Below are 115092 nucleotides of genomic sequence, written 5' to 3'. Positions count from 1 at the left end.
GCTCCCGCTCAAACAGGCAAGGCAACTGCCGGCCGGCTGATTGGTTTTGGCCTGGTACTGGTCGGCCTCGCCTATCCATTCGCGGTGTACTTGGGCAAGGAGCACCTGTCGCCGCGATTGTTCGCACTGCTGCTCGGCGCGCTCTGGCTGGCACGAATACTGAGCGGCAAACAGACCCCGCTGACCCGTGCGATGGCTACCGCGGCCTTGTTGTTCTGCTTGCTGCTGGGATTGGCTGACAGCAATGCGCTGCTGCTGTGGTATCCGGTGCTGATCAATCTAGCGCTGCTCGGTCTGTTCGCCGGCAGTCTTTATTCCGGCATGCCAGTCATCGAGCGCCTGGCACGCTTGAGCGAACCCGAGCTGCCGCCCGCCGCCGTCCGATATACGCGCCAAGTGACTTGGCTGTGGGTGGCATTCTTCATAATTAACGCCAGCATTGCCACAGGCCTCGCGCTCTGGGGGCCGCTTAGCTGGTGGACCTTGTACACCGGGCTGATCGCGTATCTGCTGATGGGTCTACTGTTCGCCGGAGAATGGCTGGTGCGCCAGCGGGTCAGGAACGCTAAATGAACTGGATTGCCCTGGAGCATCTGCTCGATCAGGCCCCGAACAACCGCACGGTAGCGCTCCAACCTACGCTCCAGCATGCCGAGCTGCGCGAGCAGGCGTTGCGTCTGGCGGGTGGTTTACGTGACCGCGGCGTTCGCCGGATCGCGGTTCATCTGGAGGATGCCGCCGAGCTGGCCATCGCCCTGCTGGGCGCCTGGCGCGCCGGCGTAACCGTGCTGCTACCGGCGGATCTGCAGCCGGCCAATCGTGCGCGTCTTGAGGATCAAGTCGAGCTCTGGCTAACGGACCAGAACGGCGACGTCGGGCTCGCCGATCTTTTTGCCGAACCGCTCGCCGGCGCACCGCTGGATCTCGATCAATGCCAGCTGCTGCTCTGCACTTCCGGCTCCAGCGGCGAGCCCAAACTGATCGAAAAACGCCTGCGACAGCTGGCCAATGAAGTGACGACGCTCGAGGAATGCTGGGGCGCCGATCTCGGTAGCGCCTGCATCATCGGCAGCGTCGCAGCGCAGCACATCTATGGGCTGCTGTTCCGCGTGCTTTGGCCGCTCTGTGCCGGGCGCATCTTTCTACGCAGGGCGCTGCCCTTCCCCGAAGATCTGCAGTTGGCCAGCCGTGAGCAGGCTAGCTTCTGCTGGGTGGCCAGCCCGGCATTGCTCAAACGTATGGGTGACAACCTCGATTGGCCGGGATTGCGCAGCGTGCGCCGGGTATTTTCTTCCGGCGGCCCGCTCGACGCCGACGCAGCGGTGCGGCTGCAACAGCGCCTCGGCCAGGCCCCAACGGAAATCTATGGCAGCTCGGAAACCGGCGGTATCGCCTGGCGTCAGGGCGGCAGACTGTGGCAACCCTTCGCCGCCGTCCAACTGAGCCAGGACGAGCAGGGCGCACTGCAGGTGGCTTCGCCCTGCCTGCCGGAGGGGCATATCGAACAGACCGCCGACGCCGCCCGCATCGAGGCTGATGGCCGCTTCGAACTGCTCGGCCGCCTGGATCGCATCGTCAAGCTGGAAGAAAAACGCATCTCGCTGCCGATGCTGGAAAGCGCACTGGCCAACCATCCTTACGTCAACGAAGCGCGGCTCGGAGTGATCAGTGACAACCGTGCCTACCTCGGGGCGCTGGTCGCGCTCAGCGGCGCCGGTCTGCATGCGTTACGCAATAGCGGCCGGCGTGCATTGACCGAGGCACTGCGCGCACATCTAACGGCGCATTGCGAGGCACTGGCGTTGCCGCGGCGCTGGCGCCTGGTCCGACAGCTCCCGTACAACGCGCAGGGCAAACTGCCGCAAGCGCAACTCGATGCGCTATTACAGGCGCCCCGTACGAAGCAGCCGGAGCGCCTGAGCGCAAGCCAGAGCGATGAGCATTGGCAGTTGGAACTAGGCATTCCGCCGGACCTGGCGCATTTCACCGGGCACTTTCCGCAGACGCCGGTCTTGCCTGGCGTCGTACAGATCGATTGGGCCATGGCCCTGGCCCGCGAGCTGATCGAGGATCTTCCGCCGCGCTTCCAAGGCATGGAAGTGCTCAAGTTCCAGCAACTGGCCCGTCCCGGCGACCAGTTGCAGCTCACCCTTCGCTTCGATCGTGAGCGCGGCAAACTGCATTTCGCCTATCGCAACGGTGAAGCGCCCTGCTCGTCCGGGCGCATTCTGCTGGGAGATCCCGCATGACCACTCTCACTCCGGCCGCGCCGGTCATCAACGAGCCGCGCGAGGCGGTTCTAAACCAACAGTTGGCGCTGGCCATCGACGACGACTGGTTCAAGCCCTGCGTCGTCGTGCCGGTCTACAACCACGAGCGCAGCCTTCCCTCCGTGGTCCAGGCATTGCTCGCCGAAGACCTGCCTTGCGTCCTGGTTGATGACGCGTCTAGCCCTGTCGCCGCCGCGGTTATCGACGAACTGGCGCAACATCCATCGGTACACCTGGTGCGGCACCGCCATAACCAAGGAAAGGGGGCCGCGGTCGCCAACGGCCTGCGCGAAGCGTCTCGCCTGGGCTTCAGCCATGCACTGCAGATCGACGCCGATGGTCAGCACGACCTTGGCTGTCTGTCGCTGTTTCTCGACCGTGCCAGCCAAGCGCCCGATGCGCTGATCTGCGGTTATCCGCAGTACGATTCGAGCGTTCCCAAAGGCCGCCTTTATGCGCGTTATCTGACCCATGTGTGGGTCTGGATCAACACGCTCTCGCTGTCGATTCGCGATTCGATGTGCGGCTTTCGCGTCTACCCGCTACAGCCGACGCTAGCGCTGCTGGACTCGACCGAGCTGGGCAAACGGATGGATTTCGACACCGAAATTCTGGTGCGTCTGCATTGGCGCGAGCAGCCGATGGTATGGCTGCCGACCCGCGTTCACTATCCGGTGGATGGCGTTTCCCATTTCCGCCTGTGGCGCGACAACCTGTTGATCTCCTCCATGCATGCGCGGCTGTTTGGCGGAATGCTCCTGCGTGCCCCCAAACTACTTTGGCGCCGGTGGCTCGGATGAAGGAACACACCGCACCCAGTTCGCATTGGGCCGGGCGTCGCGAGCGCGGCAGCTTTGCGCTGATGAAACTTACAGCGCAGGCCGTGCGTGTGCTTGGCCGGCGTGCGATGACGCCGCTGCTGTATGTGATCGTTCTGTATTTCTATCTGTTCGGCCGCAGCGCCAGACAGAGCGCCTGGGACTATCAACGCAACCTCGCCAGCTGGAGCGGCCGGCGCGAGCTGGCGCCCAGCGCGCGGTCGGTCTATCGCCAGTTCATGGCCTTCGCCGACGCCCTACTGGACAAGCTCGACGCCTGGGGCGGCCGCCTCGATCTGGATCGACTGGTATTACACGACAACGACAATCTGCACGCCGTTCTACAGGCGCCGCGTGGCCAGCTGCTGGTCGGCTCTCACCTGGGCAATCTGGAAATCTGCCGGGCCCTGGCGGAGATGGGCCGCCGGGTGACCATGAATGTGCTGGTCCACACCCGCCACGCCGAGCGCTTCAATCGTCTGCTGGACGAATCCGGCGCGAACAATCTGCGCCTGATCCAAGTCAGCGAACTGGACCCGGCAACCATGCTTATGTTGTCCCAGCGCTTGGACGCAGGCGAATGGCTGGCCATCGCCGGCGATCGCGTACCGCTGCATGGCGGGCGAATCGCCAACGCTGATTTCCTCGGCCAGCCGGCAGCCTTTCCGCAGGGCCCATGGTTGCTGGCCGGCCTGCTGCAGTGCCCGGCCAACCTGCTGTTTTGCCTGAAACAAGGCGAACGTTTTCACGTCTATCTAGAGCCGTTCGCCGAGCGCATCCAGTGGCGGCGCAGCGAGCGCGACGTGGTGATACAGCAGTGGATACAACGTTACGCCGATCGCCTGGCGGCGCGCTGTCTGGACGCACCGATGCAATGGTTCAATTTCTACCCTTTCTGGAATACCCATGAACAACGCCGCAACTGAGCCCGTAATCTTTGGCGAAAACCACCTACGCATCGAGCATGTGCTGACCGTCGCCCAAGGCCGTGCGGCCGCTCGACTGCAAAATGACAGCGCCTTCCGCGAGCGCATCGCTCGCGGCGCGCAGTTTCTCGACACGCTGCTGGATCGCGAAGGCGTGATTTACGGCGTGACCACCGGCTATGGCGATTCCTGCGTGGTGGCGGTGCCGCTGCATCAAGTCGAGGCGCTGCCACAGCACCTGTTCACCTTTCATGGCTGCGGCCTCGGCAAGCTGCTCGACGCCGAAGCGACCCGAGCGGTATTAGCCGCCCGCTTACGCTCGCTGACCCATGGCATGTCGGGCGTGCGCATCGAACTGCTCGATCGTATGCAGGCTTTTCTTGAGCACGACATTCTCCCGCTGATTCCAGAGGAAGGTTCGGTGGGCGCCAGCGGGGACCTGACTCCGCTTTCATATGTAGCCGCGGCGCTGGCGGGGGAGCGCGAAGTCATCTTCCGCGGGGAGCGTCGCAGCTCCGCCGAAGTACATCGTCAGCTCGGCTGGACACCGCTGACGCTACGGCCCAAGGAAGCCTTGGCACTGATGAACGGCACCGCAGTAATGACCGGGCTGGCCTGCCTGGCCTTTGCTCGCGCCGATTACTTGCTGAAACTCGCCACCCGCATCACCGCGCTCAACGTGGTTGCGCTGGAAGGCAATCCCGAACATTTCGACGAGCGCCTGTTCGCCGCCAAGCCGCATCCCGGTCAGATGCAGGTCGCCGCCTGGATTCGCCAGGACCTGGCCATCGAGGCACCAACCGCACCGTTGCACCGCCTGCAGGACCGTTACTCGCTGCGCTGTGCGCCACACGTTCTCGGCGTGCTCGCTGATAGCCTGGGCCTGCTGCGCCAGTTCATCGAGACCGAACTCAACAGCGCCAACGACAACCCGATCATCGACGCGGAAAACGAGCGCGTACTGCACGGCGGGCATTTCTACGGCGGCCATATCGCCTTCGCCATGGACAGCCTGAAGAACCTCGTCGCCAACATCGCCGACCTGCTCGACCGCCAGCTCGCGCTGCTGGTCGATACGCGCTACAACCACGGCCTGCCGAGCAATCTATCCGGCGCACCGGCTGCCACGGCGATGATCAACCACGGCTTCAAGGCCGTGCAGATCGGCACCAGCGCCTGGGCCGCCGAGGCGTTGAAAAACAGCATGCCGGCCAGCGTTTTCTCCCGCTCCACCGAATGTCACAACCAGGACAAAGTGAGCATGGGTACCATTGCCGCGCGCGATGCGCTGCGCAGCCTGGAACTGACTGAACAGGTCGCGGCCGCCACGCTGATAGCGGCCAACCAGGGCGTCTGGCTGCGCCAGCGGAGCGAGGGCGCACGCCCGTTGCCGACTCCGTTACAAGCGATGCACGTTGAACTAGGCGAGGATTTCCCGCCGCTGATCGAGGATCGCGCATTGGAGAGCGAGCTGCGCCTGTGTTTGCAACGCATCCGCGCGCAACACTGGGGGCTTTATGCGTAAGGGGGGCGTTCTGCAGGCAGAAGTCGAGGTGCAGGTGCCGTTCTTCGACGTCGACTCCATGGATGTGGTCTGGCACGGCCATTACGTGAAGTACTTCGAGGTGGCACGTTGCGCCCTGCTCGATCACATCGGCCACAACTACACTCAGATGCGCGACGCCGGCTATGCCTGGCCGATCATCGACGTCCAACTGCGCTATATGCGGGGCGCGCGTTTCAATCAGCGTATCGTCGTCCGTGCCGATCTGGTCGAATGGGAGAACCGACTGAAGATCAACTATTTGATCAGCGACGCCGACTCGGGTGAGCGCATGACCCGCGGCAGCACCGTGCAGGTGGCCGTGGAGATCGCCAGTCGCGAAATGCTGCTGGCGTCGCCCAAGGTATTCGTCGAAGCCGTCGAGCGGGCACTATCGTGATGCGGCTGCTCGACCGTCCCGTCGGACACATCCTGTTGGTACTGAGCCTCCTGCTAATGGCAGGCAACGCCCACGCCTTTGATCTGGCGCAACTCAGTCGTCAATTGAACGAGCCTGCCGTGGTCCGCGGCAATTTCATCCAGGAAAAGTACCTGCGCGCGCTGCCCTTGCCGCTTACCAGCCGCGGCACTTTCGTGCTGGCTCGTGATCGCGGCCTGCTGTGGTTCCTGCAGGAGCCGTTGCAGCAGGATTATCGAATCAGCGACTCGGGCATCGCCCGGCGCGGACCCAGCGGCTGGCAAAAAACCGACCAACAGGGCGCCGCCGCTCGCCAGAACGACTTGTTCCTCGCCGTACTGCAAGGCGACACAACCGCATTGCAGCGCGATTTCGAGCTGGAACTGAGCGGAACAGCGGAGGCCTGGCAGCTGATGCTGACACCACGCTCGCATTTGCTTGGGCAGATATTCAGCGCCATTCTCATTCGCGGCGGCGCAACGGTCGAGCGAATCGAACTTCTCGAAACCCAGAACGACAGCACCGTGCTGCTACTGAACGACAACCAGATCGACGATCAGTTGAGCCCCACCGAACTTCATGACTTCGCCGACTGACAAAGCGCTCAGGCTGCCGTCCTGGCTTTCCTCGCTGTTTCTTCTGGCACTTCTCGGGCTGGTGGGGCTGACCGCCTGGCAATGGCGCAACGGCTCGCCGGTCAGCGCCAACCTGCTGCAGCTATTGCCCAGCGGCACTCCGGGCGCACTGGAGCAACTCGCCGAGCAGCGTATGCAGGAGCCGCTGAACCGCGACCTGATGCTGCTGATTCACCACAGCGATGAAGAAGTGGCCGTTGGGCTGGCCGAAGAGATTGCCGACAGCCTCCGCGCCAGCGGGCTGTTCGCGCAGGTTCGCCGCTCGGTGCAGGCCGACTTGCCAGCGGTGCGTCAGCAGCTACTGGACCAACGACTGGCGCTGCTCGGGCCGGTGAGCCGCGAAGCCTTAATCGCATCGCCGGAAGACTTCGTTCAACACCGACTGCAACGCCTGTACAACCCGTTCGACAGTGCTGGCATCGTGCCGATTGAACAGGACTGGTTCGGCCTCGCCGATCTGGCGCAACGGCAGCTGCCGCAACCGGGCAATATCCATCCGCGCCTCGATGGCATGCTGATCGCTGAACATGGCGGGCAGCGCTGGGCGGTCATCCATGCGCAAACCCATGGCGATGCGTTCGAAGATCGCCTGCCCATGCTGGTGGAGGATCAGGTCAGCGACGCCCGCCGTCGCGTCGAGGCAAATCAGGGCGAGCTGCTGACCGCGGGCGGGTTGCTGCATGCCGCTTATGGGCAGCGACAGGCGCGCGAGGAGGCCAGCCTGATCGGCAGCATTTCGCTGGTAGCGACGCTCGCCTTGTTGCATGCACTGTTTCGTACACCGCGCGTCCTGCTGGTTGCGCTACCGGTCCTGGTCGGCGCGCTCAGCGGTGCCGCCGCCTGCATCGCACTGTTCGGCCAGATCCATGTGCTGACACTGGTGCTCGGCGCCAGCCTGGTCGGCGTCAGTATCGATTTCCCGCTGCACTATCTGTCCAAGAGCTGGACCTTGCAGCCGTGGCAGAGCTACCGGGCGTTGCGCCTGACGCTTCCAGGACTGGCGCTGGCATTGGCGACCAACGTCATCGGCTATCTGGCCATGGCGTTCACCCCGTTCCCGGCGCTGAGCCAGGTGGCGGTGTTTTCCGCCGCGGGCCTGCTCGGCGCCTTCGCCTGCGCCACGTGTTTGTTGCCATCGCTGCTGACCGCGCCGCTGCAGCCATGGCCCGCCCCACTGGGTTGGGCCGGGCACTGTTTGACGCTGCGCAATGCCTTGCTTCGCCGGCTCTCCACGCCGTGGCTGCTCGCCGGATTTGTGCTGTTCTGTATTGCCGGCGTCAGCCAAGTTTCCTTCAAGGACGATTTGCGCCAGTGGGTCAGCCGTGCGCCAGTGCTCCAGCAGCAGGCCGAACGCATCGGCGAAATCACCGGCTTCGAACCGACCAGCCAGTATTTTCTGGTCCGCGCGGCGAATCCCGATGAGCTGCTGACGCGGCAGGAAGCGCTCGGCGTTCGCCTCGATGCGCTGGTTGCGGAGCAGAAACTTCACGGTTATCTGGCGCTGAGCCAACTGGTCGCACCAACGTCGGCTCAGGAAAGCCTACATCTCGTGCTGCCGCACTTGCTGGAAGCCAGTCAGCCCCTACTGGAGCTTGGCGTGACGCCCGAAATGCTCGACGCGGAGGTAGCCGGCCTTCTGGCACAACCTCCGACGACCCTGACAGATGTGCTTGCCGGGCCGCTGGCAGAGCCATGGCGGCCGTTGTGGTTGGGCGTCCAAAATGATGGCTCGGTCGCTGGGTTGGTGAGTCTGCAAGGGCTTCGCGACAGCGCGGCGCTTCACGGCCTGGCCACCGATATCGATGGTGTCAGTCTGATTGACCGGCTGGCCGAACTGAACCGCCTGTTTGCCGATACCCAAGTCCAGGCCGCCCTCCTCAAACTGCTGGCCGCCGCGTTGATTCTCGCTTTGCTGTGCCTACCGTTCGGCTGGCGTGGTGCCCTGCGCTGCATTTCTGTGCCGCTGCTGTCGGCCCTCGGGAGCTTGGCCTGCCTGGGCTGGCTGGGTCAGCCGCTGACCCTGTTCGGTCTGTTCGGCTTGCTGCTAGTCAGCGCAATCGGTGTCGATTACGCCATCCTCATGCGCGAGCGAATTGGCGGCGCCGCCGTGAGTTTGGTCGGGACCTTGTTGGCGGCCGTCACTACTTGGTTGTCCTTCGGCCTCCTGGCCTTGTCGAGTACACCGGCGGTGAGCAACTTCGGCCTGGCGGTAGGACTCGGTCTGGTGTTCGCCTTCGCCCTGGCGCCGTGGGCCGCCGAACCGGACCAGGAAGATGCATGCTGAGCTCGAAGCAAGCGGCCGCGCTGTTTGCACGGACCCTTCAACTGAAACTAATTCCCTCAGCCTGCTGGGCTGCTTCCACCCTGCTGCCGGACGCGCTGGGCATCCGCCAGACATCAACCATCCCCTTTTGTCGAGTCAAGCAATGACCAAGGCATTCGTGAATCCTGAACAACGTAGCGTCGTCGTAATCGGAGCGGGCCCTGCTGGCGCCATCGCCGCCGCCCTGCTCAAGCGCAAGGGCCACGACGTGCTGATCGTCGAGCGGCAGCGCTTCCCTCGCTTCTCCATTGGCGAGAGCCTGCTGTCGCATTGCCTGGATTTCGTCGAAGAGGCCGGGATGCTCGAAGCGGTCCGGGCCGCTGGTTTCCAGACCAAGCATGGCGCGGCATTTGGCTGGGGCGAGCGCTACACCGATTTTGATTTCAGGGACAAATTCACCGAAGGCCATGGCAGCACCTATCAGGTTCAGCGCGCCGATTTCGACAAACTGCTGGCTGACCAGGCCGAGTTGCAGGGCGTGGAGATCCGCTACGAGGAAGAAATCATTTCGGTTGACTTCGAAGGCCTGCGCCCGTTGCTCCAGGCACGTCGTCTTGATGGCAGCGAATATGCGATCGAGGCGGACTTCATCCTCGACGCCAGCGGTTACGGCCGGGTGTTGCCGCGCCTGCTCGACCTTGAGGCGCCGTCGAATTTCCCGGTGCGCCGCGCCGTGTTCACCCATATCAAGGACAACATCGACGACCCGCGCTTCGATCGCGACAAGATCCTCATCACTACTCATCCCGAGCTTCGCGACGTCTGGTATTGGACCATCCCGTTCAGCAACGGCCGCTGCTCGCTTGGCGTAGTCACCAGTGCCGAACGCTACGAAGGGCGGCCTCTCGACCTGGATGCCTGCCTCAAGGCGTTCGTCAAGGAGGCGCCGAACCTCAGCGGCATACTGAAAAACGCCGAGTGGGATACGCCGGCACGCTTGATCGGCGGCTATTCGGCCAACGTCAAAACGTTGTACGGTCCGGGCTTCGCCCTGTTGGGCAATGCGGCGGAATTCCTTGACCCGGTGTTCTCTTCAGGCGTGACCATCGCGATGCGTTCCGCGAGCATGGCCGCCGCCGTTCTGCACCGCCAGCTGTCGGGCGAGACGGTGGACTGGGAAAGCGAGTTCGCCGCGCCGCTCAAGCGTGGCGTGGATACATTCCGGACCTACGTAGAGGGTTGGTACGACTGCAGCTTCCAGGACGTGATTTATTACGAACACGCCCAGCCGGAGATACGTCGAATGATCAGCTCGATCCTCGCCGGCTATGCCTGGGACCTCAAGAACCCCTATGTCGCCGAATCCAAACGCCGCCTGCGTGTACTGGCCGAGCTCTGCGCGGCGGACACACCAGCATGAGCCTGTCGGCATGAACATGCTCGTTGTACGCATGCGAGCGCTGATATGGCTGCCGCTGCTGTTGTCACTCGCCGCTTGCGCCCAGCGCTTGCCGCTGCCAACGCAGACACCAGAGCTGCAGCTGCCCTTACAGCTGCATATTCAGCGCCACGGTTTCGGCGAAAGCCAGGACTGGCTGCTGGTCATTCAGCAGGACGGCGCCGCACTACGCTGGTCACTGCTCGATCCTTTGGGCATTCCGCTGGCACGTCAGCTTCTGAGCGACGGCGAATGGCAGGCCGATGGTTTGCTTCCGCCCAACCCTGAGGCGCGCGAGTTGTTTGCCGCATTGCTGTTTGCGCTGACGCCGGCGGAGCAGTTGAGCACGCTGTATGCGAATACGCAGTGGAGCCAGCAAGAAAATGAACGAACGATGCGGCATGACGCTTCGTCGCCCTGGCGTGTGCGTTATCGACAGAATGACCGCTTCGAACTCGACGTCGGGCCGGCACTCACCTATCGTGTCGCCCCCATTGCTGCAGCCGCCGGAACCCGCCACTGATGACCGCTTATCTGAACGCCCTTGGGGTGATCTGCGCGCTGGGTCGTGGCAAGGCCGAGGTGGCGCGCCGACTGCTGGCCGGAGACGGCTCCGGCATGAAGAACTGTCCAAAGAGGGTCGCCGGGCGCACGCTGCCAGTCGGCGCGGTGACTGCTGAATTGCCTTCGCTGGCGGGCGCCGAGTTGCACGATGCCACGCGCAACAATCAGCTGCTGTTGGCCGCGGCAGAAGAAATCCGCGCCGAAATCAGCGCGGCGATCGCTCGCTTCGGCGCGGCCCGGATCGGCGTGGTCATCGGCACCAGCACGAGCGGCATTCAGGAAGCGACCCAAGGCGTCGCAGGGCTTTTCCGCGACGGACAGCTGCCTTCCAGTTACCACTACGGTCATCAAGAGCTGAGCGCGCCAGCGAGCTTTCTCACCGATCTGTTTCAGCTCAGCGGTCCTAGCTATTCCATCTCGACGGCTTGCACATCCGGCGCACGGGCATTGCTCAGCGCCAAGCGTCTGCTGGATGCTGGCATCTGCGATGCGGTGCTCTGCGGCGGAGTCGATACGCTCTGCGACCTGACACTGCAGGGCTTTAGCGCTTTGGAGGCCACCAGCGAGCGGATCTGCAATCCGTTCTCCGTCTCCCGCGACGGCATCAACATCGGCGAAGCGGCGGCGTTGTTCCTGATGACCCGGGACGCAGCCCCTATCGCCCTGCTCGGCGGCGGCGCTAGTTCCGATGCGCATCATATTTCCGCGCCCGACCCGCAAGGCCAGGGCGCCATCGAGGCAATGCACAAAGCGCTGGCCAGCGCGTCGACTCAGGCGGAGCACATCAACTATCTGAACCTTCATGGCACCGCCACCCGCCACAACGACGCAATGGAAAGCGTCGCGGTCGCCGCGGTGTTTCCGGCCGGAGTGCCCTGCTCATCGAGCAAGCCCCTCACCGGACACACGCTGGGTGCCGCTGGCGCGCTGGAAGCCGCGTTCTGCTGGCTGGCCTTATCCGAGCACAACCCTACGCGGTTGCTCCCACCGCACTGCTGGGACGGCCAGCAAGACCCTGAATTGCCGCGCCTGAACCTAGTCGCAGCCGGCACGTCGATGCCAGCTACCGGCGCGCGGCGGATGATGAGCAACTCCTTTGCCTTCGGTGGCAACAACATCAGCCTGATCGTGGGGGACGCGCCGTGATCAACTGGCCGGTATCCGAGCTGCTGCCTCACGCAGGCGACATGATTCTGCTGGATGCGATCGAGGCATTCGACGCAGAGAGCATCGTTGCCCATTTGCAGGTTCGTTCTGGCGGTCTGTTCAACTTGGCCGACGGCAGTCTGCCAGCCTGGGTCGGCATCGAAATAATGGCCCAGACGGTTGCTGCGTTCGCCGGTTGCCAAGCGAGGTTGGCCGGCCAGCCGGTGGAGTTGGGCTTCCTGCTCGGCACCCGTAAATTTCAATGCAATGCAGAATACTTCCCCGTCGGTTGTCAGCTGCGTGTTCAGGCGCTTCGCTCGTTGCAGGATGACAACGGCATGGGTGTGTTCGAGTGTCATCTCGACGGGCCCGGCATCCATGCCGAGGCGCGTCTCAATGTGTTCCGCCCGCCCGAGGTGGCGAGCTATCTACAAGAGCCCACTCCATGACTGAAAGCATTCTTGTCACTGGCTCCAGCCGTGGCATCGGTCGCGCCATCGCCCTACGCCTGGCCAAAAGCGGCTACGACATCGTCCTGCATTGCCGTGCGCGACGCGACGAGGCCGAAACCGTACAAGCGCAGATTCAGGCGATGGGGCGTCAGGCACGGATTCTTCAATTCGACGTTGCCGACCGCGCTCAATGCCGCATGCAACTGGAAGCCGATATCGAAGCACATGGCGCTTACTACGGGGTGGTCTGCAATGCTGGTCTCACCCGCGACGGCGCCTTCCCCGCGTTGACCGAGGACGACTGGGACCTGGTGATGCGCACCAATCTCGATGGCTTTTACAATGTGCTGCAGCCGCTGACCATGCCAATGATTCGCCGCCGCCAGCCTGGGCGCATCGTCTGCATCACGTCGGTATCGGGACTGATCGGCAACCGCGGCCAGGTCAACTACAGTGCCTCCAAGGCCGGCGTAATAGGCGCAGCCAAAGCCCTCGCCGTCGAACTGGGCAAGCGCCGTATCACGGTCAACTGCGTTGCGCCGGGACTGATCGAGACGGACATGCTGGACGAAAACCTGCCCATCGAGGAGATGCTCAAGATGATTCCAGCCCAGCGCATGGGCGCGCCCGGGGAAGTCGCCGGTGCGGTGAATTTCCTGATGTCGGACGAGGCCGGCTACATCACGCGCCAAGTATTAGCGGTCAACGGCGGGCTGTGCTGATGAAACGTGTCGTCGTCACCGGCATGGCTGGGATCACTTCGCTGGGCAGCGATTGGGCTTCCATCGAGGATAACTTTAGCGCCAATCGCAGCGGTATCCGCCGCATGCACGAGTGGGATCGCTTTACCGAGCTCAATACGCGGCTGGCAGGCCCGGTGGACGATTTCGCCGTGCCCGGCCACTGGACGCGCAAGCAGCTGCGCAGCATGGGTCGAGTTTCGAAGCTGTCGGTGAAGGCTGCCGAGCAAGCATTGGAGCATGCCGGTTTGCTCGGCGACGGGTCGATTCGCGACGGCCGCATGGGTGTCGCCTGTGGCTCGTCCACCGGCAGCACCGAGGAGATCAAGGCGTTCGGCAATATGCTGCTGAACTCCGTGGCCGATGGGCTGAATGCCAACTCCTACATCCGCATGATGCCGCACACCACGGCGGCGAATATCAGCATCTTCTTCGGCTTGACCGGCCGTGTGATCCCCACCTCGAGCGCGTGCACCAGCGGCAGCCAGGGCATCGGTTATGCCTACGAGGCGATCAAATTCGGTCGTTTGCCGATGATGCTGGCGGGCGGTGCCGAAGAGCTCTGCGCCACCGAAGCGATGGTGTTCGACGCGCTCTATGCCACCAGCCTGAAGAATGACGCCCCTCAGACATCGCCGCGCCCCTACGACGCCGATCGCGACGGCCTTGTGATAGGCGAAGGTGCGGGCATGCTGGTGCTGGAAGAGTTGGAGCATGCCCTGGCTCGCGGTGCCACTATCCATGCCGAACTGATCGGCTTCGGCAGCAATGCCGATGGCTTGCACGCCACTAAACCCGAGCAGCTGACCATGCGTCGTGCGATGGAACTGGCGCTCGAGGATGCGGGGATTCCAGCCGAGGCAATCGGCTACGTCAATGGCCACGGCACGGCCACCGAACAGGGCGACATCGCCGAGACGCTGGCGACTCAGGCACTGTTCGGCTCACGCATGCCGATCAGCTCGCAGAAGAGCTTTCTCGGCCATACGCTAGGCGCCTGCGGAGCGCTAGAATCCTGGTTCAGCATCGAGATGATGAACCAGGATCGCTATATCCACACGCTGAATCTCGACAGCATCGATCCGCGCTGTGGCGAACTGGACTATCTGACCGGCACACCGCGATCGATGCAGCATGAATACGTGATGAACAACAATTTCGCCTTCGGCGGCATCAATACCTCATTGATTTTCCGCCGCTGGGCTTGAGCGTTTACCCCCGTCCAAAACACCGCAAGGAAAATGCAATGAAGAAAACCACATGGATCGGCGCCGCACTCGTGCTTTGTGCATTGCCCGGTATCAGCCAGGCCCGTGATACCACCCATTACCTGCCATTCGATCAGGTAGTCGCTGAAGCCACCGCCTCGGGCAAACTCGACGGCAGTGTCAAGTTCTACCTGGCCGGCAAGACGCCTGGCAGCGCGCAGGTCATCCGCCGAGATGTGTCGACCAGCAAGAAGACAAACGCCTTCAACAAGACCGACGAAGGCGCCTGCAGCTGGGCCCTGCAATCGGCGTTGATCAGCATGCAACAGGCAGCTAAAGCTGCCAACGCCAACGCCGTGGTGGACATTACAAGCAACTACAAGCACGTCGAATACAAGGACAGCCAGAAGTACGAGTGCCATGCCGGCGCTATCATGGCTGGTGTCGCGATCAAGGGTAATCTGGCCAAGGTCAAATAAGCCTGCTGCGCCCGGCCCCTTCGTGCAGTGCCGGGCGCGTGCTGACGTTTCGATCTCTCGCTTTTCTCTCCTCCGATTGTCAGTCGAGAACTGTACCCGACCGAACGAATAAGTGGACCCGCGAGTCAACAGAGCAGACCCGTTACTATCTTGAGGAGCAGCTCATGTTCGACAAACCGTCGCACAAATTCGAAGTCAATTACATCTTCCAGAACGACCCCCGCGTTCAAATCATCGAGTCGGGAGAGGATCGCATGTCGCAGGGCAGGGCCGCGCGGCACCTGATTGAACTGCACAACGGCGATGCAGAAAACAGCCTGGTGATGCCCGATGCAGACGCCGATGAGGGCAAGTTGCTGGAGCAGGCCGAGGTGATGGGAATCACCGATATCCGCGTAACGAAGCTGATTCACGAGCATAAGCCCGGCACCACACCGGGCCACTATCAACAGCCATAAACGAAGAGAGCCGCAGTAAGCGGCTCTTTTTTCCGGCGGCTTTCTTTCAGCCGTGATACCGGGCCGACAGCTCATGCACCGACTCGATGAAGGCGCCGGCATGGGCCGGGTCAACTTCAGGCGTGATGCCGTGGCCAAGGTTGAACACATGACCGTTGCCATGACCGAAGCTGGCCAGAATACGCCCGACCTCTGCACGGATTGCTTCCGGTTTGGCGAACAGAACACTAGGGTCCATATTGCCCTGCAGGGCAACTTTGCTGCCGACGCGTGCCCGTGCACTGCCGATGTCGCAGGTCCAGTCGAGGCCCAGCGCCTCGGCACCGGAATCGGCCATCGACTCCAGCCATAACCCGCCTCCCTTGGTGAACAAGATCACCGGCACACGACGCCCGTCGTGCTCACGGATGAGCCCGTCGACAATTTTCTGCATATAGGCCAGAGAGAATTCCTGATAGGCCGCTGCGGAGAGGCTGCCACCCCAGGAATCGAAGATTTGCACCGCTTGCGCCCCGGCGAGAATCTGACCGTTGAGGTAGCTGGTGACCGATTGCGCCAACTTGCCGAGCAGCGCGTGCATGGCCTGGGGGTTTTCGTAAAGCATGGCCTTGGACTTGCGGAAGTCCTTCGATGAACCGCCTTCAACCATGTATGTCGCCAGCGTCCAAGGACTGCCGGAAAAGCCGATCAGCGGGACCCGGCCGTTCAGTTCACGGCGAATGGTCCGCACGGCATTCATGACGTAGCCCAAATCCTGCTCAGGATCGGGAATCGGCAGCGCCTCGATGTCGGCCATGCTGCTGACGGTCTTTTTGAAGCGCGGGCCCTCACCGGTTTCGAAGTACAGGCCCAGGCCCATGGCGTCCGGCACGGTGAGGATATCGGAGAAGAGGATCGCGGCGTCCAGCGGATAGCGGTCCAGTGGCTGCAGCGTGACCTCGCAGGCCAACTCGGGATTCATGCACAGGCTCATGAAGTCGCCCGCCTTGCTACGGCTGGCCCGATACTCGGGGAGGTAGCGTCCGGCCTGGCGCATCATCCACACCGGGGTGACGTCGACAGGTTGCTTGAGCAGGGCGCGAAGGAAGCGATCGTTCTTCAAGGCAGTCATGTCTGGGTTCCAGCAAAAAAGTGGCGGCATTGTCGCAAAGCGGAAAACAAAAGGCACGGCGAGTGCCGTGCCTTTTGTCTATAGGCCTGATTCAGGTCAGACGGGCTTGGTGCCGTAAAGCAAGCGTAGGGTGGATGTCGCTTTTAACATCCACCTTGCCCCGCTCGTTGGGTCGGACAAGCGGGGGCCCACCTACGAATCAAACTTCCAGGTAGTCCAGAATCCCTTCGGCGGCCTGACGGCCTTCGAAAATCGCCGTCACCACCAGATCGGAACCGCGCACCATATCGCCACCCGCGAAGATCTTTGGATTGCTGGTCTGATGCTTGAACTCACCCATTTCCGGGGCCACTACGCGGCCTTGGTTATCAGTCTGAATGCCCTGACCTTCGAACCAGTCGGCCGGACTCGGGCGGAAGCCGAAAGCGATCACCACGGCATCGGCGGGCAGCACTTCCTCGGAACCAGGAATCGGCTCGGGACTTCGGCGGCCACGGGCATCCGGCGCACCGAGACGGGTCTCGACGACCTTGACGCCTTCGACCTTGCCTTCGCCTACGATGGCGATGGGTTGGCGGTTGAAGAGGAACTTCACGCCCTCTTCCTTGGCATTCTTCACTTCTTTGCGCGAGCCCGGCATGTTCGCCGCGTCACGGCGATAGGCACAGGTAACGCTTTTGGCACCCTGGCGGATGGAGGTGCGGTTGCAGTCCATCGCAGTGTCGCCGCCGCCCAGCACCACGACCTTCTTGCCCTTCATATCGACGAAGTCTTCCGGTGACTTCTCGAAGCCGAGGTTGCGGTTGACGTTGGCAATCAGAAAGTCCAGCGCATCGTGCACGCCTGGCAGATCTTCACCGGGGAAGCCACCTTTCATGTAGGTGTAGGTGCCCATACCCATGAATACTGCGTCGTACTCGGCCAGCAGCTGATCGATGCTGATGTCCTTGCCGATCTCGGTATTCAGGCGGAACTCAATGCCCATGCCGCCGAATATTTCGCGACGACGACTAAGCACGCTCTTTTCCAGCTTGAATTCAGGAATACCGAAGGTCAGCAGACCTCCAATCTCAGGATTCTTGTCGAAGACAACCGGCGTGACGCCGCTGCGTACCAGCACGTCGGCACAACCGAGGCCGGCCGGGCCGGCACCAATGATGGCAACCTTCTTGCCGGTCGGCTTGACCTTGGACATGTCGGGACGCCAGCCCATGGCGAAGGCGGTGTCGGCGATGTACTTCTCCACCGAGCCGATGGTGACCGCGCCAAAACCGTCGTTCAGGGTGCAGGCGCCTTCGCACAGGCGATCCTGAGGGCAGACGCGTCCACAGACTTCGGGCAGGGTGTTGGTCTGATGCGCCAGTTCGGCGGCTGCGAGGATATTGCCCTCGGAGACCAGCTTGAGCCAGTTGGGAATGTAGTTGTGAACCGGGCACTTCCACTCGCAGTAGGGGTTACCGCAGCCCAGACAACGATGGGCTTGCTCGCAGGCGTTCTGCGGCTTGAAGGGTTCGTAGATCTCGACGAATTCCTTCTTGCGCTGACGCAGCAGCTTCTTCTTCGGATCCTTGCGCCCGACCTCGATGAACTGGAAGTCGTTATTCAGACGTTCAGTCATTTCAAAACCTCTTAGCGGCAGCCGCAAGCCTAAGGCCGCAAGCTGCATGACAATCACGGAGCGGGGCCAGCCTCAAGCCAATGCCTGAAGCTGGCCGCTGAATCTGCTTTTTATTGGGGGTTCGCCCGAGTGCTCGACAACAGCAATGCCAGGTTCGCCGCCTTTGGCTTGACTAGCCAGAAGCGACGCAAGTAGTCGTCAAGGTTTTCGAGAAGCTTCGTACCCCATGCGCTGCCGGTTTCGGCGACATACTCGCGCAACACCTCTTGCAGATGACTACGGTGGGCTTCCATCGCCTCGCCCGTGATGCGCTGCAGGTTTACCAGTTCGTTATTTACGCGATCGACGAAGCTGTTATCCATGTCGAGTACGTAGGCGAAACCACCGGTCATGCCAGAGCCAAAGTTGTACCCGGTCTTGCCGAGAACGCAGACGAAGCCGCCAGTCATGTATTCGCAGCAGTGATCGCCGGTTCCTTCAACGACTGCATGAGCCCCGGAGTTACGCACGGCGAAACGCTCACCGGCGGTACCAGCAGCGAACAACTTGCCGCCGGTTGCGCCATACAGACAGGTATTGCCGATGATGGCCGAGTTCTGCGATTCGAACCCGCTGTTCTTCGGCTGGGTGACGACCAGTTTGCCACCGGTCATGCCCTTGCCGACGTAGTCGTTGGCGTCGCCTTCCAGATAGAGATGCAAACCACCGGCGTTCCAAACGCCGAAGCTTTGGCCTGCCGTGCCCTTGAAGCGGAAAGTGATGGGCGCATCCTTCATGCCCTGGTTGCCGTGCACCTGAGCGATCTCACCGGAAACACGCGCACCGATGGACCGGTCACAGTTGCAGATATCCAGCTCGAATTCGTCGCCACTCTTGGCGTCGATTGCCGTGCGGGCGAGCTTGACCATTTCCTCAGCCAGCAGGCCCTGGTCGAACGGTGGATTCTTCTCCACCTGACAGAACTGCGGCTTGTCGGCAGAGATGTGATCGCTGCCGAGCAAGGGGGCCAGGTCGAGGTGGTTCTGCTTGGCGGTTTCACCCGGTAGCAACTCAAGAAGATCGGTGCGGCCGATCAGGTCCTGCAGGCTGCGTACGCCCAGCCTCGCTAGCCACTCGCGCGTTTCCTCAGCGACGAATGTGAAGAAGTTGACCACCATGTCGACAGTGCCGATGAAATGATCCTTGCGCAGCTGATCGTTCTGCGTGGCGACACCGGTGGCGCAGTTGTTCAAATGGCAGATACGCAGGTACTTACAACCCAGCGCGATCATCGGCGCAGTACCGAAGCCGAAGCTCTCCGCGCCGAGGATGGCGGCCTTGACCACGTCCAGACCGGTCTTCAGGCCGCCGTCGGTTTGCACACGGACCTTGCCACGCAGGTCGTTGCCGCGCAGGGTCTGATGGGTCTCGGCCAGGCCAAGCTCCCAGGGCGAGCCGGCGTAACGGATGGAGGTCAGCGGCGAAGCGCCCGTACCGCCGTCATAGCCGGAAATGGTGATCAAATCCGCGTAGGCCTTGGCGACGCCAGCGGCAATGGTGCCGACACCAGGCTCAGCGACCAGCTTGACCGACACCAGCGCCTTCGGGTTGACCTGCTTGAGGTCAAAGATCAGCTGGGCCAGGTCTTCGATCGAATAGATGTCATGGTGCGGCGGCGGCGAAATCAGCGTGACGCCCGGCACCGCGTAGCGCAGCTTGGCGATCAAACCGTTGACCTTGCCGCCGGGCAGTTGGCCACCTTCGCCGGGCTTCGCACCCTGGGCAACCTTGATCTGCAGCACTTCGGCGTTGACCAGATATTCCGGGGTGACACCGAAGCGACCCGTCGCGACCTGCTTGATCTTCGAGCTGCGCTCGGTGCGATAACGCGCAGGATCTTCGCCACCCTCACCCGAGTTGGAGCGCGCGCCGATGCGATTCATCGCAGCAGCAATGGCCTCATGAGCTTCCGGCGACAGCGCACCGAGCGAGATACCTGCCGAATCGAAGCGCTTGAGGATCTGCTCGAGCGGCTCGACCTCTTCGAGTGCCAACGGCTGATCCGAAACCTTGAGCTTGAGCAAGTCTCGCAGCATCGCTGCGGGACGCTGATCGACCAGCGTGGTGTATTCCTTGAAGCGGTTGTAATCGCCCTGCTGCACAGCGACCTGCAGTGCAGCCACCACGTCGGGGTTGTAGGCGTGATACTCACCGCCGTAGACGAACTTCAACAGGCCACCCTGCTGGATCGGCTTGCGAGCGCTCCAGGCATCTGCCGCGAGCGCTTTCTGTTCGGCTTCTAGGTCAGCGTAGCGCGCGCCCTTGATACGGCTGGCAACACCACGGAAGCTGACATCGACAACCTCATCGGCCAGGCCCACGGCTTCGAACAGCTGGGCGCCACGGTACGAGGTGATGGTCGAAATACCCATCTTCGAGATGATCTTAAGCAGGCCCTTGGAGATGCCCTTGCGGTAGTGCTTGAACACCTCGTAGAGGTCACCCAGCACTTCGCCAGTACGGATCAGGTCGCCGAGCACTTCGAAGGCCAGGAACGGGTAAACCGCCGTCGCGCCGAAGCCGATCAGCACGGCGAAGTGATGCGGATCACGTGCAGTAGCGGTTTCAACGAGGATGTTGCAGTCGCAGCGCAGGCCGGTTTCGATCAGGCGGTGATGCACCGCACCGACGGCCAGAGAAGCATGCACCGGCAACTTGCCCGGCACGATATGGCGGTCACTGAGAACCAGCATGACCTTGCCGCTGCGCACCGCTTCCTCTGCTTGGTCGGCGATGTTGCGCACCGCGGCTTCGAGACCTATGGATTCATCGTAGTTGAGGTCGATCATCTGCCGCTCGAAGCCCGGGCGGTCGAGCTCCATGATGGTCCGCCACTTTGCCGGAGAGATTACCGGGGTGGTCAGAATCGCACGGTTGGCATGGTCTGCTGTTTCCTCGAAGACGTTGCGCTCGGCACCCAGGCAGGTCTCCAGCGACATCACGATGGATTCACGCAACGGGTCGATCGGCGGGTTGGTAACCTGCGCGAACTGCTGGCGGAAATAGTCGAACGGCGAACGTACGCGACGCGACAGCACGGCCATCGGCGTGTCGTCACCCATTGAGCCGACCGCTTCCTGGCCCTGCTCGGCGAGCGGACGCAACACCTGGTCACGCTCTTCGAAGGTGACCTGGAACATCTTCATGTATTGCTTGAGTTGGTCGGCGTCGTAGAACGCCGAGCCGTGGTCGTTATCGTCCAGGGTCGACTGGATGCGCAGTGCGTTCTGGCGCAGCCAGGTTTTGTACGGATGCTGAGACTTCAGGCGGTTGTCGATGTCATCAGTATGCAGCACCTGCCCTGTTTCGGTATCGACTGCCAGGATCTGACCCGGGCCGACCCGGCCCTTGGCAATGACGTCTTCCGGCTTGTAATCCCATACGCCGACTTCCGAAGCCAGCGTGATGTAGCCGTTGGTGGTGGTTACCCAGCGCGCTGGGCGCAGCCCGTTGCGGTCGAGCAGGCAGATCGCATGGCGACCGTCGGTCAACACTACACCAGCGGGACCGTCCCAAGGCTCCATATGCATGGAGTTGAATTCGTAGAAGGCTCGCAGATCCGGGTCCATGGTTTCGACGTTCTGCCAGGCTGGCGGAATGATCATGCGCAGGCCGCGGAACAAATCCATGCCGCCGGTGACCAACAGCTCCAACATGTTATCCATGCTCGAGGAGTCGGAGCCGGTGCGGTTGACCAGCGGATCGAGGCTTTCCAGGTCCGGCAGCAGTTCGTTGGCGAACTTCAGCCGGCGCGCCTGGGCCCAGTTGCGGTTGCCGGTAATGGTGTTGATTTCACCGTTGTGGGCGAGAAAGCGGAACGGCTGCGCCAGCGGCCATTGCGGCATGGTGTTGGTGGAGAAGCGTTGATGGAAAACGCAGATGGCAGTCGCCAAACGCTCGTCGCCGAGATCGGGATAGAACTGCGCCAAATCGGCCGGCATCATCAGGCCTTTATAGATGATGTCCTTGTCGGAGAGGCTGCAGACATAGAATTCCTTGTCGCCGGCCAGCGCCACTTCAGCGCGCCGACGAGCGAAGAACAGCTTGATACCGAAGTCACGCTCGGACATGCCTTCAGCCGAGACGAACACCTGCTCGATGCGCGGCAAGCGCTCCAGCGCGAGGCGCCCCAGCACAGTGGTATCGATCGGAACCTCGCGCCAGCCGACCAGAGTCAGCCCCTGGGCTGCAATCTGCTCGTTGATGCTGGCCCGGGCTGCATCCGCCTTGGCCGTGTCCTGGCTGAGAAAGATCATGCCGACGGCATACAGCGCCGGCAGATCGACTTCGAAATGCTGCTTGGCCATGGCGCGCAGAAACGCGTCGGGCTTTTGCATCAGCAGGCCGCAGCCATCGCCGGTTTTACCGTCAGCGTTGATGCCGCCTCGGTGAGTCATGCAGGTGAGCGATTGAATAGCAGTCTGAAGCAGGTGATGGCTTGCCTCGCCCTGCATGTGGGCGATCAGACCGAAGCCGCAGTTATCCTTGAACTCTTCAGGACGAAACAGACCTGCTCTCATAGGCACTCCACCAGCTAAAACGTTGTAAATCAACCCCTTATTGACGGCGCACAGAACCGCCCCGTCATACACGTGGGCAAAAGGGGGAGCAGTTTACAAAGCCAGATAGAACGACACAATTTTATTTTTGCAGGCCCCAAAACGGTGCGTAACGCACTATTTTGGGGCGTATATTAACGAGCCTGTACGATTTCCTGCTGCACGCTAGCGAAACTCCGCGCCCACGGCTTGCCTGCCTTCAACGAAGTCGGTAGTGCCTTGATGGCCTCAAGTGCCGCACTACGGTTGGCGAAGTTGCCATGGGTGACCACATAGAGCGGCTTGCCCTCATGCTGTTTGACGAAATACCGATAGCTGTTGCCGTGCTGTTTCACCAAAGCTTCTGCATTGCTCCGGGTACGCGTTCCCAATACCTGAACCAGATAATTGGTGCCGGGCTGACTGGTATACCATGCCGCCGCGGACGCGCCGGCCGCGGCAGGTTTTGCGACGATTTGTCGCTCTGGCTCGCGAGGAGCCTCGGCCGGAGCTGCAGGTTCGGAAGGCGGGCTTTGTACTGCAGAGGAGCCCGCGGCATCCTGAGCCGGAGCGACTTGCTCGTCGGACGTTGCGGGCTCCTCCAGGGCCGATTCCGACGACTCATCTAGTTCAGCGTTGCCGGCGGCAGCGAGGGGCTCGCGAATAATGGGTTGTTCTGGCTGAGACTGAGTGTCGCCAGGCGTGGAATCACCAACAGATACACCAGCACCCGCGGCCTCCTCGCCCTTCGGCGAGGTCTCTGCAGAGCCCGTGCCGAGCGGCAGACTAGTGGTGGCAGGTACGGGCTGATCCCCCGCATCACGCATTAGAAACGCAATCACGACGACACACAGGACAGCAGCCAAAGCCAGAAGATGCTTCATCGGCAACGGCCAACTCCATCCAGCCGATTTGCGAGCGCCCTTTGAGTGTTGCATCGCATCGATGAGCTCGTCCCGGGCCGCCTGATTTATCGCACCCGGCCATCCGCCTGAGTTCTCGTGAATTCGCGCAATCTGCTCTTCGCTGAAACAGTCCAGGCTGCTTCCGGCTCCTTCTAGGCGCAGCATCAGATATTCCAGGGTCTCTTCTTCTTCGTAGGGCTGAAGCGCGATTACATGGAAGCGCTCCTCCCCTTCGACCAGCGCCTCCAGACGTGCCACCAGCGAGTGCTCACCGAACAGAAAGACGTGCGGCCGTCCTTCCGGGTTCCCCTGGGCCAATCGCAACAGCGTTTCTACCGCAGCGCCTGTAAGGCGCTCGGCATCATCGACCAGCAGGTATACCTCCTGCCCGGTCAGCGCCAATTGAATGATTTGCGCCATGATCGAGTCGAAGTCAGCGCTCGGGCTACCCAACGCCTGGGCGATCTGTTGCAAGACGATGTTCGAATCGGTGGTCTCCTGTGGCGAGATGACCACGCTCTGAACCGATTGTTTGTTGCTGCTCGCAACGAGCGCCTGACGCACCAGCGTCTTTCCACTGCCTTCAGGCCCAGTCACCACCAACAGCAATTGGCTGTAGCGGGCAAGATGATGCAACTGCCCCAGCACCGGCTTGCGCTGGGCCGGAAAGAATTTGAAGCCAGGCACGCGAGTAGCGAAAGGATCATGACTGAATCCGTAGTGGTTCAGGAATGAATCGTCGGCGGACAAACTGGTCATGGAATTAGGTTCTCGACTGTTGCATAAGCGCGTCGTAATTGACGTTCAATGTGGCTTCCAACACTTCGCGAGGGAAGTCGCCTGTTACCACGGCCTCGCCTAATCGCCTGAGCAGCACCAGTCTCAGCTGGCCGTTCAGGACTTTCTTGTCGACAGCCATATGTCGCAAAAAGTCATCGGCATTCATGTCGGCAGGCGGCACTACCGGCAGGCCGGCACGCGACAGCAAGCGCACGGCACGATCCCGTTCACCCTCAGAGATCCAACCGAGCTGTCGCGACATTTCCAGCGCCATCACTGTGCCGGCCGATACCGCCTCGCCGTGTAGCCAGACACCGTAACCCTGATGGGTTTCGATCGCATGGCCGAAGGTATGCCCCAGATTGAGCGTCGCGCGGATGCCCGACTCGCGCTCGTCCGCACCGACCACCTTAGCCTTTGCAGCACAGGACCGCCGAATTGCTTCGGTGAGCGCTGTCTGATCAAGCGCCCGAAGCTTGTCGACGTTATCTTCGAGCCATCCGAGGAAAGGCTCATCACAGATCAGACCATACTTGATCACTTCGGCCAGACCGGCCGACAGTTCACGCGCCGGTAAAGTCACAAGAGTGGCGGTATCGATCAACACTGCCTGCGGCTGATAGAAGGCGCCAATCATGTTCTTGCCAAGCGGATGATTGATACCTGTTTTGCCACCTACCGAGGAATCGACCTGCGACAAAAGCGTGGTGGGCACCTGGATAAAATCGACGCCGCGCTGGTAACTCGCGGCAGCGAAACCAGCCATATCGCCAATGACCCCACCGCCCAGCGCAATCACCGTAGTGTTACGGTCATGCCTGGCAGTTAGCAGCGCGTCAAAGATTGACTGTAATGTCTGCCAATTCTTGTGCGCCTCGCCGTCTGGAAGGATGACGGGAGTAATGACGTAATCGGAAAGGCTGTGCGAAAGGCGCTCAAGGTACAGCGGGGCGACAGTGTCGTTTGTGACTATGGCAATTTGCTTGCCACGGATGTGACGGGATAACAGCTCGCTGCGATTGATGAGCTGCTCGCCAATGAAGATCGGATAGCTACGCTCGCCGAGATCGACCTGTAGAGTCTGCATGGGGCCCCCACGGTTAAAGGGAGCTAGGATAGCGCAGATCGGCCCAGGCTTTCACGAGGTGCAAGGGATTGAAGCTGATCGAGGATTTCCACCACAACCAACCGCGGAGGACGTTCATCCGTCTCGACGATAAGATCCGCGATTTCGCGATACAGGGGATCCCGCACGGCCATCAAGCCAACCAGTATCTCGCGGGGATTGGGTGTCTGCAGAAGCGGCCGATTGCGGTCCCGAGAGGTTCGGTCGAGCTGCTGCTCGACCGATGTACAAAGATAGATTACCCGCCCGCCGTGCCGTAATACCCGACGATTATCCTGTCGGAGCACAGCACCACCACCAGTTGCGAGGACGACGCCGCGCATCTGGCATATGTCATTGATGGCGGCATGCTCTCGCTCGCGGAAACCTTGCTCGCCTTCGACATCGAATATCAATGGAATGCTGGCGCCCGTGCGCTGCTCGATCTCCTTGTCGGAATCCCGAAACGGCAGGCGCAGCTCCTTGGCGAGCAGGCGCCCAATGGTGCTTTTACCTGCTCCCATCGGGCCCACGAGAATGACGTTTTCCACCGATATCAACGATTCACTGCAATAGCCTGGTGATTGAGGATTCTCGGCGTCAGGAAAATCAGGAGCTCAGACTTCGCGTCAGATACGATGTCTCGCCGGAACATGCGCCCAAGATAAGGTAGATCGCCCAAGAAAGGAACCTTATCCACCGATCTGCTCTGCGTGTTGGAGAAGACGCCACCGATTACAACGGTTTCGCCGTCATTAACAAGAATCTTGGCATTTACCTCGTTCTTGCGAATGCTCGGGGTTCCGTTGACCGCATTGGCAAAGTCCGGCTCGTCCTTAGTGACTTTCACTTCCATGATGATGCGATTGTCTGGTGTGATCTGAGGTGTAACCTCAAGCGATAGCGCAGCCTCGACAAAAGTAGTGGAGGTGGCGCCGCTGGAGCTGGCTTCCTGGTACGGAATCTCGGAACCCTTGAGAATTTTGGCCGTTTCCTTGTCAGCAGTCATAACCTTCGGCTGGGATACAACCTCGCCATTACCGGACTTCTCCATTGCCGACAGCTCAAGGTCGAGAATAAGGTTATCGGTTATATAGCCAATCCCGATACCCGAGGTAGCGCCCGTCACTCCCAGATCAACAAACGGAACGTTGCCGTTGCTGTCCTCGCCCGAGTCACCGTTCTCATCACCCGACTCGTCGTTTCCATATACAAGCCCGCGACCATTGGCGAAAACCTGCGAACCACCCCAACGCACCCCCAGGCTTTTGTCATAATCAACGTTGGCTTCGACGATCCGAGCCTCGATCATCACTTGCCGCACCGGAATATCCAGCTGTGCGACGATCCGCCTCAGCTCATCCAAACGTTCTTGTGTCTGATAAGCGATGATGTTGTTGGTGCGATCATCGACAGCGATCGAGCCACGGTCTTCGCTCGCGCCGTCCGTGCTCGTCACCGACTGGAACAATTGGGCAATATCGGCCGCTTTTGCGTAGTTGACCTGCACAACCTCGCGCCGCAGTGGCGCCAGCTCGGCAATCTGCCGCTGCGATTCAAGCTCTTGCCGCTCACGGGCAGCAATCTCGTCCGCTGGCGCTACCAGCAGCACATTGCCAACCTGGCGCTTGTCGAGCCCCTTGGTTTTCAACACCAGATCCAGCGCCTGGTCCCAAGGCACATTCTGCAAACGCAGTGTAATGTTGCCCTGCACCGTATCGCTGGCGACCAGGTTGAGGTCGGTAAAATCGGCGATCAACTGCAGAACCGAGCGTACATCGATATCCTGGAAATTCAGCGATAGCTTCTCTCCGGAGTAGGTGAAATGCTCTGTCTTGCGTTTCTCGGCATCGGCTTCGCTAAGCGGCTTGACACTGATAGTCAGCTTGTCGTCGGTCTGGTAGGCGAGATAGTCGTACCGCCCGGTGGGCTCGATTGCGATGCTCGCGCCGTCAGCCTTGCTGCTCGAATCAACAAACTTGACCGGGGTAGCGAAGTCCTGCACATCAAGTCTCACACGCAGCGCTTCAGGCAATTGAGTCTCGGCGAAGGAAACTCGAATCTTACCGCCCTGCTCTTCGATACTCGGACTGATCGAAGGATCCGACAGCGTAATGACCACATTGCCAGCACCGTCTTCCCCTCGACGGAAATCAACATTGCTGATCGCCCTGCTCGCAGCTGCTTGGGCGATCGGAGCAGCCTTGCTCACTGGCGCCACCGGCGCAGCTGAGACCGCAGTTGACGATGCGCCGCTTTCGCCAAGCACGATGAATAGGTTATTGCCGTCTACACGAGTCGAATAGGGAACCAGGGACGTGAGATTGACAATCAGACGAGTACGCCCTTGAGCTTCCACCACCGTCACGCTCCGCGCATTGCCGACACCGAGCTCGCGGGTTTTCATATCAAGATTGCTGGACACGCCCGGCAGATCAAGAGCAATGCGTGCAGGCTGATCAAGCGTGTAACCCCGCGGAGTGGGCACTGGCTCATCAAAAGCCAGCTTCAACTCGACACGATCGCCTGGTAACGATGCAACATCGAGGGTATTCAGAGACGCCGCTAGCAGAGCGGGCGAAATGAACGCCGCCAGCAAGGACAAGCCGAGACGAGAGAGGGTGGTATTCATAAAAGGCTTCCGTTGTGCAGACCGGTATAGGTTTTCCATTTTTGCCCCAACTCAGGAGCGCTCTTTCAAGGTCAGGCTACGCGGGCGCTCAAGCCACCCACCCTCTCCGTCAGGAACGATTTCAAGCACATCCACCTCGGCTTCGCTGATTTCAACGATACGGCCGTGATTGCGCCCCAGATAGTCACCGACCTTGACTCGGTGAACCCCGTCGCCACCTTTTATCAAGGCGTATTTACCGGCATCATTGGTCAGCGTGCCGACCATGACGAAATTTTCGATATTGAATTCTTCCAGGAACTGCTTGATACGCGTTTCGTCAGGCCGAATGTCTTTCGAGCCTTTCTGCCGCTGCGTCAGATCTATCTTCGTTGGCGGCTGAAACGGATGTCGCAGGGACGCAGCACTGTAAGTGAACGCCTCATACGGCAGGAACGCTGGCAGCGGCTCGATCGAGCCTTTGGGCTTGGCCCGTACCTCGTCCATGTATGCTCGCAAATCGTCGAAGTTGCCATTGCCACCACACCCGGCCAGCAGAGCCAGGCCCAAGCCCAGCGCGATAAGTCGGGCTCCATTCATTTCTGCAGCCCCTTGTCGTTATAGCGATACGTCTTGGCCAAGATACTCATGCGCAACTTAGAAGATGAATCCTTGCTTTCAGGTGCAATTTCGAAGTCATGCAAAGTGACGATCCGCGGCAGGCTCGACACTCCACTGACGAAAGTCGCCAGGTCGTGGTAGCTTCCGATAACCTTAATTTGTATCGGCAGTTCGATATAAAACTGTTGGATCACCTCCGGCAGTAGTTTGATTTCTTCGAACTCAAGCCCGCTACCTAAACCGGTACGAGTTATATCCTCAAGCAAACCAGGCACTTCAGTGTCGCTGGGCAACTGGCGCAGCAAGGCACCAAACGACGCCTCCATCTCGACCATCTGAGCTTTGTAGGCTTCGAGGTTCGCAGCTTGGAAAGCCTTCGAGGAGAACTGCTGCTTCAATGTCTCTTCTTGTGCCCTTTGCTGCTCAAGGCTGACCTGCATATCACTGAGGTAGAAGTAATAGCCACCTCCGAGAACCAGAACCATCAGCAGTATCGCGGCAATGACCTTTACCGCCGCAGGCCAGGAACCAAGATTATTCATATCCAGATCGGACAAATCGACGCTGCGGAGGCTCTCCATGGAGCTCGCCAGACTCATGGCTTATCTCCTTCGGTAGCAGCTGCCGGCTGCGTTTGCTGTACGGTGAGCTGGAAGACGTTCTCCTGCTCGACAGCGCCCGCGGTGACGGCCTTCACTTCGTTCAGATTTGGCGCTTCCAGCCATTCAGAGCCGTCCAAGTTGCGCATCAGGTTAGAGACCCGGTTGTTGGATTCCGCGCCACCGACAATGGCGATATTCTTGCCGGTCATCTTCAAGCCGGTGAAATACACGCCATCGGGCAGAGTACGTACCAGCTGATCGAATACCCGACCGATGATGGGCCGATTGCCCTGCAAGTCCTGAATGATCTTCATCCGCTCAAGCAATTGCTGCCGACGCTCTCGCAATTCTTTGATTTCCACGATCCGTGCATCCAGTACGGCAATCTCTTTGCGGACGAAATCGTTGCGCGCGTTCTGCTGCTCGATGGCGTGAGTAAAATATTGATCCGCGAGAAACAGCATGCCCACCGCCACGAGAGCAACGCCTGCGAGGGAAACCAGGAAGCGCTGCTTACGCTCTTCGCGAAGCTGCTCACGCCAGGGCAGAAGGTTAATCTGGGCCATCAGTCGAAACTCCTCAACGCCAACCCGCAGGCAATCATCAGGGACGGCGCATCGCTGGCGAGAGCGCCCGCGTTGACCTTGCTGCTTAAGGCCATATCGGCAAACGGGTTGGCGACTAAAGTCTGGGTTCCGATTTTCTGCTGAATCAACCGATCCAATCCGGGAACCGAAGCAGTTCCGCCTGCCAGAAGGATGTAGTCCACATCATGGAACTGCCCCGCTGCGAAGAAGAATTGCAGCGAGCGTGACACCTGCTGAACGACTGCTTCCTTGAACGGTTGCAACACTTCGCTGTCGTAGTCATCTGGAAGGCCACCCTGTTTTTTCGCCAGGCCAGCTTCCTCCATCGACAGACCGTATCGACGCTGAATTTCTTCGGTAAGCTGCCGTCCGCCAAACAGCTGTTCGCGCGTATAAATGGTGCGACCATTGTGCAACACGCTCAGCGTGGTCATGGTGGCGCCGATATCCACGAGCGCGACGGTAAGCTCATCGTGACCAGCACCCAGCTGCGGCGCGAGCAGCCCGTAGGAGCGCTCCAACGCATAGGCTTCGACGTCTACGACCTTGGCGGTCAGTCCTGCCAAGGCGAGAGCCGCCTCACGAATTTCCACGTTCTCCTTACGACACGCTGCGAGCAGCACCTCAACACGGCCGGGAGAACGAGCTGCAGCCCCCTGCACCTCGAAGTCGATCGCAACCTCTTCGAGCGGATAAGGAATGTACTGGTCTGCTTCTATCTTCAGCTGGTTTTCCAGGTCGTCGTCGGTCAGACCTGCTTCCATCTCGATGCTTTTGGTGATAACTGCCGAGCCGGAAACTGCTACGGCGGCCGACTTAACCCCAGTTTTAGCCTTGGTCAGCAACCGGGTCAGCGCCTGACCCACGCCCTCCAACTCGGCGATATTCTTTTCCACCACAGCATTTGGCGGAAGCGGTTCGACTGCATAAGACTCAACCCGATAACGGGAGCCCGAGCGGCTTAATTCGAGTAGCTTGACGGATGTCGAACTGATGTCGATCCCAAGCAGCGTGTTCGCTTTCTTCGTGAAGAGCCCTAGCACGGCCGATTTCCTATCTTTATCCGCTACTTACGGATTAATTATGTTTATCCACATTAGATAACAGCCTTGACAGAAGCGCAAATGGCTCCCCAGCAAAAAATCCGCTTATAATGTGACCGGTTTTCCCTTTCGGCATCGTCTGCGGCTTACACCTCATTCCCCACCCTGGATTCAACGAACCCTGATGCGTTTCCTGAAGTTTTTCTTATGGTCGTGCTTGGCTATTTTCTGCGGACTTCTGCTCAGTCTCAGTGGCGCTTTTCTCTATCTCGGCCCTAATCTGCCATCGGTCGAATCGCTACGCAGCATACAGCTCCAGATTCCTCTGCGTGTCTATAGCAATGACGACAAACTGATAGCCGAGTATGGCGAAATGCGCCGCTCCCCAATTGGCTTCGATGAAATACCTAAAGACTTCATCGCCGCTCTGTTGGCGGCCGAAGATGACAACTTCGCGAATCATTATGGCGTTGATGTTTCCAGCCTGATGCGCGCTGCCACGCAATTATTGAAAACCGGCGAGATTCAGACCGGCGGTAGCACCATTACCATGCAGGTTGCGAAGAATTACTTCCTCACCAGCGAGCGAAGCTTTTCACGCAAGATCAGCGAAATTCTTCTAGCTCTGCAAATCGAACGAGAGCTGAGCAAGGACGAAATTCTTGAGTTGTACGTCAACAAAATCTACCTGGGCAACCGCTCCTACGGCATCGAGGCGGCAGCTCATGTTTACTACGGAAAATCAATTGGCGAGCTGAGCCTGGCACAAATGGCAATGATCGCTGGCTTACCCAAGGCTCCATCGGCGTTTAATCCGCTGGCCAACCGAGAGCGTGCCAAGGAAAGGCGCGACTGGATTCTTGGGCGCATGTATGGGCTTGGATCAATAGACGAATCCCGTTATCAGCAAGCGATGGCGGAAGTCGTGGACGCCTCCTATCATGGCTCCTCACCAGAGCTCGACGCCCCTTATGTAGCCGAGATGGCACGCGCCGAGATGGTTGGCCGCTTCGGCAGCGCCGCCTATACCGATGGCTTTCGCGTCTACACGACGCCCACTAGCGAGCGGCAGGTCGCTGCCAATCGATCCCTTACGCAGGGACTAATCGAATATGACCAGCGTCACGGCTATCGAGGGCCGGAAGCCCAACTGGGGGGCACTGATCGTGAAACCTGGCTTAAGGAACTTAGCGAGTATCGAAGCCAATCCGGCCTGCTACCCGCTGTTGTCAGTCAGATTTCCAACGACGCAATCCAGGTCATGCTCCGTGATGGTACCGAGCGAAGCGTTCGCTGGGACAGCATGAAATGGGCTCGCCCATTCATTAATGCCAACAGCCTTGGACCGCAACCCAAGGCTCCCTCCGACGTGGTCAAGATGGGAGACGTCGTTCGCGTTCTTATCTCGGATGGTGAATTGTTGTTCAGCCAGATACCCCAAGCTCAGGCTGCTCTGGTATCGATCGACCCCATTGACGGATCCATCGAAGCGCTGACCGGCGGCTTTTCTTTTGGTCAAAGCAATTACAACCGCGCCATTCAAGCAAAACGTCAGCCAGGCTCCAGCTTCAAACCCTTCGTCTATAGTGCGGCACTGGACGCGGGATTCACAGCCGCGACCTTGGTCAACGATTCGCCCATCGTTTTTGTTGAGGAAGATCTAGACCGTGTTTGGCGGCCAAAAAATGATAACAACACGTTCCTTGGCCCAATCCGTCTGCGCGAAGCACTTTATAAATCCCGCAATCTAGTCTCGATTCGCCTACTGCAGACCCTTGGAATTCCAGACACCATCGACTACATCAAACGCTTTGGATTTAAAGCCGAAGACCTGCCTGCGAATCTATCATTGGCGCTTGGGACAGCGACCCTGACGCCAATGGAAATTGCCATCGGCTGGACCGCGTTCGCGAACGGCGGCTATAAGGTGGATCCCTATCTCATCGAGCGCATCGAGGATCGAGACGGCAAAGTAATATTCGAAGCAAACCCGGCACGCGTACCCGAGGACAGCACTGCTCGTTCAGCCCAGGCAGAAGAAGATCAAGCAGCGATAACCGCCTATGCACAGAGCGACAAACCGCTAATTAGCGATTCGGAGCTAGTCAAGCAGCCGCCAGTGTACGCCGAGCAAATCATCGACGAACGCACCGCCTATATCATGACCAGCATGCTGCAGGACGTTATCAAGCGCGGGACAGGCAGAAGAGCCCTGGCGATGGGCCGTGGTGATATTGCGGGTAAGACCGGCACCACCAATGAATCCAAGGACAGCTGGTTCTCTGGTTATAACGCAGACATCGTAACGACCGTCTGGGCCGGCTTCGATCAGCCGCAGAGCCTAGGTCGTCGGGAATACGGGGGGACGGTGGCGCTGCCTATCTGGATGAAGTATATGAGCTCGGTACTGGAAGGCACGCCCGAACATGCACCTCCAGAGCCAGAAGGAATCATGACGCTGCGAATCGACCCCAAGAGTGGTCGTGCAGCCGCCCCCGGAACGCCCGACGCCTATTTCGAACTGTTCCGAAGCGAAGACTCCCCGCCTAACATGGACGAGTTGGCTCCGGGCTCCGTTGTGCCCGGCAGTCCGCTGCCGGCATCCGAGGCAGCACCGCTCGACCTGTTCTGAAGGTCCGAGACATATTGTTCAAACACGGCTGAAAGCGCCGCTGGCGGATGGATCCGCCAGCCAGCTTGAGGGCGAAGGCCCCGAAGTTATTTTTCATACCCGGCAAGCCCCATGGCTTTAATGCCGAACGCGAAACGTCGTCCTTGCAATGAAGGTAATCAGCCGGCTCCTGGAAAAGCGATAGCAGACAAAACAAAACCCCGACCGAAGGGCCGGGGTTTTGTTTTGTCTGCTACCAGCCCTGCCGAAGCAGAGCCTTATTCAAGAACGAGCGGTGTCCAGCTAGCCGTTGAATACGTCGTCAACCGATTTCAGCGGATAGTTCGACGGATACGGCAGCGTCGCCACGCCGCTTTCGATCGCGGCCTTGGCCACGGCATCCGAAACCAGGGTGATCAAGCGGGGATCCATCGGCTTCGGAATAATGTATTCGCGACCGAACTGCAGCTGATCAACACCATAAGCCGCCGCGACTTCCGCCGGAACCGGCAGTTTGGCTAGATCGCGGAGGGCAACTGCAGCAGCGATCTTCATCTCTTCATTGATGCGTGAAGCCCGAACATCCAACGCCCCACGGAAAATGAACGGGAACCCCAGCACGTTGTTGACCTGGTTCGGATAATCCGAACGGCCAGTGGCCATGATTACGTCGGAGCGGGTTGCGTGCGCCAGTTCCGGGCTGATCTCGGGATCGGGGTTCGAGCAAGCGAACACCACCGGGTTCGCCGCCATACGCTTGAGGCCTTCGGCACTCAGCAGATTGGCGCCAGACAGACCGACAAAGACGTCGGCGCCATCGAGCGCGTCATCTAGGGTGCGCTTGCCGGTTTCATGGGCAAACACAGCCTTGTATTGGTTCAAATCGTCCCGACCGGCGTGGACTACGCCCTTGCGGTCGATCATGAAGATGTTCTCGATCTTCGCGCCCATACTGACCAGTAGCTTCATGCAGGAGGTTGCCGCAGCACCAGCACCCAGGCAGACGATCTTGGCTTCCTCAAGCGTCTTGCCTGCGATTTCCAACGCATTGAGCATGCCTGCCGCGGTCACGATGGCGGTTCCGTGCTGGTCATCGTGGAACACCGGAATGTCGCACTGCTCGATCAAAGCCCGTTCGATCTCGAAGCACTCGGGTGCCTTGATGTCTTCCAGGTTAATTCCACCGAAGGTGATAGAAATACGCTTGACCGTATCGATGAACGCCTGCGGGCTTTCCGCATCGACCTCGATGTCGAACACATCGACGCCGGCGAAACGCTTGAACAGAACACCTTTGCCTTCCATCACGGGCTTGGAGGCTAGAGGCCCCAGATTTCCCAGGCCAAGAATTGCCGTGCCATCGGAAATTACCGCTACCAGGTTGCCTTTACCGGTGTATCGGTAAGCCAGTTGCGGATCGCGAGCGATTTCTCGTACCGGCTCCGCTACGCCAGGACTATAGGCCAGCGACAGATCGCGAGCGGTGGAGGTGGGCTTGGTCAGCTCGACACTCAGCTTTCCCGGACGGGGCTGCGAATGATAGTCGAGAGCGGCAGTTTTCAGGTCAGTCATGAGGCATTCCGCTTATTTTTTCTGGGACAGACAGGCGGTCGAGGATACGCCAAGATCGATCGCCGTCACAAGCCAATGGGAAAGCTGCCTGTCAAGAGCTCGGCCTACGACTTTCAGCTGACGGGCGAGCCAACTACTCCGCATTCCCGCGTAACCCGGGACTCACGTCAGGGTAGCGGAGCAAGCATCGAAGGATGGTCGACCTGAAGCATCCAGCGGGCCTGCCGCGACAAATCCGCACGCCCCTTACGATCAATCACCCACCCTCTCGCCTCAATCTCCCTGCCTGGCAAATCCGATAGCGAGTACTCAGTGAACGCCGCAGCGGCCCGATAGGGAATCTTCAATACCATCGAGCCTTTCAGCTCCAGCCAGATACCGCCCCGATTCTTCTCCAGCCGATCGACACGCGCCTTCACCACCGCAAAGCCACCTCGGCGCAAGCGTTCGGCTGCAATTATCGGCGACTGACGCCATACCCCCTTTCCAGCGGCACGAGCCTTGCGCTCGGCGCCTCGATGGCAGCTCGCCAACAATGTATTTGGCGCAATGGCGACGAAATAGCCCAACCCTTCAGCGAGCAGGGCAGCTTCGAGATTCTCGCCGCGCTCATTGAATACATGGGCTAGAACCCGACCGTAATGGTCTTTGGCGTCCTGGCCAAGACGCAGATTTACATGCCCATCACTGGCGCTGATCAGTGCCTGCAGACGCCGCTTGGCCGCCTCTGCAAAGGGTTCGGCGTTGCGACCTTTGCGTCCTACTTCAGGTGCGTTCAGACCAATGAGCCGGACATTGCGTCCGTCTTCCAGACGAAGCGTGTCGCCGTCGATGACCTTTGCCACAACCACTCGAGACAGCGGACCGCTGACAGAACAAAGCGCCTGCGCCTGCAGGCTGAAAATGGCGGAAACGAAAAAGGCGCCCACTAGGGACGCCTTTTTTAGGTGCACGGAAAGCCTCATGGGACTCCCGTCGCGGCGCTGCTTACTTGGCGCCGAACACACCGAAACGCTGCTTGAAGCGGTCGATACGGCCGCCGGTATCCAGCACTTTCTGCTTGCCGGTGTAGAAAGGATGGCACTCGGAGCAAACGTCGATGCTCATGTTCTTGGCCAGCGTGGAACGAGTCTTGATGACGTTGCCGCAGCTGCAAGTGGCTTCGATTTCTACGTAGTTAGGATGGATATCGGCTTTCATGGAAGAATCCTCTAAGACTTGTGCCGCCACCCGACCCTATGTCGAGTACCGCACGGAAGGACGCGGATGATACCAGAGCAGGGTGTCGATGCAAGCGCAGGCGGTCGCGCGGCTGGGCAAGGCGGGGATACCTGCCGCTTTGCATGCAGCTCGACGATTGTTAGCGGGTCGGCGGGCTGCCGGATCGTTTACCATCTACATCCGTCGTCAAGGACCTCCGTGTGCCTCAGCCCATACTTCGCCTCGCGCTGCCTTCTCCCCTGCGCAGACTTTTCGATTACCTGCCACCAGAGGGCGTGCCCTACGCCGTATTACGGTCCGGCATGCGGCTACGTGTACCCTTTGGGCGACGCGAGGTGATCGGCGTTCTGGTGGAGCTGGTGACACACAGCGAAGTGCCCGAAGGGAAACTCAAACCCGCGCTGGAACTCCTCGACGCCCAACCGCCGCTGCCATCTGCACTGTTCAAGCTGTGCCTATGGACAGCGCAGTACTACCAACACAGCCTCGGCGATACCCTCAATTGGGCGCTACCGATACTACTGCGTCAGGGTGAGCCTGCCGAAGCGCGGCAGGAGCGCTTCTGGCATGCCGCGACCGGCGCACGGCCAGAAGATCCGCGACTGAGCCGAGCGCCACGCCAGCGCGAGGCGCTGAAAGCCATCGCCCAGCACCCGCATGGTGTCGCCCATTCCCTGCTGAACCAACTCCAGCTGAGCAAAGACAGCCTCGACCTGCTGCTGCAGAAAGGCTTGCTGCGGGTCGAGACGCGGCGCAACCACCAGTCCCCACGACACCAAGGCAGCTGGTTGCTGCAGCCTGAGCTGCCGCTTAACCAGGAACAGCGCGCCGCGTTCGAGGCCATCCGTGCCGGCTTCGATGGCTTTCAGGTGGCGCTGCTGGCAGGCGTCACCGGCAGTGGCAAGACTGAAGTCTATCTGCAGCTCATCCATCGAGTGCTCGAAGCCGGCAAACAGGCACTGGTGCTGATTCCTGAAATCAACCTCGGCCCGCAGACCCTGGCCCGCTTCGAGCAGCGCTTCAATGCCCGCATCGCCTTGCTGCACTCCAACGTCAATGACCGAGAACGACTGGACGCTTGGCTGGCGGCGCGCGATGGCGAAGCCGACATCATCATCGGCACCCGCTCGGCACTGTTCACGCCGATGAAGAATCCCGGCCTGATCATCCTCGACGAGGAACACGACGCCTCCTATAAACAACAGGAAGGCCTGCGCTATCACGCCCGCGATCTGGCGGTGGTCCGGGCACGCCAGGAAAACCTGCCGATCCTGCTGGGCTCGGCCACCCCGTCACTGGAAAGTCTGCACAATGCTCACATTGGTCGTTATGCACTGCTCAAGCTGACCCAGCGCGCTGGCGGCGCACAAGCTCCGCGCTTCCTCCGCCTGGATGTAAAAAGCCGGCCGCTGGACTCCGGCATCTCCGGCCCGTTGCAGCAAGCCATGGCACAGACACTGGCGGCCAGGCAACAGGTGCTGGTGTTTCTCAACCGCCGCGGCTTCGCTCCCTCGCTTCTGTGTCACGACTGCGGCTGGCTGAGCCAATGCCCGCGCTGTGACGCTCGGATGACACTGCATCAGCGTCATAATGAGCTGCGCTGCCACCATTGCGGCCATGCGGAGCGGCCGCCGCTGAACTGCCCGGACTGCAGCAAGGTCGACCTACGCCCCGTGGGCGCCGGTACCGAACGCGCGGAAGACAGACTCAGCGTCCTGTTTCCCGACTACCCGGTGCTGCGTATCGACCGCGACACCACATCACGAAAAGGTTCGATGGAGCACCTACTAACCACCATCAACCGCGGCGAACCTTGCCTACTGGTAGGTACGCAAATGCTCGCCAAGGGGCACCACTTCCCCCGCGTTAATCTGGTTGCGATTCTCGACGCCGACGGCGGGTTGTTTTCCGCCGACTTCCGCGCCAGCGAGCGAATGGCCCAGTTGATCGTCCAGGTGGCCGGCCGTGCGGGGCGCGCCGAGGAACCGGGCAAAGTCATCATCCAGACCCATCTCGCCGATCACCCGCTACTGGTCCAATTGACCGAACAGGGCTATTTCGCTTTTGCCGACCAGGCACTGAGCGAACGCCGCGCGGCCGGCCTGCCGCCGTTCAGTCATTTGGCGCTGCTACGCGCGGAAGCACCGAAACCCGGTCAGGCCGAGGATTTCCTCGATCAAGCCTGCAGCCAGGCGGAACAGCTGACAGCACAGCTGAGTCTTTCCGGCGTGGAGTTGCTGGGTCCGGTTCCGGCGCCAATGGAGCGACGGGCCGGGCGGTTTCGTGCGCAGCTGCTGTTACAGGCCAATGCCCGCGCACCTCTGCATAGACTTATGAGTGCCTGGTTGCCTTTGGTGGAAACGCTCCCCGGCAGCCGCACGGTACGCTGGTCACTGGATGTCGATCCAATCGACCTTTTTTAAGCATTGAGCATCAAGCAGGAGCAAGAGCGCTGCTTGCCTCAAACTGCAGCTTGAAGCGTGTCGCTTGCACCTGCTTCCAATGGCTTGTAGCTTGCCGCTGCTCTTATAATGCGCAGTTTTCGACCAAAGCCTTCGGGCCTACCGAGCAAACGATGAAAGACAGCATTCGCCATCTGATCCAGCAAGCCCTCACCCGCCTCACCGCTGAAGGCGTGCTGCCCGAAGGGCTGACGCCGACGATTCAGGTGGAGAACACCCGCGACAAGAGCCACGGGGACTTCGCCAGCAACATCGCCATGATGCTGGCGAAACCGGCTGGAATGAAGCCACGCGACCTGGCGCAAAAGCTGATCGAGGCATTGCCGGCGGACGCCAGTATCAGCCAGGTCGAAATCGCCGGCCCCGGATTTCTCAACTTCTTCCAGAACAGCGCAGCACTGGCCGAGCGCCTTGACGCCGCACTTGTCGATCCGCACTTATGTGTGAGCAAGACGGGTCCGGTGCAACGAGTCGTCGTCGATCTGTCCTCACCCAACCTAGCCAAGGAGATGCACGTTGGCCATCTGCGCTCGACCATCATCGGCGATGCGGTTGCGCGGGTTCTAGAGTTTCTCGGAGACGAGGTGATCCGTCAGAACCATGTCGGCGATTGGGGCACCCAGTTCGGCATGCTGCTGGCTTATCTGGAAGAAAATCCTGCCGCGGCCGAAAGCGAGCTGTCCGATCTCGAACAGTTCTATCGCGCGGCGAAGCAGCGTTTCGACGACTCCGCCGCGTTCGCTGAGCGCGCCCGTGAATTGGTGGTGAAGCTGCAAGCCGGCGATACCGACTGCCTGCGCCTGTGGACGCGCTTCAACGAGATTTCCCTTTCACATTGCCAGAAGGTCTACGACCGGCTCAACGTCAAGCTCACGCCAGCGGACGTCAAGGGCGAAAGCGCCTACAACGCCGAGCTCGGTGAGATCGTCGAGTCACTCAAGACCAAGGGCCTGTTGAGCGAAAGCAACGGCGCCCAGTGCGTGTTTCTCGATGAATTCAAGAACGCCGAAGGCAATCCCCTTCCCGTGATCGTGCAAAAGGCGGGCGGCGGATATTTGTATGCCACCACCGACCTCGCTTCCATGCGTTACCGTAGCCAGCAGCTGCACGCTGATCGTGCCCTGTATTTCGTCGATCAGAGACAAGCTTTGCATTTCCAGATGGATTTTGAAGTCGCACGCCGCGCCGGCTTCGTGCACAGCGGGATGCAACTCGAGCATATGGGTTTTGGCACCATGAATGGCGCCGATGGCCGCCCGTTCAAAACCCGCGACGGCGGCACGGTGAAGTTGGTCGACCTGCTCGACGAGTCAGAACAGCGCGCTTACAGCCTGGTGAAAGAGAAGAATCCTGATCTAGACGAAGCTGAACTGCGGAGCATCGCTCGTGCCGTGGGCATCGGCGCGGTGAAATACGCAGACCTGTCCAAACATCGCACCAGCGATTACAGCTTCAACTTCGAACAGATGCTCAGCTTCGAGGGCAACACCGCGCCCTACCTGCTTTACGCCTACACCCGTGTCGCCAGCGTGTTTCGCAAGCTAGGGACAGGGATGGAGGGCCTTGCCGGCACGATCCAGCTCGACGCGGAGCAAGAACAGGCGCTGGGCGCCAAACTGGCGCAATTCGCTGAAGTGCTAAACGGCGTCGGCGAGAAGGGCGTCCCACACCTGCTGTGCAGCTACCTATACGATCTCGCCGGGCTGTTTTCCAGTTTCTACGAGCATTGCCCGATACTCACCGCAGAGAGCGAAACCGTGAAACAAAGTCGCCTGCGCCTGGCTGCCCTCACCGGCAAGACCCTCAAGCAGGGCCTGGAATTGCTGGGCCTGGAAACCCTGGAGCGGATGTAAGTGGTCGCCAAGAAGAAACCCGCACCGAAGCGCGGGGCGAGCCGTTACCAGGCACCCGCGAAAAAGCCTGTTCCCGGCTGGATATGGTTGCTATGCGGCCTAGTGATTGGCGGTTTCATCGTGTTCCTGATGAATCTGCAACCCGGCGGGGACGAAATCAAGCGTGCCCAGGATGCACCCAAGCCCAAAGAGCAGCCGAAGCGCTCACCGCCAGCGACGGGCCAATCGGTCAAGCCGAAATATGACTTCTACACACTGCTGCCGGAGTCGGAAGTGATCCTGCCACCGGAGGAGCCCAAGCCGGAAGCACCAGCGCCAGTCACGCCGGAAGAGGCCGCTAAGATTGACGCGGCCCGCGCCGAAGCCGCTCTGAATGGAAAGGTCCCGCCGCCCCCGCCTACCGTGGCGAAAGCGCCGGTCACGCAGTTCTTCCTTCAAGCGGGTTCGTTCCGGCAGAAACCGGAAGCCGAAAAGGTCCGCGCGCAGATCATCCTGCTCGGCCAGGACGTGCGCGTCGAAAACGTCACGGTCCGTGATGAAGTCTGGTATCGAGTACTGGTCGGACCCTATGCCGACCGGGATCAGCTCGGCAAAGCGCAGAAGACCCTAGCTGCAAGCGGTTACAACAACCTGCTGCTCCAGCAACGGCAGGCGCGCTGATAGCGAATCGGGAGGCACAACGCCTCCAGGATCCGTCCGGCATGTTGGCTATTCGTCTCCGGGTACGGAGCGGGGCCAGTGACAGATGCTGCCTGCGCGGCCTAGCTTTCCCGTGGCGCGTAAGCGAAGACATCGGCGCGCATCTGTGTCGCATCCATCCCCGCTTCAACCAACGCGTCGAGCGTTCCGTAAATCATCGCAGGCGAGCCGCTGGCGTAGACATGCAAGGATCTGAGATCGGCGAAATCCTCGCAAACAGCCTCATGCAGCATGCCGCAACGCCCTTCCCATCCACAGACATCGCTAACCACCTGATGCAGGAACAGATTCGGCATGCCTTGCCATTCGTCCCAATGCGTTAATTGATAGAAATCTTCCGGTCGCCGCACGCCCCAGTACAGATGCACCGGATAGGCAAACCCCTCAGCCCGGCAATGCTCGATCAGACTATGCATTTGCGCCATTCCAGTTCCTGCCGCGATCAGCACCAGCGGGCCATCCGGAAGTTCGGCGAGATGAGCGTCGCCAAACGGCATTTGCACCTTTACTAAGCCTTGCCGACGAATGAATTCGAGCAGCTCGACAGCCGAGCTCTCGCGCGCCAGCACATGGAGCTCCAGCTCGCGCCCCCGGTCGGGAGCGGACGCCAGCGAGAAGGCGCTGAATTCGCCATTTTCCCGCTCCAGCAGCACGTATTGCCCGGCGTGATAGCGTGGCGGCTTGCCTGCCGGTGCACGCAGCAACAGACGAAACACGTCGCCACCGACCTCTTCGCAGCTAATCAACTGACAGCTCAGCGTCCGCATCGGCAGCTCGCCAGGAGAGAGAACACCATCCCAGAGCAGTACGCAGTCACTCTCGGGCTCGGCCAGACATGTAAAGACCTCGCCGTGGTCGACGCTTTCTCCGTGTTGACGCACCTGGCCGCTGACCAGCAGCGCCGCACAAATCAAGCAATTGCCGTTGCGACAGGCCTGAGGACACTCGTAGCCCAACCGGCGCGCGGCATCGAGGATCCGTTCGCCACGCTCGACTTCAAGCACGGCGCCGGAGGGTTGCAAGGTAACTTTCATGAACTGGAAAACCTGAATAGACGACAGCTGATCATCAGTCGATGCCCAGCTCGGCCCAGAGTTCGTCGACACGGCGCTTGACCGCTTCGTCCTGAACAATGGCGCGACCCCATTCACGAGTGGTCTCGCCCGGCCATTTATGGGTGGCATCGAGCCCCATCTTGCTGCCTAGACCGGAGATTGGAGAGGCGAAATCGAGGTAGTCGATCGGCGTATTTTCGATCAGCACCGTGTCGCGCTTCGGATCCATACGTGTGGTGATAGCCCAGATCACGTCGCTCCAGTCGCGCGCGTTGATATCGTCATCGGTGACGATCACGAACTTGGTGTACATGAACTGCCGCAGAAAGCTCCACACGCCGAGCATCACGCGCTTGGCGTGGCCGGGGTACTGCTTCTTCATGGTTACCACTGCCATGCGGTAGGAGCAGCCTTCCGGCGGCAAATAGAAATCGGTGATTTCCGGAAACTGCTTTTGCAGGATCGGCACGAAGACTTCGTTGAGCGCCACCCCAAGAATCGCCGGCTCGTCCGGCGGGCGGCCTGTGTAGGTGCTGTGATAGATCGCATCGCGACGCATGGTGATACGCTCGACGGTGAAGACGGGGAAGCGATCGACTTCGTTGTAATAGCCGGTGTGGTCGCCGTAGGGGCCTTCATCGGCCATTTCGCCAGGCTGGATGTAGCCCTCAAGCACAATCTCAGCGCCAGCCGGCACCTGCAGATCACTGCCACGGCATTTCACCAACTCCGTGCGGCTGCCGCGCAACAGGCCGGCGAAGGCGTATTCGGAGAGCGAATCAGGCACCGGGGTGACCGCGCCGAGAATGGTTGCCGGGTCCGCCCCGAGCGCCACCGCAACCGGATAGGGGCGGTCAGGATATTTTTCGCACCACTCGCGATAATCCAGCGCGCCGCCACGATGGCTGAGCCAGCGCATGATCACCTTGTTGCGACCAATTACTTGCTGACGATAGATACCAAGGTTCTGCCGCTCTTTGTTCGGTCCCTTGGTGATGGTGAGGCCCCAGGTAATCAGCGGTCCGGCGTCGCCCGGCCAACAGGTCTGCACTGGCAACGTGGACAGGTCGACATCATCACCTTCCAGAATCACTTCCTGGCAGGCCGCGTCCTTGAGCACCTTGGGCGCCATGCTGATGACCTTCTTATAGATCGGCAGCTTGTCCCACGCGTCCTTGAGACCTTTTGGAGGCTCCGGCTCCTTCAGGAAGGCCAGCAGCTTGCCGATCTCGCGCAGCTCCGAAACGGCCTCGGCGCCCATCCCCAGCGCTACGCGCTTGGGCGTACCGAACAGGTTACCGAGTACTGGCATATCGAAGCCGGTCGGGTTCTCAAAGAGCAGCGCCGGGCCCTGTTTACGCAGGGTACGGTCGCATATCTCGGTCATTTCCAGAACGGGAGATACTGCAGTCCTGACGCGCTTGAGTTCACCGCGCTGTTCCAGGCCGCTGATAAAATCGCGCAGATCGCGATACTGCATGCTTGAGCCTCGATGGGGCCGGTAGGGTCGGGCGCAAGTTTAGCCTTCGCGCCGAGATTTCCAAAACCTGCAGACAGACGAAGGCCGGGTTTCCCCGGCCTCGGTGACAATGACCAGACGTTTACTTACGCTTCATCGACATGAAGAATTCGTCGTTGGTCTTGGTGTCCTTGAGCTTGTCGAGCAGGAATTCGATCGCGGCGCTTTCATCCATCGGATGCAAGAGCTTGCGCAGAATCCAGATGCGCTGCAGCTCTTCCTCGCTGGTCAGCAGCTCTTCACGGCGAGTACCCGAACGGTTGATGTTAATCGCCGGGAATACACGCTTCTCGGCGATGCGACGATCGAGTTGCAGCTCAAGATTGCCGGTACCCTTGAATTCCTCGTAGATCACCTCGTCCATCTTCGAACCGGTTTCCACCAGCGCAGTGGCGAGAATGGTCAGGCTGCCGCCTTCCTCGATGTTCCGCGCAGCGCCGAAGAAACGCTTGGGCTTTTCCAGGGCGTGGGCATCGACACCACCGGTCAACACCTTGCCGGAGCTCGGAATCACCGTGTTGTAGGCACGCGCCAGGCGAGTGATGGAGTCCAGCAGGATGACCACGTCCTTCTTGTGCTCGACCAGGCGCTTGGCCTTTTCGATCACCATTTCCGCAACCTGCACGTGGCGGGTCGGCGGCTCGTCGAAGGTGGAGGCGACCACTTCACCGCGCACGGTGCGCTGCATTTCGGTCACTTCTTCCGGGCGCTCGTCGATCAGCAGAACGATCAGGTGACACTCAGGATTGTTGCGGGTGATGTTGCTGGCGATGTTCTGCAGCATGATGGTCTTGCCCGCTTTCGGCGGGGCCACGATGAGGCCGCGCTGCCCCTTGCCGATCGGCGCGCAGAGGTCGATCACCCGGCCGGTCAGGTCTTCGGTGGAGCCGTTACCGGCTTCCATGGTCAGACGCTTATTGGCGAACAACGGCGTCAGGTTCTCGAAGAGAATCTTGTTTTTGGCGTTTTCCGGCCGATCGAAGTTGATCGTGTCGACCTTGAGCAGCGCAAAATAACGCTCGCCTTCTTTCGGCGGACGGATTTTACCGACGATGGTGTCACCGGTACGCAGGTTGAAGCGGCGAATCTGGCTCGGCGAGACATAGATGTCATCAGGCCCGGCGAGATAAGAAGAATCCGCGGAGCGCAGAAAGCCGAAGCCATCCTGGAGAATCTCCAGCACGCCGTCACCGGAGATTTCCTCGCCGCTTTTAGCGTGCTTTTTCAGCAGGGAGAAAATCACGTCCTGCTTGCGCGAACGGGCCATGTTGTCGATGCCCATCTGTTCGGCCATTTCCAACAGTTCGGTGATGGGCTTTTGCTTAAGTTCGGTCAGATTCATAGAAAGAGTCAGGAAGGATGAAGAAAGCGATTAGCTTGAGAAGCCGCGCAGCAAGAGACGAACTGGTTCGTTGTGCTTTATGAGGCTGAAGTGCGTCGGCGACGGCATGCAGGGGGCGACGGAAGAAGCGTCGCAGGGCCGAATTTAGCACCACGCAGGCGAAGCGTCCACCCTGCCATTAGAAAAAAGCCCCCGCATTTGCGAGGGCTTTGGAAAAGCAGAGCTTTTTACTCAGATGTTGCTGTCGAGAAACGCCGCCAGCTGCGACTTCGACAAAGCGCCAACCTTGGTGGCTTCGACGTTGCCATTCTTGAACAACATCAGGGTCGGGATACCGCGCACGCCATACTTTGGCGGGGTTTCCTGATTTTCATCAATGTTCAGCTTGCAAACCTTGAGTTTGCCCTCGTAGTCCTTGGCAATCTCGTCGAGTACCGGAGCGATCATTTTGCACGGACCACACCACTCGGCCCAGTAATCGACCAGAACAGGACCGTCCGCCTGGAGCACATCCTGCTCGAAGCTGCTGTCGCTGACATTGTTGATGTACTCGCTCATGGAATTTCTCCAGGGTCAAAACCGAAAGTGATGCCATCATAGCCCGGCTTGATGCGGACCGAAAGTCGCAGCCCGTCGCTCGGGCAATTGGCGCATCGCCGCGAACCTGGGTATTAGCGCAGGACCAAGATAGTGCTGCATGGTGCTACGCATTGGCGGATACCGATGATCATGTCAGGATGTCGGCGTTTTGCACAGAGACTGACCCATGCGCCTACCAGCCGCCGAACCCTCTCCGATGATCGCCGCCCTCGATCTCGGATCGAACAGCTTTCACATGGTGCTGGCCCGCACCAGCAACGGCGAGATGCGTATCATCGAGCGCCTCGGCGAGAAGGTTCAGCTGGCTGCAGGCATAGATGAGAACCGCTTGCTCGACGAGCAAGCCATGCAGCGCGGCCTCGACTGCCTGCGCCGCTTCGCCCAACTAGTCAATCATTTACCCCAGGGAACGGTTCGCGTGGTAGGCACCAATGCCCTGCGCGAGGCCCGCAATCGCGCGCAGTTCATTCGCCAGGCCGAGACGATCATCAACCATCAGGTCGAAGTGATATCCGGCCGCGAAGAAGCGCGACTGATCTACCTTGGCGTATCGCATACCTTTCCCGCAGCCCCTGGCAAACGGCTGGTCGTCGATATCGGTGGCGGCAGCAGTGAGTTCATCATCGGCCAGGGCTTCGATTCGCTGCTGCGCGAAAGCCTGCAAATGGGTTGCGTGAGCTTCACCCAGCGGTTCTTCCGCGATGGCAAGATCACCCCTGCGAGCTATGCCCAGGCCTACACGGCGGCGCGACTGGAACTGATGAGCATCGAACACGGCCTGCGCCGGCTCGGCTGGCAGGACACGGTCGGCGCGTCCGGCACCATTCGCGCCGTCGGACTGGCGATCAAGGGTGCCGGCCTGAGCAACGGCGAAGTCACCAGCGATGGGCTCGGCTGGCTCAAGCGCAAGCTGTTCAAACTTGGCGACGTGGAAAAGCTCGACATGGACGGCATCAAGCCCGACCGCAAGAGCATCTTTCCAGCCGGATTGGCAATTCTCGAGGCGATTTTCGATGCGCTGGAGCTCACCAGCATGGCCCACTCCGAAGGCGCGTTACGCGAAGGCGTGCTCTATGACCTCATCGGCCGGCATCACCAGGAAGACATCCGCGACCGCACCCTGAGCTTTCTCATGGAGCGTTACCACGTCGACACCGAACAGGCAGCTCGGGTCGAAAGCAAGGCGTTGGAAGCCTTCGATCAGGTGTCGGCCGACTGGGGCCTGGATGAAGATTGGCAGCGCGAATTACTTGGCTGGGCGGCGCGAATCCATGAAGTCGGCTTGGACATCGCGCATTACCACTATCACAAGCATGGCGCCTACCTGATCGAGCATTCCGACTTGCCGGGATTTTCGCGTCAGGACCAGCAGATGTTGGCTCTGTTGGTTCGCGGCCATCGTCGCAACATACCCAAGCAAAAGTTCGAGGAGCTGAGTGAGGATGGCATCAAGTTGACCCGCTTGTGCGTGCTGCTGCGCTTCGCCATCCTCTTCCATCACATTCGCGGGCCGCAGCAGGCGCCGGCATTTCAGCTCAAGGCAGACGACAGCAGCCTCGACGTGGCCTTCCCCGACGGCTGGCTGGAAAACAATCCGCTGACTCAGGCCGATTTCGCTCAGGAAGCCGACTGGCTCAAGCGCATCGATTTCAACCTGACGGTGCGCTGATCGCCCCCGCAAATCGGCCCACTAGCCTGACAACGGACCATTGACCGGATCAGCGAGCGATCGGGCTACCGAGGCGCTCCAACAGGGTGTTTTGCACATTGCGCGGGTTCTGGTTGCCACTCGGACTGTTGCGCAGATAGGTGCCGTCAGGTTGCAGCGTCCAGCTCTGGGTATTGTCCGTGAGGAAGCCTTCGACCTCCTTCTTCACGCGAGTGACCAGCTTCTTGCCCTCGACGGGGAAACAGGTTTCGACGCGACGATCCAGGTTGCGCTCCATCCAGTCGGCGCTGGATAGATAAAGCTTCTCGTCGCCGCCATTGAGAAAGTAAAAGACCCGGCTGTGCTCAAGGAAACGACCGATAATCGAGCGCACCTGGATGTTGTGCGAAACCCCGACGATTCCCGGACGCAGACAACACATGCCGCGCACGACCAGGTCCACACGTACCCCGGTCTGGCTTGCCTTGTACAGAGCGCGGATCATCTTCGCGTCAGTCAGCGAATTGACCTTGAGGATAATGTGAGCCGGCTTGCCTTCGCTCGCATGCTGGGTTTCCTGCGCGATCATGTCGAGCAGTGCTTTTTTCAGGGTGAAAGGCGCATGCAGGAGCTTCTTCATGCGCATGGTTTTACCCATACCGATCAACTGGCTGAACAGCTTTGACACGTCTTCACAGAGCGCATCATCGGATGTCAGCAGACTGTAGTCGGTATACAGCCGCGCATTGCCAGCGTGATAGTTGCCGGTGCCCAAATGGGCGTAGCGCCGCAGCTCGCCGTTCTCGCGACGCAGGATCAGCATCATCTTGGCATGGGTCTTATAGCCGACCACGCCGTAGATCACTACCGCACCGGCCTGCTGCAGTCGGCTCGCCAGCTGCAGGTTGGATTCTTCATCGAAGCGCGCCCGCAGCTCGATCACCGCGGTGACTTCCTTGCCGTTGCGTGCCGCTTCCACCAGCGCGTCGACAATTTCCGAATTGGCGCCGGAGCGGTACAGCGTCTGCTTGACCGCCAGTACGCAGGGGTCCTTGGCGGCCTCACGCAAGAGGTCGACCACAGGCGTGAACGACTCGTAGGGATGCAGCAACAGGATGTCCTGCTTGCCGACGACGTTGAAAATGTTCTCGCTGTTCTGCAACAGCTTGGGGATCGCGGGTGTAAACGGCGTGTACTGCAGTTCCGGATGACTATCCAGACCGGTGATGCCGAACAGCCGGGTCAGGTTGACCGGCCCGTTGACCCGATAGAGTTCGCTCTCGCTCAGGCTGAACTGCTTGAGCAGGAAATCCGCAAGGTGATTGGGGCAGGTATCGACCACCTCCAGCCGCACCGCATCGCCGTAACGCCGGGAGATCAGCTCGCCGCGCAGCGCCCGTGCCAGATCCTCGACATCCTCGGTATCCACGGACAGGTCGGCGTTGCGCGTCAGGCGGAACTGATAGCAGCCCTTGACCTTCATGCCGTGGAACAGATCGTCCGCGTGCGCATGAATCATCGATGATAGGAACACGTAGTTGGCGCCCGCTCCCCCGACTTCTTCAGGTACGCGGATCACCCGGGGCAGCAGACGCGGCGCCGGGATTATCGCCAGCCCCGAATCGCGACCGAAGGCATCGATGCCTTCCAGCTCGACGATGAAGTTGAGGCTCTTGTTCACCAGCAGCGGAAACGGATGGGTAGGGTCCAGACCGATGGGGGTGATGATCGGCGCGATCTCGTCGCGAAAATAACGGCGCACCCAGGTCTTGATCTTGGCCGTCCAGTAGCGACGGCGGATGAAGCGCACCTGATGCTTGGCCAGCTCGGGCAGCAGCACTTCGTTGAGGATCGAATACTGTCGGCTAACCTGCTCATGGACCAGTTCGGAGATCCGCGCCAGCGCCTGGTGCGGCTGCAGGCCATCGGCGCCTGCCTGCTCACGGGCAAAGGTGACCTGCTTCTTCAGCCCGGCGACGCGAATCTCGAAAAACTCATCGAGATTGCTGGAAAAGATCAGCAGGAACTTCAGCCGCTCCAGCATTGGATAGGACTCATCCAACGCCTGCTCCAGCACCCGGATATTGAATTGCAGCTGCGACAGCTCACGATGGATATAGAGACTGCTGTCGTCCAGGTTCGGCACCGGTTGCACCGGTGCGGTGACTGGCGCTTCCTCTACCCTCTCCGCCTCGGGTAGCACTTCCTGGGGTGGTTGCGCCTCGCTGACGGGCAGCTGCAATTCGCTCTCGCTGAGTCCCTGGTTGGTCATCGATCTGCCTCGGAAGGGGCTACTGCCCCTGCTTTAATTGTTGTGCCGCTTGCTTGGCGAAGTAGGTCAGGATGCCATCTGCGCCAGCACGTTTGAAGGCAGTCAGCGATTCAAGAACCACCGCCTCGCTCAGCCAGCCGTTCTGGATAGCAGCCATGTGCATCGCATATTCACCACTGACCTGATAGACGAAGGTCGGCACGCGAAAGGCATCCTTTACCCGCCAGAGAATGTCCAGGTAAGGCATTCCCGGCTTGACCATGACCATATCGGCGCCTTCGGCCAGATCGGCGCCCACCTCGTGCAGCGCCTCGTCACTATTGGCGGGGTCCATCTGATAAGTGTTTTTGCTGCCCTTGCCCAGGTTCGCCGCTGAACCCACCGCATCACGGAAAGGGCCGTAGTAGGCGCTGGCATACTTGGCCGAATAGGCCATGATGCGCACGTTGTGGTGATCGGCCAGTTCAAGAGCCTCGCGGATCGCCTGGATACGCCCGTCCATCATGTCCGAAGGCGCCAAAACCTGAGCCCCGGCCTCGGCGTGGGAGAGCGCCTGGCGAACCAGCGCATCGACAGTCACATCGTTCTGCACGTAGCCCTGCTCATCGAGAATGCCGTCCTGGCCGTGGGTGGTGAACGGATCCAGCGCGACGTCCGTGATGATCCCAAGCTCGGGAAAGCGTTCACGCAGCGCGCGAGTGGCACGCTGAGCAATACCGTCCGGATTCCAGGCCTCGGCGGCATCCAGAGATTTCTTCTCCAGCGGCGTGACCGGGAACAGCGCCAATGCCGGAATGCCTAGCGCGACCAGTTCCTCCGCCTCTTCAAGCAGCAGGTCGATGGAAAGGCGCTCTACACCGGGCATCGACGGCACCTGCTCCCGGCGGTTCTCGCCGTCGAGGACGAATACCGGCAGGATCAGGTCGTCCACGCTCAGCAGATTCTCGCGAACCAAGCGGCGGGAAAAATCATCACGACGGTTGCGACGCAGGCGAGTGGCAGGGAACAGTCGATTGGCAGGAACGAAACTCACAGCGAACTCCCGGCCCGCAGAACGGGCGAATATGACGTTTATAGACCGACTTAGTGACCGAATGATGACAGCGCCATGCGGCTCGGTGGTCGAATACCATCATTGTCGCCACCCACGACAGGTACTTCCAGTGCTTTGATCGAGCAACCGCCGGGCTGAAGCCTGCCGGCTAGAGCCCGCTCCGACTGAACACCCGTTACAAAGACGCATCAAATCCACTATGCACCGCTTACCGCGAATCTCGCCAGGGATTAGCATTGATGTTGTCCGCCAGGCTCTCTTGCCGGGCCGCCGAATCTGATCAGGAGTATCCCTATGAACAAAAAGGTCGCCGTGATTCTTTCCGGCTGTGGCGTTTACGACGGTTCGGAAATCTACGAGAGCGTGATTACCTTGCTGCGTCTGGACCAGCGTGGCGCCACGGTTCAATGCTTCGCACCGAACATCGAACAAATGCATGTGATCAACCACCTCACCGGCGACGAAATGCCAGAAAGCCGCAACGTACTGACCGAGTCCGCACGCCTGGCTCGCGGGAACATCAAGAATCTGGGGGAGGCGAGCGCCGACGACTTCGACGCGCTGATCATGCCTGGCGGATTCGGCGCGGCAAAAAACCTCTCCGACTTCGCTACCCAGGGAGCCGGCTGCAAGATCCTTCCGGACGTGCTGTCTGTCGCGCAGGCCTTCGCCAAAGCTGGCAAGCCGGTCGGCATGATGTGCATCGCACCAACCATGGCGGCACAAATTTTCGGACCAGGCGTGGTCTGTACGCTCGGCAACGACGATGATCCCGCGGCAGCCGCATCGCGGGAAATGGGTGTCGAGCATCAGGCTTGCGATGTCACCGAAATCGTCGAGGACTCGAAGCACAAGCTGGTGACGACCCCCGCCTACATGCTTGCTCAATCAATCAGCGAAGCCGCGACAGGCATAAACAAGCTGGTCGATCGGGTATTGGAACTTACCAGCAAGTAACCACCTGTCTCGCCTGTCCGGCATCCCGAGCACAGGACTCGGGATTTTTCACCCCGCTCGTGGCTATACGGCCAATCGTACCGGCGCTCCTGCCGTGGCACTGGTCAATCCCGTCATCCTCCGGCAGCTTTGCCTCACCTGCCAGGATGCCGCCCCCATGACCAACAACATCGACACCATCGAAGAGCAACAACAAGCCGTGCGCAAGCTCTTCGAGCGCATTCCCTTCAATGAGTATTTGGGCATCGAGCTAGACGAAGTATCTCGCCAGCGAATTGTCATGCACCTGCCGATGAAACATGAGCTGGTCGGCAACTTCTTTCACGGCATTCTCCATGGCGGCGTAATCGCCTCTCTGCTCGACGTTGCCGGTGGAGCTATGGCGATGATTGGTGCCTTCGAGAAGCATCAGCACCTGACGACCGAAGAGCGCGCCGTGCGGCTTTCACGTCTCGGCACTATTGATCTGCGAATCGATTACTTACGGCCGGGACGAGGCAAGCGTTTCAGCGCCAGCGCGACGCTGTTGCGTTCCGGCAACAAGGTAGCCGTGGTTCGCTCCGAACTGCATAACGAGGAAGGGGTGCTGGTGGCGGTAGGCACCGGCACTTATCTTTGTGGGTAAGCTGAAGGCTGGACGCGCCAGACTTCTAAAGGTTTGCTCTTCCGAAGTTTGATGCCGCCTATCGGCTTTTTTTCATCAACTGCGCAAGCAGCCGATCCAACGCGTTGGCGAAGGCCTGCCGGTCGCGCTCACCGTAAGCAGCTTGACCGCCGCCCACTTGCCCTAGCTCGCGCAGGTCCGTAAATAAATTGCGCACCGCCAGGCGCTCGCCCATGTTGCGCTCATCGAACTCGCGCCCGCGCGGGTCGAGGGCAGCCACGCCCTTTTTGACCAGCCGATCCGCCAGCGGCACGTCGCTGCAAATCACCAGCTCGCCGGGCTTGGCGTACTCAACCAAGTAATCGTCCGCGGCGTCCGGACCGCTCGGCACTACGATCAGCCGTACGCAGGCGAAGGCCGGCTTGATCTGGCTTTGTCCGGCCACCAGCACCACCTCGAATTTGCGCTTGAGGGCAAATTTGATTACTTGATCCTTCGCCGCCTTTGGGCAGGCGTCGGCATCAATCCACACGCGCAACGTCCCGACTTCCGTCACACCACTGCCCGCCGCACCGTAGCCAGTAATGCCGCCGCGCCGGCGAACATCACCGCGAAGCTGCGATTGACCAGACGTTGTTGGCGCGGGGTACGCAACAGCCGCAACACCTTGGCGGCCAAGCCGGTATAACCGGCCATGACGATCAGATCGACCACTACCATGGTTGCGCCCATTTGCAGATACTGCAGCACGAGGTCGCGCTGCGGATCGAGAAACTGCGGCAGCACCGCGAGGATAAAGACGATCGCCTTGGGGTTGCTGGCGTTAACCAGAAAGCCGCGCAATACCAATGTCAACGGTCGGCCGATCGGCCGCGGCGCGGAACTGTCATCGAGCATTTCCGGCACCGCCTGCCACTGCTTCAGCGCAAGCCATAAGAGATAGGCGACGCCGAACCATTTGATCACGCTGAAGGCCAGCGACGACGTCGCCAACACGGCGCCGACGCCCGCCGCCACCACCGCAATCTGCAGCGCCAGTGCCAACTGCAGACCAATGGCATTCCAATAGCCGCGCCAGAATCCGTACTGTAGTCCACAGGACATCGAGGCAATCGCCCCCGCGCCCGGCGACAGGCTGATGACCCAACAGGCGACGAAGAAGGCAAGCCAGGTTTCGGGCGTCATGTTTGATCCTCACTCGGCTGCGCCAAGCAGGCGCAGCCAGCTATGCGGGTTAGCCTGGCATATCCTTGCCGAGCTTGACCGGGTCCTTCAGTTTGCGGTTCATTGCCTTGCGCATACGGATGTTGAGCGCTTCTACCGCCAGCGAGAACGCCATCGCGAAGTACACGTAGCCCTTGGGCACGTGCGCGCCGAAGGCCTCAGCAACCAGCAGGGTGCCGACCACGATAAGGAACGACAGCGCAAGAATCTTCAGCGTTGGATGCTTCTCGATGAAATTACTGATAGTGCCGGCTGCCAGCATCATCACCCCAACGGCGATGACAATCGCGGCAATCATCACCTGCACGTTGTCCACCAAACCCACCGCAGTAATCACCGAGTCCAGCGAGAAGACGATATCGATCACCGCGATCTGCAGAATGATGCCAATGAAGCCGGCCTTGACCGCGCCGCCGGTGGTACCGTCCTGGCCTTCTTCGCCTTCGACGCTGTGCCAGATCTCCATCGTGCTTTTGAACAGCAGGAACAAACCGCCGAAGAACAGGATAAGGTCACGACCGGACACGCCATGCTCGAACACCGTGAACAAATCGTTGGTCAGGCGCATCACCCAGGCAATCGACAACAGCAGCAGGATTCGCGTCCCCATTGCCAGCGCAAGCCCGAAGAAGCGCGCCTTGGGTTGCTGTTCCTTCGGCAAGCGTCCGACCAGAATGGAAATGAAAATGATGTTGTCGATGCCGAGAACGATTTCCAAGGCGGTCAGGGTCAGAAACGCGACCCAGATTTCTGGACTGCTAAGCCATTCCATGAGTATTACTCGTGTGTGTTGTGATTGAGGGTCTGTATGTCGGTCCCGCGCCAACGGCGCACGACTTTCTGAAAGAACAAGCTGTTGGGCACCTGAACAATTGCACCGGTTCCGCTTTCGGATACCTCTTCAAGCGTGGTGTAAAGCAGGTTGATATCGATGACTCGGCCCTTGACGATGGGCTTGTCGAGGCTTTCGACCAGCTCCACCAGATCACCCAACCGAAAGGGCCCAACCGTCATGATCAGCACGGCGCAGAGTAGGTTGGAGAGCACGCTCCAGATGGCGAAGAACGCAATTGCCGCCACCGCCACGAACCCGGAGAAGGCGGTCCAGAGCACCGTTGCGGACACTCCGAAACGCTCCAGCACCATGATCATCGCGCCGCCAATGACGAACCAGCGAATACCACCACGCAGCGGCAGGAGCAACTCGGGCGGAAGCGGATAACGACTGCCAAGCCTCGTCAATCCGCGCACCACCAGGCGCTGCAAAATGTAAGCGACCAGCAGGATCAGCAGCACCTGCAATCCGAGCAGTAACTGGTCACGCCATTCTTGGGAAAGAAGCAATATCTGATCGTTCATGCACTGGCCTCGAGTTGACTCTGCAATGCTTCGAGCGCCTCAAGCGCTTCCAGCCAGGCCTCTTCCAGCTCGCTCTCGCGTACCTTCAACTCCGCCTGTTTGGCGAGCAACTCACGTAGTTCGTCCTTGCGTGCCGCCTCGTAGATAGCGGCATCACCGAGGCGCTCTTCGAGCACAGCCAGCTTGTCGTGGACGCCGGCCAGGTCTTTTTCCAGCTTGTCTGCCTGCCGCTTGAGCGGCGCCAGCTGCTGACGTAGCGCTGCTGCAGCCTGACGCAAGGCACGCTTGTCTGTCTTGTCACCGGCAGGCTCGGCGGTGCTCACCGGCTGCTGGCGGGCCCGGTAATCCACCAACCACCGGGCATAGTCTTCGAGATCACCGTCAAACGCAGCGATCCGCCCTTCAGCCACCAGCAGAAACTCATCGGTGGTGCTCTTGAGCAGATGGCGGTCGTGCGACACCACCAGTACAGCGCCTTCGAAATCCTGCAGCGCCAGCGTCAATGCCAGACGCATTTCCAGATCCAGGTGGTTGGTCGGCTCGTCGAGCAGCAGCAGGTTGGGTTTACCCCAGGCAATCAGCGCCAGCGCCAGCCGAGCCTTCTCGCCACCGGAAAAATTGAGTACCGGTTCATCGCAGCGATTGCCGCGAAAATCGAAACCACCCAGGAAGTCGCGTAATACCTGCTCCCGCTCGCCCGGCGCGATGCGCTGCAAGTGCAGCAGTGGGCTGGCCCTGGGGTCCAGCGCGTCGAGCTGATGCTGGGCGAAATAGCCGATCACCAAATTCTCGCCGCGTTGCAGGCGGCCGCTTAATGGCTGCAACTCGTTTGCCAGCGTCTTGATCAGCGTGGACTTGCCCGCACCATTGGGGCCGAGCAGGCCAATCCGTGCGCCGGGTACCAGCTGCAGTTTGACCTTGTCCAATACCACTTTGTCGCCGTAACCGAGGCGCCCCTCAGCCAGATCCAGCAGCGGGCTAGATACCTTGTCCGCTTCGCGGAAAACGAAGTCGAACGGAGAATCGATATGTGCCGGCGCCAGCTCCTCGAGCTTTTCTAGCGCCTTGATTCGGCTCTGTGCCTGGCGTGCCTTGCTTGCCTTGGCCTTGAAGCGGCGGATGAAGTCTTCCATGTGCTCGCGCTGCGCCTGTTGCTTCTCGAATGCCTGCTGCTGCTGTGCCAGCCGCTCGGCACGCGCCCGTTCGAAGGCCGAATAGCCGCCTCGGTAAAGGGTCAGCTTGCGCTGTTCGACGTGCACGACGTTGCCCACGACCTCGTCGAGGAAGTCACGGTCGTGCGAAATCAGCATCAACGTACCGGGATAGCTCTTGAGCCAAGCTTCAAGCCAGAGAATGGCATCTAGATCGAGGTGGTTGGTGGGCTCGTCGAGCAGCAGCAAATCGGAGGGGCACATCAGCGCCTGCGCCAGGTTCAGGCGCATCCGCCAACCACCGGAAAAGCTGCTGACCGGAAGATCCATCTGCTCGTTGGCGAAACCCAGGCCGGCGAGCAGCTTGCGCGCGCGCGCATCGGCGGTATAACCGTCAGCGTTGTCCAGCTCGGTATGCAGGCGCGCCAGCGCCGTGCCGTCATGGGCAGCCTCGGCGGCGGCCAGCGCCGCCTGGACGCGACGCAACTCGGTATCGCCGTCGAGCACGTAATCCACGGCCAGGCGATCGAGCGTATCGACCTCCTGACGCATATGGGCGATACGCCAGTCCGGCGGCAATCGGCAATCGCCGCCATCAGGAGCGAACTCCCCGCGCAGCAAGGCGAAAAGGCTAGATTTACCGGCGCCGTTGGCACCAACCAGCCCGACCTTCTGGCCAGGATGAAGGGTCAGCTCGGCGCCTTCGAGCAAACGCTGCGGGCCGCGCTGTAGAGTCAGGTTCTGAAGTCGGATCATAATGGCGGCGGAGTTTATCAGGTCGCCTGGAAATCCATCCGGTGCCAATGAAAAAAAGCAGTTACCGATGACTACCGATGAACTGTGGAATTTTGCCGTCGCCTGCTACGCCAAACCTGGCGTGGAAGCCGCTTGCCTCGAACTGCAGACGGCTGGCGCAGATGTTTGCTTAATGTTGACCGGCGCCTGGCTGGATTGCCGCGGCATCGCCCGTGACGAGATGCGACTGGCGCAGCTGAAAGAAATCAGCGATGTCTGGCGGAGCCAGGTGGTCGCACCACTGCGCAGCCTTCGCCAAGGCTGGCGTAAACAGGCCGCAAACGATGAAGAATTGGCTGCTCTACGCGAGCGGGTAAAAAAACTGGAACTGGACGCCGAGCGCGTCCAACTCCAGCGCTTGCAACATGCAACGCGGCACTGGACGACAGAGAGCCGAACAACTGATTGGCTGGAGCGGCTCTGCGCCGATCTCAACGGCGAACTACACGCACCGCTGGAAGTACTGCGACGCGCGGCGAATCAGTTCGCGCTGGGCGACGACTGATTTTCAGTTTCGTTCGTGGCTGCGGCCGGCTTGCGCGGAGCTATTGGCTTGCGCGCTGCAGGCTTCTTCGCGGCGGGCTTGCCAACTGCCGGCGTAGATTGTTCCGCTGAAGGTCGCTTACTGCGGCTTCCGGCGGAACGAGACGCGCCCGTCGCCGGCGCGTTGAGTGCGGATGGTTTGGCCGCGGTCGGCGTCTCCGATGTAACGATCTCCGCAGCACCGGGTTTAGCGCGGCTTCCGGCGGAACCAGAGGTTACTGTCGAAACCTTGGGCGTCGCTTTGGCAGTGGGCCGTTTGGCTGGAGTGGCTTTGGCAGTGGGCTTGGTGGCACTAGTGGATGCCTTGCTCGGGGCCTTAGCGGTAGGAGACGGGGCCTGCTTGCCACGTGACGCCAGAGCTTGCGCAGCGGCCTTTTCAACCTGAGTGACGCCTTGGGCGAGATTTAGGCTTTGTTCCACATCGCGCTTCAATTCAGACAGATAGCTCAGCGTTTCGCCTTGCCGCGCCTGTAGCAAAGCGAGCATGCCTTCGAGTTCGACGAGCTTGGCACGGGCTTTGGTCTTTTCCTTCGACTTGCCCGCGCCACCCGCATCGTCGAGTTTGACTCGGGCCTTGGTGAGTTTTTCCTGTGCCTTTTCACACTGCTTCTCAAGCTTGGCAAGCAGAGTTTCCGTGTCCTTCTGCGCCTCGTTGCAAGCCGTTTCCAGATGCTCCACCAAGCTGCGCGACAACTGCTGCAGCAAGTCCAACGGCGTGGTTACAGAGTTCTTCTTCGTAGGCATGAAGGCGCCTCCTGGCAGGATGGTGCAGCAATACTGGATGGGCAGCAGCAGTCGACCAACAGCCCCAAAACGGCATGCCGCGCGCAGCGCCTATTTAAGCTCGACCAGGGTCAGGCGGTAGCGGCGGCCTGCTTATGCGCCGTGTGCAGCACTTCGATCAGGCAGTCTTCAAGCTCGAAGCGCTCATGCAGCAGTCGCCCAAGACAATTCAACTCATCCGGCAGGCCCGGGCTGTCGAGGCAGTCACCGTTATCGCAACGATCATTGAAGGCCACCGCAACCTCGGTAATCGCTTCGATGCGCGGATAGATCTGATGGGCTAGGTCGAGGCCGCGCTTGTCTCCGAATGCTTCGGCTTCATCGAGCAACTGCTCGTATATCTCAAAATGTCCGGCCGACACGTAGTCGAGCAGAATTTCACAAAATTTCTGCAAGGCGGAACGGCTCGCGGTGGCGTCGCTTACATGCAACCCATCGAATGCGTTGATCAGTGCGTGGCGCTCTTGCAGCCAACGGTCGATCAGCAAGTGCACACCTCCCCAGCGTTCCTGGGCGTTCCGACAGCTCTCGAGCATGATGACCTCACTTCCCTTATCAATGATGCTTGTTGCGCCTTCCAAGACGATGTTTTTGTCTGGGGATAATGGCCTCGGGTGAGTGACAGCGAATTGGCAGAAAACCGACACTGCCCGAGCAGACTATGCCGCGACGATCGAAGCATCAAGCAGCGCGGACGAAATTCTCTAGCAACAATTGTGACGAATCGCTTCGCTCTGGATCATTGACCGCCAAGCGCAGCGATCATTCATCCACTCCGAAAAAAAGCCTCAATCGCGCCGCAGCAGTTGCCAAAGACAGAAAATCGCCATACCGATAAACGCCAGCAAGGTCCACTCGGGGATGCTCAGACCCAGCAATGTCCAGCTGACTTCGGCGCACTCGGCCGTGCCGTGAAGCACCAGTCGGGCAATCTCTTGGAACGGCAATGCATTCATCATGTATTCGAGACTGGGCAGGCAGCTCGGCAGCTGATCGGCCGGCATGTTCTGCAGCCATATCTGACGTATGGCTGTGGCACCACCGGCGAGCGCGGATAGCAGCGCCAGAATCGAATAAACGCGGCGGCCGGTGGTGCGCGGACCATGAATCGCAGCGACCAGGCAAACCAGGCCGAAAGCGATTACGCAGATGCGCTGAACGATGCACAAAGGGCACGGCGCCAGACCGACTACATGTTCCAGATAGAGCGCAGCGATCATCATCAGCACGCTGCCGATGAAGGCTAGAAGAAATAGCGAACGTGGGCTGGCCAGGTTCATGGTGACTCCGCAGACAGGGAAAAGCTCGCTACGGTAGTGCTGCGCGCGGCGAGCTGCAAGCGCTATGCAAGACTCGACGCGGCGGCACGGGATGGCCGTCACGCGCTTTGCCGGCCGTTAGCTGCCGCTGATGACCTGCAGTTGGCTACCGCCTGATCGATCGAGGAGCCCGAGCCCTTCTTGGAAGAGCCGATTGCTGCGCTCGTTGTCACCTAGCTGTGCCAGCAGGCGCGCAAGCTCGGCGCAGGTTTCCGCACGGTGTTCGAAGCGCAGGCTCGCTTCCAGGTAATCGCGTGCTTTGCCCCAGAGTTCATTGCGCAAGCTCAAACGCCCAAGCGCAAGCAGCAGCTCGGCATTTTCCGGGTGGCCTTTCAGCCAGGCCTCCGCATGCGCCAGTTGGCGCGACGGCTCGCGTCCGCGCACACGCCCATAGCGCTCGACCAGACGATCATCGAACTGACGCTTGAGCGCGGCATAGAGAACCTCTTCTGCTTTCTCTTCGGCACCCAGCCGACTTAGACCATCGGCGTAGGCGCGTACCACCAACGGTTCGCTGCGTAACGCGTTTGGTACAGTCTGCCAGCGTTGGTTAAGTGATTGCTGGGCATCGCTTTCGGCACTGCCTTGAGCCTGACCGGCTTGCTCCAGAGCGGCCGTCCAGGTCAGCAATTCCAGTTCACTCAAGCGCGCAGGTGGCAGAACGCGATGCTTGTGCAGCTCCGGCAGCAACCGGCACAGCGCGGGCCAGTCCTGCAACTGAACGTAGAGCTGCTGCAACAGGGTCAGGACATAGGGATGCCGCGGATGGTCAGCATGCAGCACATTCAGTGACTCACGAGCTTCGCCGTATTGCCCACGTGCGATCTGCAACTGAGCCTGAGTCAGCCCAACCGCAAGCGTGGCCTGCGGTTCGCGCTTCCTCGCTTCTTGCAGCAGCTCGTCACTCTGCTCGTATTCACCCAACTCGCTGGCGGCACGGGCCGCACCAAGGTAATGCACCAGAGGATGATGATCGTGCTCGGCGGCGGTACGTAGATGGCTGAGCGCCTGGCTCCACTGGCCTTCGGCCAATTCCCGCAGGCCTATTTGCGAGGCCTTGGCAACGCGGCGTGCACGATGGCGCCGCGACCAGGGATTGGCCAGGGTACCGGAGGTATAAAGCAACCCCAGCACCCAGTGCACCACTAGAGCCACAAGCCAGAGGCAGGCGATCAGCCCCAGAAATACCCAGAAGCTCGACTCATAGCGAAAACGGTCGTAACTGATCAGGACGTAGCCGGAATCTTGAAAAATGGCCCAGCCGAGAAAGCCGACAATGGCGAGCAGGACGACGAGTATGATGGCCAGCCGTTTCATATGCGCTGCCCCTCCTCGCCAGTCCGCTCAGCCTCGGGTGCCTGTTCAGCTTCGCCAGCGGGTTGTTCGCTTGCACCTTGTTCAGAAGGTTCGGCGCTCTCGGCAGATTCGCGCTCCTGTACATAGGCCTGCATGGCCTTCAATGCGGGCGACAAATCCGGCAGGGTGACCGATACCTGCCGCTTTGCAAGCGCCTCGATGCGATCACGCAGGCCGCGGCTCTGACCGTTCTCTTCGCTGAAGTGGTCCTCGATCAGCCGAGCGGCCTGGCTCAGGGACTGCCGATAAACTTCCGCGTTGCCGTTGAGCACGGCCCACTGCGCCTGCTCGATAGCCAACGAAAGGGCCAGCCGCACCTGCGCCAGGCTCTGACCGGCAAGCAGCGGCTTGACATCGGTGCCGGCGTTGAAATCAATCCGCACGTAGCGTGTCAGCTCATTAAGCCAACGCTGCCAGCGGCTTTCGCTCTGCGTCTCAGGCTGGCTTTGGCCGTTCTCGAATTCAGGGGCCAAACCGCTAAGCTGATTGGCCTGACCGCGCAACGCGCCCAGTTGCAGGAACAGGCCGGTACGGTCCAGCTCCGGCAAACTGCGCAGCGCTTCGAGACCCTCCAGCAGCTTCTGTCGGGCCCCGTAAGCGCCCGGATCGTCCTGCTTGCGCAAGATCAGATCTGCTTCGGCAATCAGCGATTCGGCGCTGTTCACGTCCTGCATGGCCGACAGCCGCAACATGGCCATGCGCAACAAATGCTCGGCTTCAGCGAGTCGCCACTGCTCGCGGCTGGCTCCGAGTACCTGCTCGACCCGCCCGGAAAGCCGTTGTTGGTCGCTTTGCAGTTCCGAAAGCAGACGCCGCCGATCTTCCAGTTGCTCTGCTGAGGGCAACTGTTCCAGCCGTCCCAGACGACTGGCCAGTTGCTGACTGTGCTCGCCCAATTGACGTGCCTGCTCGCGAGTGGCTTGCGCCGCTTCGAGCTGCTGCTGTTCTTGCTGGCTCAGTTGTTGCGTCTGCCAGACGCTGTAGCCGCCAGCAGCCAGACCGGCAAGTCCGACCAGCAGCGCAAATCCGGCCAATCCGCGGCCGCTGCTATCGGTCTTCTGTGTGCTGCTTGCCGGCCTCTTCGGTGGAATGTCTTTAGCGGGTATAACGGGGTCGTTGCCCGTGGGTTGCTGCGGTGCCTTATCGGGATCTACTTCGCTCACGTTTCCATCCTTTGCATCAGAAAGCGGGCTCGGGATTTTCCCGCAGCGCCGCCAGCAAAGCCGCGGTTCCGGCACCACGGCAGTCCACTATTGTTTTGGCGCCCAACGCCACGGCCATCTCGGCCACACGCGGGCTCGGTACGAACAAGGGTAGTTCACGCAACAGGGACCAGTCGGAGCCAGCCAGCTCGCGCAACGACTCCAAGCCCTGCCCACTGCTGACCATTACCGCATTCAGCCGTTCCGAACGAAGGGTCTCGACCAGTATTCCGGGCGGGTAGTCGGGAAGATAGCGTCGATAGAGTTCGAGACAATCGACTTGAGCGCCACGACTGCGGAGCATCTCGGCAATATGCTCACGACCGCCTTCACCACGCAGGATCAGCACCTTTGGATCCGCCACGCCGAGCGCTTGGGCCAGACGCGGCAGAGCGAGTAACGCTTCGCTATCGTCGCCGCTGGCAGGCCAGCTGGCATCCAGTCCGAAGCCTTCCAGTATCGCCCCGGTCGCGGCTCCGACGCTGAACCAGACCGGTCCGAACGGCGGCTGTGGCCAATAGCGATCAAGCAGTTGCAACCCCAGCCTTGCGGCCGGCTTGCTGACCACCACGACGGCAGAATAGCGATCCAGCTCGAGCATCGTCGCGCGCTGCTCGGCCGTCTCGACTAAGGGCTCGATAGCAAGCAACGGCAGGCTGCTGCTCTGAATCCCCGCCTCGGACAGCGCCGCCGCCAGGGCGACGCTGTCTTCAGCAGGACGCGTTAGCAGCAGACGCCAGCCGCTCACGCCTTGCCGGCCTCGCCATAGACATCCTGAAGAATTTTTTCCGCGCCCTGCTCCAGCAGCGCTTCGGCAACCCGCACGCCCAATGCTTCGGCTTCAGCGACAGGCGCACGGTCTTCGGCACGGAGCAACAACGTGCCATCAGGTTGCCCCACCAAACCGCGCAGCCACAGCTGATCGCCTTCGAGCACCGCATAGCAGGCGATCGGCACCTGGCAACCGCCGTTCAGATGACGGTTCAAGGCGCGCTCGGCGCTGACCCGGATGGCGGTCTGCGGGTCGTTCATGCACTGCAGCAGCTCATGCAATTCGATATCGCCGGTACGGCACTCGATGCCGACCGCGCCCTGTCCACCCGCTGGCAGGCTGTCCTCAACGCTGATGCTGGAACGAATGCGCTCACCGAAGCCGAGGCGAATCAGGCCGGCGGCGGCGAGGATAATGGCGTCGTATTCGCCAGCATCGAGCTTGGCCAACCGGGTGTTCACGTTGCCGCGCAGGAACTGGATCTTCAGATCGGGACGCCGCGCCAGCAGTTGAGCCTGGCGCCGCAGACTCGAGGTGCCCACAACCGCACCGGCGGGCAGCACGTCGAAATTCTCGTAGTGATTGGAGACGAAGGCATCGCGCGGGTCCTCGCGCTCGCAGATGCAATACAGGCCAAGCCCCTCGGGAAATTCCATGGGCACGTCTTTCATGGAATGCACGGCAATGTCCGCTTCGTTCTCCATCAGTGCCGTTTCCAGCTCTTTGACGAACAGGCCCTTGCCACCGATTTTCGCCAGAGGAGCATCGAGCAACTTGTCACCGCGACTGACCATCGGCACCAGACTGACCGTCACCTCCGGATGTGCGGCTTCAAGGCGCACTTTGACGTACTCGGCCTGCCACAGGGCCAGGGCACTCTTGCGGGTAGCGATACGAATTTCGCGAGACATGACGATTCCAGGCAAATGAACTGCCGCGGATGATAACAGGCCCTCAAGCCTCAAGCCTCAAGCCTCAAGCCTCAAGCCTCAAGCCTCAAGCCTCAAGCCTCAAAGCTTGGGGCTTCTGCTTCATGCGGATATTCTTTTGGCTTGTCGCTATCACAGGTTCTGCATCAACTTACGCACCCCAGCGACGTGACGTCGGCTGACCGTCAGCGGCTCGCCTTCGAGGCCCTTGAGGAATAGCTGAAAATGACCGAGCGGAGTGCGCTGCAAGCGTTCGATGCGATCGCGGTAGACCAGCGCATTACGATGGATGCGCACGAAGCGATCACCGAACTCATCCTCGAGCGCCTTGAGCGGTTCGTCCAGCAGCACCTCGCCGCCCTCATGACGCAGGGTGACGTACTTGTGATCGGCAATGAAGTAAATCACCAGTGGCAACGGAATCAGCTCGATGCCCTTGCGGGTCCGCGCGCTGATGTGGCTGCGCGGCCCCGTACCGGTGATCGCGGCGGGACGGGTGAGCGCGGCGAGCTGGACCCGGTTCGGCCGTTCGGCTTTTTTCAGCGCCTCGGCGAGATGCTCCGGCCGCACCGGCTTGACCAAGTAGCCAACTGCGCTGACCTGAAAGGCATCAAGGGCGAATTCATCATGGGCCGTACAGAAAATCACGGCAGGGGGGGCATCGCGCTCGCATAACTTGGCTGCGACCTGAAGACCATCGAGGCCCGGCATACGGATATCCAGTAGCACGATATCAGGACGCAGCTCCTCGATCAGGGACAGCGCTTCCTGGCCATTGGACGCAGAAGGTTCCAGGACACGATAGCCGTCAAGGTCACCTACCAGTCGGCTGAGGCGCTCGCGGGCTAGAGGTTCGTCATCGACAATCAGCACATTCATATGGATCTGGCTTCCTGCTTTTGTGTCGCACACGGATAGCGTAGACAGGTGTAGTAACGGGCGTTACGCCGCTCCACGCTGAGACTCGCTGCAGGACCGAAAAGTGCCGTTAGTCGTGCGTCTATATTATGCAGCGCCTGCTGTGTGCCCCGAGATGGCTGCGCTTGAGCAGTCTCGTCGAACGGGTTGCTGACCTGCAAATGAAACACGCCATCGGCATAATAGGCCGCCACGTTGACGACGCCACCCTCGATTCGCGGCTGAATTCCATGGATCAGCGCGTTCTCCAGCAAGGGTTGCAAGGTCAGCTGCGGGATCGGAAGGTCGTCCGGTACGCCGTCCACCTGCCAGTCGACCTGCAACCGCTCACCGAGCCGATAGTGCTCGATCGACAGATAGCGCCGCGACAGCTCCAGCTCCTCACGCCAGAGCACCAGCGTACCGGGCCGGGCGAGGCTGGCGCGAAACAGATCGGATAAGTCCAGCACCGCTTGCTCGGCCTTGGTCGGATTGCTGACTACCAGGCTGGCGATGCTGTTCAGGCTGTTGAACAGGAAATGCGGCCGGATGCGCGCCTGCAGCGACTCGATCCGCGCCATGAGCTCCGCTTGCTCCTGCCGCCTCCACTGACTCTGCAGGTAGAAATAGCGCAGCAGAAGTCCCGACATGATCAGGCTGATCAGCGCATGGCGCAGGTACAGATTGACCTCGCCAACACGCGTGAGCGGCCCGCCCAACTGGTAGATATCGGCCACTGCGGTGCAGGACAGCGTCAAACCGACCACCATGGCGCAGCAGGCAAGCCCTGCCAGCGCAGGCGACAGCCGCGCCAGCAAAGGCCGCAACTGGCAGGTCAGACCGGCCGAGAGCAACATCACCCACTGAACGAACAGCGAAGTCAGGGCCAGGCGCATCCAGTTGAAGCCCGGCTGCATCGGTTCGGCCAGCACCAGCACCAGTACCAACAGCTCGGCGAGCAGCACCAGGCCGAGCAGCGCCTCGGGCTGGCACAGCTCGGGCACGAAGAACTCATCGATCGGCGCGGCGGGGCGCGCCCGTTTGGGTCGTAGTGTTTGCATGGCGGCAGTTTCCGCGGGCGTTGGCGCTACCGCAACCAGGCCGTGATGCAGCGCAACCCCAAAGCATGAAATTGCTGCTCAGCTCACTGTTCGGGGCGACTCCGGAGCGCTGGCCAACCCTGTTATCATCCGCGGTTTTCCAGTTCCCGATTCAGCGAGCGCATTCATGAGCACCGACAAGACCAACCAGTCCTGGGGCGGCCGTTTCAGCGAGCCCGTCGACGCCTTCGTCGCCCGATTCACCGCCTCCGTCGAGTTCGACAAGCGCCTCTACCGCCACGACATCATGGGCTCCATCGCCCACGCCACGATGCTGGCCAAGGCCGGCGTGCTGAGTAATGCCGAACGCGACCAGATCATCGCCAACCTGAAGGACATCCAGGGTGAGATCGAAGCCGGCACCTTCGACTGGCGCGTCGACCTCGAAGACGTACACATGAACATCGAAGCGCGTCTGACCGACCGCATCGGCGTGACCGGCAAGAAGCTGCACACCGGCCGCTCGCGTAACGATCAAGTCGCCACCGACATCCGCCTCTGGCTGCGTGACGAGATCGACACCATCCTCGCCGAAATCACTCGCCTGCAGCAGGGCCTGCTGGGTCTGGCCGAAGCCGAAGCCGACACCATCATGCCCGGCTTCACTCATCTGCAAACCGCCCAGCCGGTGACCTTCGGCCATCATCTGCTGGCCTGGTTCGAAATGCTCTCGCGCGACCACGAGCGTCTGGTCGACTGCCGTAAGCGGACCAACCGCATGCCGCTCGGCAGTGCCGCGCTGGCTGGCACGACGTACCCGATCCAGCGCGAAATCACCTGCGAGCTGTTGGGCTTCGAGGCCATTTCCGGTAACTCGCTAGACGGCGTCTCCGATCGCGACTTCGCTATCGAATTCTGCGCCGCCGCATCGGTGGCAATGATGCACCTGTCGCGCTTCTCCGAAGAGCTGGTGCTCTGGACCAGCGCGCAGTTCCAGTTCATCGACCTGCCCGACCGCTTCTGCACCGGTTCTTCGATCATGCCGCAGAAGAAGAATCCGGACGTGCCCGAACTGGTACGCGGCAAGACCGGCCGCGTATTCGGCGCGTTGAGCGGCCTGCTGGTGCTGATGAAGGGCCAGCCGCTGGCCTACAACAAGGACAATCAGGAAGACAAGGAACCGCTGTTCGACGCCGCCGACACCCTGCGCGACTCGTTGCGTGCCTTCGCCGACATGGTTCCGGCGATCAAGCCCAAGCGCGAGATCATGCGCGAGGCGGCACTACGCGGCTTCTCCACCGCCACCGATCTGGCCGATTACCTGGTGCGCAAGGGCTTGCCGTTCCGCGACTGCCACGAGATCGTCGGGCATGCGGTGAAGTACGGCGTCGAGACCGGCAAGGACTTGGCTGAAATGAGCCTCGACGAGCTTCGCCAGTTCAGCGACCAGATCGGCGAAGACGTCTTTGCCGTGCTAACGCTGGAAGGCTCGGTCAACGCCCGCGACCACATTGGTGGCACGGCGCCGAATCAGGTACGCGCAGCGGTGCAGCGCGGGCAGGAACTGCTTACCTCGCGCTAAGCATCTGCTGTTGTCGTAGGAGCGAGCTTGCTCGCGAACGCGCTGTCCGCTGGGGCTTTTCGCGAGCAAGCTCGCTCCTACACAGATCAGGGAAACCGGAATTTCACATGACTCTGACCATCCGTCCCGCCACTCGCGATGACGCCGCGCTGATCCTGCGCTTCATCACCGAGCTTGCGATTTATGAGAAGGCCGAACATGAGGTCAAGACGGATGTGGCAGGCATCGAGTCCAGCCTGTTCTCGGCCAGCTCCACGGCCCAAGCACTGATCTGCGAGCGCGCCGGTGAGCCGATCGGCTACGCGGTGTACTTTTTCAACTACTCCACCTGGCTTGGCCGTAACGGGCTTTATCTCGAAGACCTCTACGTCAGTCCCGCAGCGCGCGGCACCGGCGCCGGCAAGGCGCTGCTTCGGCATCTGGCGAAACTCGCAGTGGCCAAGGATTGCGGCCGTTTCGAATGGGCCGTGCTGGATTGGAACGAACCGGCAATTCGTTTTTACGAATCGCTGGGCGCCAGGCCGCAGGAGGAGTGGACGACCTATCGCCTGAGTGGCGATGCGCTGTTAGCGCTCGCAGATAGCGACTGACGGAACCTGCGCGCGCCGTATTGGCCTACCGGTAACCTCACATCCGACAGGTTAATTTCCTGTCGCAGACCGGTACGTTTATGACCGACCTCCGAACACTGCTGTTGAATCACGACACGCAAGGCGCAGAAGTCTTCGATACGCCCAAGGAGCGCCTACTGTTCTACCGCTCTGAGATCCATTTCGAGTCGACGTTGTTGGCTGATCGAACCAGCTCGTACCTGTCGGCGCAGTCTTTTTTGATGATCGCTTTCGCCTCGTCAATGGCCAATACCAATCCTGAATGGGGCAGTCTGTTCCGCCTGGTAGTACCGGCGATCCTGGCGGGACTGGGCCTGCTGACGTCATTCCACGCGATGCCCGGAATCAAATCCAGCTTCGACGTCATAGAACGCTGGCATCAGAAACAGGCCGAATTACTACAGATCGAGGGCCAGGCAGGCCTGCTACCAAACCGGGAATCAGCGTTGTTCGGCGAAGGTAACAGTCCGGCCGGAGGTCATCGCTACAAGCGAACGCTGTTGTTCTCGCTACGCACGCCACTCATTTTCGCCTCGGTCTGGGCACTTTTCGGAGCCTTTTGCGTAGTGCTGTATTTTTTCGGCTGATTACAACCAATCGCGAAACTTGAACCAGGCGTAAGGAATTATCGCGGATATCACCATCATCATCAGCGCCATTGGATAGCCGAGTAGCCAGCCGAGCTCAGGCATGTGTTCGAAGTTCATGCCGTATACCGTGCCGACCAGCGTTGGTGGCAGGAATAGCACTGCAGCGATGGAGAACACCTTGATGATGCTGTTCTGCTCGATATTGATCAGGCCGAGCGTGGCATCGAGCAGAAAGGCGATATCGCCTAATAGTCGCGCTTGATGCTCGCCCAGCGAACGCACGTCCCGCTCCAGCGCCTTCAATAACCCTTTGGCGACGCCCTGCTTGGGCTCACCGGCATGCAGGCGGTAAAACGCGATCAAACGAGTCGAGCTGAACAGGCTTTCGCCCAGTTGCGACAGCAGCGAGCGATGCTGGCCAAGCTGCTGAATGATCTGCTGTAGGTCCCTGCGTTGCGCCTTTCTCTCATCGAAGATGCGACACGACAGAGCTTGGAGCTCAACCTGAACGTTTTCCAGCACGTCCGCGATGCGGTCGACAACCGCATCGGCCAAGCCAAGAAAAATCTGGTGACTGGTGCCAAAGACCGACGGCTGCCGTGCACTTTTGGTCTCAAACTGGCGAAACGCACTCAGTTCGGCGTAACGAACGGTTATCAGGCAGCGACGGGTCAGCACGAAGGTCACTTCGGCATTTTTCGGGCGACGATCGGTAATTCCCATCACCACCGTCGTGGTCATGAAGACCACACCGTCCTCGTCGTAAAAACGCGAAGAATCCTCGATTTCTGCCAGCTCTTCGCGGGTTGGAATATCCAGGCCCAGCGCCGACTCGACGAAGCGCTCTTCTTGCTGGTCAGGAGAAAGCAGGTCGATCCATAGCACATTGTCAGGGAGCGCCTGCAAATGCTCGGCAGTACGCCGCACCAGCGCGCCGTTTTCAAGACAGTGGAAAATGATCATGACTTGGTCGCGCTCCTCGAAAGCCCATAGTAGGAATAGAGACCGATCCAAGCGAAGCGTTCAGGCGGCATTGGCTACCAGACACGCAGCTTGCCGGGACACGACGAAACACGCTATCAAGATGTTCCCTAACGAGAGTTGCGCCCATGACCGATACCACTGCCGACGACGATGAAGCCTTCGCCGAAGAAACCTTGATCCAAGCCATCGAAAACCAGCTCAAGGCCGGCGAACCGGCCGCCACGCAGGCGACGCTGAACAAGCTGACCTTGGTTGGTTACGAGCGCGACGAAATTCTCAAGATGATGGCGTTGGTCCTGGCTTGCGAGATTCGGCAGATGCTCGAAGAAGACCGCGCATTCGACACCGAAGGCTACGAAACACTGCTGCGCAATCTGCCTGACCTCCCCGAATAGCGCCCTGTCGCGGCAGGTTCGCGCACAGCATCTACACTTCGCAAAAACGGCTTAGACCCACCACCCGAGGAGCGAACATGTCCTATACCCCCGATCTGATAGCCGAGTTGGAAATTCTTCGTCTGTTCAACCTCGACAACAAGCTCGAAGGCCTGAAGGTGCATCATGATGCCGGCAATGCCGCCATCGCCGCAGCCCAGCGCCTGCATGCCAAAGGCCTGACAACCCAGCCCGACGGCGGCTATCTGACCAGCCTCGGCCGCGACGCGGCTGAGCACACACAGGTCCTGCTGACCATTCTTTCGGAAACTGCCACAGCCTGACATTAGCGCAGTTCTGGCGCGCCATAACGAGCGCCAGCCCCGCTCACAGCAATTTCCCGTCGCGGATACCACGTTGCAACCGGCAACGGTTGCCGCTGTGGCTTTTCCTCTGGGCCTTCACCCGTGGTACTTTCCGCCCTCACTGCCTCGATAAACTGGTCGGACAACGTCGACCGCCTGCACGAACTGCCTGAATGACCCGCCACCAGGAAATCCGCCCCGTTCTAGAAGAGGGTATCGACCGCAAGGTCCTTGGCGCGCTACGCGCTCGCTTTCTGTCCGTCAATGCCGGTCGCCTGGAGCGCGCCCGGCTGGCTATGCCGCCGCGCCAGCAACTGGTACTCAAACTGCTGCCGCTGCTTTTTCACGTCAACCATCCGATCCTGCCGGGTTACGTTTCCGGCACCACGCCGGCAGGGCTGGCTGGGTTCGAACCGGATGCCGAGACGCTGGCCGAGGCGCAGCGTCTGAGTCGCTCCTTTTCCTACAAGCCGCTGCGTGGCAGTCCGCCACAGTCGATCCTCGGCTTGTTTCTGATGGGCAGCTTGGGGACCGTCGCCCAGGACGAGCAGAGCGATCTGGATGTCTGGGTCTGTCATGATCCGGAACTGTCGCCACAGCAGATCGACGAGCTGCGGCGAAAGTGTGATTTATTACAGGCCTGGGCCGCTACGCAGGGCAGCGAGGCGCATTTTTTTCTGGTCGACCCGCTGCGCTTCACCCAAGGTGAGCGGGAAGCGAAACTGACCTCCGACGACTGCGGCACCACCCAACATTACTTGCTGCTCGATGAGTTCTACCGCACTGCCATCTGGCTCGGCGGGCGCACACCGCTCTGGTGGCTGGTGCCGGATTATGAAGAGCACCGTTACAACGAGTACGTGCGCACCCTGCTGGACAAACGCTTCGTGCGTAGCGATGAGGTGCTCGACCTTGGCAGTCTCGGCAACATCCCGCCAGGCGAATACCTCGGTGCCGGCTTGTGGCAGTTGTACAAGGCCATCGAGTCGCCTTACAAATCCCTGTTCAAGCTTCTACTCGTCGAGGTGTATGCCAGCGAGCATCCCCAGGTGCGCTGCCTGAGCCTGGATTTCAAGCAGGCGGTCTATGCCAACCGCTTGGAGTTGGACGATCTCGATCCCTATATCGTCGCGTACCGCAGGATAGAGCAATACCTTGCCGGCCGCGGTGACCGGGAGCGCCTGGCCCTATTACGGCGCTGCCTTTATCTGAAGATTAACAAGCCACTAAGCCGCCCCCCCACCAGCCGCAACAAGAGCTGGAAGCGGCGCCTGCTCGAATGCCTCACCCAGCACTGGGAATGGGGCGAGCGGCAGTTCGCCCAGCTCGATGGGCGCAGCCAGTGGAAGGTTCGGAGAGTGGTGGAAGAGCGGCGCGCATTGGTCAATGAGCTGACCTACGGTTACCGCTTTCTCAGCGAACTGGCCCGGCGACTGCAAATCACCAGCAGCATCAATGGGCGCGACTTCGGCGTGCTCGGCCGACGTCTGCACGCTGCCATCGAGCGCAAGGCCGGCAAGATTGAGTCGATCAATCTTGGCATAGCGCCAGACTTGGCCGAACACAGCCTGACGCTCGTTCATGGTTACGATGCCGCCGGTGACGTTTCCTGGGCGCTCTACGAGGGCAACCTGAACGCGAGGCAAATCACCAATTTTTCGCCGTTGAAGCGCTCCCGCGAATTGGTACCGCTACTTGCTTGGTGTCATCGCAACGGCGTAATCGATGCCGCGACCCATGTCGCGCTTCACCCGGGCGATAGCGGGCTGGCCGAGGCAGAGCTGTTTTCCCTTCTGACTGATCTCAGGCAGGCATTTCCAATGCCGCTGCAAGCGATCGCCGACGATGCGTTACTGAGCGCTGCCTCTCCAGTCAAGGTGTTGTTGTTGGTAAACGTCGGCCTCGATCCGCTCAGTCCTCTGCAACCCCTGTCTTTCGACGAATTGAACGACTATCTGGGGCATGGCGCAGCCAGGAAAAAACTAGTGCTGAGTATCGATCAGCTCACGCTAAACAGCTGGAACGAGCTGATCGCCACCCGCTACGAAAGCGCCGCTCCTCTGCCGGACTGCCTGCGTGACTACCTGCAGGAACTGCCTGCAAATGGCGAAAGGCCGAGCCTACAGGTGCGCTGCTTCTGCCGAAACGCTGGCGTGGCTGTGGCCCGACGGGTCGAAACGGTCTTCCTCGACGCGCAGGTGGGGCTCGGCGAACCGGGCGAGAATCGTTACTTGCTTCAGGTCCGCCAACATTTCCATCTGCTTGACCTGATCCCCGGCAATGTTCGTCATACAGCCCTGAGCGACATAGATGCACTGCTTGAGCATCTTGGCGAGGCACATCAAGGCTACCGTCCGATTCGGGTAGATCGTCATGCGCTGGAAGGTAATGACCTATCGCTGATCCTCGCCCAGGCCAGACCGCAGTGTCTGCAGGTGTTCTACCGCATCCAGGGCGCCATGGCGGAGCTGACCGTACTCGACGAATTCAATGCGCTGTGGCGCCAACAGGCGCCCTACCGAGACGAGCAGAGCCTGCTGACCCCGCTCCTACGCTTCCTGCAATCGGTGAGCTATCGCCGCACCACCCAGCTGCCGTTCGAGGAAAGCCGCCTCGCAGCCGTGGATATCCTGTTCTATCGGATACAGCCGCCTTCGCCGGATCGACCATCGACCATCGAGCGCAGGCCTGCGCCACGCGAGGAAGCCAGCGATCCGTTCTATGACATCCAGGCAATCATCGAGCCCAGCGAAAAAGGCCGTTTGCAGGTCACGCTTTACTGCAACCATCAGGAGTTTTCCAGCCCGGAATATGGAGCCGAGCTATTCGCTGCGGTAGCCCGCTACATCCTGGCGCAGCGTCGCAGCGGCGAGCGCTACCCCTGCTACATCACCGACCTGGACCTGTCGGGGCTTCAGGGCAACGGGCGAACCCAGACCGTGCAGCATCTGCGCTACAAGGCCCAGCTTGAAACCGCGCTGAATCAGGCCCTGATGTCGGTTTGACGAAACGCGGCGCCGACATATTCGCAAAGGCGTCGCGCAAGCTCGCTACAGGTTGACATCACCCGCCGCTTCCGGCTGATATTCGACCGCGAGCAGGGTCAGCTTGAGCACCTTGCCACCCGGTGTCGGCCAGTCGATGTGCTGACCGACGCTCATGCCCAACAGCGCACTGCCGACCGGTGCAAGCACTGAGACAGTGCCCTCTTTGCCAGCGTCCTGAGGAAAGACCAGCGTCAAGTGATAATCCTTGCCACTGCCTTCATCCAGGCAATGGACGCGGGAGTTCATGGACACCACGCCGGCAGGCAGCTCGCTACGCTCGACCACCTGGGCGCGGGACAACTCGTCCTCGAGCGCCTCAGCAGCCGGACCGTAGTCAGCCAGACTGTCGAGCAATCGCTCAAGCCGCTGCAGATCGGGTTGGGTGATGATGATGAGCGGTGCGCTGGTCATGGGTCCTGGTGAGCTCCTGTAAAATTCGAATGACAAAAAAAGCAAAACCCCGCCCGAAGGCGGGGTTTTTTAACCTGAAGTGGACCCTATCACAGCTCATTAAATAAGCAAGCGACGCAGTACTACATCTCAATCGCCTAATAGCTGGGGCCCGTCAGGCTTGTCTCAAAGATCCTCGAAATCGAGCGCTTCGCCGCCCTGCTCCTGCGTGGCCCTGGCCAACAGCTCACCCAAGCGCTCATCGTTGGCGTCGCAAATCCACAGCGAGGCGGCTTCGTCGTAGTCGAAGTGAAACCCACCCGAGCGCGCTGCTACCCAGAGCTGACGCAAAGGCGGCTGACGGCTGAAGATCAGCTGGGTGCCGTTCTCGAAACGCACGGTGAGGACGCCGCCGGAATTTTCCAGATCGACATCCATGCCGCTGTGGTCGAACACATCTTCGATTTCTTCCTGCACAGCGTCGACAAGATCGTGAAAGCGCGCTTCGCTCAGACTCATGAATCGTTTCCTCGGTACGGGTGGTACGGCGGCGCCACGGGCCGGCCGGCGATGCTGGCGAGCTTAGCAGGGCACCGCCGCGTCTAGCGAGCGACTGCCAGCCCAACGACGCTTCAAAATCGCCGACCAGCGCGGCCACATAGGCAATCCGCTGGGTGCTGGGTATACTCCGGCCATCGATTTTTAAGGATTGCACCCCCATGAAGCGTCTGCTGCTTCCACTCATCGCACTTGCGGTTCTCGCTTCCGTACTCAGCGGCTGCGGCCAGAAAGGCCCGCTTTACCTGCCGGACGACGACGCAACCGCCAAAGAACGTTCCAAAGACCGTTTCGAACTGTAAAGGAGGCATTCTATGGAGGCCTTCTCGTACCGCGACGGTCAACTCTTCGCGGAGGGCGTGGCGCTGCCCGCCCTCGCGCAACGCTTCGGCACCCCTACCTACGTCTATTCGCGCGCGCATATCGAGGCCCAGTACCGCGCCTATGCCGATGCCCTGCAAGGCATGCCGCATCTGGTCTGTTTTGCGGTCAAGGCGAACTCGAACCTCGGTGTGCTGAACGTGCTGGCACGCCTGGGCGCCGGTTTCGACATCGTTTCGCGTGGCGAGCTCGAGCGTGTTCTCGCCGCGGGCGGTGTGCCTGAGCGCATCGTCTTTTCCGGCGTCGGCAAAACGCGTGATGACATGCGCCGTGCGCTGGAAGTCGGCGTGCACTGCTTTAACGTCGAGTCCACTGAGGAGCTCGAGCGCCTGCAACAGGTCGCGGCCGAGCTTGGTGCGATTGCGCCGGTGTCGCTGCGGGTCAATCCCGATGTCGATGCCGGAACGCACCCGTACATTTCCACCGGGCTCAAGGAAAACAAGTTCGGCATCGCTATTGCTGAGGCGGAAGAGGTTTATGCCCGCGCCCACGAGCTGTGCAACCTCCAAGTCGTTGGCGTGGATTGCCACATCGGCTCGCAGCTCACCACCCTGCCGCCGTTCCTCGATGCGCTCGACCGTCTGCTGGCGCTGATCGATCGCCTCGCCGTGCGCGGTATCCAGATTCGTCATCTAGATCTGGGCGGCGGTCTCGGCGTGCGCTATCGCGAAGAGCAGCCGCCGTTGGCGGGCGACTATATCCAGGCAGTGCGCAAGCGCATCGACGGACGCGACCTGGCGCTGGTCTTCGAGCCGGGCCGGTCCATCGTCGCCAACGCCGGCCTGTTGCTGACCCGCGTGGAATACCTCAAGCACACCGAACACAAGGATTTCGCCATCGTCGATGCTGCAATGAACGACCTGATCCGCCCGGCGCTGTATCAGGCCTGGATGGACGTCGTACCGGTGCAGCCCCGCGAAGGCGAGGCGCGCCATTACGACATCGTTGGGCCGATCTGCGAGACCGGCGACTTCCTCGCCAAGGAGCGCCCGTTGACCTTGGCCGAAGGCGATCTGCTGGCGGTGCGTTCGGCCGGTGCCTACGGATTCGTCATGAGCTCCAACTACAACACCCGCGGCCGTGCCGCCGAGGTGCTGGTGGATGGCGACGAAGCCTACGAAGTGCGCCGCCGCGAAAGCGTGCAGGAGCTATACGCCGGCGAAAGCCTGCTGCCTGCCTGAGGCCACGACGATGCTTTTGCGTTTTACCAAGATGCACGGCCTGGGCAACGATTTCATGGTCATCGACCTGATCAGCCAGCACGCGCACATCCAGCCCAAGCACGCCAAGCAGTGGGGTGATCGGCACACAGGCGTGGGCTTCGATCAGCTGTTGCTGGTTGAGCCGCCGCACAATCCCGACGTGGACTTCCGCTACCGCATCTTCAATTCCGACGGTTCCGAAGTGGAGCAGTGCGGCAACGGTGCACGTTGCTTCGCGCGTTTCGTGCTGGACAAGCGCCTGACCATGAAGCGGCAAATTCGCGTCGAGACCAAGGGCGGAATCATCGAACTGGACATCCGCCCGGACGGGCAGATCGGTGTCGACATGGGCCCACCACGACTGGTGCCTGCCGAGATTCCCTTCCAGGCCGACAGCGAAGCCCTGAGCTACCCGTTAGAAGTTGAAGGGCAGAAGCTGGATATCGCTGCGATCTCCATGGGCAACCCGCATTCCGTGCTGCGTGTGGATGACATCGACAACGCACCGGTGCAGGTGCTCGGACCGAAGATCGAGCACCATCCACGCTTCCCCCAGCGGGTCAATGCCGGCTTCATCCAGATCGTCGATCGCCAGCACGCGAAGCTGCGCGTATGGGAACGCGGCGCGGGTGAGACCCAAGCTTGCGGCACCGGCGCTTGCGCGGCTGCTGTCGCCGCGATTCGCCAGGGCTGGATGGATTCTCCCGTGCAGATCGATCTTCCAGGTGGCCGTCTATCCATCGAATGGGCAGGGCCAGGGCAGCCCGTTATGATGACCGGCCCCGCCGTTCGCGTTTTCGAAGGACAGGTTCGCCTATGACCGAGCAAAACCAGGACAAGCCGCAATTGCCGGACGCCGAAACCGTCGCCGCCTACTTGCGCGCCCATCCGGAATTCTTTGTCGATCACGACGAGTTGATCCCCGAGTTGCGTATCCCGCATCTGCCCGGTGGCGCCGTGTCGCTGGTCGAGCGGCAAGTGAAACTGCTGCGTGAACGCAACATCGAGATGCGCCACCGTCTGTCGCAACTGATGGATGTGGCCCGCGATAACGACAGGCTGTTCGACAAGACTCGCCGGCTGGTCCTCGATCTGTTGGATGCCAATAGCCTGGAAGAGATTATTGGCGCGGTGGACGAAAGCCTGCGGCACGAGTTCCAGGTGCCTTATGTCAGCCTGATCCTGTTCAGCGAATCGCCTTTGCCAGTCGGCCGCAGCGTCACCAGCGCCGAAGCACAACAAGCCATCGGCGGACTGCTCGGTGGCGGCAAGACAATCTGCGGTGTGTTGCGCCCGCATGAACTGGCATTCCTGTTCGGCGAAGAAGACAGCGGAGGTATCGGCTCGGCTGCAGTGGTCGCGCTCAATCAGCAGCAAGGCATTCTGGCGATCGGCAGCAAGGATCCACAGCACTACAAGAGCTCGCTGGGCACGCTGTTCCTAAGCTATATCGCCGAAGTGCTGACTCGGGTCCTTCCGCACCACTCTGCGCCGCTGCGTTCGGTACGTTAAGAGCAGTCGGAAGCTGCTTCAGCGACCCTGGGAACTTTCGTGCAAACCGATCTCGACGCCTATTTCCAACATCTGCGCAACGAGCGGCAGATGTCGCCGCATACGCTCGACGGATATCGGCGCGACCTGATCAAGGTGATGGACTATTGCCAGAAGCAGCATCTGGGGCAATGGTCCGAGCTGAAAAGCGTCCATATCCGTCAACTCATCGCCGAACAGCATCGCCAGAGCCAATCCAGCCGCAGCCTGGCGCGCCTGCTTTCGTCGCTGCGCGGCTTATACCGCTATCTCAACCAGGAAGGTCGCTGCACCCATGATCCGGCCGCCGGTATCTCCGCGCCCAGGGGTGAAAAGCGCCTGCCGCGGCTGCTCGATACCGACCGGGCAATGCAGCTGCTCGACGGCGGTGTCGAGGACGATTTCATCGGCCATCGCGATCAAGCCATGCTCGAGCTGTTCTATTCGTCCGGGTTGCGCCTGGCCGAGCTGGTCGGCCTGAATCTCGATCAGCTCGATTTGCCGGCCGGCCTGGTTCAGGTCCGCGGCAAAGGCAACAAGGAACGCGTGCTGCCTGTCGGACGCAAGGCGCGCGAGGCGCTGCAGGCCTGGCTGCCGCTGCGAGCGTTGAGCAATCCCGTCGATGCTGCCGTGTTCGTCAGCCAGCAGGGTCGCCGCCTCGGTGCACGCGCGGTGCAACTGCGGGTACGCCAGGCGGGCGTGCGCGAACTCGGACAGCACCTGCACCCGCATATGCTCAGGCATAGCTTCGCTAGCCACATGCTCGAATCGTCGCAAGACCTGCGCTCGGTGCAGGAGCTGCTGGGTCACGCTGACATCGGCACCACGCAGATCTACACCCATCTGGATTTCCAGCATTTGGCCAAGGTCTATGACCAGGCGCACCCGCGCGCCAAACGTAAGCGAGACAGTGACCCATGAGCATTCAGCTGATCACCTTCGACCTCGATGACACGCTGTGGGATGTCGGCCCGGTCATTCATAGTGCCGAAATCCGCCTGCGAGATTGGCTCGGCCAGCATGCACCGCGTCTGGGCGACTTTCCGGTCGAATCGCTGGCCGCGATCCGGCTCATGCTGGTCGAGTCCGAGCCAGGACTGAAGCACCGCATCAGCGAACTGCGCCGACGCATCCTCTTTCATGCGTTGCATGACGCCGGTTATCCAGGCGGCGAAGCGCAGGACATCGCCGACCAGGCATTCGAGGTCTTTCTCGAAGCCCGCCACGCTATCGACCTCTTTCCCGACGTTCACCCGACGCTGGAACACTTGGCCAACCGCTACACGCTCGGCGTGCTGACCAACGGCAATGCCGACATCCGCCGCCTGGGCCTGGCCGACTATTTCCAGTTCACCCTTTGCGCCGAAGAGCTGGGCATCGGCAAGCCGGACCCGCGACCTTTCCAGGAAGCGCTCAGCCGCGCGGGCGTGAGCGCCGAGCACGCCGTGCATATCGGTGATCACCCTGATGACGATATCGGTGGGGCACAGCGGGCCGGCGTCCGGGCCATCTGGTTCAATCCTGGCAGAGCGCCGTGGCAGCATGAAGGCCAGCCAGACGCGGAAATCCGCAGCCTTTCAGAGCTCCCGACGTTGCTGGCCCGCTGGCAATAAGGTTAACGAATCGCAGATACGACAAAGCCCAACACCGTCTGGTATTGGGCTTCGCTGTGGTAGGCCAAAGCAAGCAGATCTGGGCGGTCGCTCGGGCCTCTAGCAGGGCGTTTAAAACTACCTGCTACGAGCGTGACGCGGTTTTCTCGTGCCTTTTCAGCCTCTTGCGGTTTATCTGAGTCAGATAGGCCGGCTGCCGTATTTGCTATCAGGCTTTTTCGGCGGATCGGCCACCACGTTTGGTTCGACTTCCTGCACGCGTCCACCACGCGACAGGAACTCTTCCATGGCGCGCGCCAGCTCGTCGCGTTCCCGCTGCTTGGCTTCCAGGCTTGGCAATTCTTCAACGACCGCGGCCTTAGCCTTGGCCTTCTTGGTCGTCGGGGTCGCGCGCTCGCTGTCGGTCCCCTCGTCGTCGGCAATGTCGTCGCCGTCATCGGCGGCGGCCAGCTCCTCGCCCTCCTCCTCGTCGCTAACGTCCAGATCGTCTTGTTCTAATTCTTCGTCGCTCATGTTCAACCTCATACCTTGCCAAAGCGGAAGTTTAAGGGTCTGTTCCCGTTTCGCTGCGAGCGGCCGCGACGAAACGGGAACAGACCCTAGCCCGGCGATGTGCTTTGTTCGCCATCGCCAAAAAAAATCAACTCACCATCCCGTGCACCGTGGCAAGGACCTGTCTGGCACCACCTTGATCTCGGTGCTCACCCAGATAGATGCCCTGCCAGGTTCCCAATGCCAGGCGCCCCTCGCTGACCGGCAAACTCAACTGGCAACCAAGCAGGCTCGCCTTGAAATGCGCCGGCAGATCGTCCGGCCCTTCGTAATCGTGCTCGTAACCACCCTGGCCTTGCGGCACCAGGCGATTAAAAAACTTTTCAAAGTCGCGTCGCACCGCGCCGTCGGCGTTCTCGTTAACAGTCAGCGAGGCCGATGTATGGCGTAACCACAGGTGTAACAGACCGGCCTGGCATTGTTGCAGTTCCGGCAGTTGTTCAAGCAACTCGTCGGTTATCAGATGGAAGCCCCGCGGCCGTGGACGCAGCGTGATCATGATCTGTTGCCACATGCTGACAGCTCCACCCGACACCTGAACGGGCGCATTCTAGCGCGGCGCCAGAAAAAGCAAAGGGCGCCCGTAGGCGCCCTTGTCGATACGTTGTAAATCAACGCTTGCTGGTGAATTCCGGATAGGCTTCGAGGCCGCACTCGACAACGTCTACGCCCTCGTATTCCTCTTCTTCACTGACCCGCAGGCCCATGACTGCCTTGATGATGCTCCAGACGATCAAGCTGGCGATGAATACCCAGGCGAAGATCGAAACCAGACCCAGCAGCTGGGCGCCGAAGGACGCATCGGCATTGGTTAGCGGCACCGCCAACAGGCCCCACATGCCCACCACGCCGTGCACCGAAATCGCACCGACCGGATCATCCAGCTTCAGCTTGTCCAGCCCGAGGATGCTGAATACCACCAGTACGCCACCCACGCCTCCAATCAATACCGATTGCAGGGCGCTCGGAGTCAAGGGTTCGGCGGTAATTGCCACTAGGCCGGCCAATGCACCGTTGAGGATCATGGTCAGATCGGACTTGCCGAACAGCAGGCGCGCAGTGATCAGCGCAGCGATCAATCCACCGGCCGCAGCCATGTTGGTATTGGTGAACACTTGGGCGACCGCGTTGGCGTCTTCGATGGTGCTCATCTTCAGTTGCGAGCCGCCGTTGAAGCCGAACCAGCCCATCCACAAAATGAGCGCACCCAAGGTTGCGAGCGGCAGATTGGCGCCAGGAATCGCGTTGATCTGGCCGTTCGGGCCGTACTTGCCCTTACGCGGGCCTAGCAGCAGCACGCCGGCCAGCGCCGCGGACGCGCCTGCCATATGCACCAGACCGGAGCCGGCGAAGTCGAGGAAGCCAGCTGCGTCGAGGAAACCGCCGCCCCATTTCCAGAACCCCTGTACGGGGTAGATGAAGCCGGTCATTACCACCGCGAAAGCGATGAAGGCCCAGAGTTTCATACGCTCGGCAACCGCGCCGGACACCACCGACATACAGGTCGCGGCAAACACGATCTGGAAGAAGAAGTCCGCCCGCGCCGAGTAGTAAGGCGCATCCTCGCCACCCGCGGCGACCACATCCACAGCGTTCTCGTCACCAATCAGGAATCCCAGGCTCGGCAGGATGGCGCCGTCCGGGCTGGAATACATGATGTAGTAGCCGATCAGCAGGTACATGACCGACGCCACGGCATAGAGCACGATGTTCTTGGTAAGAATCTCGGCGGTGTTCTTCGCCCTAACCAGACCGGCCTCGAGCATAGAGAAGCCGGCCGCCATCCACATCACCAGCGCACCGCAAATTAGGAAGTAAAACGTATCGAGTCCGTACTGAACAGGTATCAGTGCTGTGCTATCCATTGTTATCACCTTTTGCCGAGCGCCTCGCGACGCTGTTCGGTTAAGGCGCCCGGGTTGGCTCCGGGCGCACTCCGTTGCTTACAGGTTGTAGCCGCGCTCGTTGTGCAGGCTGAGATCGAGGCCGATGGTTTCTTCTTCTTCGCTGACCCGCAGCCCCATTACCACGTCGATCACCTTGAGAATCACGAAGGTGACAATGGCGGTGTACACGACTGTGAAGAGCACGCCTTTGAGCTGAATCCACAGCTGCAACGCGATGTTCTCCACCTCACCGAAGCCGCCTAATGCGGGCGCCGCGAATACACCAGTCAGCAGCGCACCGACGATGCCACCGATACCATGCACGCCGAAGGCGTCCAGGGAATCGTCATAACCGAGCTTGCGTTTCAAACTGGTAGCGCAGAAGAAGCAGATCACACCCGAAGCCAGACCGATGATCAGCGCGCCCATCGGCCCGACAGTGCCGGCGGCGGGCGTAATAGCGACCAGACCAGCGACAACGCCGGAAGCGATGCCCAGCGCACTGGGTTTGCCGTGGGTCAGCCACTCGGCGAACATCCAGGCCAGGGCCGCAGCGGCAGTGGCGATTTGCGTGACCAGCATGGCCATGCCGGCGGTGCCATTAGCACCGAGGGAGGAACCGGCGTTGAAGCCGAACCAGCCGATCCACAGCATCGCCGCGCCGACCAGCGTCAGACCCAGGTTGTGCGGCGCCATCGGCGTGGTCGGAAAGCCCTTGCGCTTGCCGAGCACGATGCACGCCACCAAGCCTGCAATACCGGCGTTGATATGCACCACGGTGCCGCCAGCGAAGTCGAGTACACCCCAGTCCCACATCAGGCCACCATCGCCGCCCCAGACCATATGCGCGATCGGCGCATAGACCAGGGTGAACCAGACGCCCATGAACACCAGCATTGCGGAGAACTTCATGCGTTCGGCGAAAGCCCCGACGATCAGCGCCGGTGTGATGATGGCGAAGGTCATCTGGAACGTGATGAAGACGCTTTCCGGCACGGTGCCGGTAAGGCTGTCGGGCGTCAGGCCACTGAGGAAGACACGACCGAGTCCGCCGACGAAAGAATTGAGGTTGGTGACGCCTGCTTCCATGCCTGCGGTGTCAAAGGCCAGGCTGTAGCCGTAGGCCATCCAGAGAATGCTCATCAACCCAGTGATGGCGAAGCATTGCATCATCACCGAGAGGATGTTCTTCGAGCGGACCATGCCGCCATAGAACAGCGCCAGACCCGGAATCGTCATGAACAGCACCAGCGCAGTGGCTGTGAGCATCCATGCCGTATCGCCTGAATCAAGCGTTGCCTCCTGTGCCATGGCGATGCCGGGGCTTATCAGGGACAAAAGGGCTCCTAGCCCTGCGAATTTTCGCAGAGTCATGGTTTTACTCCTGGGGCGTGGGGTTCGTAAGCCTGCTATGCAGGCAATCGAAAAAATTATTGCGGGCTTCGCTCGTTGCGGCGTCTGATCGGCGTTACCGCTCAATCAGTCGCTCGCGACGGTCAAGCCGGTCAAATCGCGTCGGTATCCGTTTCGCCGGTCCGGATGCGGATGGCCTGTTCCAGGTTGACGACGAAAATCTTGCCGTCGCCGATCTTGCCGGTGTTGGCAGCCTTGGTGATGGCCTCGATCACGCGATCCAGCTGATCGTCGGCAATCGCCACGTCGATTTTCACCTTCGGCAGAAAATCAACCACATATTCGGCGCCGCGGTACAACTCGGTATGGCCTTTCTGGCGCCCGAAACCCTTGACCTCGGTGACCGTGATGCCCTGAACGCCAATCTCGGACAGCGACTCGCGTACATCGTCCAGCTTGAACGGCTTAATGATGGCAGTGACTAGTTTCATGAAACTTCTCCCGTTTAGATGGACTTGCCCCAGAAATACGAACCCGGTTCAAGTCTAAGCTCAGTGTCTGGCTCTTGTAACGCGCCGGCATTGCCGAGCGACCATCCGACACCATCAACCGATCCGACGAAACGTCCCGAATCGCCTGCGCACCACAACGCATTGGTGCATCCGTCATGGCCAGCCAAGCAGAATCAATGCCAGTTTTGCGGGAGATGCGATCTGGCGCGCTCCGTGCCGTGCTTGCGTAGCGCACCGATGCCCGATCAACGAAGCCGCGCACCAATACCGAGCACAGCGACCCAGTGCCGTGTCCACAATCGTGCACAGCGATGGAAAATCGACCACAGATGGGCCGTGCTACACTGCCCGCCGCTCAGAAACAGGTGATGCCCATGTTCCCACCCAAAGCTTTTCTCGATGCCATCGGCTCCCAGGCCTCGCGTCTGTTCAACGGCGAAACGCCCCTGCCCCGCCCCGAAATCGAAGCACAGTTCAAGAGCATCGTGCAGGGCGCGCTGAGCAAGCTAGACGTAGTCAGCCGCGACGAATTCGACAGTCAGATGGTCGTGCTCGCCCGCACCCGAGCGCGACTCGAAGCACTCGAAGCCAAGGTCGCCGAGCTGGAAGAGAAACTCGCGCCACCCGCCTCCGAATAGCCTCGGAGGCGGCACGATCAAAGGAGTGATCGGATGTCCCTTGCCATAGTTCACAGCCGCGCCCAATTGGGCGTCGAGGCGCCTACCGTTACCGTCGAAGCTCATCTGGCCAACGGTTTGCCTTCACTGGCACTGGTCGGATTGCCGGAAACCGCAGTCAAGGAGAGCAAAGACCGCGTGCGCAGCGCGATCCAAACCTCCGGTTTCGACTTTCCCGCACGCCGAATCACGCTAAATCTCGCGCCTGCTGACTTGCCGAAAGATGGTGGTCGATTTGATCTGGCCATCGCGTTGGGCGTTCTCGCCGCGAGCGGGCAGATTCCGGCGGACCGCCTCGACACACTCGAATGCCTCGGCGAGCTGGCACTCTCCGGAGCACTGCGCCCGATACAGGGTGTTTTGCCCGCAGCGCTGGCCGCGCGTCAGGCCGGGCGCGCCTTGTTGGTGCCACGAGCCAATGCAGAGGAAGCGAGCCTTGCTTCAGGATTGGTGGTCTACGCTGCGGATCATCTGCTGGAAGTCGCTGCGCATTTCAATGGTTTGGCCCCGATTGCGCCGTTTCAGGCTCAGGGCTTGCTGCGTCAGGTATTGCCCTATCCCGATCTGGCCGATGTGCAGGGCCAAGCTGCTGCCAAGCGCGGCCTGCTGGTCGCAGCGGCAGGGGCGCACAACCTCCTTTTTTCAGGCCCTCCGGGCACCGGTAAGACCCTCCTCGCCAGCCGCCTGCCCGGCCTGCTACCGCCATTGGAGGAGCAGGAGGCGCTGGAAGTCGCGGCTATCCATTCGGTGGCCAGCCAATCGCCACTGGAACACTGGCCGCAACGCCCGTTCCGCCAGCCCCATCACAGTGCATCCGGCCCGGCCTTGGTCGGCGGTGGCAGTCGACCAAGGCCGGGGGAGATCACCCTGGCGCACCAGGGTGTGCTGTTTCTTGACGAGCTCCCGGAATTCGATCGCAAGGTTTTGGAGGTGCTTCGCGAGCCCCTGGAATCAGGCTGTATCGTCATCGCTCGTGCGCGAGACAAGGTGCGCTTTCCGGCCCGTTTTCAACTGGTCGCAGCAATGAATCCCTGCCCTTGCGGCTACCTGGGTGACCCGAGTGGTCGCTGCCGCTGTTCGCCGGACCAGATTCAGCGCTACCGCGGCAAGCTGTCCGGGCCGCTGCTTGATCGCATCGATCTGCACCTCACCGTGGCCCGCGAAGCCACCGCGCTCAACGCGCCTCCAACAATCGGCGAAAACAGCAGCGTCGTGGCCGAGCAGGTAGCCGATGCTAGGCGCATCCAGCTGGCACGCCAAGGCTGCGCCAACGCCTTTCTCGATCTTTCGGGGTTACGCAGCCATTGCCAGCTGCAACCCGAAGACCAGCAATGGCTGGAACGTGCTTGCGAGCGTCTCGGCCTGTCGTTGCGCGCCGCACACCGCATCCTGAAGGTGGCGCGAACCCTGGCGGACCTGCAACAGGCTACATCCATCGGCCGCCCGCATCTGGCTGAAGCGCTGCAGTACCGACCGGGCAGCCAGGCGTCCTGACCGACGGGTTATCCAAGGGCAGTCTTTCGCCGCAGGCCGTGCGGAATTTATAGCGGGACACGGCTCGGCAAATACATTGCCGCAACACGCCGGATTGCGCTGTCACATAATGTAAGCATTGTGGATGCGGCCCTTCGCCCGGTCAGAAGTAGACCGTTATGTTAGATTGCATCCTCTTTCGCCACAGGCGGCCCACTCCCTAAACGGTACACAAAGGAGCGCAGCATGGAGGCCAACAAGTCTTCTTCCACCATCAACCCTCCGGTCTTCTACGGCTCTGCCGTACTGATTCTCGCCCTGGTGATCTACAGCGTCGCTTTTTCCGAACATGCGCAAACGCTGTTCGGCAACGTGCAAGCCTGGATCATTGCCAACCTCAGCTGGCTTTATATCCTTGCAGTCGCGGTCATCCTGCTGATGGTGGTGATACTTGCCCTCAGCCGCTACGGCGACATCAAGCTCGGCCCCGATCACAGTGAACCCGACTACAGCAGCCTGACCTGGTTCGCCATGCTGTTTTCCGCAGGCATGGGCATCGGGCTGATGTTCTTTGGCGTTGCCGAGCCGGTAATGCATTTTCTGTCGCCCCCGGTCGGGGAAGGCAGCACGGTGGAAGCCGCGCGCGAGGCGATGAAAATCACCTTCTTTCATTGGGGTCTGCATGCCTGGGCCATCTACGCCATCGTCGCGATGATCCTCGCCTACTTCAGCTTCCGCCACGGTTTGCCGCTGACCCTGCGCTCGGCACTTTACCCGCTGATTGGCGAGCGAATTCACGGGCCGATCGGGCATGCCGTGGATATCTTCGCCATCATCGGCACGGTGCTGGGCGTCGCCACCTCGCTGGGGCTTGGCGTCACCCAGATCAATACCGGCCTCAACCATCTGTACGGACTGCCTATATCAGTACCGGTGCAAATCGCTCTGATCGTGGGCACTACGCTACTGGCCACCATTTCGGTGGTGACCGGCCTGGACAAGGGTGTAAGGCGTTTGTCCGAGCTGAACCTCAGCCTCGCCGTTCTGCTGATGCTAATGGTGCTGATCGCCGGTCCTACTGTGTTCATTCTCCAAACATTCGTGCAGAACACCGGCAACTATTTCTCGCAGATCATCACCGCGACTTTCAATCTCTATGCCTACGAGCCGAACGACTGGATCGGCGGCTGGACGTTGTTTTATTGGGGCTGGTGGCTGGCCTGGTCGCCCTTCGTGGGGTTGTTCATCGCGCGTATCTCGCGCGGCCGCACCATTCGCGAATTCGTCACTGGCGTGCTGCTGGTGCCGACAGCCTTCACCCTGTTGTGGATGACGGTGTTCGGCGATACCGCCATTCACATGATTCTCTGGGAGCACGTCACCAGCCTGGGCGAAGCCATCGACAAGGACAGCTCGCTGGCCCTGTTTGCCTTCCTTGAGCATTTCCCGTTTTCCTCCTTCATCTCGCTGATCGCGATCATCATGGTGGTGGTGTTCTTCGTTACCTCAGCGGATTCCGGCGCGCTGGTGGTAGACATGCTCGCCTCCGGTGGCCAGGAGAACACGCCGACCTGGCAACGCATCTTCTGGGCTGGGTCGATGGGTATCGTGGCGATTGCGTTGCTGCTGGCCGATGGGCTAACGGCACTGCAGACCGCCACTATCGCCAGCGCTCTGCCTTTCACCATCGCCTTGCTCTGCTCGATGTGGGGCTTGCTCAAGGCATTGCGCCTGGATGCCACCAAACAAGGTCTGCGCTATCAGGCAATCACCACCTCTCCCGCCACGCCGCGGGCCTATAGCGACTGGCAACGACGCCTGCGCAACCTGACGATGTTCCCGCGACGTACCCATGTGCTGCGTTTCATCGCCGAAGTGGCCCGCCCTGCCTGCGAAGCGGTCGCCGAGGAAATTCGCAAACAAGGCTACGACGCCATCGTCAGTGAAGGCGAAGACCGCCGTATCAGTATTGAAATCACCCACGAAGGCGAGCCTGACTTCATCTATGAGATTCGCCCTCGCGCCTATGCGATGCCCAGCTTCGTGCCCAACAGCGAAGACGACGAACCCGGCGAGCGTAAGTATTTCCGCGCCGAGGTCCATCTCAAGGAAGGCGGTCAGGACTATGACGTGATGGGCTGGAGCCGCGAAGGCGTGATCGGCGACATTCTCGATCAGTACGAAAAGCACATGCATTTTCTGCATATGGTGCGCTAGCCATAATGCGTCGGGCGTCCTGCCCGGCGCATCGTTCAATAGCTTGCCGAGGCCTCACGCCCTTGTGCCAAAAAACGTCCCAACTCCGCGAGAGGCAGAGGTTTGCTGATCAGATAACCCTGCACCTGATCGGCCCCGAAGCGCCGCAATTGCCCGAGCTGAGTAGCCACCTCCACACCTTCGGCGACCACTTCCAGGCCCAGATTGTGCGCCAGGCTGATCATGGCACGGACCAGGCGGCTACTCTTCGGGCGCCTCGCCAGCTGCTCGACGAAGCTCTTGTCGATTTTGAGCAGGCTGATGGGTAGCCGACTCAGGTGCACGAAAGAGGAAAAACCGGTACCGAAATCATCCAGCGAAAAGCGCACGCCCAGCTCCGCCAGCGCGTTCATGGTGCTGCGCACTTGGTCGCTGCGGCGCATCACCGCGGTCTCGGTGAGCTCGAATTCCAGCCAATGCGGATCAACCCCGCGCTCCTTGATCAGCCGCTGCAGGGTACTTAGAAGCTGACTGTCCTGGAACTGTCGAAACGATAGGTTGACTGCCATGTGCAGCTCACCGGCGCCACTCTCGCGCAAGCTCTGCATGTCGCGCAGCGCACGGGAAATAACCCAATAGCCCAGCGGCACGATCAGCCCGCTCTCTTCGGCCATAGGAATGAATTCGTTCGGTGCCAGCCAGCCACGTTCAACATGCGGCCAACGCACCAAGGCCTCCATACCAACGATGCGCCCCGTCTCCATGCACAGCCGCGGTTGGTAGTGAAGTTCCAGATCGTCGCGGCGCAGCGCCCTGCGTAGCTCGCCTTCCAGATCCACCAGGTTGCTGGCGCTGCGGTTGACACGCTCGTTGTAGAAATACCAGGTGCAGCCTTGCTTGGCCTTTGCATGGCGCATGGCAATCTGCGCAAGCCACAGCAGTTGATCGGGATCGGTGTCAGCCTTGGCACGCGCCAGCCCAAGGCTGCAGCCGAGCATCAGGCTTTCGCCCTCGAGCCAATAAGGCTCGGCCAGCGCTTCCACCACACGGTCGGCCACTCGTTCGGCGCGCCCGGAGCGCCGTGTGGTATCAAGCAGCAGGGCAAACTCATCGCCACCCAGCCGGGCGATCCTATCTCCGACTTCCAGCTGCGCCTTCAACCGCGCGACCACCTGCAGAATCAATTGGTCACCGGCCTGATGGCCAAGCGTGTCGTTGACTCGGCGAAAGTTGTCCAGATCCAAAAGCCCCAGCGCCAAACCTTCGCCATCGTGCTCGGCGAGCTCCGCTTCGAGCAGTGCCTGGAACCCCTGTCGATTGGCAATGCCGGTTAGAGGGTCTTGCTGGGCCAGCCGCTCCAGGGTGGCATGTAGGCTGCACCGTTCCCGCGCATAGCGCAGGCACCGACGCAACACATCTGGGCTCAATTGAGAAGCAACCAGCCAGTCGACAACACCTTCGGGCGCCTCGTCGGGCTCGTCGTCCAGCAGAAGAACGGTGGGCCAAGGGAAGCGACCCGAAGCAGAACGGCCGCCAGGCGTGGTGAACAGCAGAGCGTGGCCCGCCTCGGCCAGACGCGCGGACACGGCGGGCCAGTCGTGCTCCACCAATAGCACGTGCTGGCTGCGCATGAGCGTCAGCGTGGTTCGCAGGCGCTCGGCCCATTCGGACTCGTCGGCCAGCAGAACCAGACGCATAGGTTGTACGGACGCTGTCACGGTGTATCTCCGGTTCGTGCGGAGCAAGAAGGTGGCGGGCCACCTCGACAGTACACCTCCTTGTGCGAAGCGAAGCGGTGGCTGGACAACCTAAGGCGGTCACAGCGCGCATAGACTAGAGCATTCCGCCTGGTGACCAAGCAATGCTGGCGACGACTGGTAGGAGCAAAGCCTGAGCGACGTCATCTCGCACGGCCAGCCCTGCTAAACTCTCGCCCCCGCTCTAACAGACCAAACGAGAATGTCCCGACTCAATCCCCGGCAGCAGGAAGCCGTGAACTACGTCGGCGGTCCCATGCTGGTGCTCGCTGGCGCAGGTTCCGGCAAGACCAGCGTGATCACCCGCAAGATCGCCTACCTGATCCAGCAATGCGGCATCCGCGCGCAATACATCGTCGCCGTGACCTTCACCAACAAGGCCGCCCGCGAAATGAAGGAGCGCGTCGGCAGCCTGCTGCGCGGCGGTGAGGGGCGCGGGCTGACGGTCTCGACCTTCCACAATTTGGGTCTGAACATCATTCGCAAGGAGTATGCCAAGCTCGGCTATAAACCCGGTTTCTCGATTTTCGACGAGGGTGACATCAAGGCGCTGCTGACCGACATCATGCAGAAGGAATACGCTGGCGACGATGGTGTAGACGAGATCAAGGGCTACATCGGCAACTGGAAGAACGACCTGATCCTGCCGGAAAAGGCGCTGGCAAACGCGCGCAATCCGAAGGAACAGACCGCGGCGATCGTCTATACGCACTACCAGCGCACGCTCAAAGCCTACAACGCGGTGGACTTCGACGACCTCATCATGCAGCCGGTCAAGCTGTTCCAGAATCACCCCGAGGTGTTGGAGAAGTGGCGCAACAAGGTGCGCTACATGCTGGTGGACGAGTATCAGGACACCAATGCCAGCCAGTACTTGCTGGTCAAGCTGCTGGTACAGGAACGCGCACATTTCACCGTGGTGGGTGACGACGACCAGTCGATCTACGCCTGGCGCGGCGCGCGGCCGGAAAACCTGATGCAGCTGAAAGAGGACTTCCCCTCGCTGAAGGTAGTGATGCTCGAACAGAACTACCGCTCCACCAGCCGCATCCTCAAATGCGCCAACATCCTGATCGCCAACAACCCGCACGCGTTCGAGAAGCAGCTGTGGTCGGAAATGGGTCACGGCGACCCGATCCGCGTGATCCGTTGCCGCAACGAGGAAGCCGAAGCCGAGCGCGTGGCGATGGAAATCCTCACACTGCACCTGAAGACCGAGCGGCCCTACAGCGACTTCGCCATCCTTTATCGCGGCAACTACCAGGCCAAGCTGATTGAGCTGAAGCTGCAGCACCATCAGATCCCATATCGGCTGTCTGGCGGTACCAGCTTCTTCGGACGTCAGGAAGTAAAGGACCTGATGAGCTATTTCCGCCTGCTGGTCAACCCGGACGACGACAACGCCTTTCTACGCGTGATCAATGTGCCGCGTCGAGAAATCGGCTCGACCACGCTGGAAAAGCTCGGCAACTACGCCACCGAACGCAAGATTTCGATGTACAACGCCTGCGACGAGATAGGCCTGGGCGAGCATCTGGACAGCCGCTTCACCGATCGCCTGTCACGCTTCAAGCGCTACATGGACAACCTGCGTCAGCAGTGCGCGCAGAACGACCCGATCGCCGCGCTGCGCAGCATGGTCATGGACATCGATTACGAAACCTGGGTGCGCGCGCAGACTTCCAGCGACAAGGCGGCGGATTTCCGCATGGGAAACGTCTGGTTCCTCATCGACGCGCTGAAGAATACGCTGGAGCGCGACGAGGAAGGCGGCATGACCATTGAGGAAGCCATCGCCAAGCTGGTGCTGCGCGACATGCTCGAACGTCAGCAGGAAGAGGAAGAAGGCGCCGAGGGCGTGCAGATGATGACCCTGCATGCCTCCAAGGGCCTGGAATTCCCCTATGTGTTCATCCTCGGCATGGAGGAAGAAATCCTCCCGCACCGCTCCAGCATCGAGGCCGATACCATCGAGGAGGAACGCCGCCTGGCCTACGTCGGCATCACCCGCGCCCGGCAGAATCTGGCGATGACTTTCGCCGTCAAGCGCAAGCAGTACGGCGAAATCATCGAATGCATGCCCAGCCGCTTCCTCGACGAACTGCCGCAGGAAGACCTGGAATGGGAAGGCCAGGAAGACGCGCCGGTGGAGGTCAAAGCCGCCCGTGGCAACGATGCGCTGGCGGCGATGCGGGCGATGTTGAAAAAGTAGCAGCGCCTTGGCGGCTGAACCATGTCGTAGGGTGGGCTTCAGCCCACCAATCATCACGCTAAGGCAAAAATCAGCGCCACGTTACGACAGCCATTTGCTAATTGGTGGGCTAAAGCCCACCCTACGGCTGAAGCCCAGCCACCCTCCCTACGGCGCTTCAACCGCCGACAATCGCCTCCAACTCCCTCGCCGCCGCGCGCAACTGGGGGACGAACGCCAAAAGCGGCTCCATACCACAGCGGATCACCGGCGCGTGGGTGAACAGGCAAGCACTCAACTCGCCGCGGCCGTCGCGCACCGGCACCGCGCAGGCGACCATACCGTCAATGAATTCCTCCGAATCGGTGGATAGGTCCTCTTCGCGAATCCGCGCCAGATCATCGCGCAAGGCGCTGAGGTCGATGAGCGTGTTGCGCGCCAGCTGCCGGATCGGCAGGCGCGGCAGGATTCGCTCCAGCTGATCGGGCGGCAGCGAGGCCAGATAAAGCTTGCCGCTGGCCGTGCACCAGAGCGGTGTATGACTGCCGATCGGCAGGTTGATCTGCAGTGGCCAGTTCGTCTGCACGCGGTCGAAATAAAGCATGTCCAACCCATCCGGCACCGACAGCCCGCAAGTCTCGCCGATCTCTTCGGAAAGCTGGCGCAGGATCGCCTGACGCAGCGCCTTGTGTCGACCGCTGCCGAGGATGTTCACCGCTGTGGTATGCAGGCGGTCGCCGGGCAACAATCCGCCGCGCAGGCCGAACTGCAGGAATCCCTCCTTCTCCAGCGTTTGCACCAGTCGATGGGCGCTGGCCTTGGGGATGTCCAGCTTCTCCGCCAGTGCGCTGGGGGTCAGCGGCTCCGCAGCGCCAGCAACGGCTTCGATGATTTCCAGCACGCGGGTGATGGAGGAACCTTTTTCGCGAGGGGTGGTGCGCATGGATCGATGCCCGTTGCGGTAGGTAAAGAAACAGCCGCCAAAAAGAGCGGCAAAGTTTAATTGAACGTAAACGCCCAGCGGAACGCCGCCCGGCCCACCCTACAAGGGTTCGTTTAGCTACCGCACCGTAGGGTGGGCTTCAGCCCACCAGCTGCGCGCAACATTCAAATCGGCAAGCGAATCAGAACGAGCGCGCTTCGTCAGTAGTTACGCTTTGCCACTGCCAATCGGTGGGCTGAAGCCCACCCTACAGTGCTGAAGCCCACTAGATAATCACCCGGAATGCCAAAGCGAAACGCCTTCCGGCCCACCCGGCGACCCCGGCCTTACTTCATCGTCGGCATGGCGAACTCCGCGCCGGCACGAATGCCGGTCGGCCAGCGCCGGGTGACGGTCTTCATCCGCGTGAAGAAACGCACGCCGTCGGGGCCATGCATGTTCAGCGGGCCGAAGATCGAGCGCTTCCAGCCGCCAAAGCAGTGGAAGGCCATCGGCACCGGGATTGGCACATTGACGCCGACCATACCGACCTTGACGTTCTCCTCGAATTGCCGCGCCGTGTCGCCATCGCGCGTGAAGATCGAGGTGCCGTTGCCGAATTCGTGATCGTTGACCAGCTTCAGCGCCTCGTCGAAGGAATTGGCCCGCACCACTACCAGTACCGGACCGAAGATTTCCTCCTGATAGATGCGCATCTCCGGTGTCACCCGGTCGAATAGCGTCGGCCCGACATAGAAGCCATTCTCGTAACCCTCGACTTTGATGCCGCGACCATCACAAACCAGCATTGCACCTTCTTCCACGCCGAGGTCGATGTAGCCGGCGACCTTCTGCTGATGCTCGCGGGTAACCAGCGGCCCCATGTGCGGCTCGGGTTCGACGCCAGTGCCCGGCCCGGTGCGCATCTGCGCGATTTCGCCCTTGAGCATCTCGACCAGATTGTCCGCGACCTCGTCACCGACGCACACCGCCACCGAGATCGCCATGCAGCGCTCACCCGCCGAGCCATAGGCGGCGCCCATCAACGAACTGACCACCTGCTGCGGATCGGCGTCGGGCATGATCACCATATGGTTCTTCGCCCCGCCCAGCGCCTGGCAGCGTTTGCCGTGCGCCGAAGCGGTCGTGTAGATGTACTCGGCGATCGGCGTCGAGCCGACGAAACTCACCGACTGCACGCGCTCGTCGGTCAGCAGCACGTCCACCGCTTCCTTGTCGCCATTGACGATGTTCAGCACGCCGGCCGGCAAACCGGCTTCGGCCAGCAGCTCGCCGAGCAGCATGGTCGCGCTCGGGTCCTTTTCCGATGGTTTGAGGACGAAGGTATTCCCGCAGGCGATAGCCACCGGCAGCATCCACAGCGGCACCATGGCCGGGAAGTTGAACGGCGTGATGCCGACGCACACGCCCAGTGGCTGCATTAACGAGTTCGAATCGATATCGCGGCCGACGTTGGGCGAGAACTCGCCCTTGAGCAGATGCGGAATGCCACAGGCGAATTCCACCACCTCCAGGCCACGGGTCACTTCACCCTGGGCGTCGGAGAACACCTTGCCGTGCTCCAGGGAAATCAGCCGGGCCACATCGTCGCGGCGCGCTTCGAGCAACGACTTGAAGCGGAACATGACGCGGGCCCGCACCAGTGGCGGCGTTTTCGACCAGCCTTCGAAAGCCGCCTGGGCGGCAGCGATGGCGTTGCGGGTTTCATCCGCCGAGGACAGCGAAACATACAGGCGCGGCTCGCCAGTGGCCGGGTTGTAGACGGTCGCGTGGCGTTCGGAGCGGCCAGCGACGGCCTCGTTGTTGATCAGGTTACCGAGGGTCTGCATGGGGTTACTCCTGATTCCAGACGGTTTCGTAGAGGTCGATGATTTCCGCTTCACTGGGTAAGCGCGGGTTGTTGCCCGGCGAGCCCGAGGCTAACGCTTGCTTCGCCATGGTTTCGCGCAGTTCGAAGAAGCGTTCGCGAGTGATACCGAACTGCTCGGGGCTTGGCACCTGCAGCTCTTTGTTGATTGCGCGCAGTTCGGTCAGCAGCTTGTCGTTCGCCGCCTCGACGCTATCGCCTTCGCCCGCCACGCCCATGGCACGCGCGCAGTCGGCGTAACGCTCGGGCGCGGCCGGAATGGAAAACGCGGTGATCGCCGGCAGCAGCATCGCGTTGGACAGCCCGTGCGGCACATGGAAGAAGGCGCCGATGGGCCGGCTCATGCCATGTACCAGCGCCACCGAAGCATTGGAAAAAGCGATACCGGCCAGAGTCGCGCCAAGCATCATCGCCTCGCGGGCGTTGCGATTGCCGGGCTCGTGATAGGCCGCGCGCAGATTCGGCGCCAGCAAGCGCATGGCCTGCAGCGCCTGGGCATCGCTATAGAGGCTGGCCTTGCGGCTGACATAGGCCTCGATGGCGTGGGTCAGCGCGTCGATGCCGGTATCGGCGGTCACGCGCGGCGGCAGCGACAGGGTCAGCTCGTAGTCGATCAGCGCAGCCACCGGCATGAAACCAAGGCCGGCGCAGAGCATTTTCTCGTCGCTGGTCTCGTCGGTGATGATGGTGAAGCGCGTGGCTTCCGAACCGGTGCCGGCGGTGGTCGGGATCGCAATCAATGGCAGGCCGGCTTCGCTGACGTCACGCGGGAAGCGGTAGTCGCGCATCTCGCCGCCGAACTTGCCGAGGATGCCGATGGCCTTGGCCGAGTCGATCGGGCTGCCGCCGCCGAGCGCGATGATGGAATCGTAATTGCCTTGGCGCACCATCTCCACACCTGCATGGATGGACGCTGCGGTAGGCTCGGGAAGAGTATCGGCGAAGCAGTCGCAGGAAATGTCAGCCTTGGCCAGGGTCTCGCTGATCCGCGCGACATAGCCCAACTCGACCATCATCCGGTCGGTGACGATCAGAGGACGTTTGCAGCCCAGGTTGTGCAGCACGGAGACGATCTGCTGACTGGCGCCGGCGCCGATTTCCATCAGGCGCGGCAGGACGATGCGATGGCTCATGATGTTCTCCGGGTGGGCGTTCGCGACATCTTCGACGCCGGCGAGGCTGCCGGACGAAGCAAATGGGCGAGCGATTTGCGTGAGGAGACCTCGGGTCTCGATTGTTATTTTGAGATGGTTCGTCTCACTTGGCTTTGAGACTAGAAACAACCCACGCAGTCGTCAACCTAAAACGAGACGTTTTTTCTCGTTATCAGATAAGAATGATATTGGCGATAGCGAATGCGTGGTGCTGAGCGTAACCCCGGAGCGGGAGCGGTTCGCCAGCAGCTCCTACACAAGCGAGTCGGCGGCGGTAACCGCAAGGCTCGATCGGGCCTCCAATGTCGTAGGAGCGAGCTTGCTCGCGAACATCCGGCCAGACGCCGCAGCTCGAACCGCTACCTGCCAGAACCAACCAACCGCCGTAGCAGACCGTCGCCTTCACTCTGCAGTCGCTGGCGGGCAACCCCGGCCTGCTCGCGAGTCGATGTTTCATCGAGGCTCGCCATATCCGCATCGACGTTGATCAGGGCCGCGCTGAGCCCTGCGTGAATGAGCACGGCCCCGGCCTGAACGTCGCTTTGGACGTTTGCTGCCACGCACGGCCAAGCGGTGACCGCCAGATCGAGAGCCTGTATGCAGCAATGGGCCAGAGCTAGCGGCACCGCACAGGCTTGGCGCGCTGCCGCCTGCTTGTGCTCGAGCTGGCCGTAGCGGGTGGCGCTCAGGTAATCGATGAACGCCTGCATGTCGTCGTTGGCGAATGCGCCCGGTCGCCCCAACAACGCCTCAGCAGCTTGCATCAGCTCTAGGCGGGCCGGGTCAGACGCGTGGGTCTCGCTGATACGCAGCCCCTTAACCACCAGCGCAAGTCCGATGTCGGCGGTGACGGCCGCTGCCGCGCCGCAACCCGGCGTGGGTTTCCGGGCAGCCGTGGCTGCCCGGAAGTCCACCAACCGTTGCGACCAGATGTTCGGGCCTTCGCTCATCCAACTGATCCTGTCAGGCGGCTCGCGCAGTGCCGTCGCCCCAGGCCAGCAGCACGTCGAGCATACGATTAGAAAAGGCCCATTCGTTGTCGTACCAGGCCAGCACCTTGACCAATTCGCCCTGCACCCGTGTATGGCCGAGGTCGGCCACGCAGGAGACCGGATAGCCAACGAAATCGCGCGATACCAAGGGCAAATCGTTGCACTCCATCACGCCCAGCGGCAGATTCCGCGCGCCTTCGCGCAACACCTGGTTGACCGCATCGACACTGGCCGGAGGTCGTTCGGCCATGAACGTCAGGTCGACCAGCGAGACGTTGGGCGTCGGCACCCGCACCGACAGGCCGTCGAGCCGTCCGGCCAGTTCCGGCAGCACCAGACCGATGGCCTTGGCCGCACCGGTGGTCGAGGGAATCATCGACTCCGCCGCGGCACGGGCTCGGTAAAGATCCTTGTGCGCCTTATCCAGCAGGTTCTGGTCATTGGTATAGGAATGGACAGTGTTGAGCAGCCCTTGGCGAATGCCCACCGCCTCGTGCAGTACCTTGGCCAGCGGCGCCAGGCAGTTGGTGGTGCAGGACGCGTTGGAAATCACCTGCTGGCTGCCATCCAGCAGGTCATGGTTGATGCCATAAACCACGGTGAGATCGGCGCCATCGAGCGGATGAGAAGCGAACACGCGGGCGGCCCCGGCCTGCAGATGCTGTTCGATCTTGGCGCGCTGCTTGAACTTGCCGGTGCATTCCAGCACCACGTCGACGCCCAATTGCTTCCAGGGCAGCTGCGTGGCGTCGCGCTCCTGCAGCAGGCGAATCGACTGACCGCGAATCTGCAGCATGTCGTCGTGCAGGTCGACCTGCTCCTGAAAGCGTCCGAAGGTGGTGTCGAAGCGCGTCAAATGAGCCATCGCCGTTCGGTCGCTGAGGTCGTTGATCGCCTCGATATGGATCTGATTCTCCAGATTTCGCTCGAACAGGGCTCGCAATACGGCTCGGCCGATACGGCCGTAGCCGTTGATGGCAATACGCAACATGGGCGCGCTCTCCTGGGTCACTTTGAGGCTTTAGCTTAGGCGGAGTATCGGCTGCGGCGTTCACCGGTATCTGATCGGGAACATGAAATGGCGAACCCAAGCGCCGCTCGTCAGTCGTAACCTGACAGGTCCGTTGCGCCGGGCTTGCCGCACACCGGAAAGGGGCACGAGCATGAGCGAGTCAACCCAGCCACCGTGGTGGAAAGGCGCCACCATCTATCAGATTTATCCGCGATCCTTTGCCGACAGCAACGGTGACGGCATTGGCGATCTCAACGGCGTACTGCGCCACTTGGATCATCTGCAGCATCTGGGCGTCGACGCCCTGTGGCTGTCGCCTATTTTCAGATCGCCAATGGCCGACGCTGGCTACGACATCAGCGACTACTGCGACATCGATCCGCTGTTCGGTTCGCTGGAAGACATCGACCGGCTGATCGCCGAAGCGCACGCCCGTGGCATGCGTCTGCTGCTGGATTTCGTGCCTAACCACACCTCCGATCAGCATCCCTGGTTCGTCGAGTCGCGTAGCTCACGGGACAACCCCAAGCGTGACTGGTATATCTGGCGCGATGAACCCAACAACTGGCGCGCAGCATTGAATGCCGGCAGCGCCTGGACCTGGGATGAGCACACCCAGCAGTACTATCTGCACCTGTTTCTGCCCGAGCAGCCCGATCTGAACTGGCGCAACCCGCAGGTAGTCGAGGCGATGCACGACGTGCTGCGCTTCTGGCTCGATCGCGGCATCGATGGCTTTCGCGTCGACGTCATCCATTGCACGGGCAAGGAGCCGAGCTTCGCAGACGATCCGCGCTGCCTGGCCGGCCAGCCGCTGGTGGAGTTCAACGACCAGCCCTACAGCCACGAAGTACTGCGCGGCTTGCGCCGGCTGGTCGACAGCTATCCCGGCGAGCGCGTGCTGGTCGGCGAAGTCAATATCCGCTCCACCGAACGGGTGCTGCAATACTACGGGGCCAGCGATGAGTTGCATATGTCGTTCAACTTTCAGCCGCTGGATGCACCCTGGGAACCGGTGATGTTTCGCACCTGCATTCGCGACGTCGAAACGCTGCTGAAACCGGCCGACGCCTGGCCGACCTGGGTGCTGTCCAACCACGACAATCATCGTCAGCGCAGCCGCTATCAGGGCTCGCTGCGCAGCGCACAAGCCGCTGCAGTGTTATTGCTGACGTTGCGCGGCACGCCATTCATCTTCCAAGGCGAGGAGCTGGGGCTCGAAGACGCGATGATCACGCCGGAGACACAGGTCGATCCCGGCGGACGCGACGGCTGTCGCGCACCGATTCCCTGGCTCGCGGCGCCACCTCACGGCTGGGAGGGTGATGAGCCTTGGCTGCCGTTCCCGCCTGAAAGCGATGAGCTGGCTGCCGAACGGCAGCGACATGCGCCAGGCTCGACCCTGGAGCTTTATCGCCGTTTGATCGAGGCGCGCAAGCGCAGTCCCGCGCTGCTTCATGGTGACTGGGAAGAACTGCCGTCGCACCCCAACGTGCTGGCCTACCGCCGGCAACTCGGTGAGGACCAACGAGTGGTTTGCCTGAACTTCGCCGATGAGCCCCACGCCTTCCCGATCAATGGCCACTGGCGAATCGAAATCGCCAGCGACGCCCAGGGAGAAGACGAAACCTACGCCGGCGAACTGGCGGCAGGTCAGGCACTGATTCTCAGCCCGGAGGAACATTGAAATGCGGCCTCTCTGGTACCGAAATGCGGTCATCTATCAGATCGATCCGTCACTGTTTCTCGACGTCAACGGCGATGGCTGCGGCGATCTGCGCGGCGTCACCGAGCGTCTGGACTATGTCCGCGGCCTCGGCGCCACCGCCATCTGGCTGATGCCGTTCTACCAATCGCCGTTTCGCGACGCCGGCTACGATGTCAGCGATCACCTGCAGGTCGATCCACGCTTCGGCGATCTCGCCGATGTCGTATATATGCTGGAAAAGGCCGAGGAGCTGGGGCTGCACGTGATTATCGAGCTGGTGGTACAACACACCTCCACCGATCATCGCTGGTTTCAGGAAGCGCGGCGCGACCGGCAATCGCCCTACCGGGATTTCTACCTCTGGGCAGACGAGCCGGATGACAGCATCGAACCGATCTTTCCTACCGTGGAGAAAAGCGTCTGGACCTGGGACGAAGAAGCCGGGCAATACTACCGTCATTTGTTTTACAGCCATGAGCCGGATCTGAACCTCGGCAACCCGAAGGTAGTAAAGGAAATCGAACGCATCATGGCGTTCTGGCTGCGTCTGGGTGTTTCAGGTTTTCGTGTCGATGCCGCTTCGCACCTGATCGAACAGGCCGGCAGCGGCGACAGCGATGGTTATTGGCTGCTCGAACACATGCGCGACTTCGTCACGCTACGCCGGCCGGAAGCCGTGTTGCTGGGCGAGGTCGACGTTGAGCCGGAGCAGTACCGCGATTATTTTGGTGAAGGCGATCGGCTGACCCTGCTACTGAACTTCTGGGCCAACAACCATTTCTTCCTGGCGCTCGCTCGCAGCGAGGCGGAACCCCTTCATCGGGCATTGGAACGCCAGCCCGGGCCGCCCGAGCGTGCCCAGTACGCCATCTGGCTACGTAATCACGACGAACTGGATCTGGAACGGCTGAGCGACGACGAACGCGAGGAGGTCATGCAGGCCTTCGCGCCCGAACCCGACATGCGCGCCTACAACCGCGGCATACGCCGACGTCTGGCCCCCATGCTCGAAGGCCACGAGCGGCGCATCGCCATGGCCCACGCATTGATGTTCGCACTGCCCGGCACACCGATCGTCCGTTACGGTGAGGAAATCGGCATGGGCGAGGACCTGTCACGACCCGAGCGCCTGGCGGTGCGCACCCCGATGCAATGGTCTAACGAGCCCAACGCCGGATTCTCCTGCGCGGGCACGCCGCAGCTCGCGGCGCCGCTGATCGAAGAAGGATCGTTCGACTATCGGCAAAGAAACGTTTACGCCCAGACTCTTCGCGAGGATTCGTTGCTGGCCAAAACCGGCAATATGATCCGCACCCGTATCGGCCTGCGCGAGATCGGCGGCGGCAGGCACCGCCCGGTCGAGACGAACTGTCCGTCAGTGTTCGCCATTCGCCATGACAATGATTCGACCGTGCTGATGCTGGTGAACCTGGCGGACCGAGCGCTCGACGTCGAGGTCGCAGACAAGGATCTGCAGGACATGGTCGACGTGCTCGCCGACAGTGATTATGAACAACCCGAAGGTCATCCATTGCGCCTACGTCTGAACGGCTACGGCTACCGCTGGCTACGCCGCAAGCAGCAATTGTTTGGATAGCGATGAAACGCGCATTAGGCGTCACGCAATGGCGGGGCTGGCCGGTCGATGGCTTTCCCGCCGATAGCTGGCGAGACGCCGAAGGTGAACTCCAGGCCATCGCTGGCGCCGTGCAGATCGATCTGGTTTCGTACGCGTATCGCCCACAGCGAATTTGCCAGCTTCCCTCGCTTCGCCCACGCAGCCGAGGGCCATATCGTGCTGCAGCACCATGGTGAGGCGGCGCGCTTTCGCCGCTTGTCGATCGAAATGATTGACTGAACGGTCCTCTTGGACCAGCGGGCCGAATTGAGCGAGAATGCGCCGCTTTCCAGGCTGCGGAACGCGCTGGCGAGTGGAAGCAAGATCGATAACGGGCTGGGCGCTCGCCGTGATGGCGCAGCGCCCAGTCGCTTTCGGGACGGCGAACCGCCAGACGTACCGGGCCGCCCACGCTTGAGGTAGCGCGTCAGTGGAACAGCTGAAACAGAAGATCCGCAATGAAGGCATCGTACTCTCTGACCGAGTACTCAAGGTCGATGCCTTCTTGAATCACCAGATTGACCCCGTGCTGATGCAGCAGATCGGCCAGGAATTCGCCCGGCTGTTCCGCGATGAAGGCATCACCAAGATCGTCACCATCGAGGCCTCCGGCATCGCGCCCGCGATCATGGCCGGACTGGAGCTCGGCGTACCGGTGATCTTCGCCCGCAAGCATCAATCGCTGACGCTTACCGACCACCTGTTGACCGCCTCGGTGTACTCGTTCACCAAGCAGGTCGAAAGCACTATCGCGATCTCAACCAACCATCTGTCCGCCGCCGACCGCGTATTGATCATCGACGACTTCCTGGCCAACGGCAAAGCCGCCAAGGGCCTGATCTCGATCATCCAGCAGGCCGGCGCGAGCATCGCCGGGCTGGGTATCGTCATCGAGAAATCGTTCCAGGTCGGTCGCCAGGAGCTTGAAGAAGCCGGCTTTCGCGTCGAGTCGCTGGCCCGTGTGGCAGCGCTCAGCGACGGTCAGGTGGTCTTCGTCGAGTAAACGCCCCGCTTCACTCCCTGCGCCAAAGCGATACCAGCGCGCCCTGGGTACCAGCGACCGGATCGCTCACCGGCACGCCGACCCGCGCGGCACGCGCACGCGCTTCATCGTGGCTGCGCTCGTCTGGGCGCAGCAGATCGTATTGTTGATCCACCGGATAGCCGCCCACGACCTCGAAGTCCTCGCTGGCGCTCAGTTGGCAATGACCGGTGCCGGCGGGCAGCACTAGCGCATCGCCAGCGCGCACTTGCACCTCCCGGCCCTGCTCGCCGCCGAGCATCAGCCGCGCCGAACCACGCGACACGCCAAGCACTTCATGGGCGGTGGAATGATAGTGGTGGTAGTCATAGACACCGGCGCGCCACTGTGCCGGCCACAGATGGCTGTCGAACAGGTTCTCGAACGCGGCGGCATAATCGGGATCGGCCAAGGGCAGCTGGCGGTACACCAGCACCGGATGCTGACTGTTCGGTGTGCGGCCATCACTGGCGAAATGCAGCTGCTCGGGTTGCGGGGCAGAGCTGGGCATGGGCACCTCTCGCATTGCCAAGGGCCACATGGAGCGGCCATCGGAAAGGAATTTGAATTTTGACCCAATGCCGCGCGGCTTTACTCCCCAAGAAACGACAAAGCCGCCCGAAGGCGGCTTTGTCTGACCGGCTGATATTTAGAGGCCGGACATATGCTTGATGGCGGCTAGCAGCTCGTCATCCGAGCAATCGGCACAGGTGCCTTTCGGCGGCATGGCGTTGATGCCGGTGATGGCTTTCGCCAGCAGACCATCGAGACCGCCTTCCTTATCAGCGCGCGCTTGCCATGCAGCAGCATCACCGATCTTCGGCGAGTTCAGCAGGCCAGTGCCATGACAGGCGTTGCAGAACTGGCCGACCACGGCTTCACCGGTGCGGGCACCGCCGCCAGCGGCAGCCGCCGCAGGGCCAGCAGCCGCGCATTCCTCGCCTTGAATACATACTTCGCCCACTGGCTTGAGTCGCTCGGCGATGTCGTCGTTGGTCGCAGCCTGAGCGCTCATTGCCCACAGGGCCACTACGGCAGTCTGTGCTACCAGGATCTTCTTAATCAGGTTCACCTTACACCCTCATGTGGCTAGACACGCCCGCGGCCACGGTTACGCGAGCGGCGGTTAGTATAGCGGCAAGCCATGCATGCCGAAACAACCCGTGTTGCGTAGGCCTCACCAGCGACGCTGTGTCGCATCGCCAATCCACCAGTGCTAAAACCGGCAATCAGACTCAGAAATTCGCAGGTGTCGTCGCGCTGATCAGCCTGGCAGGCACCTCGAACGGATTACGAAAACGATGCGGCTTGCTGCTCTCGAAGTAATAGCTATCGCCGGTTTCGAGCACATAGATCTGACCGTTCACCGTCAGCTCCAGGCGTCCCTCGACCAGCATCCCCGCCTCTTCGCCCTGATGAGAAAGCATGTCCGTGCCGGTATCGGAGCCGGGCGGATAGGTTTCTGCGAGGAAGGCGATGGCCCTCCCTGGATGGGCCTTGCCCACCAGTTTCATGCTTACTGCGCCGTCGGAAATATCGATCAGCTCGCTCGCCTTGTAGACGACTTGGGTGTCGCCATCCTGCTCGAAATCAGGCGAGAAGAACTCCACCAGCGACATTGGAATGCCGCTCAGCACCTTTTTCAGCGAGCTGATGGAGGGGCTGACGCTGTTCTTTTCGATCATTGAAATCGTGCTGTTGGTAACGCCTGCACGTTTGGCTAGTTCGCGCTGGGACAGGCCCTTGAGTTTGCGGATGGTTTGCAGTCGAACGCCTACGTCCAATACGGGAGCCCCCAATCAAGAGCGGAGTGAAGAGGCCGCTATGATGGCAATGGCGTTCAGTATTTTCAACACAACGGGGCGAAACGCGAAAACGCCTCGGTCATTCAGGCAAAGCCGCCACGACCGATAGCTCAACGAGAATCTCCGGTTCGCAGAGCTTGGCCTCCACAGTGGCGCGCGCCGGGGCGACGCCGTCCGGGAGCCAGGCATCCCACACCGCGTTCATTCCAGCGAAATCGGCATCGATGTCCTTCAGATAGATGGTGACCGAGAGAATGTGCTGCTTGTCGGTACCCGCCTCGGTCAGCAACCGTTCGATATTCACAAGCGTTTCGCGAGTCTGCTGCTCAACACCCGCGGCCATGTCTTCACCCACCTGACCGGCCAGATAGACCGTGCCACGGTGAATGACGATCTGACTCATGCGCGCGTTAGTGTGCAGGCGCTGTATTGGCATGTTTGTGCGACTCCTTGGGATTGCCATAACGGTAGATATCCAGGCCGTCGGTGCTGATCTGGGTTCGTTTTTTCGCCAGCATGTCAGCCAGCAATCGACCGGAACCGCAGGCCATGGTCCAGCCAAGCGTACCGTGCCCGGTATTGAGAAACAGGTTGCGATAGGCGGTGGCGCCGATGATCGGCGTGCCGTCGGGCGTCGCCGGACGCAGCCCGGTCCAAAACTCGGCATTGCTCGCATCGCCGCCCAGCGGGAATAGATCGCCGACCACCATTTCCAAGGTTTCGCGCCGACGTGGGTTCAGCGACAGATCGTGCCCGGCAATTTCCGCCATGCCGCCAACGCGGATGCGCTGATCGAAGCGAGTAATGGCGACCTTGTAGGTTTCGTCCAGCACGGTGGATACCGGTGCCATGGAGAGATCGCTAATTGGCACAGTCAGCGAATAGCCTTTAAGCGGATAGACCGGCGCGCGGATACCTAGCGGTTTAAGCATCTGCGGGCTATAGCTGCCCAGCGCCAGCACGTAGCGATCGGCCTTCTCCAGCTTGCCATCGATCCACACACCATCGAGGCGATCACCGGAATACGCCAGGCGCTGGATATCCTGCCCAAAGCGGAACTCCACACCCATCTCGCGCGCCATCTCGGCCAGCTTGGTAGTAAACATCTGGCAATCGCCGGTCTGGTCGTTGGGCAGGCGCAGCGCACCACTGAGTTTGTCCGCCACACGCGCCAGGGCAGGTTCGACGCGGCCGATGTCGGCGCGATCGAGCAGCTCGTAGGGCACACCGGATGCTTCCAGCACGGCGATGTCCTTGGCTGCGGCGTCCAGCTGCGCCTGGGTACGGAACAGCTGAGTGGTGCCGCACTGCCGACCTTCGTAATCGATACTGGTCTCGGCGCGCAGCTCATCGAGACAGTCGCGGCTGTACTCAGAAAGCCGCACCATGCGCTCCTTGTTCACCGCGTAGCGTGCTGCCGTGCAGTTGCGCAGCATCTGCGCCATCCACAGGTATTGCTGGATATCGCCGGTGAGCTTGATGGCCAGCGGTGCATGACGCTGCATCAGCCACTTGATGGCCTTCAGCGGCACGCCGGGCGCAGCCCAGGGGGAGGCATAGCCGGGCGAAACTTGGCCGGCATTGGCGAAGCTGGTCTCCATCGCCACCGCTGGCTGACGGTCGACGACCACCACCTCGAACCCAGCACGAGCCAGATAATAGGCACTGGTTGTGCCGATCACGCCGCTACCCATCACCAAGACCCGCATCGTTGCCTCCCGTCCGGTTGTCACCGAACTTCCGAAACACTATTAGTGCGGAGTATAAAAAGCGATCAGCAGTGGCTTTCACCATATAAAGCGCTATCTTTGCGATTATTCACGCCATGAACGGCTTATTTGGAGGCGATACACCTATGCGAACCAAGCATCAAGTCCGGCGCGAGCTGGACAAGATCGATCGGCAAATCCTCCGTCTGTTGCAAGCGGAAGGACGCATGCCGTTCACAGAACTGGGCGAACGCATTGGCTTGTCCACCACGCCCTGCACCGAGCGTGTACGGCGGCTGGAGCGTGAGGGCATCATCATGGGTTATTCGGCACGGCTGAACCCGCAACACCTGAAGGGCGGGCTGCTGGTGTTCGTCGAGATCAGCTTGGCCTACAAGTCTGGCGATATTTTCGAAGAGTTTCGACGCGCCGTGCTCAAGCTGCCCCATGTTCTGGAATGCCATCTGGTTTCCGGCGACTTCGATTATTTGATCAAGGCGCGGATTTCGGAGATGGCGTCGTACCGAAAACTGCTGGGTGACATCCTGCTCAAACTGCCCCATGTACGCGAGTCGAAAAGCTACATCGTCATGGAGGAAGTGAAGGAGTCGCTGGAAATGCCGGTGCCGGACTGACGCAGCTGCGTTTCGTCTTTTGCTCCGCGAGCGCTGTCCGGTCTACCCTTCGAGGCAGGCAAACAGTCCAAGGCTCGACTATGACTACCCGGCAACCGGCCGCCAGCACACAGAACCACGCCCCTTCCTACTACGCCGCCAGCATCAATCGCACCCTCGACTACGCCCCGTTGCAGGGCGAGCACGAGGCGGATGCGTGCATCGTTGGCGGCGGTTTCAGCGGGCTCAACACCGCTATCGAACTGGCTGAGCGCGGCCTGTCGGTGGTGCTGCTCGAAGCCCAGCGGATCGGTTGGGGTGCCAGCGGGCGCAACGGCGGCCAGCTGATCCGTGGTGTCGGCCATGACGTCGAGCAGTTTCAGCCGGTGCTCGGCGATGAGGGCGTCGACGCCCTCAAGCGCATGGGATTCGAGGCGGTGGACATCGTGCGCCAACGCATCGAGCGCTACGGCATCGATTGCGATCTCACCTGGGGTTATTGCGACCTGGCGACCAAGCAGCGCCACGTCGATGGATTCGAGGCGGACTACGCCGATCTCAAGCGCCTCGGCTACCCGCATTCACTGCGCCGCGTGCCGAAAGACGAAATGCGCGAGGTGATCGGCTCCGACCGCTATCTCGGTGGCTTGGTGGACATGGGCTCTGGCCACCTACATCCGCTCAACCTAGCGCTGGGCGAAGCCGCCGTAGCACAGTCGCTGGGTGTACGCCTGTTCGAGCGTTCAGCAGTAGAACGCATCGATTACGGCGCCGAGGTGCGGGTGCACACGGCGCAAGGCAGCGTACGCGCCGGCCAGTTGGTGCTGGCCGGCAATGCCTACCTGGGGAATCTAAATCCGTCGCTCGCGGGCAAGGTGCTGCCGGCCGGCAGCTACATCATCGCCACTGAGCCGCTGCCCGAGACGCTCAGGCGCGAACTGCTGCCGCAGAACATGGCGGTCTGCGATCAACGGGTGGCACTGGATTACTTCCGCCTTTCAGCCGATGGACGCCTGTTGTTCGGCGGCGCTTGCCATTATTCCGGTCGAGATCCAAAGGACATCGCCGCCTATATGCAGCCGAAGATGCTTGAGGTGTTTCCACAACTGCAGGGCACCCGAATCGATTTCCAGTGGGGCGGCATGATCGGTATCGGCGCCAATCGTCTGCCACAGATCGGCCGGCTGCCGGACCAGCCCAACGTCTATTACGCCCAGGCCTATTCCGGGCATGGACTGAACGCCACACACCTGGCTGGGCGGCTGCTGGCCGAGGCCATCAGCGGACAACTCCAAGGTCGCTTCGATTTGTTCGCGCGTGTACCGCATCCAACGTTTCCCGGCGGCCAGCGCCTGCGCTCGCCATTACTGGCGTTGGGCATGCTTTGGTACCGGCTCAAGGATCAATTCTGAATTTCGCCGTTGCGCTGACGTCCAATTGCCAAGGAACGATAACCATCGACAGGAGTGACCTTGCGCATGCGTCTGCTGCTTGTGGCGATGCTGTTGCTGGCTGGATGCGCCGGCCACGTCGTCCCCACGACCCCGTCCTATAGGCTACCGAGCCACGGTTCGGAACTGACCCAACGAATCGAGTCGATTGCTGCCGATCAGCCTGTGGGCGACTCCGGCTTTCGTCTGTTGTCCGAGAGCTCCGAAGCGTTCTCGGCGCGCATGGAAATGATTCGCCAAGCCGAGACAAGCCTCGATGTGCAGTACTACATCGTCCACGACGGTCTCAGCACCCGCGCGCTGATCGATGAGCTGATCAAGGCCGCAGACCGCGGCGTCAGGGTCCGACTTTTACTCGATGACACCACCAGCGACGGCAGCGATTACCAGATCGCGACGCTGGCAGCTCACCCGAACATTCTCATCCGAGTCTTCAACCCGCTGCACATCGGGCGCAGCAACATCGTCACCCGCTCCCTCGGACGCCTGCTTCATCTTTCACAGCAGCATCGGCGCATGCACAACAAGCTCATGCTGGCCGACAGCAGCCTGGCGATCATCGGCGGCCGCAACCTGGGTGACGAATATTTCGATGCCGATCAGCGCTTCAATTTCACCGACATCGACCTGCTCGCCGCCGGCCCAGTCGCCGAACAGCTGGCAGGCAGTTTCGACCTGTACTGGAACCATGACCTGAGCGTACCGATCCAGCATTTTCTGCGGCATCCCCCCAGCGTCGACGAGTTGAACGAAGCGCGTCGGAAGATCGCAGGATATCTGCGGAGCGAGCGAGAGAAAGACAGCCAGCGTTATCAACACCTGATGGGAGCGCTGCAGGAACCGTTGCTCGATAGCTGGCTGAACGAGCTGATCTGGGCGCCAGGCGATGCACTATGGGACCACCCGGACAAGATCGAAGCAGACGGGATTCCGGACGAGAAGCTGCTGCTCACCACCCAGCTGCAACCAAGCATGGACGCGGTCCGGCGCTCGATGACCCTGGTTTCGGCCTATTTCGTGCCGACCGATGAGGGCGTCGATTATCTGGCCGGGCACGCCAGAGACGGCGTCGCCATCAAAATACTGACCAATGCCCTCGAAGCCACCGACGTCCCTGCGGTCCATGGCGGTTATGCGCCTTATCGCGCCAGGCTATTGAAGGCCGGCGTACGGCTATTCGAACTGCGCCGGCAACCGGACCAGGAAACGTCCTACAACCTGATCGGTGAATCCGAGTCCAGCCTGCATAGCAAGGCCGCCGTATTTGACCAGGAGAACGTATTTCTCGGCTCGCTGAATCTCGATCCCCGCTCGGTGCTCTGGAATACCGAAGTCGGCATTCTGATTCATAGTCCCGAACTGGCCAGCGAAGTACATCAGCTAACCCTTGAAGGCACCTCGCCCGCGATCAGTTACGAGGTGCGGCTGATCGAGCGCAACGGTCGTGAACAGCTGATCTGGATCGCCGAAGACGAGGGCCAACGAAAGGTTCTGTTAGATGAACCGGGCGGCAATTGGCGCCGTTTCAATGCCTGGTTCAGTCAGCTGATCGGGCTGGAGCGCATGCTCTAGCCAGGCGGAACGGTCATACTTGGCGACAAAAAGGCCAAGGCAGCCTGCCAACCGGCCTCTCCAAGCTAATTCATTCTTTGGTGTGATACCGACGTGCCATCAGCTGGTTAGGCTACTGCGGTGTTGCCGTCCCATACGGCACTTGCTTCTATAAAAATAAAAAGGAGCGCGACAATGCGTCATTGCAAATGGATATGGACGCTGGCCTTGCTGGCGAGCTGGTTCCCGGCATTGATCAATTCCGCCCAGGCTCAATCCTTCACCGCGCTGGAAAGCATGCAGATACATGCCAACCGCGCCACCAGCAGTTTTCTGCTCTACCGCGGCGAGGGCTTTCAGAAAGCGCATCTGGCGCGCATGGAAAGCGACCTCCAGGCGCTGAACGCCACGGTAACGGGCTTTTCTGGCGCCAGCAACGAACTGCGTGAATTGCATCAGGTTCTTCAGGCCACGCTGCGCGAAGGCGCCGGATTCGGCTACGAGGAAGACGACATGCCGTGGGGCTGGCCATTGCAGATGAGCAAGGCGCTACGCGACTTCCTTACCGCGGTGCGCAGCCAGCAAGGCGCCGATTTCCGTGCCGAGCTACCGGCCAAAGTGGAATATCTCGCCGTTCAGTACCTCAGCCGTGCCTATGTCGGGTCTTTCGAAATCGCACGCGAGCAACCGGATACCTACCTCGGCCAGGATGAGCGGCGCTTGGTGCCGTCAATCGACGAGCAGCTCGCGGCATTGGACGCCAAATCGAATCCAGCCGTTGCCAAGCTGAAAACCCGTTGGGACTTTCTCAAGGTCGCGCTCGAAGATATGAACAGCGGCAACAACAGCTTCAATACGGCCTCAGGACGCGCCTTCGCGCCGATCATGGTCGATCGTCACGCGCGCAGTCTCAGCGAACAGTGGATGGCGCTCGCGCCCTAAGTCAATCAGGCGTCGACCGTGCGCTGGCGCAGCCGCACCGGCCCAACTCGCGCCTCAATGGCCTGACGCAGCGGCTCACGCAAGCCGAGCAGGAAGCCCAGCTCGGCCGCGACGAACAGCGGTCCGATGATCAGCCCGGTCAGATCATCGACGAAGGCCGGTTTGCGTCCTTCGAAGTAGTGGCCGACGAACTGGATAATCCAGCCCACCACGAATAATCCGATACCCAGAGTCAGCCAGACGGCTGTCGTCTGCCGCGCCAGCAATGCGCCCGCCCAGACGCAGAGCAGCAACACCAGACTCATAAGCAGCGCATAACGCAAATCTAGCCGCAGATAGAATAACCCCGCGGCGAGAGCGACCAGCGCCGCTGGGCTCACCCAGATACCGGACAGCTCCATGCCGGGACGCGACAGCAACACCGCGACCGCCAACACGATCATCGGAATTCCGATGAAATGGCTGAGCAGATTGCGCGGGTCGCGGTGATAGGCGGCGTATTGCGACAGATGATCGGTCAGCGTTTTCATGACTAGCTCCGGATGGCCTCAGCTACAAGCTTAGCCATCCTTTCGGTGCACCGGGCGGTCATGAGTGGCGGGCGAGTGCCAAAGATCAAGGCGCTTTTGCCAACGCACCTCCTCCGCGAGAGCTAAGGCTCGGGGCGATAACCCAGGCGCAGACCGCCCCAGTGACGCCCGCGAACCATGATCGGCACCGAGATATCGTGCATCAACTCGCCGGTGTCGCGACTGTAAGTCTGCAACAACACCTTGCGCTCGTGACTGCCGCAGCGAGCGCCAGTGCGGTCATTGAACAAGCGTTTGCTGCGGCTTTTGACCATATCGATCGCCGGGTCGCCAACCGGCGGCTGGCTGAAGGCGCGATTGTGGGTCGGCACGTAGCCGTCCGGCGTGGTGGCGATGGCGTAAACCAGCGCATCGTTACGCCCAAGCAGAGGTTCCTGGACGGCCGGCAGAACTTCGTCAGCGTAGCGGTCGAAGCGCGTGTGATATCGAGTCGGATTGGTGCCGGGCTGCGCCTGGTAATTGCGGTCAAAGAGGTCGTCGATCGTCAGCCGACCGGCGTCCAGATCGGCCTCGAAGCGCGCACTGATGGCTGCCGAGCCCTCACGCGCCAAGTCGAAAATGTGCTGGTGATAGTCGTCGAGTTGCACTTCGGCGAGCTGTTCGCTGACGGCTTCGGCCTGACCGACGAGTTTCTCGGCCGCCTGCTCCAGTTGACGAGTCTGAGTCTCGCTTTCGAGGGCGTCGCCGCGCAGCTGGTCCAGGGCGACAAATAGCTGCGAAAGCCGTTCGTGGTTACTCGCTGTGCCTGAAGTGATCTCCGCCACCTGGGTTTCGACATTCCCGGCCAGGTCGGCGATACCGGTGAGCTGGGTTCCCGTCTCAGCTATCTGCGCTGCGGCTTCGTCGAGCTCGCTGGCCTGCTTCTGGATATGGCTGACCACCGCCGCGCTCTGTTCACCGATATCGCTGACCATCCGACCGACTTCTTCGGTAGCGCTGCTGGTGCGGCCGGCGAGGTTGCGCACCTCGTCGGCCACTACCGCAAAACCACGCCCGGCGTCGCCGGCACGCGCCGCCTCGATGGCGGCATTGAGCGCGAGCAGATTGGTCTGGCTGGCGATGGATTGGATCACATCGGTGATCTGACGAATCTCTTCGGTACGCGCCGAAAGCCCGTCAAGCAGCTCCCGGCTGGCTTCGGTCTGCGCGCTGAGCTGTTGCATGCGCTCGATCGCATGCTGCAGCTCGGCACGCCCGCTGTCGCTGCTGCGCCGCACCGCTTCAGCCGCTTCCAATGCCTGCCGCGCACGGCCGGCACTGTCTTGCTCGGTTGTGGTCATCGCCTCGGCACCGCTGGCAATTTCACCGACCGCCGCCAGCTGTGACTGCAGACGTGTGGCGAGCTGCTCAGCGCTGAACGACACCTGCGCGGCGGCGAGTGCGTTGTGACAAGTGTGGCGCGAGAGGTTTTTGCTCAGGTCATTAAAGCTCTGAACATCGGAACCGGCAGCTGCCAGCTCGCAGGGTTGGGAGCGCCACGGACCGAGCCAGGGCCACAGACCGAGCAGCAGAACCGAAATTGCGGTCAGATAGAACGGCAGCTCCATCCAGCCATGAAACAGCAGCAGCCCCAGCAGTGCCGTTGCGTGGAGTAGACAGGCTTTGGGGTGAAGACGGAAGGCAGGGCGCATCGATGGCCTCTTGTTGTCATCCGGTAAAAAGCTGTTGTACCCATCTCCGCTACCGATGAACAGTGTTCATTGGTAGCAAATGGCCTGCATGGCCGGGTTTACCGGGTTAGCGGCAGCGCACTGCGAAGCTTAAATCCCCTCCGTTTCTTCAGAAACGCATCGAGCCCGCGACTTGACTTCAGCGCGGCATATCCGGCGCGGCCAGCGGCAGGCCGAGCTGCACCCGCCGGCGCAACCAAGGGCTCGGTCGATAGCGTGGCTCGTTGCCGTAGCAGGCCTGCATGGCTTCGAGAATGGTGAGAATGCGCGCCGGGTTGTAGCGTTCGGCAAACCCCAGCGGCCCTTTCGGATAACCCAGCGCAAGCTGCACGGCGCGATCGAGGGTGTCCGGCAAGGCTATCCCCTTCTGCGCAATTTCGCAGCCAAGGTTGACGATGCTGGCGACGATTCGCTGACTGACGAATCCCGGCGAGTCATTGATCACTTCCACCGGCACGCCATCGGCGCCCAGCGCCTGGCGCGCCTGAGCTTCCAGAGCAGGGTCGAGTGCTGGCTGACGCATCAATACGCGGCGCTTGTCGAAATCGCTGAACGTATCCAGCGCAATGGCACGCACCGCCGGCAGCGCCAGTCGCTCGATGCAGTTGCTGGCGTCCTCACCCAATGGCGTGATCAAGCAGATGGCTTGGTCCGATGGCCCCGCACCGTCTTCGAGCATGGCGCCGGCTTGCTGCAGGATCGCACCGACACGCCCGCGGAGCTCGGGTTCGATGCTGTCGAGCCAGAACGGCCTATCGACTGTCACTGCTTCCAAGCGGGGCTCCGGCGAGCGAATCTGCTGGCCGTCCTGATAACGATAGAAGCCCTGACCGGTTTTACGCCCGAGCAGACCCGCCGCAACCCGTTGCGCCGCGAGGTAAGACGGGGTGTAACGCGGATCGTAATAGAACTGGTCGTGCACCGACTCCATCACCGCATGTGAAATATCAAGGCCGGTCAGATCGAACAGTTCGAACGGCCCCATGCGAAAGCCCGGACCGTCGCGCAGGATTCGATCGATCTGCTCCGGGGTAGCGATGCCCTCGCTGAGAATCCGCTGGGCCTCGGTGCCATAGGCGCGACCGGCATGGTTGACGAGAAAACCGGGAGTGTCGGGAGTGATAGCCGGAAAGTGGCCCGCATGTTCGGCCAGCTGTACCAGCCGCTCGATGACCGTCGGCTCGGTGCGTTCGCCGCGGACCACCTCGACGAGCTTCATCAACGTCACCGGATTGAAGAAGTGAAAACCGGCTACCCGCTCGGGACGCGCGCAGGCGCTGGCGATGCGGGTCACCGACAGCGACGAGGTATTGGTCGCGAGCACGGCGTCGGCGGCGATCAAACCTTCCAGCTCCACGAAGAGGCTCTGCTTGGCCTCGAGATTCTCGACGATGGCTTCGATCAGCAAATCGCAGCCGGACAACTCAGCCAATTGGTGCGCAGGCTGCATACGTCCCTGAATTGCCGATAACTCGTCGGCACTCAAACGCCCCTTGGCAACGCTGCGTTCGAGCAGCTCCCGGTTGAACTGCAGCGCCTGATCGATGGTTTCGGGGCGACTGTCATACAGCCAGACCTGCTGGCCGGCGCTAGCGAATAACTGCGCGATGCCGCGCCCCATGGCGCCGGCGCCGATAATGCCGATACGGGAAAACATGCGAACCTCCTCAATGGATGCGTTGCGTCTGTCTTGGGTACGTCTGTCTTGGGTTGTTATTAGAAGTGATATTTCGCACTGCGAAATAATATTCCGCCTCAATTGACCGAAAGCCTAAAGACTGCCAGTCTCCTACGCAAGCCATCCGTGACCGAGCGCCATGCACACGTCCGACTATTCCATCGCCCTGCTGCAACAGGCTCAAGCCTCCGGCACCAGCCTCTTCGGCGAAAGCGTGTACAAACGTGGCGCCCGGCAACGTGAGCTGCTAGCTCGATGACCGCGTTATTGCCGCTGGCACTACTCTTCGAGCTGCTGGCCCTGACGACCCAACTGCAGCCGCTGAGCGTCATCAGCGGTGCTCTGCTAGCGGCTTTCTTCGTCTGGCATTGGCGTTCGCTGATGCCTTACCCGCGTCGGCTCGGCGTCGTCACCCTGGCATTGCTCGGCTACTGGCTGCTGACCGGCGAAGCGAACTGGCAACAGGGTGCGCGCATGTTGTCCTCGGCCGCTTATTACGCTGCGTTCATCGGCGCATTGGGTTTGATGCATTGCCTGGTCAAACGATTGCATCAGCTCAGCGAGCTGCATCGCCTGTTATTGGCAGGGCCACGTACCTGGCTCTATCCCGGTTATCTGATGAGCACGTTTGCGATCAGTTCGATCCTGAGCTTCGGCATGCTCAATCTGATCTGCGGTTCGCTGGAACGCCATCTCGAGCGGCGCCCCTATAGCGACACCCAGCGTCGCGAAGGTAGACGCGGGGTAATGGTTACCTCGCTGCGCGGTTTCGCGCTGGTGCCCTTGCTGGCACCCACCAGCGTCGCGGTGGCCATCCTTACTCGTGAAATACCGGGACTGAGCTGGAGCGCGCTATTGCCGTTCGGGCTGCTCGGCGGCGTGCTTCTGCTGCTGTTCGGCTGGGCGGCAGAGAATCGTCGTTTGCAGCAACTGGCCCATCCTGCTTCCGAACCTCAGACACATTCGGAGCAGACGCGTGGCAGCTTCCGCGGTCTGCTCGTCGGCAGCCTGATCGGCATCGTGCTGATCGCCATGTTGGCTGCGCTGACCTGGCTTTCCGCCACTCAGGCAGCGATGCTGCTAGTGCCGCTCGCCGTAATCACAATTCTGCTTTGGCAACGGATAGCGCCACGTCAGGTATTCGGCGAAGTCAGCGATACCCTCATTGGCATGCGTAACGAGACCT

103 protein-coding genes and 1 pseudogene (2 of these 104 running past the window's edge) are annotated in these 115092 nt (G+C 60.8%); 48 read left to right on the top strand and 56 right to left on the bottom strand.

The features are described from left to right. From NAV33_RS11670 to NAV33_RS11595, 16 genes are all read left to right on the top strand, one after another. A protein-coding gene (locus NAV33_RS11670) for a hypothetical protein (protein ID WP_255980116.1) crosses the window boundary here: on the top strand, positions 1–573 show its 3' portion. Its footprint begins 6 nt before the window's first position; 573 of the gene's 579 nt are visible here — the last part of the coding sequence; its start codon lies off the left edge, out of view; its stop codon occupies positions 571–573. Continuing rightward, on the top strand, positions 570–2249 hold the full coding sequence (locus NAV33_RS11665; protein WP_255980114.1) for an acyl-CoA synthetase family protein: 1680 nt from the start codon (positions 570–572) through the stop codon (positions 2247–2249). Before NAV33_RS11670 ends, NAV33_RS11665 begins: the two co-directional genes overlap by 4 nt. Further along, on the top strand, positions 2246–3070 hold the full coding sequence (locus NAV33_RS11660) for a glycosyltransferase family 2 protein (RefSeq protein WP_255980112.1): 825 nt from the start codon (positions 2246–2248) through the stop codon (positions 3068–3070). The genes NAV33_RS11665 and NAV33_RS11660 overlap by 4 nt, the downstream gene beginning before the upstream one ends. Next, entirely contained in the window at positions 3067–4014 is a 948-nt protein-coding gene (locus tag NAV33_RS11655; protein WP_255980110.1) for a glycosyl transferase, read from the top strand. The genes NAV33_RS11660 and NAV33_RS11655 overlap by 4 nt, the downstream gene beginning before the upstream one ends. Further along, complete coding sequence (locus tag NAV33_RS11650) at positions 3995–5539, top strand: HAL/PAL/TAL family ammonia-lyase (RefSeq protein ID WP_255980108.1); 1545 nt, start codon at positions 3995–3997, stop codon at positions 5537–5539. Before NAV33_RS11655 ends, NAV33_RS11650 begins: the two co-directional genes overlap by 20 nt. Further along, positions 5532–5957, top strand: coding sequence for an acyl-CoA thioesterase (locus NAV33_RS11645; RefSeq protein ID WP_255980106.1), 426 nt, complete (start codon positions 5532–5534; stop codon positions 5955–5957). The genes NAV33_RS11650 and NAV33_RS11645 overlap by 8 nt, the downstream gene beginning before the upstream one ends. Continuing rightward, a complete protein-coding gene (locus NAV33_RS11640) occupies positions 5957–6571 on the top strand; it encodes an outer membrane lipoprotein carrier protein LolA (RefSeq protein ID WP_255980104.1) in 615 nt (204 codons plus the stop codon). The genes NAV33_RS11645 and NAV33_RS11640 overlap by 1 nt, the downstream gene beginning before the upstream one ends. Further along, positions 6555–8894 (top strand): MMPL family transporter, encoded by a 2340-nt coding sequence (locus NAV33_RS11635; protein ID WP_255980102.1) that lies wholly within the window; start codon positions 6555–6557, stop codon positions 8892–8894. The genes NAV33_RS11640 and NAV33_RS11635 overlap by 17 nt, the downstream gene beginning before the upstream one ends. 142 nt (positions 8895–9036) lie before the next feature. After that, positions 9037–10293, top strand: a complete 1257-nt coding sequence (locus tag NAV33_RS11630; RefSeq protein ID WP_255980100.1) for an NAD(P)/FAD-dependent oxidoreductase — start codon at positions 9037–9039, stop codon at positions 10291–10293. Between the two features lie 31 nt (positions 10294–10324). Beyond that, complete coding sequence (locus NAV33_RS11625; protein WP_255980246.1) at positions 10325–10834, top strand: DUF3261 domain-containing protein; 510 nt, start codon at positions 10325–10327, stop codon at positions 10832–10834. Next, positions 10834–12021, top strand: coding sequence for a beta-ketoacyl-[acyl-carrier-protein] synthase family protein (locus NAV33_RS11620; protein ID WP_255980098.1), 1188 nt, complete (start codon positions 10834–10836; stop codon positions 12019–12021). The genes NAV33_RS11625 and NAV33_RS11620 overlap by 1 nt, the downstream gene beginning before the upstream one ends. Beyond that, positions 12018–12470: a hotdog family protein gene (locus NAV33_RS11615; RefSeq protein ID WP_255980096.1), complete on the top strand. Its 453-nt coding sequence runs from the start codon at positions 12018–12020 to the stop codon at positions 12468–12470. Before NAV33_RS11620 ends, NAV33_RS11615 begins: the two co-directional genes overlap by 4 nt. Next, positions 12467–13195: a 3-oxoacyl-ACP reductase FabG gene (gene fabG / locus NAV33_RS11610; protein WP_255980094.1), complete on the top strand. Its 729-nt coding sequence runs from the start codon at positions 12467–12469 to the stop codon at positions 13193–13195. Before NAV33_RS11615 ends, fabG begins: the two co-directional genes overlap by 4 nt. Beyond that, the gene (locus tag NAV33_RS11605) at positions 13195–14421 is read left to right on the top strand and encodes a beta-ketoacyl-ACP synthase (protein ID WP_255980092.1); all 1227 of its coding nucleotides are present in this window, start codon (positions 13195–13197) and stop codon (positions 14419–14421) included. The genes fabG and NAV33_RS11605 overlap by 1 nt, the downstream gene beginning before the upstream one ends. Positions 14422–14459: 38 nt before the next feature. Continuing rightward, positions 14460–14900, top strand: a complete 441-nt coding sequence (locus NAV33_RS11600) for an excinuclease (RefSeq protein ID WP_255980091.1) — start codon at positions 14460–14462, stop codon at positions 14898–14900. A 164-nt stretch (positions 14901–15064) separates the two neighbouring features. Next, the gene (locus tag NAV33_RS11595; protein ID WP_255980089.1) at positions 15065–15358 is read left to right on the top strand and encodes a hypothetical protein; all 294 of its coding nucleotides are present in this window, start codon (positions 15065–15067) and stop codon (positions 15356–15358) included. 46 nt (positions 15359–15404) lie between these two features. On the opposite strand, the gene hemE is transcribed toward NAV33_RS11595, so the two are convergent. From hemE to NAV33_RS11540, 11 genes are all read right to left on the bottom strand, one after another. Next, complete coding sequence (gene hemE, locus NAV33_RS11590) at positions 15405–16469, bottom strand: uroporphyrinogen decarboxylase (RefSeq protein WP_255980087.1); 1065 nt, start codon at positions 16467–16469, stop codon at positions 15405–15407. Between the two features lie 199 nt (positions 16470–16668). Beyond that, positions 16669–18087, bottom strand: coding sequence for an FAD-dependent oxidoreductase (locus tag NAV33_RS11585; protein WP_255980085.1), 1419 nt, complete (start codon positions 18085–18087; stop codon positions 16669–16671). A 110-nt stretch (positions 18088–18197) separates the two neighbouring features. Next, on the bottom strand, positions 18198–22646 hold the full coding sequence (gltB, locus tag NAV33_RS11580) for a glutamate synthase large subunit (protein ID WP_255980083.1): 4449 nt from the start codon (positions 22644–22646) through the stop codon (positions 18198–18200). A 173-nt stretch (positions 22647–22819) separates the two neighbouring features. Further along, positions 22820–24328, bottom strand: a complete 1509-nt coding sequence (locus NAV33_RS11575) for an SPOR domain-containing protein (protein ID WP_255980081.1) — start codon at positions 24326–24328, stop codon at positions 22820–22822. Between the two features lie 4 nt (positions 24329–24332). Continuing rightward, positions 24333–25436, bottom strand: a complete 1104-nt coding sequence (aroB, locus tag NAV33_RS11570; RefSeq protein WP_255980078.1) for a 3-dehydroquinate synthase — start codon at positions 25434–25436, stop codon at positions 24333–24335. A gap of 23 nt (positions 25437–25459) precedes the next feature. Then, positions 25460–26005, bottom strand: a complete 546-nt coding sequence (gene aroK, locus NAV33_RS11565; protein WP_255980076.1) for a shikimate kinase AroK — start codon at positions 26003–26005, stop codon at positions 25460–25462. Between the two features lie 5 nt (positions 26006–26010). Beyond that, positions 26011–28086, bottom strand: a complete 2076-nt coding sequence (gene pilQ / locus NAV33_RS11560; protein WP_255980074.1) for a type IV pilus secretin PilQ — start codon at positions 28084–28086, stop codon at positions 26011–26013. A gap of 51 nt (positions 28087–28137) precedes the next feature. Further along, positions 28138–28665 (bottom strand): type 4a pilus biogenesis lipoprotein PilP, encoded by a 528-nt coding sequence (gene pilP / locus NAV33_RS11555; protein WP_255980072.1) that lies wholly within the window; start codon positions 28663–28665, stop codon positions 28138–28140. Further along, on the bottom strand, positions 28662–29285 hold the full coding sequence (pilO, locus tag NAV33_RS11550) for a type 4a pilus biogenesis protein PilO (RefSeq protein ID WP_255980070.1): 624 nt from the start codon (positions 29283–29285) through the stop codon (positions 28662–28664). The genes pilP and pilO overlap by 4 nt, the downstream gene beginning before the upstream one ends. Then, positions 29282–29854, bottom strand: a complete 573-nt coding sequence (gene pilN / locus NAV33_RS11545; protein ID WP_255980068.1) for a type 4a pilus biogenesis protein PilN — start codon at positions 29852–29854, stop codon at positions 29282–29284. Before pilN ends, pilO begins: the two co-directional genes overlap by 4 nt. Beyond that, positions 29854–30918 (bottom strand): type IV pilus assembly protein PilM, encoded by a 1065-nt coding sequence (locus tag NAV33_RS11540; RefSeq protein WP_255980066.1) that lies wholly within the window; start codon positions 30916–30918, stop codon positions 29854–29856. The genes pilN and NAV33_RS11540 overlap by 1 nt, the downstream gene beginning before the upstream one ends. A gap of 184 nt (positions 30919–31102) precedes the next feature. Here NAV33_RS11540 and NAV33_RS11535 point away from each other — a divergent pair, with 184 nt between their 5' ends. Continuing rightward, complete coding sequence (locus NAV33_RS11535) at positions 31103–33550, top strand: penicillin-binding protein 1A (protein ID WP_255980064.1); 2448 nt, start codon at positions 31103–31105, stop codon at positions 33548–33550. Positions 33551–33832: 282 nt separating this feature from the next. On the opposite strand, the gene NAV33_RS11530 is transcribed toward NAV33_RS11535, so the two are convergent. The 3 genes from NAV33_RS11530 to rpmE all read right to left on the bottom strand — a co-directional run bounded on the left by NAV33_RS11530 (position 33833) and on the right by rpmE (position 36301). Next, the gene (locus tag NAV33_RS11530; RefSeq protein ID WP_255980062.1) at positions 33833–35101 is read right to left on the bottom strand and encodes a malic enzyme-like NAD(P)-binding protein; all 1269 of its coding nucleotides are present in this window, start codon (positions 35099–35101) and stop codon (positions 33833–33835) included. A 167-nt stretch (positions 35102–35268) separates the two neighbouring features. Further along, positions 35269–36066 (bottom strand): thermonuclease family protein, encoded by a 798-nt coding sequence (locus NAV33_RS11525; protein WP_255980060.1) that lies wholly within the window; start codon positions 36064–36066, stop codon positions 35269–35271. 22 nt (positions 36067–36088) lie between these two features. Next, positions 36089–36301 carry a 50S ribosomal protein L31 gene (gene rpmE / locus NAV33_RS11520; protein ID WP_122167025.1) on the bottom strand — a complete coding sequence of 71 codons (213 nt, stop codon included), beginning with the start codon at positions 36299–36301 and terminating at the stop codon, positions 36089–36091. A gap of 221 nt (positions 36302–36522) precedes the next feature. Between rpmE and NAV33_RS11515 the strand changes: the two genes are divergently transcribed. From NAV33_RS11515 to NAV33_RS11505, 3 genes are all read left to right on the top strand, one after another. Continuing rightward, positions 36523–38745, top strand: a complete 2223-nt coding sequence (locus tag NAV33_RS11515; protein WP_255980058.1) for a primosomal protein N' — start codon at positions 36523–36525, stop codon at positions 38743–38745. A gap of 152 nt (positions 38746–38897) precedes the next feature. Then, complete coding sequence (gene argS / locus NAV33_RS11510) at positions 38898–40637, top strand: arginine--tRNA ligase (protein ID WP_255980056.1); 1740 nt, start codon at positions 38898–38900, stop codon at positions 40635–40637. Further along, positions 40638–41297, top strand: a complete 660-nt coding sequence (locus NAV33_RS11505) for an SPOR domain-containing protein (RefSeq protein ID WP_255980054.1) — start codon at positions 40638–40640, stop codon at positions 41295–41297. It begins immediately after the preceding gene. 101 nt (positions 41298–41398) lie between these two features. Here the strand turns inward: NAV33_RS11505 and NAV33_RS11500 are convergent, their stop codons facing one another. The 4 genes from NAV33_RS11500 to trxA all read right to left on the bottom strand — a co-directional run bounded on the left by NAV33_RS11500 (position 41399) and on the right by trxA (position 45810). Then, positions 41399–42370 (bottom strand): CDP-6-deoxy-delta-3,4-glucoseen reductase, encoded by a 972-nt coding sequence (locus NAV33_RS11500; protein WP_255980052.1) that lies wholly within the window; start codon positions 42368–42370, stop codon positions 41399–41401. A 34-nt stretch (positions 42371–42404) separates the two neighbouring features. Next, complete coding sequence (gene ubiD / locus NAV33_RS11495; protein WP_255980050.1) at positions 42405–43871, bottom strand: 4-hydroxy-3-polyprenylbenzoate decarboxylase; 1467 nt, start codon at positions 43869–43871, stop codon at positions 42405–42407. A gap of 121 nt (positions 43872–43992) precedes the next feature. Then, on the bottom strand, positions 43993–45252 hold the full coding sequence (rho, locus tag NAV33_RS11490) for a transcription termination factor Rho (protein ID WP_255980048.1): 1260 nt from the start codon (positions 45250–45252) through the stop codon (positions 43993–43995). Between the two features lie 231 nt (positions 45253–45483). Further along, complete coding sequence (gene trxA / locus NAV33_RS11485; protein ID WP_021207111.1) at positions 45484–45810, bottom strand: thioredoxin TrxA; 327 nt, start codon at positions 45808–45810, stop codon at positions 45484–45486. Positions 45811–46018: 208 nt separating this feature from the next. Here trxA and ppx point away from each other — a divergent pair, with 208 nt between their 5' ends. Continuing rightward, the gene (gene ppx, locus NAV33_RS11480; RefSeq protein ID WP_255980046.1) at positions 46019–47521 is read left to right on the top strand and encodes an exopolyphosphatase; all 1503 of its coding nucleotides are present in this window, start codon (positions 46019–46021) and stop codon (positions 47519–47521) included. Between the two features lie 49 nt (positions 47522–47570). Here ppx and ppk1 read toward each other — a convergent pair whose 3' ends face one another. Continuing rightward, a complete protein-coding gene (gene ppk1, locus NAV33_RS11475; protein WP_255980044.1) occupies positions 47571–49772 on the bottom strand; it encodes a polyphosphate kinase 1 in 2202 nt (733 codons plus the stop codon). Between the two features lie 19 nt (positions 49773–49791). Next, positions 49792–50805 carry a porphobilinogen synthase gene (gene hemB, locus NAV33_RS11470; RefSeq protein WP_255980042.1) on the bottom strand — a complete coding sequence of 338 codons (1014 nt, stop codon included), beginning with the start codon at positions 50803–50805 and terminating at the stop codon, positions 49792–49794. A 315-nt stretch (positions 50806–51120) separates the two neighbouring features. On the opposite strand from hemB, the gene elbB reads away from it, so the two are divergent. Both elbB and NAV33_RS11460 read left to right on the top strand, forming a co-directional pair. After that, complete coding sequence (gene elbB, locus NAV33_RS11465) at positions 51121–51783, top strand: isoprenoid biosynthesis glyoxalase ElbB (RefSeq protein WP_255980040.1); 663 nt, start codon at positions 51121–51123, stop codon at positions 51781–51783. 157 nt (positions 51784–51940) lie between these two features. Continuing rightward, on the top strand, positions 51941–52408 hold the full coding sequence (locus tag NAV33_RS11460) for a thioesterase family protein (protein ID WP_255980038.1): 468 nt from the start codon (positions 51941–51943) through the stop codon (positions 52406–52408). Between the two features lie 58 nt (positions 52409–52466). On the opposite strand, the gene NAV33_RS11455 is transcribed toward NAV33_RS11460, so the two are convergent. From NAV33_RS11455 to NAV33_RS11435, 5 genes are read right to left on the bottom strand one after another with little or no spacing between them, the layout of a single operon-like run. After that, positions 52467–52925 carry a YaiI/YqxD family protein gene (locus NAV33_RS11455; RefSeq protein ID WP_255980036.1) on the bottom strand — a complete coding sequence of 153 codons (459 nt, stop codon included), beginning with the start codon at positions 52923–52925 and terminating at the stop codon, positions 52467–52469. Positions 52926–52939: 14 nt separating this feature from the next. Next, positions 52940–53572, bottom strand: coding sequence for a LysE family transporter (locus NAV33_RS11450; protein WP_255980034.1), 633 nt, complete (start codon positions 53570–53572; stop codon positions 52940–52942). A 49-nt stretch (positions 53573–53621) separates the two neighbouring features. Continuing rightward, on the bottom strand, positions 53622–54383 hold the full coding sequence (locus NAV33_RS11445; RefSeq protein ID WP_255980032.1) for a TerC family protein: 762 nt from the start codon (positions 54381–54383) through the stop codon (positions 53622–53624). Positions 54384–54388: 5 nt separating this feature from the next. Next, a complete protein-coding gene (locus NAV33_RS11440) occupies positions 54389–54970 on the bottom strand; it encodes a mechanosensitive ion channel family protein (RefSeq protein WP_255980030.1) in 582 nt (193 codons plus the stop codon). Then, positions 54967–56877, bottom strand: coding sequence for an ATP-binding cassette domain-containing protein (locus NAV33_RS11435; protein ID WP_255980028.1), 1911 nt, complete (start codon positions 56875–56877; stop codon positions 54967–54969). Before NAV33_RS11435 ends, NAV33_RS11440 begins: the two co-directional genes overlap by 4 nt. A gap of 67 nt (positions 56878–56944) precedes the next feature. On the opposite strand from NAV33_RS11435, the gene NAV33_RS11430 reads away from it, so the two are divergent. Further along, positions 56945–57421, top strand: a complete 477-nt coding sequence (locus tag NAV33_RS11430) for a TIGR02444 family protein (protein ID WP_255980026.1) — start codon at positions 56945–56947, stop codon at positions 57419–57421. Here NAV33_RS11430 and NAV33_RS11425 read toward each other — a convergent pair. From NAV33_RS11425 to NAV33_RS11385, 9 genes are all read right to left on the bottom strand, one after another. Further along, positions 57397–58203 carry an AlgP family protein gene (locus NAV33_RS11425; RefSeq protein ID WP_255980024.1) on the bottom strand — a complete coding sequence of 269 codons (807 nt, stop codon included), beginning with the start codon at positions 58201–58203 and terminating at the stop codon, positions 57397–57399. The two genes, NAV33_RS11430 and NAV33_RS11425, sit on opposite strands and share 25 nt — an antisense overlap. A 110-nt stretch (positions 58204–58313) precedes the next feature. Continuing rightward, on the bottom strand, positions 58314–58778 hold the full coding sequence (gene rsd, locus NAV33_RS11420) for a sigma D regulator (RefSeq protein ID WP_255980022.1): 465 nt from the start codon (positions 58776–58778) through the stop codon (positions 58314–58316). A gap of 252 nt (positions 58779–59030) precedes the next feature. Then, positions 59031–59522: a disulfide bond formation protein B gene (locus NAV33_RS11415; protein WP_255980020.1), complete on the bottom strand. Its 492-nt coding sequence runs from the start codon at positions 59520–59522 to the stop codon at positions 59031–59033. A gap of 117 nt (positions 59523–59639) precedes the next feature. Further along, positions 59640–60878 (bottom strand): heme biosynthesis HemY N-terminal domain-containing protein, encoded by a 1239-nt coding sequence (locus NAV33_RS11410; RefSeq protein WP_255980018.1) that lies wholly within the window; start codon positions 60876–60878, stop codon positions 59640–59642. Continuing rightward, positions 60875–62080 carry a uroporphyrinogen-III C-methyltransferase gene (locus NAV33_RS11405; RefSeq protein WP_255980016.1) on the bottom strand — a complete coding sequence of 402 codons (1206 nt, stop codon included), beginning with the start codon at positions 62078–62080 and terminating at the stop codon, positions 60875–60877. The genes NAV33_RS11410 and NAV33_RS11405 overlap by 4 nt, the downstream gene beginning before the upstream one ends. A gap of 16 nt (positions 62081–62096) precedes the next feature. Next, positions 62097–62867: a uroporphyrinogen-III synthase gene (locus NAV33_RS11400; protein ID WP_255980014.1), complete on the bottom strand. Its 771-nt coding sequence runs from the start codon at positions 62865–62867 to the stop codon at positions 62097–62099. Further along, on the bottom strand, positions 62864–63802 hold the full coding sequence (hemC, locus tag NAV33_RS11395) for a hydroxymethylbilane synthase (RefSeq protein WP_255980012.1): 939 nt from the start codon (positions 63800–63802) through the stop codon (positions 62864–62866). Before hemC ends, NAV33_RS11400 begins: the two co-directional genes overlap by 4 nt. Before the next feature lie 150 nt (positions 63803–63952). Continuing rightward, positions 63953–64699 carry a LytR/AlgR family response regulator transcription factor gene (locus tag NAV33_RS11390; protein WP_255980010.1) on the bottom strand — a complete coding sequence of 249 codons (747 nt, stop codon included), beginning with the start codon at positions 64697–64699 and terminating at the stop codon, positions 63953–63955. Further along, on the bottom strand, positions 64696–65778 hold the full coding sequence (locus NAV33_RS11385; RefSeq protein ID WP_255980008.1) for a sensor histidine kinase: 1083 nt from the start codon (positions 65776–65778) through the stop codon (positions 64696–64698). Before NAV33_RS11385 ends, NAV33_RS11390 begins: the two co-directional genes overlap by 4 nt. Positions 65779–65944: 166 nt before the next feature. Between NAV33_RS11385 and argH the strand changes: the two genes are divergently transcribed. The 3 genes from argH to NAV33_RS11370 all read left to right on the top strand — a co-directional run bounded on the left by argH (position 65945) and on the right by NAV33_RS11370 (position 68537). Then, positions 65945–67339 carry an argininosuccinate lyase gene (gene argH, locus NAV33_RS11380; RefSeq protein WP_255980006.1) on the top strand — a complete coding sequence of 465 codons (1395 nt, stop codon included), beginning with the start codon at positions 65945–65947 and terminating at the stop codon, positions 67337–67339. A gap of 107 nt (positions 67340–67446) precedes the next feature. Continuing rightward, positions 67447–67929: a GNAT family N-acetyltransferase gene (locus tag NAV33_RS11375; protein WP_255980004.1), complete on the top strand. Its 483-nt coding sequence runs from the start codon at positions 67447–67449 to the stop codon at positions 67927–67929. 80 nt (positions 67930–68009) lie between these two features. Beyond that, positions 68010–68537 (top strand): hypothetical protein, encoded by a 528-nt coding sequence (locus NAV33_RS11370; protein WP_255980002.1) that lies wholly within the window; start codon positions 68010–68012, stop codon positions 68535–68537. Here the strand turns inward: NAV33_RS11370 and NAV33_RS11365 are convergent, their stop codons facing one another. Then, the gene (locus NAV33_RS11365) at positions 68538–69503 is read right to left on the bottom strand and encodes a magnesium transporter CorA family protein (protein WP_255980000.1); all 966 of its coding nucleotides are present in this window, start codon (positions 69501–69503) and stop codon (positions 68538–68540) included. Positions 69504–69667: 164 nt separating this feature from the next. Here NAV33_RS11365 and NAV33_RS11360 point away from each other — a divergent pair. The 3 genes and pseudogenes from NAV33_RS11360 to NAV33_RS11350 all read left to right on the top strand — a co-directional run. Beyond that, positions 69668–69919, top strand: a pseudogene (locus tag NAV33_RS11360) (hypothetical protein); the annotation flags it as partial. A gap of 77 nt (positions 69920–69996) precedes the next feature. Next, a complete protein-coding gene (locus NAV33_RS11355) occupies positions 69997–70242 on the top strand; it encodes a TIGR02647 family protein (RefSeq protein ID WP_255979996.1) in 246 nt (81 codons plus the stop codon). 194 nt (positions 70243–70436) lie between these two features. Continuing rightward, complete coding sequence (locus NAV33_RS11350) at positions 70437–73268, top strand: class I adenylate cyclase (RefSeq protein ID WP_255979994.1); 2832 nt, start codon at positions 70437–70439, stop codon at positions 73266–73268. 45 nt (positions 73269–73313) lie between these two features. Here the strand turns inward: NAV33_RS11350 and rnk are convergent, their stop codons facing one another. Together rnk and cyaY are read right to left on the bottom strand one after the other, a co-directional pair. Then, positions 73314–73721 (bottom strand): nucleoside diphosphate kinase regulator, encoded by a 408-nt coding sequence (gene rnk, locus NAV33_RS11345; RefSeq protein ID WP_255979992.1) that lies wholly within the window; start codon positions 73719–73721, stop codon positions 73314–73316. 165 nt (positions 73722–73886) lie between these two features. After that, entirely contained in the window at positions 73887–74219 is a 333-nt protein-coding gene (gene cyaY / locus NAV33_RS11340; RefSeq protein WP_255979990.1) for an iron donor protein CyaY, read from the bottom strand. Between the two features lie 200 nt (positions 74220–74419). On the opposite strand from cyaY, the gene lptM reads away from it, so the two are divergent. Genes lptM through NAV33_RS11310 form a run of 6 tightly spaced genes read left to right on the top strand, consistent with a single transcriptional unit; the run spans position 74420 to position 78984 of the window. Then, positions 74420–74560 carry an LPS translocon maturation chaperone LptM gene (gene lptM, locus NAV33_RS11335; RefSeq protein WP_255979988.1) on the top strand — a complete coding sequence of 47 codons (141 nt, stop codon included), beginning with the start codon at positions 74420–74422 and terminating at the stop codon, positions 74558–74560. A 12-nt stretch (positions 74561–74572) separates the two neighbouring features. Further along, positions 74573–75820 carry a diaminopimelate decarboxylase gene (lysA, locus tag NAV33_RS11330; protein ID WP_255979986.1) on the top strand — a complete coding sequence of 416 codons (1248 nt, stop codon included), beginning with the start codon at positions 74573–74575 and terminating at the stop codon, positions 75818–75820. Positions 75821–75830: 10 nt separating this feature from the next. Beyond that, complete coding sequence (gene dapF / locus NAV33_RS11325; RefSeq protein ID WP_255979984.1) at positions 75831–76661, top strand: diaminopimelate epimerase; 831 nt, start codon at positions 75831–75833, stop codon at positions 76659–76661. Further along, positions 76658–77353, top strand: a complete 696-nt coding sequence (locus NAV33_RS11320; protein WP_255979982.1) for a DUF484 family protein — start codon at positions 76658–76660, stop codon at positions 77351–77353. The genes dapF and NAV33_RS11320 overlap by 4 nt, the downstream gene beginning before the upstream one ends. A 39-nt stretch (positions 77354–77392) precedes the next feature. Then, positions 77393–78292, top strand: coding sequence for a tyrosine recombinase XerC (xerC, locus tag NAV33_RS11315; RefSeq protein WP_255979980.1), 900 nt, complete (start codon positions 77393–77395; stop codon positions 78290–78292). Then, entirely contained in the window at positions 78289–78984 is a 696-nt protein-coding gene (locus tag NAV33_RS11310) for an HAD family hydrolase (RefSeq protein WP_255979978.1), read from the top strand. Before xerC ends, NAV33_RS11310 begins: the two co-directional genes overlap by 4 nt. Before the next feature lie 180 nt (positions 78985–79164). On the opposite strand, the gene sutA is transcribed toward NAV33_RS11310, so the two are convergent. The 5 genes from sutA to glnK all read right to left on the bottom strand — a co-directional run bounded on the left by sutA (position 79165) and on the right by glnK (position 83266). Next, positions 79165–79497 (bottom strand): transcriptional regulator SutA, encoded by a 333-nt coding sequence (gene sutA / locus NAV33_RS11305; RefSeq protein WP_255979976.1) that lies wholly within the window; start codon positions 79495–79497, stop codon positions 79165–79167. A gap of 127 nt (positions 79498–79624) precedes the next feature. Further along, the gene (locus NAV33_RS11300) at positions 79625–80050 is read right to left on the bottom strand and encodes a secondary thiamine-phosphate synthase enzyme YjbQ (RefSeq protein ID WP_255979974.1); all 426 of its coding nucleotides are present in this window, start codon (positions 80048–80050) and stop codon (positions 79625–79627) included. Between the two features lie 97 nt (positions 80051–80147). Further along, the gene (locus tag NAV33_RS11295) at positions 80148–81401 is read right to left on the bottom strand and encodes an ammonium transporter (protein WP_255979972.1); all 1254 of its coding nucleotides are present in this window, start codon (positions 81399–81401) and stop codon (positions 80148–80150) included. Positions 81402–81479: 78 nt separating this feature from the next. After that, positions 81480–82796 (bottom strand): ammonium transporter, encoded by a 1317-nt coding sequence (locus NAV33_RS11290; protein WP_255979970.1) that lies wholly within the window; start codon positions 82794–82796, stop codon positions 81480–81482. Positions 82797–82927: 131 nt separating this feature from the next. Further along, entirely contained in the window at positions 82928–83266 is a 339-nt protein-coding gene (glnK, locus tag NAV33_RS11285; RefSeq protein WP_003096476.1) for a P-II family nitrogen regulator, read from the bottom strand. Between the two features lie 395 nt (positions 83267–83661). On the opposite strand from glnK, the gene NAV33_RS11280 reads away from it, so the two are divergent. From NAV33_RS11280 to NAV33_RS11270, 3 genes are all read left to right on the top strand, one after another. After that, positions 83662–83925, top strand: a complete 264-nt coding sequence (locus tag NAV33_RS11280; protein WP_255979968.1) for an accessory factor UbiK family protein — start codon at positions 83662–83664, stop codon at positions 83923–83925. Positions 83926–83958: 33 nt separating this feature from the next. Then, positions 83959–85458 (top strand): YifB family Mg chelatase-like AAA ATPase, encoded by a 1500-nt coding sequence (locus NAV33_RS11275; protein ID WP_255979966.1) that lies wholly within the window; start codon positions 83959–83961, stop codon positions 85456–85458. A gap of 225 nt (positions 85459–85683) precedes the next feature. After that, positions 85684–87654, top strand: coding sequence for a BCCT family transporter (locus NAV33_RS11270; RefSeq protein ID WP_255979964.1), 1971 nt, complete (start codon positions 85684–85686; stop codon positions 87652–87654). Between the two features lie 35 nt (positions 87655–87689). Here the strand turns inward: NAV33_RS11270 and NAV33_RS11265 are convergent, their stop codons facing one another. Continuing rightward, complete coding sequence (locus tag NAV33_RS11265) at positions 87690–89330, bottom strand: putative bifunctional diguanylate cyclase/phosphodiesterase (RefSeq protein ID WP_255980244.1); 1641 nt, start codon at positions 89328–89330, stop codon at positions 87690–87692. Positions 89331–89592: 262 nt separating this feature from the next. Between NAV33_RS11265 and rep the strand changes: the two genes are divergently transcribed. Beyond that, a complete protein-coding gene (rep, locus tag NAV33_RS11260) occupies positions 89593–91602 on the top strand; it encodes a DNA helicase Rep (RefSeq protein ID WP_255979962.1) in 2010 nt (669 codons plus the stop codon). Positions 91603–91759: 157 nt separating this feature from the next. On the opposite strand, the gene NAV33_RS11255 is transcribed toward rep, so the two are convergent. From NAV33_RS11255 to gap, 5 genes are all read right to left on the bottom strand, one after another. Next, positions 91760–92524 (bottom strand): IclR family transcriptional regulator, encoded by a 765-nt coding sequence (locus NAV33_RS11255; protein ID WP_255979960.1) that lies wholly within the window; start codon positions 92522–92524, stop codon positions 91760–91762. A 326-nt stretch (positions 92525–92850) separates the two neighbouring features. After that, positions 92851–94353 (bottom strand): CoA-acylating methylmalonate-semialdehyde dehydrogenase, encoded by a 1503-nt coding sequence (locus NAV33_RS11250; protein ID WP_255979958.1) that lies wholly within the window; start codon positions 94351–94353, stop codon positions 92851–92853. 4 nt (positions 94354–94357) lie between these two features. After that, on the bottom strand, positions 94358–95524 hold the full coding sequence (locus NAV33_RS11245; protein ID WP_255979956.1) for an iron-containing alcohol dehydrogenase: 1167 nt from the start codon (positions 95522–95524) through the stop codon (positions 94358–94360). A 380-nt stretch (positions 95525–95904) separates the two neighbouring features. Then, positions 95905–96495 carry a cyclodeaminase/cyclohydrolase family protein gene (locus NAV33_RS11240; protein WP_255979954.1) on the bottom strand — a complete coding sequence of 197 codons (591 nt, stop codon included), beginning with the start codon at positions 96493–96495 and terminating at the stop codon, positions 95905–95907. Positions 96496–96508: 13 nt separating this feature from the next. Then, entirely contained in the window at positions 96509–97528 is a 1020-nt protein-coding gene (gene gap, locus NAV33_RS11235; protein WP_255979952.1) for a type I glyceraldehyde-3-phosphate dehydrogenase, read from the bottom strand. A 172-nt stretch (positions 97529–97700) separates the two neighbouring features. On the opposite strand from gap, the gene NAV33_RS11230 reads away from it, so the two are divergent. From NAV33_RS11230 to xpt, 3 genes are all read left to right on the top strand, one after another. Continuing rightward, the gene (locus NAV33_RS11230) at positions 97701–99236 is read left to right on the top strand and encodes an alpha-amylase family glycosyl hydrolase (protein WP_255979950.1); all 1536 of its coding nucleotides are present in this window, start codon (positions 97701–97703) and stop codon (positions 99234–99236) included. A gap of 1 nt (position 99237) precedes the next feature. Next, a complete protein-coding gene (locus NAV33_RS11225) occupies positions 99238–100854 on the top strand; it encodes an alpha-amylase family protein (protein WP_255979948.1) in 1617 nt (538 codons plus the stop codon). A 451-nt stretch (positions 100855–101305) separates the two neighbouring features. Continuing rightward, positions 101306–101878, top strand: a complete 573-nt coding sequence (gene xpt / locus NAV33_RS11220; RefSeq protein ID WP_255979946.1) for a xanthine phosphoribosyltransferase — start codon at positions 101306–101308, stop codon at positions 101876–101878. 10 nt (positions 101879–101888) lie between these two features. Here the strand turns inward: xpt and NAV33_RS11215 are convergent, their stop codons facing one another. From NAV33_RS11215 to dadA, 5 genes are all read right to left on the bottom strand, one after another. Then, complete coding sequence (locus NAV33_RS11215; protein WP_255979944.1) at positions 101889–102407, bottom strand: cupin domain-containing protein; 519 nt, start codon at positions 102405–102407, stop codon at positions 101889–101891. A 138-nt stretch (positions 102408–102545) separates the two neighbouring features. Then, positions 102546–102968, bottom strand: coding sequence for a c-type cytochrome (locus NAV33_RS11210; protein ID WP_255979942.1), 423 nt, complete (start codon positions 102966–102968; stop codon positions 102546–102548). A 163-nt stretch (positions 102969–103131) separates the two neighbouring features. Further along, positions 103132–103680, bottom strand: coding sequence for a cupin domain-containing protein (locus NAV33_RS11205; protein WP_255979940.1), 549 nt, complete (start codon positions 103678–103680; stop codon positions 103132–103134). A gap of 100 nt (positions 103681–103780) precedes the next feature. Continuing rightward, positions 103781–104137, bottom strand: coding sequence for a RidA family protein (locus NAV33_RS11200; protein WP_255979938.1), 357 nt, complete (start codon positions 104135–104137; stop codon positions 103781–103783). Beyond that, the gene (gene dadA / locus NAV33_RS11195) at positions 104112–105410 is read right to left on the bottom strand and encodes a D-amino acid dehydrogenase (protein ID WP_255979936.1); all 1299 of its coding nucleotides are present in this window, start codon (positions 105408–105410) and stop codon (positions 104112–104114) included. The genes NAV33_RS11200 and dadA overlap by 26 nt, the downstream gene beginning before the upstream one ends. Before the next feature lie 146 nt (positions 105411–105556). Here dadA and NAV33_RS11190 point away from each other — a divergent pair, with 146 nt between their 5' ends. The 4 genes from NAV33_RS11190 to NAV33_RS11175 all read left to right on the top strand — a co-directional run bounded on the left by NAV33_RS11190 (position 105557) and on the right by NAV33_RS11175 (position 109968). Further along, positions 105557–106045, top strand: coding sequence for an Lrp/AsnC ligand binding domain-containing protein (locus NAV33_RS11190; RefSeq protein ID WP_255979934.1), 489 nt, complete (start codon positions 105557–105559; stop codon positions 106043–106045). 80 nt (positions 106046–106125) lie between these two features. Next, complete coding sequence (locus NAV33_RS11185; RefSeq protein ID WP_255979932.1) at positions 106126–107436, top strand: NAD(P)/FAD-dependent oxidoreductase; 1311 nt, start codon at positions 106126–106128, stop codon at positions 107434–107436. Positions 107437–107496: 60 nt separating this feature from the next. After that, positions 107497–109047: a phospholipase D family protein gene (locus NAV33_RS11180; protein ID WP_255979930.1), complete on the top strand. Its 1551-nt coding sequence runs from the start codon at positions 107497–107499 to the stop codon at positions 109045–109047. A 174-nt stretch (positions 109048–109221) separates the two neighbouring features. After that, on the top strand, positions 109222–109968 hold the full coding sequence (locus NAV33_RS11175) for a hypothetical protein (protein WP_255979928.1): 747 nt from the start codon (positions 109222–109224) through the stop codon (positions 109966–109968). Positions 109969–109973: 5 nt separating this feature from the next. Here the strand turns inward: NAV33_RS11175 and NAV33_RS11170 are convergent, their stop codons facing one another. The 3 genes from NAV33_RS11170 to NAV33_RS11160 all read right to left on the bottom strand — a co-directional run bounded on the left by NAV33_RS11170 (position 109974) and on the right by NAV33_RS11160 (position 113885). Beyond that, entirely contained in the window at positions 109974–110498 is a 525-nt protein-coding gene (locus tag NAV33_RS11170; protein WP_255979926.1) for a DUF962 domain-containing protein, read from the bottom strand. A 122-nt stretch (positions 110499–110620) separates the two neighbouring features. Next, positions 110621–112189 carry a methyl-accepting chemotaxis protein gene (locus tag NAV33_RS11165; protein ID WP_272887311.1) on the bottom strand — a complete coding sequence of 523 codons (1569 nt, stop codon included), beginning with the start codon at positions 112187–112189 and terminating at the stop codon, positions 110621–110623. Positions 112190–112367: 178 nt separating this feature from the next. After that, positions 112368–113885, bottom strand: coding sequence for a 3-hydroxyacyl-CoA dehydrogenase (locus NAV33_RS11160; protein ID WP_255979924.1), 1518 nt, complete (start codon positions 113883–113885; stop codon positions 112368–112370). Between the two features lie 276 nt (positions 113886–114161). On the opposite strand from NAV33_RS11160, the gene NAV33_RS11155 reads away from it, so the two are divergent. Continuing rightward, a protein-coding gene (locus tag NAV33_RS11155; RefSeq protein WP_255979922.1) for a hypothetical protein crosses the window boundary here: on the top strand, positions 114162–115092 show its 5' portion. 410 nt of this gene lie beyond the right edge of the window; only the first 931 of its 1341 coding nucleotides appear in the window; its start codon is at positions 114162–114164; its stop codon lies off the right edge, out of view.

This window comes from Stutzerimonas stutzeri, from assembly GCF_024448715.1.
Lineage (GTDB): Bacteria > Pseudomonadota > Gammaproteobacteria > Pseudomonadales > Pseudomonadaceae > Stutzerimonas > Stutzerimonas stutzeri_AR.
Note: the sequence above shows the minus strand (reverse complement) of the source record. Positions and strands in the feature narration are given on the sequence as shown.

What these genes read in the sequence shown, in the direction of transcription:
- NAV33_RS11665 (WP_255980114.1), top strand. Translation starts at nt 570, where the DNA reads ATGAACTGGATTGCCCTGGAGCATCTGCTCGATCAGGCCCCGAACAAC.
- NAV33_RS11660 (WP_255980112.1), top strand. Translation starts at nt 2,246, where the DNA reads ATGACCACTCTCACTCCGGCCGCGCCGGTCATCAACGAGCCGCGCGAG.
- NAV33_RS11655 (WP_255980110.1), top strand. Translation starts at nt 3,067, where the DNA reads ATGAAGGAACACACCGCACCCAGTTCGCATTGGGCCGGGCGTCGCGAG.
- NAV33_RS11650 (WP_255980108.1), top strand. Translation starts at nt 3,995, where the DNA reads ATGAACAACGCCGCAACTGAGCCCGTAATCTTTGGCGAAAACCACCTA.
- NAV33_RS11645 (WP_255980106.1), top strand. Translation starts at nt 5,532, where the DNA reads ATGCGTAAGGGGGGCGTTCTGCAGGCAGAAGTCGAGGTGCAGGTGCCG.
- NAV33_RS11640 (WP_255980104.1), top strand. Translation starts at nt 5,957, where the DNA reads ATGCGGCTGCTCGACCGTCCCGTCGGACACATCCTGTTGGTACTGAGC.
- NAV33_RS11635 (WP_255980102.1), top strand. Translation starts at nt 6,555, where the DNA reads ATGACTTCGCCGACTGACAAAGCGCTCAGGCTGCCGTCCTGGCTTTCC.
- NAV33_RS11630 (WP_255980100.1), top strand. Translation starts at nt 9,037, where the DNA reads ATGACCAAGGCATTCGTGAATCCTGAACAACGTAGCGTCGTCGTAATC.
- NAV33_RS11625 (WP_255980246.1), top strand. Translation starts at nt 10,325, where the DNA reads ATGCGAGCGCTGATATGGCTGCCGCTGCTGTTGTCACTCGCCGCTTGC.
- NAV33_RS11620 (WP_255980098.1), top strand. Translation starts at nt 10,834, where the DNA reads ATGACCGCTTATCTGAACGCCCTTGGGGTGATCTGCGCGCTGGGTCGT.
- fabG (WP_255980094.1), top strand. Translation starts at nt 12,467, where the DNA reads ATGACTGAAAGCATTCTTGTCACTGGCTCCAGCCGTGGCATCGGTCGC.
- NAV33_RS11605 (WP_255980092.1), top strand. Translation starts at nt 13,195, where the DNA reads ATGAAACGTGTCGTCGTCACCGGCATGGCTGGGATCACTTCGCTGGGC.
- NAV33_RS11600 (WP_255980091.1), top strand. Translation starts at nt 14,460, where the DNA reads ATGAAGAAAACCACATGGATCGGCGCCGCACTCGTGCTTTGTGCATTG.
- NAV33_RS11595 (WP_255980089.1), top strand. Translation starts at nt 15,065, where the DNA reads ATGTTCGACAAACCGTCGCACAAATTCGAAGTCAATTACATCTTCCAG.
- hemE (WP_255980087.1), bottom strand. Translation starts at nt 16,469, where the DNA reads ATGACTGCCTTGAAGAACGATCGCTTCCTTCGCGCCCTGCTCAAGCAA.
- NAV33_RS11585 (WP_255980085.1), bottom strand. Translation starts at nt 18,087, where the DNA reads ATGACTGAACGTCTGAATAACGACTTCCAGTTCATCGAGGTCGGGCGC.
- gltB (WP_255980083.1), bottom strand. Translation starts at nt 22,646, where the DNA reads ATGAGAGCAGGTCTGTTTCGTCCTGAAGAGTTCAAGGATAACTGCGGC.
- NAV33_RS11575 (WP_255980081.1), bottom strand. Translation starts at nt 24,328, where the DNA reads ATGACCAGTTTGTCCGCCGACGATTCATTCCTGAACCACTACGGATTC.
- aroB (WP_255980078.1), bottom strand. Translation starts at nt 25,436, where the DNA reads ATGCAGACTCTACAGGTCGATCTCGGCGAGCGTAGCTATCCGATCTTC.
- pilQ (WP_255980074.1), bottom strand. Translation starts at nt 28,086, where the DNA reads ATGAATACCACCCTCTCTCGTCTCGGCTTGTCCTTGCTGGCGGCGTTC.
- pilP (WP_255980072.1), bottom strand. Translation starts at nt 28,665, where the DNA reads ATGAATGGAGCCCGACTTATCGCGCTGGGCTTGGGCCTGGCTCTGCTG.
- pilO (WP_255980070.1), bottom strand. Translation starts at nt 29,285, where the DNA reads ATGAGTCTGGCGAGCTCCATGGAGAGCCTCCGCAGCGTCGATTTGTCC.
- pilN (WP_255980068.1), bottom strand. Translation starts at nt 29,854, where the DNA reads ATGGCCCAGATTAACCTTCTGCCCTGGCGTGAGCAGCTTCGCGAAGAG.
- NAV33_RS11535 (WP_255980064.1), top strand. Translation starts at nt 31,103, where the DNA reads ATGCGTTTCCTGAAGTTTTTCTTATGGTCGTGCTTGGCTATTTTCTGC.
- NAV33_RS11530 (WP_255980062.1), bottom strand. Translation starts at nt 35,101, where the DNA reads ATGACTGACCTGAAAACTGCCGCTCTCGACTATCATTCGCAGCCCCGT.
- NAV33_RS11525 (WP_255980060.1), bottom strand. Translation starts at nt 36,066, where the DNA reads ATGAGGCTTTCCGTGCACCTAAAAAAGGCGTCCCTAGTGGGCGCCTTT.
- rpmE (WP_122167025.1), bottom strand. Translation starts at nt 36,301, where the DNA reads ATGAAAGCCGATATCCATCCTAACTACGTAGAAATCGAAGCCACTTGC.
- argS (WP_255980056.1), top strand. Translation starts at nt 38,898, where the DNA reads ATGAAAGACAGCATTCGCCATCTGATCCAGCAAGCCCTCACCCGCCTC.
- NAV33_RS11500 (WP_255980052.1), bottom strand. Translation starts at nt 42,370, where the DNA reads ATGAAAGTTACCTTGCAACCCTCCGGCGCCGTGCTTGAAGTCGAGCGT.
- ubiD (WP_255980050.1), bottom strand. Translation starts at nt 43,871, where the DNA reads ATGCAGTATCGCGATCTGCGCGATTTTATCAGCGGCCTGGAACAGCGC.
- rho (WP_255980048.1), bottom strand. Translation starts at nt 45,252, where the DNA reads ATGAATCTGACCGAACTTAAGCAAAAGCCCATCACCGAACTGTTGGAA.
- trxA (WP_021207111.1), bottom strand. Translation starts at nt 45,810, where the DNA reads ATGAGCGAGTACATCAACAATGTCAGCGACAGCAGCTTCGAGCAGGAT.
- ppx (WP_255980046.1), top strand. Translation starts at nt 46,019, where the DNA reads ATGCGCCTACCAGCCGCCGAACCCTCTCCGATGATCGCCGCCCTCGAT.
- ppk1 (WP_255980044.1), bottom strand. Translation starts at nt 49,772, where the DNA reads ATGACCAACCAGGGACTCAGCGAGAGCGAATTGCAGCTGCCCGTCAGC.
- elbB (WP_255980040.1), top strand. Translation starts at nt 51,121, where the DNA reads ATGAACAAAAAGGTCGCCGTGATTCTTTCCGGCTGTGGCGTTTACGAC.
- NAV33_RS11460 (WP_255980038.1), top strand. Translation starts at nt 51,941, where the DNA reads ATGACCAACAACATCGACACCATCGAAGAGCAACAACAAGCCGTGCGC.
- NAV33_RS11450 (WP_255980034.1), bottom strand. Translation starts at nt 53,572, where the DNA reads ATGACGCCCGAAACCTGGCTTGCCTTCTTCGTCGCCTGTTGGGTCATC.
- NAV33_RS11445 (WP_255980032.1), bottom strand. Translation starts at nt 54,383, where the DNA reads ATGGAATGGCTTAGCAGTCCAGAAATCTGGGTCGCGTTTCTGACCCTG.
- NAV33_RS11440 (WP_255980030.1), bottom strand. Translation starts at nt 54,970, where the DNA reads ATGAACGATCAGATATTGCTTCTTTCCCAAGAATGGCGTGACCAGTTA.
- NAV33_RS11435 (WP_255980028.1), bottom strand. Translation starts at nt 56,877, where the DNA reads ATGATCCGACTTCAGAACCTGACTCTACAGCGCGGCCCGCAGCGTTTG.
- NAV33_RS11430 (WP_255980026.1), top strand. Translation starts at nt 56,945, where the DNA reads ATGACTACCGATGAACTGTGGAATTTTGCCGTCGCCTGCTACGCCAAA.
- NAV33_RS11425 (WP_255980024.1), bottom strand. Translation starts at nt 58,203, where the DNA reads ATGCCTACGAAGAAGAACTCTGTAACCACGCCGTTGGACTTGCTGCAG.
- rsd (WP_255980022.1), bottom strand. Translation starts at nt 58,778, where the DNA reads ATGCTCGAGAGCTGTCGGAACGCCCAGGAACGCTGGGGAGGTGTGCAC.
- NAV33_RS11415 (WP_255980020.1), bottom strand. Translation starts at nt 59,522, where the DNA reads ATGAACCTGGCCAGCCCACGTTCGCTATTTCTTCTAGCCTTCATCGGC.
- NAV33_RS11410 (WP_255980018.1), bottom strand. Translation starts at nt 60,878, where the DNA reads ATGAAACGGCTGGCCATCATACTCGTCGTCCTGCTCGCCATTGTCGGC.
- hemC (WP_255980012.1), bottom strand. Translation starts at nt 63,802, where the DNA reads ATGTCTCGCGAAATTCGTATCGCTACCCGCAAGAGTGCCCTGGCCCTG.
- NAV33_RS11390 (WP_255980010.1), bottom strand. Translation starts at nt 64,699, where the DNA reads ATGAATGTGCTGATTGTCGATGACGAACCTCTAGCCCGCGAGCGCCTC.
- NAV33_RS11385 (WP_255980008.1), bottom strand. Translation starts at nt 65,778, where the DNA reads ATGCAAACACTACGACCCAAACGGGCGCGCCCCGCCGCGCCGATCGAT.
- argH (WP_255980006.1), top strand. Translation starts at nt 65,945, where the DNA reads ATGAGCACCGACAAGACCAACCAGTCCTGGGGCGGCCGTTTCAGCGAG.
- NAV33_RS11375 (WP_255980004.1), top strand. Translation starts at nt 67,447, where the DNA reads ATGACTCTGACCATCCGTCCCGCCACTCGCGATGACGCCGCGCTGATC.
- NAV33_RS11370 (WP_255980002.1), top strand. Translation starts at nt 68,010, where the DNA reads ATGACCGACCTCCGAACACTGCTGTTGAATCACGACACGCAAGGCGCA.
- NAV33_RS11365 (WP_255980000.1), bottom strand. Translation starts at nt 69,503, where the DNA reads ATGATCATTTTCCACTGTCTTGAAAACGGCGCGCTGGTGCGGCGTACT.
- NAV33_RS11355 (WP_255979996.1), top strand. Translation starts at nt 69,997, where the DNA reads ATGTCCTATACCCCCGATCTGATAGCCGAGTTGGAAATTCTTCGTCTG.
- NAV33_RS11350 (WP_255979994.1), top strand. Translation starts at nt 70,437, where the DNA reads ATGACCCGCCACCAGGAAATCCGCCCCGTTCTAGAAGAGGGTATCGAC.
- rnk (WP_255979992.1), bottom strand. Translation starts at nt 73,721, where the DNA reads ATGACCAGCGCACCGCTCATCATCATCACCCAACCCGATCTGCAGCGG.
- cyaY (WP_255979990.1), bottom strand. Translation starts at nt 74,219, where the DNA reads ATGAGTCTGAGCGAAGCGCGCTTTCACGATCTTGTCGACGCTGTGCAG.
- lptM (WP_255979988.1), top strand. Translation starts at nt 74,420, where the DNA reads ATGAAGCGTCTGCTGCTTCCACTCATCGCACTTGCGGTTCTCGCTTCC.
- lysA (WP_255979986.1), top strand. Translation starts at nt 74,573, where the DNA reads ATGGAGGCCTTCTCGTACCGCGACGGTCAACTCTTCGCGGAGGGCGTG.
- dapF (WP_255979984.1), top strand. Translation starts at nt 75,831, where the DNA reads ATGCTTTTGCGTTTTACCAAGATGCACGGCCTGGGCAACGATTTCATG.
- NAV33_RS11320 (WP_255979982.1), top strand. Translation starts at nt 76,658, where the DNA reads ATGACCGAGCAAAACCAGGACAAGCCGCAATTGCCGGACGCCGAAACC.
- NAV33_RS11310 (WP_255979978.1), top strand. Translation starts at nt 78,289, where the DNA reads ATGAGCATTCAGCTGATCACCTTCGACCTCGATGACACGCTGTGGGAT.
- sutA (WP_255979976.1), bottom strand. Translation starts at nt 79,497, where the DNA reads ATGAGCGACGAAGAATTAGAACAAGACGATCTGGACGTTAGCGACGAG.
- NAV33_RS11300 (WP_255979974.1), bottom strand. Translation starts at nt 80,050, where the DNA reads ATGTGGCAACAGATCATGATCACGCTGCGTCCACGGCCGCGGGGCTTC.
- NAV33_RS11295 (WP_255979972.1), bottom strand. Translation starts at nt 81,401, where the DNA reads ATGGATAGCACAGCACTGATACCTGTTCAGTACGGACTCGATACGTTT.
- NAV33_RS11290 (WP_255979970.1), bottom strand. Translation starts at nt 82,796, where the DNA reads ATGACTCTGCGAAAATTCGCAGGGCTAGGAGCCCTTTTGTCCCTGATA.
- glnK (WP_003096476.1), bottom strand. Translation starts at nt 83,266, where the DNA reads ATGAAACTAGTCACTGCCATCATTAAGCCGTTCAAGCTGGACGATGTA.
- NAV33_RS11280 (WP_255979968.1), top strand. Translation starts at nt 83,662, where the DNA reads ATGTTCCCACCCAAAGCTTTTCTCGATGCCATCGGCTCCCAGGCCTCG.
- NAV33_RS11275 (WP_255979966.1), top strand. Translation starts at nt 83,959, where the DNA reads ATGTCCCTTGCCATAGTTCACAGCCGCGCCCAATTGGGCGTCGAGGCG.
- NAV33_RS11270 (WP_255979964.1), top strand. Translation starts at nt 85,684, where the DNA reads ATGGAGGCCAACAAGTCTTCTTCCACCATCAACCCTCCGGTCTTCTAC.
- NAV33_RS11265 (WP_255980244.1), bottom strand. Translation starts at nt 89,330, where the DNA reads ATGCGTCTGGTTCTGCTGGCCGACGAGTCCGAATGGGCCGAGCGCCTG.
- rep (WP_255979962.1), top strand. Translation starts at nt 89,593, where the DNA reads ATGTCCCGACTCAATCCCCGGCAGCAGGAAGCCGTGAACTACGTCGGC.
- NAV33_RS11255 (WP_255979960.1), bottom strand. Translation starts at nt 92,524, where the DNA reads ATGCGCACCACCCCTCGCGAAAAAGGTTCCTCCATCACCCGCGTGCTG.
- NAV33_RS11250 (WP_255979958.1), bottom strand. Translation starts at nt 94,353, where the DNA reads ATGCAGACCCTCGGTAACCTGATCAACAACGAGGCCGTCGCTGGCCGC.
- NAV33_RS11245 (WP_255979956.1), bottom strand. Translation starts at nt 95,524, where the DNA reads ATGAGCCATCGCATCGTCCTGCCGCGCCTGATGGAAATCGGCGCCGGC.
- NAV33_RS11240 (WP_255979954.1), bottom strand. Translation starts at nt 96,495, where the DNA reads ATGAGCGAAGGCCCGAACATCTGGTCGCAACGGTTGGTGGACTTCCGG.
- gap (WP_255979952.1), bottom strand. Translation starts at nt 97,528, where the DNA reads ATGTTGCGTATTGCCATCAACGGCTACGGCCGTATCGGCCGAGCCGTA.
- NAV33_RS11230 (WP_255979950.1), top strand. Translation starts at nt 97,701, where the DNA reads ATGAGCGAGTCAACCCAGCCACCGTGGTGGAAAGGCGCCACCATCTAT.
- NAV33_RS11225 (WP_255979948.1), top strand. Translation starts at nt 99,238, where the DNA reads ATGCGGCCTCTCTGGTACCGAAATGCGGTCATCTATCAGATCGATCCG.
- NAV33_RS11215 (WP_255979944.1), bottom strand. Translation starts at nt 102,407, where the DNA reads ATGCCCAGCTCTGCCCCGCAACCCGAGCAGCTGCATTTCGCCAGTGAT.
- NAV33_RS11200 (WP_255979938.1), bottom strand. Translation starts at nt 104,137, where the DNA reads ATGCCAATACAGCGCCTGCACACTAACGCGCGCATGAGTCAGATCGTC.
- dadA (WP_255979936.1), bottom strand. Translation starts at nt 105,410, where the DNA reads ATGCGGGTCTTGGTGATGGGTAGCGGCGTGATCGGCACAACCAGTGCC.
- NAV33_RS11190 (WP_255979934.1), top strand. Translation starts at nt 105,557, where the DNA reads ATGCGAACCAAGCATCAAGTCCGGCGCGAGCTGGACAAGATCGATCGG.
- NAV33_RS11185 (WP_255979932.1), top strand. Translation starts at nt 106,126, where the DNA reads ATGACTACCCGGCAACCGGCCGCCAGCACACAGAACCACGCCCCTTCC.
- NAV33_RS11175 (WP_255979928.1), top strand. Translation starts at nt 109,222, where the DNA reads ATGCGTCATTGCAAATGGATATGGACGCTGGCCTTGCTGGCGAGCTGG.
- NAV33_RS11170 (WP_255979926.1), bottom strand. Translation starts at nt 110,498, where the DNA reads ATGAAAACGCTGACCGATCATCTGTCGCAATACGCCGCCTATCACCGC.
- NAV33_RS11165 (WP_272887311.1), bottom strand. Translation starts at nt 112,189, where the DNA reads ATGCGCCCTGCCTTCCGTCTTCACCCCAAAGCCTGTCTACTCCACGCA.
- NAV33_RS11160 (WP_255979924.1), bottom strand. Translation starts at nt 113,885, where the DNA reads ATGTTTTCCCGTATCGGCATTATCGGCGCCGGCGCCATGGGGCGCGGC.